The organism is Halohasta litchfieldiae (assembly GCF_002788215.1).
Lineage (GTDB): Archaea > Halobacteriota > Halobacteria > Halobacteriales > Haloferacaceae > Halohasta > Halohasta litchfieldiae.
This window is the reverse complement of record NZ_CP024845.1, coordinates 2,930,337-3,039,242: the sequence shown is the minus strand read 5'-3', so window position 1 is coordinate 3,039,242 and position 108,906 is coordinate 2,930,337. Positions and strand designations below refer to the sequence as shown.

General features: G+C 60.8%; 115 protein-coding genes, 1 tRNA gene and 1 other RNA gene (1 of these 117 cut by a window edge). 58 read left to right on the top strand and 59 right to left on the bottom strand.

Annotated features, from left to right (window positions below):
- Window positions 1-361, top strand: partial view of a protein sorting system archaetidylserine synthase gene (locus HALTADL_RS15375; RefSeq protein WP_089671437.1) — the final stretch only. It extends 377 nt beyond the left edge of the window; only the last 361 of its 738 coding nucleotides appear in the window; the start codon falls outside the window, past its left edge; the stop codon is at window positions 359-361.
- A gap of 7 nt (window positions 362-368) precedes the next feature.
- On the opposite strand, the gene HALTADL_RS15370 is transcribed toward HALTADL_RS15375, so the two are convergent.
- Window positions 369-647 (bottom strand): DUF7111 family protein, encoded by a 279-nt coding sequence (locus tag HALTADL_RS15370; RefSeq protein WP_089671438.1) that lies wholly within the window; start codon window positions 645-647, stop codon window positions 369-371.
- 114 nt (window positions 648-761) lie between these two features.
- Between HALTADL_RS15370 and HALTADL_RS15365 the strand changes: the two genes are divergently transcribed.
- The gene (locus tag HALTADL_RS15365; protein WP_089671439.1) at window positions 762-2,252 is read left to right on the top strand and encodes an ATPase domain-containing protein; all 1,491 of its coding nucleotides are present in this window, start codon (window positions 762-764) and stop codon (window positions 2,250-2,252) included.
- Window positions 2,253-2,388: 136 nt separating this feature from the next.
- Here the strand turns inward: HALTADL_RS15365 and ffs are convergent.
- Together ffs and HALTADL_RS15355 are read right to left on the bottom strand one after the other, a co-directional pair.
- Window positions 2,389-2,702, bottom strand: an RNA gene (gene ffs, locus HALTADL_RS15360) — signal recognition particle sRNA.
- Between the two features lie 70 nt (window positions 2,703-2,772).
- Window positions 2,773-3,186, bottom strand: a complete 414-nt coding sequence (locus HALTADL_RS15355; RefSeq protein WP_089671440.1) for a DUF7548 family protein — start codon at window positions 3,184-3,186, stop codon at window positions 2,773-2,775.
- 118 nt (window positions 3,187-3,304) lie between these two features.
- Here HALTADL_RS15355 and HALTADL_RS15350 point away from each other — a divergent pair, with 118 nt between their 5' ends.
- From HALTADL_RS15350 to HALTADL_RS15340, 3 genes are all read left to right on the top strand, one after another.
- Complete coding sequence (locus tag HALTADL_RS15350) at window positions 3,305-4,459, top strand: thiolase family protein (RefSeq protein WP_089671441.1); 1,155 nt, start codon at window positions 3,305-3,307, stop codon at window positions 4,457-4,459.
- On the top strand, window positions 4,456-4,860 hold the full coding sequence (locus HALTADL_RS15345; protein ID WP_089671442.1) for an OB-fold domain-containing protein: 405 nt from the start codon (window positions 4,456-4,458) through the stop codon (window positions 4,858-4,860). The genes HALTADL_RS15350 and HALTADL_RS15345 overlap by 4 nt, the downstream gene beginning before the upstream one ends.
- A gap of 65 nt (window positions 4,861-4,925) precedes the next feature.
- Window positions 4,926-5,690 (top strand): DICT sensory domain-containing protein, encoded by a 765-nt coding sequence (locus HALTADL_RS15340; RefSeq protein WP_089671443.1) that lies wholly within the window; start codon window positions 4,926-4,928, stop codon window positions 5,688-5,690.
- A gap of 68 nt (window positions 5,691-5,758) precedes the next feature.
- Here the strand turns inward: HALTADL_RS15340 and HALTADL_RS15335 are convergent, their stop codons facing one another.
- Window positions 5,759-6,541, bottom strand: a complete 783-nt coding sequence (locus tag HALTADL_RS15335; RefSeq protein WP_089671444.1) for a DUF7547 family protein — start codon at window positions 6,539-6,541, stop codon at window positions 5,759-5,761.
- Between the two features lie 128 nt (window positions 6,542-6,669).
- Entirely contained in the window at window positions 6,670-7,992 is a 1,323-nt protein-coding gene (locus HALTADL_RS15330) for an MFS transporter (protein WP_089671445.1), read from the bottom strand.
- A gap of 487 nt (window positions 7,993-8,479) precedes the next feature.
- Between HALTADL_RS15330 and HALTADL_RS17895 the strand changes: the two genes are divergently transcribed.
- From HALTADL_RS17895 to HALTADL_RS15315, 4 genes are all read left to right on the top strand, one after another.
- Window positions 8,480-8,644, top strand: a complete 165-nt coding sequence (locus tag HALTADL_RS17895; protein ID WP_177171906.1) for a hypothetical protein — start codon at window positions 8,480-8,482, stop codon at window positions 8,642-8,644.
- A 186-nt stretch (window positions 8,645-8,830) separates the two neighbouring features.
- Complete coding sequence (locus HALTADL_RS15325) at window positions 8,831-9,568, top strand: lycopene cyclase domain-containing protein (protein ID WP_089671446.1); 738 nt, start codon at window positions 8,831-8,833, stop codon at window positions 9,566-9,568.
- Window positions 9,565-10,602, top strand: coding sequence for a Brp/Blh family beta-carotene 15,15'-dioxygenase (locus tag HALTADL_RS15320; RefSeq protein ID WP_089671447.1), 1,038 nt, complete (start codon window positions 9,565-9,567; stop codon window positions 10,600-10,602). Before HALTADL_RS15325 ends, HALTADL_RS15320 begins: the two co-directional genes overlap by 4 nt.
- A 226-nt stretch (window positions 10,603-10,828) precedes the next feature.
- Window positions 10,829-12,136 carry an MFS transporter gene (locus HALTADL_RS15315; RefSeq protein WP_089671448.1) on the top strand — a complete coding sequence of 436 codons (1,308 nt, stop codon included), beginning with the start codon at window positions 10,829-10,831 and terminating at the stop codon, window positions 12,134-12,136.
- 15 nt (window positions 12,137-12,151) lie between these two features.
- Here the strand turns inward: HALTADL_RS15315 and HALTADL_RS15310 are convergent, their stop codons facing one another.
- Window positions 12,152-12,910, bottom strand: a complete 759-nt coding sequence (locus HALTADL_RS15310; RefSeq protein ID WP_089671449.1) for a cobalamin-binding protein — start codon at window positions 12,908-12,910, stop codon at window positions 12,152-12,154.
- A 236-nt stretch (window positions 12,911-13,146) separates the two neighbouring features.
- On the opposite strand from HALTADL_RS15310, the gene HALTADL_RS15305 reads away from it, so the two are divergent.
- Window positions 13,147-14,145, top strand: coding sequence for a transcription initiation factor IIB (locus tag HALTADL_RS15305; RefSeq protein WP_089671450.1), 999 nt, complete (start codon window positions 13,147-13,149; stop codon window positions 14,143-14,145).
- Here HALTADL_RS15305 and HALTADL_RS15300 read toward each other — a convergent pair.
- Window positions 14,142-15,866, bottom strand: coding sequence for a sensor histidine kinase (locus HALTADL_RS15300; protein WP_089671451.1), 1,725 nt, complete (start codon window positions 15,864-15,866; stop codon window positions 14,142-14,144). The genes HALTADL_RS15305 and HALTADL_RS15300 overlap by 4 nt on opposite strands.
- A 161-nt stretch (window positions 15,867-16,027) precedes the next feature.
- Here HALTADL_RS15300 and HALTADL_RS15295 point away from each other — a divergent pair, with 161 nt between their 5' ends.
- Window positions 16,028-16,966 carry a transposase gene (locus HALTADL_RS15295; protein ID WP_015911568.1) on the top strand — a complete coding sequence of 313 codons (939 nt, stop codon included), beginning with the start codon at window positions 16,028-16,030 and terminating at the stop codon, window positions 16,964-16,966.
- 67 nt (window positions 16,967-17,033) lie between these two features.
- Here HALTADL_RS15295 and HALTADL_RS15290 read toward each other — a convergent pair whose 3' ends face one another.
- Window positions 17,034-18,329 (bottom strand): MgtC/SapB family protein, encoded by a 1,296-nt coding sequence (locus HALTADL_RS15290; RefSeq protein ID WP_245708340.1) that lies wholly within the window; start codon window positions 18,327-18,329, stop codon window positions 17,034-17,036.
- Window positions 18,330-18,449: 120 nt separating this feature from the next.
- Between HALTADL_RS15290 and HALTADL_RS15285 the strand changes: the two genes are divergently transcribed.
- Entirely contained in the window at window positions 18,450-19,625 is a 1,176-nt protein-coding gene (locus tag HALTADL_RS15285; RefSeq protein WP_089670781.1) for an AI-2E family transporter, read from the top strand.
- 17 nt (window positions 19,626-19,642) lie between these two features.
- Here the strand turns inward: HALTADL_RS15285 and HALTADL_RS15280 are convergent, their stop codons facing one another.
- Window positions 19,643-19,918, bottom strand: a complete 276-nt coding sequence (locus HALTADL_RS15280; protein ID WP_089670782.1) for a PadR family transcriptional regulator — start codon at window positions 19,916-19,918, stop codon at window positions 19,643-19,645.
- A 204-nt stretch (window positions 19,919-20,122) separates the two neighbouring features.
- Here HALTADL_RS15280 and HALTADL_RS15275 point away from each other — a divergent pair, with 204 nt between their 5' ends.
- The 3 genes from HALTADL_RS15275 to HALTADL_RS15265 all read left to right on the top strand — a co-directional run bounded on the left by HALTADL_RS15275 (window position 20,123) and on the right by HALTADL_RS15265 (window position 21,653).
- The gene (locus tag HALTADL_RS15275; RefSeq protein ID WP_089670783.1) at window positions 20,123-20,410 is read left to right on the top strand and encodes an amphi-Trp domain-containing protein; all 288 of its coding nucleotides are present in this window, start codon (window positions 20,123-20,125) and stop codon (window positions 20,408-20,410) included.
- 258 nt (window positions 20,411-20,668) lie between these two features.
- The gene (locus HALTADL_RS15270) at window positions 20,669-21,382 is read left to right on the top strand and encodes a DUF7117 family protein (RefSeq protein WP_089670784.1); all 714 of its coding nucleotides are present in this window, start codon (window positions 20,669-20,671) and stop codon (window positions 21,380-21,382) included.
- Window positions 21,383-21,422: 40 nt separating this feature from the next.
- Entirely contained in the window at window positions 21,423-21,653 is a 231-nt protein-coding gene (locus tag HALTADL_RS15265) for a DUF7385 family protein (RefSeq protein ID WP_089670785.1), read from the top strand.
- Between the two features lie 12 nt (window positions 21,654-21,665).
- Here HALTADL_RS15265 and HALTADL_RS15260 read toward each other — a convergent pair whose 3' ends face one another.
- Window positions 21,666-22,559 (bottom strand): bifunctional methylenetetrahydrofolate dehydrogenase/methenyltetrahydrofolate cyclohydrolase, encoded by an 894-nt coding sequence (locus HALTADL_RS15260; RefSeq protein WP_089670786.1) that lies wholly within the window; start codon window positions 22,557-22,559, stop codon window positions 21,666-21,668.
- Window positions 22,560-22,705: 146 nt separating this feature from the next.
- On the opposite strand from HALTADL_RS15260, the gene HALTADL_RS15255 reads away from it, so the two are divergent.
- A complete protein-coding gene (locus tag HALTADL_RS15255; protein ID WP_089670787.1) occupies window positions 22,706-24,055 on the top strand; it encodes a sodium:calcium antiporter in 1,350 nt (449 codons plus the stop codon).
- Between the two features lie 35 nt (window positions 24,056-24,090).
- On the opposite strand, the gene HALTADL_RS15250 is transcribed toward HALTADL_RS15255, so the two are convergent.
- The 3 genes from HALTADL_RS15250 to HALTADL_RS15240 all read right to left on the bottom strand — a co-directional run bounded on the left by HALTADL_RS15250 (window position 24,091) and on the right by HALTADL_RS15240 (window position 27,046).
- The gene (locus HALTADL_RS15250; RefSeq protein ID WP_089670788.1) at window positions 24,091-24,402 is read right to left on the bottom strand and encodes a hypothetical protein; all 312 of its coding nucleotides are present in this window, start codon (window positions 24,400-24,402) and stop codon (window positions 24,091-24,093) included.
- Between the two features lie 150 nt (window positions 24,403-24,552).
- The gene (glyA, locus tag HALTADL_RS15245) at window positions 24,553-25,800 is read right to left on the bottom strand and encodes a serine hydroxymethyltransferase (protein WP_089670789.1); all 1,248 of its coding nucleotides are present in this window, start codon (window positions 25,798-25,800) and stop codon (window positions 24,553-24,555) included.
- A 37-nt stretch (window positions 25,801-25,837) separates the two neighbouring features.
- The gene (locus HALTADL_RS15240) at window positions 25,838-27,046 is read right to left on the bottom strand and encodes a potassium channel family protein (protein WP_089670790.1); all 1,209 of its coding nucleotides are present in this window, start codon (window positions 27,044-27,046) and stop codon (window positions 25,838-25,840) included.
- Between the two features lie 178 nt (window positions 27,047-27,224).
- Between HALTADL_RS15240 and folP the strand changes: the two genes are divergently transcribed.
- Genes folP through psmA form a run of 4 tightly spaced genes read left to right on the top strand, consistent with a single transcriptional unit; the run spans window position 27,225 to window position 31,791 of the window.
- Complete coding sequence (folP, locus tag HALTADL_RS15235; RefSeq protein ID WP_089670791.1) at window positions 27,225-29,774, top strand: dihydropteroate synthase; 2,550 nt, start codon at window positions 27,225-27,227, stop codon at window positions 29,772-29,774.
- Window positions 29,775-29,821: 47 nt separating this feature from the next.
- Entirely contained in the window at window positions 29,822-30,538 is a 717-nt protein-coding gene (locus HALTADL_RS15230) for an RNase P subunit p30 family protein (protein ID WP_089670792.1), read from the top strand.
- A complete protein-coding gene (locus HALTADL_RS15225; RefSeq protein WP_089670793.1) occupies window positions 30,535-31,014 on the top strand; it encodes an Rpp14/Pop5 family protein in 480 nt (159 codons plus the stop codon). The genes HALTADL_RS15230 and HALTADL_RS15225 overlap by 4 nt, the downstream gene beginning before the upstream one ends.
- Before the next feature lie 6 nt (window positions 31,015-31,020).
- On the top strand, window positions 31,021-31,791 hold the full coding sequence (gene psmA / locus HALTADL_RS15220) for an archaeal proteasome endopeptidase complex subunit alpha (protein WP_089670794.1): 771 nt from the start codon (window positions 31,021-31,023) through the stop codon (window positions 31,789-31,791).
- 14 nt (window positions 31,792-31,805) lie between these two features.
- Here the strand turns inward: psmA and HALTADL_RS15215 are convergent, their stop codons facing one another.
- Window positions 31,806-32,912, bottom strand: coding sequence for a M24 family metallopeptidase (locus tag HALTADL_RS15215; RefSeq protein WP_089670795.1), 1,107 nt, complete (start codon window positions 32,910-32,912; stop codon window positions 31,806-31,808).
- A gap of 114 nt (window positions 32,913-33,026) precedes the next feature.
- Between HALTADL_RS15215 and HALTADL_RS17490 the strand changes: the two genes are divergently transcribed.
- Together HALTADL_RS17490 and HALTADL_RS15210 are read left to right on the top strand one after the other, a co-directional pair.
- On the top strand, window positions 33,027-33,197 hold the full coding sequence (locus tag HALTADL_RS17490) for a hypothetical protein (RefSeq protein WP_162551741.1): 171 nt from the start codon (window positions 33,027-33,029) through the stop codon (window positions 33,195-33,197).
- A gap of 128 nt (window positions 33,198-33,325) precedes the next feature.
- Entirely contained in the window at window positions 33,326-33,568 is a 243-nt protein-coding gene (locus HALTADL_RS15210; RefSeq protein ID WP_089670796.1) for a DUF7543 family protein, read from the top strand.
- Window positions 33,569-33,575: 7 nt separating this feature from the next.
- Here the strand turns inward: HALTADL_RS15210 and HALTADL_RS15205 are convergent, their stop codons facing one another.
- The 15 genes from HALTADL_RS15205 to HALTADL_RS15135 form a co-directional block, all read right to left on the bottom strand.
- Complete coding sequence (locus HALTADL_RS15205) at window positions 33,576-35,243, bottom strand: hydantoinase B/oxoprolinase family protein (protein WP_089670797.1); 1,668 nt, start codon at window positions 35,241-35,243, stop codon at window positions 33,576-33,578.
- Window positions 35,240-37,264 (bottom strand): hydantoinase/oxoprolinase family protein, encoded by a 2,025-nt coding sequence (locus HALTADL_RS15200; protein WP_089670798.1) that lies wholly within the window; start codon window positions 37,262-37,264, stop codon window positions 35,240-35,242. The genes HALTADL_RS15205 and HALTADL_RS15200 overlap by 4 nt, the downstream gene beginning before the upstream one ends.
- A gap of 73 nt (window positions 37,265-37,337) precedes the next feature.
- A complete protein-coding gene (locus tag HALTADL_RS15195) occupies window positions 37,338-38,147 on the bottom strand; it encodes a CBS domain-containing protein (protein ID WP_089670799.1) in 810 nt (269 codons plus the stop codon).
- Between the two features lie 75 nt (window positions 38,148-38,222).
- Window positions 38,223-39,680 (bottom strand): DHHA1 domain-containing protein, encoded by a 1,458-nt coding sequence (locus tag HALTADL_RS15190; RefSeq protein WP_089670800.1) that lies wholly within the window; start codon window positions 39,678-39,680, stop codon window positions 38,223-38,225.
- 82 nt (window positions 39,681-39,762) lie between these two features.
- Window positions 39,763-41,292, bottom strand: coding sequence for an NADH-quinone oxidoreductase subunit N (locus tag HALTADL_RS15185; RefSeq protein WP_089670801.1), 1,530 nt, complete (start codon window positions 41,290-41,292; stop codon window positions 39,763-39,765).
- A complete protein-coding gene (locus tag HALTADL_RS15180) occupies window positions 41,292-42,818 on the bottom strand; it encodes a complex I subunit 4 family protein (RefSeq protein ID WP_089670992.1) in 1,527 nt (508 codons plus the stop codon). The genes HALTADL_RS15185 and HALTADL_RS15180 overlap by 1 nt, the downstream gene beginning before the upstream one ends.
- Window positions 42,818-44,848 (bottom strand): NADH-quinone oxidoreductase subunit L, encoded by a 2,031-nt coding sequence (gene nuoL / locus HALTADL_RS15175; protein ID WP_089670802.1) that lies wholly within the window; start codon window positions 44,846-44,848, stop codon window positions 42,818-42,820. The genes HALTADL_RS15180 and nuoL overlap by 1 nt, the downstream gene beginning before the upstream one ends.
- A 4-nt stretch (window positions 44,849-44,852) precedes the next feature.
- A complete protein-coding gene (gene nuoK, locus HALTADL_RS15170) occupies window positions 44,853-45,158 on the bottom strand; it encodes an NADH-quinone oxidoreductase subunit NuoK (RefSeq protein WP_089670803.1) in 306 nt (101 codons plus the stop codon).
- The gene (locus HALTADL_RS15165) at window positions 45,158-45,520 is read right to left on the bottom strand and encodes a hypothetical protein (RefSeq protein ID WP_089670804.1); all 363 of its coding nucleotides are present in this window, start codon (window positions 45,518-45,520) and stop codon (window positions 45,158-45,160) included. The genes nuoK and HALTADL_RS15165 overlap by 1 nt, the downstream gene beginning before the upstream one ends.
- Entirely contained in the window at window positions 45,517-45,783 is a 267-nt protein-coding gene (locus HALTADL_RS15160) for an NADH-quinone oxidoreductase subunit J (protein ID WP_089670805.1), read from the bottom strand. The genes HALTADL_RS15165 and HALTADL_RS15160 overlap by 4 nt, the downstream gene beginning before the upstream one ends.
- A 50-nt stretch (window positions 45,784-45,833) precedes the next feature.
- Window positions 45,834-46,295: a NuoI/complex I 23 kDa subunit family protein gene (locus HALTADL_RS15155; protein WP_089670806.1), complete on the bottom strand. Its 462-nt coding sequence runs from the start codon at window positions 46,293-46,295 to the stop codon at window positions 45,834-45,836.
- Window positions 46,295-47,359 (bottom strand): complex I subunit 1/NuoH family protein, encoded by a 1,065-nt coding sequence (locus HALTADL_RS15150; RefSeq protein WP_089670807.1) that lies wholly within the window; start codon window positions 47,357-47,359, stop codon window positions 46,295-46,297. The genes HALTADL_RS15155 and HALTADL_RS15150 overlap by 1 nt, the downstream gene beginning before the upstream one ends.
- On the bottom strand, window positions 47,359-49,032 hold the full coding sequence (locus HALTADL_RS15145; RefSeq protein WP_089670808.1) for an NADH-quinone oxidoreductase subunit D: 1,674 nt from the start codon (window positions 49,030-49,032) through the stop codon (window positions 47,359-47,361). The genes HALTADL_RS15150 and HALTADL_RS15145 overlap by 1 nt, the downstream gene beginning before the upstream one ends.
- Window positions 49,029-49,736 carry an NADH-quinone oxidoreductase subunit B gene (locus tag HALTADL_RS15140; RefSeq protein ID WP_100190896.1) on the bottom strand — a complete coding sequence of 236 codons (708 nt, stop codon included), beginning with the start codon at window positions 49,734-49,736 and terminating at the stop codon, window positions 49,029-49,031. The genes HALTADL_RS15145 and HALTADL_RS15140 overlap by 4 nt, the downstream gene beginning before the upstream one ends.
- Window positions 49,733-50,146, bottom strand: a complete 414-nt coding sequence (locus HALTADL_RS15135) for an NADH-quinone oxidoreductase subunit A (RefSeq protein WP_089670810.1) — start codon at window positions 50,144-50,146, stop codon at window positions 49,733-49,735. Before HALTADL_RS15135 ends, HALTADL_RS15140 begins: the two co-directional genes overlap by 4 nt.
- Before the next feature lie 404 nt (window positions 50,147-50,550).
- Here HALTADL_RS15135 and HALTADL_RS15130 point away from each other — a divergent pair, with 404 nt between their 5' ends.
- Both HALTADL_RS15130 and HALTADL_RS15125 read left to right on the top strand, forming a co-directional pair.
- Window positions 50,551-51,684 carry a hypothetical protein gene (locus HALTADL_RS15130; RefSeq protein ID WP_177171887.1) on the top strand — a complete coding sequence of 378 codons (1,134 nt, stop codon included), beginning with the start codon at window positions 50,551-50,553 and terminating at the stop codon, window positions 51,682-51,684.
- A gap of 198 nt (window positions 51,685-51,882) precedes the next feature.
- A complete protein-coding gene (locus HALTADL_RS15125; RefSeq protein ID WP_089670811.1) occupies window positions 51,883-52,512 on the top strand; it encodes a TetR/AcrR family transcriptional regulator in 630 nt (209 codons plus the stop codon).
- A gap of 34 nt (window positions 52,513-52,546) precedes the next feature.
- On the opposite strand, the gene purE is transcribed toward HALTADL_RS15125, so the two are convergent.
- The 4 genes from purE to HALTADL_RS15105 all read right to left on the bottom strand — a co-directional run bounded on the left by purE (window position 52,547) and on the right by HALTADL_RS15105 (window position 55,993).
- Complete coding sequence (gene purE / locus HALTADL_RS15120; protein ID WP_089670812.1) at window positions 52,547-53,170, bottom strand: 5-(carboxyamino)imidazole ribonucleotide mutase; 624 nt, start codon at window positions 53,168-53,170, stop codon at window positions 52,547-52,549.
- A gap of 58 nt (window positions 53,171-53,228) precedes the next feature.
- On the bottom strand, window positions 53,229-54,416 hold the full coding sequence (gene purK, locus HALTADL_RS15115; protein WP_089670813.1) for a 5-(carboxyamino)imidazole ribonucleotide synthase: 1,188 nt from the start codon (window positions 54,414-54,416) through the stop codon (window positions 53,229-53,231).
- A 79-nt stretch (window positions 54,417-54,495) separates the two neighbouring features.
- On the bottom strand, window positions 54,496-54,813 hold the full coding sequence (locus tag HALTADL_RS15110; protein ID WP_089670814.1) for a hypothetical protein: 318 nt from the start codon (window positions 54,811-54,813) through the stop codon (window positions 54,496-54,498).
- 64 nt (window positions 54,814-54,877) lie between these two features.
- Window positions 54,878-55,993, bottom strand: a complete 1,116-nt coding sequence (locus HALTADL_RS15105; protein ID WP_089670994.1) for an MFS transporter — start codon at window positions 55,991-55,993, stop codon at window positions 54,878-54,880.
- 203 nt (window positions 55,994-56,196) lie between these two features.
- Here HALTADL_RS15105 and HALTADL_RS15100 point away from each other — a divergent pair, with 203 nt between their 5' ends.
- Complete coding sequence (locus HALTADL_RS15100) at window positions 56,197-56,628, top strand: universal stress protein (RefSeq protein WP_089670815.1); 432 nt, start codon at window positions 56,197-56,199, stop codon at window positions 56,626-56,628.
- A gap of 50 nt (window positions 56,629-56,678) precedes the next feature.
- Here HALTADL_RS15100 and HALTADL_RS15095 read toward each other — a convergent pair whose 3' ends face one another.
- On the bottom strand, window positions 56,679-57,881 hold the full coding sequence (locus tag HALTADL_RS15095; RefSeq protein ID WP_089670816.1) for an inorganic phosphate transporter: 1,203 nt from the start codon (window positions 57,879-57,881) through the stop codon (window positions 56,679-56,681).
- A 147-nt stretch (window positions 57,882-58,028) separates the two neighbouring features.
- Between HALTADL_RS15095 and ribH the strand changes: the two genes are divergently transcribed.
- Both ribH and HALTADL_RS15085 read left to right on the top strand, forming a co-directional pair.
- Window positions 58,029-58,433 (top strand): 6,7-dimethyl-8-ribityllumazine synthase, encoded by a 405-nt coding sequence (ribH, locus tag HALTADL_RS15090; protein ID WP_089670817.1) that lies wholly within the window; start codon window positions 58,029-58,031, stop codon window positions 58,431-58,433.
- The gene (locus HALTADL_RS15085) at window positions 58,430-59,581 is read left to right on the top strand and encodes a pyridoxal phosphate-dependent aminotransferase (RefSeq protein ID WP_089670818.1); all 1,152 of its coding nucleotides are present in this window, start codon (window positions 58,430-58,432) and stop codon (window positions 59,579-59,581) included. The genes ribH and HALTADL_RS15085 overlap by 4 nt, the downstream gene beginning before the upstream one ends.
- A gap of 93 nt (window positions 59,582-59,674) precedes the next feature.
- Here HALTADL_RS15085 and HALTADL_RS15080 read toward each other — a convergent pair whose 3' ends face one another.
- The 4 genes from HALTADL_RS15080 to HALTADL_RS15065 form a co-directional block, all read right to left on the bottom strand.
- Window positions 59,675-60,739 (bottom strand): S1C family serine protease, encoded by a 1,065-nt coding sequence (locus tag HALTADL_RS15080; protein WP_089670819.1) that lies wholly within the window; start codon window positions 60,737-60,739, stop codon window positions 59,675-59,677.
- A 106-nt stretch (window positions 60,740-60,845) separates the two neighbouring features.
- Window positions 60,846-61,457, bottom strand: a complete 612-nt coding sequence (locus tag HALTADL_RS15075) for an SOUL family heme-binding protein (protein ID WP_089670820.1) — start codon at window positions 61,455-61,457, stop codon at window positions 60,846-60,848.
- Between the two features lie 55 nt (window positions 61,458-61,512).
- The gene (locus HALTADL_RS15070) at window positions 61,513-62,823 is read right to left on the bottom strand and encodes an oxidoreductase (RefSeq protein WP_089670821.1); all 1,311 of its coding nucleotides are present in this window, start codon (window positions 62,821-62,823) and stop codon (window positions 61,513-61,515) included.
- A gap of 146 nt (window positions 62,824-62,969) precedes the next feature.
- Window positions 62,970-63,680 (bottom strand): DUF2270 domain-containing protein, encoded by a 711-nt coding sequence (locus HALTADL_RS15065; protein ID WP_089670995.1) that lies wholly within the window; start codon window positions 63,678-63,680, stop codon window positions 62,970-62,972.
- Window positions 63,681-64,203: 523 nt separating this feature from the next.
- Between HALTADL_RS15065 and HALTADL_RS15060 the strand changes: the two genes are divergently transcribed.
- Window positions 64,204-64,968, top strand: coding sequence for a DUF5803 family protein (locus tag HALTADL_RS15060; protein WP_089670822.1), 765 nt, complete (start codon window positions 64,204-64,206; stop codon window positions 64,966-64,968).
- Window positions 64,965-65,669, top strand: a complete 705-nt coding sequence (locus HALTADL_RS15055; RefSeq protein ID WP_089670823.1) for a competence/damage-inducible protein A — start codon at window positions 64,965-64,967, stop codon at window positions 65,667-65,669. The genes HALTADL_RS15060 and HALTADL_RS15055 overlap by 4 nt, the downstream gene beginning before the upstream one ends.
- A gap of 147 nt (window positions 65,670-65,816) precedes the next feature.
- Here HALTADL_RS15055 and HALTADL_RS15050 read toward each other — a convergent pair whose 3' ends face one another.
- Window positions 65,817-66,818, bottom strand: a complete 1,002-nt coding sequence (locus HALTADL_RS15050; protein WP_245708342.1) for a M48 family metalloprotease — start codon at window positions 66,816-66,818, stop codon at window positions 65,817-65,819.
- 225 nt (window positions 66,819-67,043) lie between these two features.
- Between HALTADL_RS15050 and pstB the strand changes: the two genes are divergently transcribed.
- The gene (pstB, locus tag HALTADL_RS15045; protein ID WP_089670824.1) at window positions 67,044-67,904 is read left to right on the top strand and encodes a phosphate ABC transporter ATP-binding protein PstB; all 861 of its coding nucleotides are present in this window, start codon (window positions 67,044-67,046) and stop codon (window positions 67,902-67,904) included.
- A gap of 92 nt (window positions 67,905-67,996) precedes the next feature.
- Entirely contained in the window at window positions 67,997-68,671 is a 675-nt protein-coding gene (gene phoU, locus HALTADL_RS15040) for a phosphate signaling complex protein PhoU (RefSeq protein WP_089670825.1), read from the top strand.
- A 36-nt stretch (window positions 68,672-68,707) separates the two neighbouring features.
- Here phoU and HALTADL_RS15035 read toward each other — a convergent pair whose 3' ends face one another.
- From HALTADL_RS15035 to HALTADL_RS15015, 5 genes are all read right to left on the bottom strand, one after another.
- Window positions 68,708-70,936 (bottom strand): CDC48 family AAA ATPase, encoded by a 2,229-nt coding sequence (locus HALTADL_RS15035; RefSeq protein ID WP_089670826.1) that lies wholly within the window; start codon window positions 70,934-70,936, stop codon window positions 68,708-68,710.
- A 402-nt stretch (window positions 70,937-71,338) separates the two neighbouring features.
- A complete protein-coding gene (gene metG, locus HALTADL_RS15030; RefSeq protein WP_089670827.1) occupies window positions 71,339-73,447 on the bottom strand; it encodes a methionine--tRNA ligase in 2,109 nt (702 codons plus the stop codon).
- Between the two features lie 83 nt (window positions 73,448-73,530).
- Window positions 73,531-73,947, bottom strand: coding sequence for a universal stress protein (locus tag HALTADL_RS15025; RefSeq protein ID WP_089670828.1), 417 nt, complete (start codon window positions 73,945-73,947; stop codon window positions 73,531-73,533).
- Window positions 73,948-73,981: 34 nt separating this feature from the next.
- Window positions 73,982-75,049, bottom strand: coding sequence for a tyrosine decarboxylase MfnA (gene mfnA / locus HALTADL_RS15020; RefSeq protein ID WP_089670829.1), 1,068 nt, complete (start codon window positions 75,047-75,049; stop codon window positions 73,982-73,984).
- 95 nt (window positions 75,050-75,144) lie between these two features.
- The gene (locus HALTADL_RS15015) at window positions 75,145-76,206 is read right to left on the bottom strand and encodes an anthranilate phosphoribosyltransferase (protein ID WP_089670830.1); all 1,062 of its coding nucleotides are present in this window, start codon (window positions 76,204-76,206) and stop codon (window positions 75,145-75,147) included.
- 99 nt (window positions 76,207-76,305) lie between these two features.
- Here HALTADL_RS15015 and ahbB point away from each other — a divergent pair, with 99 nt between their 5' ends.
- The 4 genes from ahbB (at window position 76,306) to HALTADL_RS14995 (ending at window position 78,831) form a co-directional block, all read left to right on the top strand.
- Window positions 76,306-77,364 (top strand): siroheme decarboxylase subunit beta, encoded by a 1,059-nt coding sequence (gene ahbB, locus HALTADL_RS15010; RefSeq protein WP_089670831.1) that lies wholly within the window; start codon window positions 76,306-76,308, stop codon window positions 77,362-77,364.
- Between the two features lie 49 nt (window positions 77,365-77,413).
- The gene (locus tag HALTADL_RS15005) at window positions 77,414-77,752 is read left to right on the top strand and encodes a ferredoxin (protein ID WP_089670832.1); all 339 of its coding nucleotides are present in this window, start codon (window positions 77,414-77,416) and stop codon (window positions 77,750-77,752) included.
- Window positions 77,753-77,799: 47 nt separating this feature from the next.
- Window positions 77,800-77,884: transfer RNA gene (locus HALTADL_RS15000), tRNA-Leu, on the top strand.
- A gap of 455 nt (window positions 77,885-78,339) precedes the next feature.
- Window positions 78,340-78,831, top strand: a complete 492-nt coding sequence (locus tag HALTADL_RS14995; protein ID WP_089670833.1) for a DUF5813 family protein — start codon at window positions 78,340-78,342, stop codon at window positions 78,829-78,831.
- An 8-nt stretch (window positions 78,832-78,839) separates the two neighbouring features.
- On the opposite strand, the gene HALTADL_RS14990 is transcribed toward HALTADL_RS14995, so the two are convergent.
- Together HALTADL_RS14990 and HALTADL_RS14985 are read right to left on the bottom strand one after the other, a co-directional pair.
- On the bottom strand, window positions 78,840-79,073 hold the full coding sequence (locus tag HALTADL_RS14990) for an Lrp/AsnC family transcriptional regulator (protein ID WP_089670834.1): 234 nt from the start codon (window positions 79,071-79,073) through the stop codon (window positions 78,840-78,842).
- A 2-nt stretch (window positions 79,074-79,075) separates the two neighbouring features.
- Window positions 79,076-79,765 (bottom strand): potassium channel family protein, encoded by a 690-nt coding sequence (locus HALTADL_RS14985; protein ID WP_089670835.1) that lies wholly within the window; start codon window positions 79,763-79,765, stop codon window positions 79,076-79,078.
- A gap of 78 nt (window positions 79,766-79,843) precedes the next feature.
- Here HALTADL_RS14985 and HALTADL_RS14980 point away from each other — a divergent pair, with 78 nt between their 5' ends.
- Both HALTADL_RS14980 and HALTADL_RS14975 read left to right on the top strand, forming a co-directional pair.
- Window positions 79,844-80,077 carry an Lrp/AsnC family transcriptional regulator gene (locus HALTADL_RS14980; RefSeq protein WP_089670836.1) on the top strand — a complete coding sequence of 78 codons (234 nt, stop codon included), beginning with the start codon at window positions 79,844-79,846 and terminating at the stop codon, window positions 80,075-80,077.
- A gap of 50 nt (window positions 80,078-80,127) precedes the next feature.
- Window positions 80,128-80,445: a hypothetical protein gene (locus tag HALTADL_RS14975; protein ID WP_089670837.1), complete on the top strand. Its 318-nt coding sequence runs from the start codon at window positions 80,128-80,130 to the stop codon at window positions 80,443-80,445.
- 7 nt (window positions 80,446-80,452) lie between these two features.
- On the opposite strand, the gene tmk is transcribed toward HALTADL_RS14975, so the two are convergent.
- On the bottom strand, window positions 80,453-81,037 hold the full coding sequence (gene tmk / locus HALTADL_RS14970) for a dTMP kinase (RefSeq protein WP_089670838.1): 585 nt from the start codon (window positions 81,035-81,037) through the stop codon (window positions 80,453-80,455).
- A gap of 90 nt (window positions 81,038-81,127) precedes the next feature.
- Between tmk and HALTADL_RS14965 the strand changes: the two genes are divergently transcribed.
- The 4 genes from HALTADL_RS14965 to cofG all read left to right on the top strand — a co-directional run bounded on the left by HALTADL_RS14965 (window position 81,128) and on the right by cofG (window position 85,497).
- Window positions 81,128-82,015 carry a complex I NDUFA9 subunit family protein gene (locus HALTADL_RS14965; RefSeq protein WP_089670839.1) on the top strand — a complete coding sequence of 296 codons (888 nt, stop codon included), beginning with the start codon at window positions 81,128-81,130 and terminating at the stop codon, window positions 82,013-82,015.
- A 332-nt stretch (window positions 82,016-82,347) separates the two neighbouring features.
- Complete coding sequence (locus HALTADL_RS14960; protein ID WP_177171888.1) at window positions 82,348-83,526, top strand: tubulin/FtsZ family protein; 1,179 nt, start codon at window positions 82,348-82,350, stop codon at window positions 83,524-83,526.
- A 46-nt stretch (window positions 83,527-83,572) separates the two neighbouring features.
- Window positions 83,573-84,196, top strand: a complete 624-nt coding sequence (cofC, locus tag HALTADL_RS14955) for a 2-phospho-L-lactate guanylyltransferase (RefSeq protein ID WP_089670840.1) — start codon at window positions 83,573-83,575, stop codon at window positions 84,194-84,196.
- A 101-nt stretch (window positions 84,197-84,297) separates the two neighbouring features.
- Entirely contained in the window at window positions 84,298-85,497 is a 1,200-nt protein-coding gene (gene cofG, locus HALTADL_RS14950; protein ID WP_089670841.1) for a 7,8-didemethyl-8-hydroxy-5-deazariboflavin synthase subunit CofG, read from the top strand.
- 15 nt (window positions 85,498-85,512) lie between these two features.
- Here the strand turns inward: cofG and cofH are convergent, their stop codons facing one another.
- A complete protein-coding gene (cofH, locus tag HALTADL_RS14945; RefSeq protein ID WP_089670842.1) occupies window positions 85,513-86,907 on the bottom strand; it encodes a 7,8-didemethyl-8-hydroxy-5-deazariboflavin synthase subunit CofH in 1,395 nt (464 codons plus the stop codon).
- Between the two features lie 95 nt (window positions 86,908-87,002).
- On the opposite strand from cofH, the gene HALTADL_RS14940 reads away from it, so the two are divergent.
- Entirely contained in the window at window positions 87,003-88,028 is a 1,026-nt protein-coding gene (locus HALTADL_RS14940; protein WP_089670843.1) for a phosphoribosylaminoimidazolesuccinocarboxamide synthase, read from the top strand.
- 16 nt (window positions 88,029-88,044) lie between these two features.
- Here HALTADL_RS14940 and HALTADL_RS14935 read toward each other — a convergent pair whose 3' ends face one another.
- On the bottom strand, window positions 88,045-89,013 hold the full coding sequence (locus HALTADL_RS14935; RefSeq protein WP_089670844.1) for a formyltetrahydrofolate deformylase: 969 nt from the start codon (window positions 89,011-89,013) through the stop codon (window positions 88,045-88,047).
- A gap of 169 nt (window positions 89,014-89,182) precedes the next feature.
- Between HALTADL_RS14935 and purS the strand changes: the two genes are divergently transcribed.
- The 6 genes from purS to cobT all read left to right on the top strand — a co-directional run bounded on the left by purS (window position 89,183) and on the right by cobT (window position 93,494).
- The gene (gene purS / locus HALTADL_RS14930) at window positions 89,183-89,446 is read left to right on the top strand and encodes a phosphoribosylformylglycinamidine synthase subunit PurS (protein ID WP_089670845.1); all 264 of its coding nucleotides are present in this window, start codon (window positions 89,183-89,185) and stop codon (window positions 89,444-89,446) included.
- Window positions 89,443-90,120, top strand: coding sequence for a phosphoribosylformylglycinamidine synthase I (gene purQ, locus HALTADL_RS14925; RefSeq protein WP_089670846.1), 678 nt, complete (start codon window positions 89,443-89,445; stop codon window positions 90,118-90,120). Before purS ends, purQ begins: the two co-directional genes overlap by 4 nt.
- Before the next feature lie 334 nt (window positions 90,121-90,454).
- Window positions 90,455-91,252 (top strand): helix-turn-helix transcriptional regulator, encoded by a 798-nt coding sequence (locus HALTADL_RS14920; RefSeq protein WP_089670847.1) that lies wholly within the window; start codon window positions 90,455-90,457, stop codon window positions 91,250-91,252.
- Between the two features lie 173 nt (window positions 91,253-91,425).
- Window positions 91,426-91,884, top strand: a complete 459-nt coding sequence (locus tag HALTADL_RS14915; RefSeq protein ID WP_143054106.1) for a hypothetical protein — start codon at window positions 91,426-91,428, stop codon at window positions 91,882-91,884.
- Between the two features lie 90 nt (window positions 91,885-91,974).
- Window positions 91,975-92,436 carry a hypothetical protein gene (locus HALTADL_RS14910; RefSeq protein ID WP_089670849.1) on the top strand — a complete coding sequence of 154 codons (462 nt, stop codon included), beginning with the start codon at window positions 91,975-91,977 and terminating at the stop codon, window positions 92,434-92,436.
- Window positions 92,433-93,494 (top strand): nicotinate-nucleotide--dimethylbenzimidazole phosphoribosyltransferase, encoded by a 1,062-nt coding sequence (cobT, locus tag HALTADL_RS14905; protein ID WP_089670850.1) that lies wholly within the window; start codon window positions 92,433-92,435, stop codon window positions 93,492-93,494. The genes HALTADL_RS14910 and cobT overlap by 4 nt, the downstream gene beginning before the upstream one ends.
- Before the next feature lie 48 nt (window positions 93,495-93,542).
- Here the strand turns inward: cobT and HALTADL_RS14900 are convergent, their stop codons facing one another.
- Window positions 93,543-93,977, bottom strand: a complete 435-nt coding sequence (locus HALTADL_RS14900; RefSeq protein WP_089670851.1) for a universal stress protein — start codon at window positions 93,975-93,977, stop codon at window positions 93,543-93,545.
- Window positions 93,978-94,155: 178 nt separating this feature from the next.
- On the opposite strand from HALTADL_RS14900, the gene HALTADL_RS14895 reads away from it, so the two are divergent.
- From HALTADL_RS14895 to HALTADL_RS14890, 3 genes are all read left to right on the top strand, one after another.
- Window positions 94,156-94,896, top strand: a complete 741-nt coding sequence (locus HALTADL_RS14895; RefSeq protein WP_089670852.1) for a ThuA domain-containing protein — start codon at window positions 94,156-94,158, stop codon at window positions 94,894-94,896.
- Between the two features lie 75 nt (window positions 94,897-94,971).
- Window positions 94,972-95,097 (top strand): hypothetical protein, encoded by a 126-nt coding sequence (locus tag HALTADL_RS17890; protein ID WP_265472934.1) that lies wholly within the window; start codon window positions 94,972-94,974, stop codon window positions 95,095-95,097.
- 68 nt (window positions 95,098-95,165) lie between these two features.
- The gene (locus tag HALTADL_RS14890; protein WP_089670853.1) at window positions 95,166-96,767 is read left to right on the top strand and encodes a succinic semialdehyde dehydrogenase; all 1,602 of its coding nucleotides are present in this window, start codon (window positions 95,166-95,168) and stop codon (window positions 96,765-96,767) included.
- 7 nt (window positions 96,768-96,774) lie between these two features.
- On the opposite strand, the gene HALTADL_RS14885 is transcribed toward HALTADL_RS14890, so the two are convergent.
- The 3 genes from HALTADL_RS14885 to pyrB all read right to left on the bottom strand — a co-directional run bounded on the left by HALTADL_RS14885 (window position 96,775) and on the right by pyrB (window position 99,253).
- Entirely contained in the window at window positions 96,775-97,635 is an 861-nt protein-coding gene (locus tag HALTADL_RS14885) for a hypothetical protein (RefSeq protein WP_089670854.1), read from the bottom strand.
- A gap of 239 nt (window positions 97,636-97,874) precedes the next feature.
- Window positions 97,875-98,336, bottom strand: coding sequence for an aspartate carbamoyltransferase regulatory subunit (gene pyrI, locus HALTADL_RS14880; RefSeq protein WP_089670855.1), 462 nt, complete (start codon window positions 98,334-98,336; stop codon window positions 97,875-97,877).
- Window positions 98,333-99,253 carry an aspartate carbamoyltransferase gene (gene pyrB, locus HALTADL_RS14875; RefSeq protein ID WP_089670856.1) on the bottom strand — a complete coding sequence of 307 codons (921 nt, stop codon included), beginning with the start codon at window positions 99,251-99,253 and terminating at the stop codon, window positions 98,333-98,335. The genes pyrI and pyrB overlap by 4 nt, the downstream gene beginning before the upstream one ends.
- 97 nt (window positions 99,254-99,350) lie before the next feature.
- Here pyrB and HALTADL_RS14870 point away from each other — a divergent pair, with 97 nt between their 5' ends.
- On the top strand, window positions 99,351-99,665 hold the full coding sequence (locus HALTADL_RS14870; protein WP_089670857.1) for an ASCH domain-containing protein: 315 nt from the start codon (window positions 99,351-99,353) through the stop codon (window positions 99,663-99,665).
- Here HALTADL_RS14870 and HALTADL_RS14865 read toward each other — a convergent pair whose 3' ends face one another.
- On the bottom strand, window positions 99,666-100,001 hold the full coding sequence (locus tag HALTADL_RS14865; protein ID WP_089670858.1) for a 2Fe-2S iron-sulfur cluster-binding protein: 336 nt from the start codon (window positions 99,999-100,001) through the stop codon (window positions 99,666-99,668). It lies immediately after the preceding gene.
- 125 nt (window positions 100,002-100,126) lie between these two features.
- On the opposite strand from HALTADL_RS14865, the gene mvaD reads away from it, so the two are divergent.
- From mvaD to HALTADL_RS14850, 3 genes are all read left to right on the top strand, one after another.
- Window positions 100,127-101,104 carry a phosphomevalonate decarboxylase MvaD gene (gene mvaD / locus HALTADL_RS14860; protein ID WP_177171894.1) on the top strand — a complete coding sequence of 326 codons (978 nt, stop codon included), beginning with the start codon at window positions 100,127-100,129 and terminating at the stop codon, window positions 101,102-101,104.
- A gap of 73 nt (window positions 101,105-101,177) precedes the next feature.
- Window positions 101,178-101,378, top strand: coding sequence for a hypothetical protein (locus tag HALTADL_RS14855; RefSeq protein ID WP_089670860.1), 201 nt, complete (start codon window positions 101,178-101,180; stop codon window positions 101,376-101,378).
- Entirely contained in the window at window positions 101,375-102,796 is a 1,422-nt protein-coding gene (locus tag HALTADL_RS14850) for a PAS domain S-box protein (protein WP_089670861.1), read from the top strand. Before HALTADL_RS14855 ends, HALTADL_RS14850 begins: the two co-directional genes overlap by 4 nt.
- A 20-nt stretch (window positions 102,797-102,816) precedes the next feature.
- On the opposite strand, the gene HALTADL_RS14845 is transcribed toward HALTADL_RS14850, so the two are convergent.
- From HALTADL_RS14845 to cyaB, 5 genes are all read right to left on the bottom strand, one after another.
- On the bottom strand, window positions 102,817-103,269 hold the full coding sequence (locus HALTADL_RS14845; RefSeq protein WP_089670862.1) for a DUF5804 family protein: 453 nt from the start codon (window positions 103,267-103,269) through the stop codon (window positions 102,817-102,819).
- A 132-nt stretch (window positions 103,270-103,401) separates the two neighbouring features.
- Window positions 103,402-104,211, bottom strand: coding sequence for a sensor histidine kinase (locus HALTADL_RS14840; protein ID WP_089670863.1), 810 nt, complete (start codon window positions 104,209-104,211; stop codon window positions 103,402-103,404).
- 72 nt (window positions 104,212-104,283) lie between these two features.
- The gene (locus HALTADL_RS14835) at window positions 104,284-104,535 is read right to left on the bottom strand and encodes a hypothetical protein (RefSeq protein WP_089670864.1); all 252 of its coding nucleotides are present in this window, start codon (window positions 104,533-104,535) and stop codon (window positions 104,284-104,286) included.
- A 69-nt stretch (window positions 104,536-104,604) separates the two neighbouring features.
- Window positions 104,605-105,807: a methionine adenosyltransferase gene (locus HALTADL_RS14830; RefSeq protein ID WP_089670865.1), complete on the bottom strand. Its 1,203-nt coding sequence runs from the start codon at window positions 105,805-105,807 to the stop codon at window positions 104,605-104,607.
- Window positions 105,808-105,882: 75 nt separating this feature from the next.
- The gene (cyaB, locus tag HALTADL_RS14825) at window positions 105,883-106,428 is read right to left on the bottom strand and encodes a class IV adenylate cyclase (protein ID WP_089670866.1); all 546 of its coding nucleotides are present in this window, start codon (window positions 106,426-106,428) and stop codon (window positions 105,883-105,885) included.
- Between the two features lie 90 nt (window positions 106,429-106,518).
- On the opposite strand from cyaB, the gene HALTADL_RS14820 reads away from it, so the two are divergent.
- From HALTADL_RS14820 to HALTADL_RS17885, 3 genes are all read left to right on the top strand, one after another.
- On the top strand, window positions 106,519-107,487 hold the full coding sequence (locus HALTADL_RS14820) for an FKBP-type peptidyl-prolyl cis-trans isomerase (RefSeq protein WP_089670867.1): 969 nt from the start codon (window positions 106,519-106,521) through the stop codon (window positions 107,485-107,487).
- 51 nt (window positions 107,488-107,538) lie between these two features.
- On the top strand, window positions 107,539-107,802 hold the full coding sequence (locus tag HALTADL_RS14815) for a hypothetical protein (RefSeq protein ID WP_089670868.1): 264 nt from the start codon (window positions 107,539-107,541) through the stop codon (window positions 107,800-107,802).
- A 294-nt stretch (window positions 107,803-108,096) separates the two neighbouring features.
- On the top strand, window positions 108,097-108,738 hold the full coding sequence (locus HALTADL_RS17885; RefSeq protein ID WP_245708348.1) for a DUF6159 family protein: 642 nt from the start codon (window positions 108,097-108,099) through the stop codon (window positions 108,736-108,738).
- Window positions 108,739-108,906: the final 168 nt, after the last annotated feature.

Here is a 108,906-nt window from a genome sequence, read left to right as displayed (position 1 = left end):
CGGAATGTACACGGCCTACGATGTCGACAGCAAGGAGACCGAGGGCGTCCAGACGACGCTGGCGGCGACGATTCTCGCCTCAGCGGTGCTTGCGGGCTACACGTCTCCCGAGATTCTTGTCCCACTGGTCGGCGTGCTTGCCCTGTTGATGGTGTCGACAGTTACGTATCCGGATCTCCACGCCCAAGACGCGCTGGTGATGGGTGTGGTCCAGACAGCAGCGATCTTGTTGTCAGGCACCTCCGGTCGGGTGTTCGCTTTCGCACTGCTGTTTTTAGCACTCGCCTATCTCACCCTCGCCCCCCGATTCTACTGGCAGGACGGTCTCGACAGCGACCGCATCCGGTTCCGCGGTGCCTAACTCGCTTTTACATCCCCATATCCGCGGCCGCGTCCGGAATCGGAAGGCCAGCGGGGTCGACGCCCAGTAGCTCCGCGGCGTGGTCGAGTGCCATATCAAACCCGTAGTAGCGTTCGAGTTCAGTCCCATCAGCAGTCGGTCGAACCGAGACCATCGCATAGCCATCGATATTTTGGGCGACGACTGCAGTTCGACCCTCTCGGTCGAAGCTGAGTCGACGCTCACCGTCGGTCTCTCGATACTCTACCTTGATATCGGTCGCCCGCTCGCGGGCGTCGTCATTCATGATACCGACCACGGCCGCGGGGTAATCGAAACTGTCGGTTGAGTAGTCGTTGATTAATCGGGATAGACATGGAAAGTATTTATATGATAGTTCTGGTAAACAGTGATTAACTAAATGAAACGTACGCCGGAAGAGCCTGCTTCGACAGGCGTCGACGTACTCGACGGGATGTTGGGCGGTGGGCTCCCACGAGACAGGGCAACACTGGTGACGGGTGGACCGGGAACCGGGAAATCGACGCTTGGAATGCAGTTTCTGCAGGCTGGACTTGCCGCGGGCGAGAACTGTCTCTACGTGAGTACCGAACAGACGGTCGACGAACTTCGCGGGGCGTTTTCGGGATTCGATTTCGATCTCGACCACGAGAATCTCAGTTATGCGACAATTCACGCACGGCGCGGTGAGACGATAGAGGAAAACGACACCTACACACTCCAGACACAGGACGACAATGAATGGCTCGACCGCGGCTTCGATGCCCCGTTTACTGGGACCTACATTGAGGACCATCTCCGCAACTACAGCCCCTGTGACCGGGTCGTCTTCGACAGTACTTCCGGGTTAGCGGTCATCACCGAGGACATCGAGCGCTATCGTCGACTCGTCTTCGATCTTATCCGGTTTTTCACCGACGAACTCGGCGCAACAACACTGTTCACCGCCGAGGATTACCCCGGCGACAAGCGGGGTGACGTGTTGCAGTTCACTGCCCATGGCGTTATTCAGCTCGAAACTGACCAGATCAACAACAGCTCTCGGCGGTTCCTCTCGGTGCCGAAGATGCGTGGCGTCGACCACGACCGCCGCCGGGTCGAACTGACGATCCGCGACGGGACGGTGTGTGCAGCCCCCCAGCGACGGAGCCATCTGACAACCCTGCCTGAGCAGTCGATGGTGTCGACTGGAATCGATGGGCTGGATACGCTAACCGGCGGTGGCTTTGTCTCCGGTGCGGGGGTACTGCTGTCTCATGACGGTCGGGCTGGTCTCACTGCCCTGCTCGGGAGCCTGTTCAAACAGGCCATCGAAAACGGAATGGGAGTCGTCCTCGTCCCGACGCTTGAACTCCATCACGAGCGAACGAAACAGCTTCTCGACCAATTCGGTCTCTCGCTGTCGCAACTGTTCGCAGACGACAAGCTGTTCGTCATCGATCAGATCGGCGGCTGGGACACCACCAATCCCAACGTGTTCACACACGGCTCGACGGTCGCCGAGATCAGACAGTATTTCGAGACCATCGAGCGGGATTCCGACGGCGACTGGATCACCATCGAAGGGACGACGTCGATGGTCGAGGCCCTCGGCGAGGACGACGCCCGTGAACTCCGGTACAACGAGGAGCTACAGTTCTTGAAGGGCTCCGAACTGCTGGTTCATTTGTTAAATCCCGCCGTTGTCGACGACTCCGTGGCCGCCTTCTACTGTGATTCGGCCGAGCAGATCATCGAAACGGGCTACCGAAACGAGGGGCTGCAGTATCTGACGCTCCAGAAATCACCGACTGGCAGCGTCGGATCGACGGGGCTTGTCGAGGCGACCCACGAGGAGCCATACCTTCGCGTCGAGACGCCTGCTGGGAGTCATTTCCGCGACGAGGAATAATCAAACAGTGGCGGTTACGAACTGGTCGACTGTGTGGTGTGACTGCGTAGATCGTGTTGACGGAGGTATGCACTGACTAATTTACAGGTAGAGACGAATCCAGAGCCACGGCTCCCGAAGTAGAATACGGTATGAATGACGGACACACCGGGATTGCCGGGTGTTCCAAACACAGGGAATCTCGGTCGCCTCCTCCACCCCGCGATCCAACGAGCGACGGGTGTCCAGCGGTGGGCTGCTCGCTTCCGCGCCTGACCCACTACCGCCGGCAAACCAGTGTGTGACACCCCTGCGGGTGAGCACACCGGTCCACTGTCCCCGGTGGACGAGGTTTCGACGTTGGCTTCCGAGGCCTGTGTCGGTTCGACCCGACGTCCCCGGCATTCGGTCCCCGCTAAAGACTGTCTCACGGGTGCAGAGCAGGGCCTAACTGCCCGACCTAGTCCATCCATACGTAGCCCGGTCGACCTTAAGGGCCTTTCGTCTCCGGTATGAGGAGTCGACAACGGGCGTCGAAAAATCAGTAGACGGCGGCCGCATAGATGGCGGCTGCTCCGGCGACGACACCGCTGACTGCGAGACTCGCCCATGGGTGGTACTCGATCCAAGAGTAGTCGGCCGGGAAGCTAAACAGCAGCGTCGAGTCGATAGCAACTGCCCACAGCGCGGTGAGTCCGAAGATGGTCACACCGACCACGAGCATGATTCCGGCGACCAGTTCGGGATCGGCCCGCCCGCGAACGCTCGATAAGAAGATCACAACACCGAGTGTTGCGAGGAAGAGCGCACCAACGATCCCGAGTGGGCCAGCGCTGTAGTAGTCGCCTAACAGTGGGGGTTGGCTTTCGATCACGAAATAGGGAGCCGACAACAACGCCACGAGGATGAGACACGCGACAGCCCCGAGATACGGGGCGAGCCGTTCACGTTCCATGGCTGCTCGTTGGATCAACGACGCATTAAATGAACCGAGACCAGTCGACGGTCAGGATTGCAAACGACAGTTCGATAGAAGGGAAATCGGTAAGCGGCTGGCCGTGGGCAGGGTGAGTATGGAACGTGTTGCGATTATTGGGGCGTCGATGACCCAGTTCGGCCAGCGTGACAGTTGGATCCGCGAACTGCTGGCCGAGGCCGGACTCGCCTGTCTGGACGATGCTGGCGTCGACGGCTCGGATATCGATCATCTCTATGTGTCGAATATGGCAAGCGGCGAATTTGAGGGCCAGACCGGAATCCCGAACGCCGTAGCCCACGACCTCGATGCAATCCCGGCCTACACCGCACGAATCGATCAAACCAGCTCCTCCGGCGGCGCTGGTGTCTACAGCGCTTGGCAGTCTGTCGCCTCCGGTGCCAGCGAGATGACGATGCTGGTCGGCGGCGAGAAGATGACCCACCGAAGCACTGCGGAAGCAACCGACGTTATTGCCTCCCTAACCCACCCCGCCGAGTACAAACACGGGCTCACGCTGCCGTCGTTTGCGGGACTGACCGCTCGGCGTTATCTCCACATCCACGACGCACCGCGGGAGAGTCTCGCCAAGGTCGCGGTCAAAAACCACAAAAACGGCGTCGACAACCCACACGCCCAGTTCCAGAAGGAAGTCGATCTGGAGACCGTTATGAAGTCGCCGATCATCGCCGATCCCCTCCGACTCTATGACTTCTGTCCGATCACCGATGGCTCGGCCGCGCTCATGTTCTGTCCCGAGTCAGTCGCCAAAGAACACACTGACGACTACGTGACGGTCGCCGGTATCGGCGGCGCAACTGATACCCACGTCGTCCACGAGCGCGACGACCCGACCGTGATGGGTGGCGTCGTCGACTCCAGTGAGATCGCCTACGAGATGGCCGGACTCGGTCCCGACGACATCGATATGGCCGAACTCCACGACATGTTCACGATTCTCGAATTCCTCCAGTCGGAGGGCCTCGGGTTCTTCGAAAAAGGCGAAGGCTGGAAAGCCGTCGAGGAAGGGATCACCGACCGGGACGGCGAACTCCCGATCAACACCTCCGGCGGCCTCAAATCAAAGGGTCATCCGCTCGGCGCCAGTGGGGTTGCTCAGATTTACGAAGTGTATCAACAGCTGATGGGCACCGCCGGACCGCGGCAGGTTGAGGCCGAAACCGGCCTCGCGTGTAACGTCGGCGGCTTTGGGAACTGTGTCATTACAACGATTCTGGAGGCAAGCCAATGAGCGACACCACTACCGACAGTGAGGAGACCACCGGACAGCCACCGATGGAAGCGGCCCGATATCCTGACGGCACGATTCTCTACCCGCCGCATCCGCTTGGGCCGGATGGCGAGGAGCCGGTCGGGACGGTCGACCTCAGTGAGTATACGGCAACGCTCATTACATGGACGACGTCGACGGCGACCCCGCCGGGCGTCCGCCAACCCAACCATATCGGGATCGTCGAGTTCGACGTGGATGGCGAGTCGGTGCGGGCGGTTGGCCAACTCACAACCAACGAGGTCGACATCGGTCAGGAAGTCGAGACCGTCTACAGCAAAGAACTCCGCGAGCCGGGAGCCGGAATCCGAGAGCCAGAGAGTCAGTCGTGGGACGGCTACCAGTTCCAGCCAATCGAGTAGGCTGTCCCTCCCTCGCCGACTCGCCAAGCAAAGACTCTTTGATAGATCATGCCAACTAGTAACTAATGGCTACCTCACTACGTGGGTTCTTTGACGACGTAGACAATCCGAACCGGACCCTCGTACTGATCAACCGCTCGTCGCCGGATGCGATTCGCAATCTGCTGGGCACACTGCTCGAAGGTCAATCGGTATCAATTGACGAGATTCAGCGGCCCGACAGTGATACCGATATCGTCGCGCTGGTCGAAGACAGCGAGGTGATCGCCCAGTCGACGCTGGACGACCTCCTCAACTCGATTCTGATGATCAACTCGGATCTGTACAAAACAGGCTCACGGGAACTCGACGAGGTGTCGTTGCCGGCCGTGCTCGAAGGGCTCGACGAGATTCCGTTCCGAGTTCGGGGGTATCCCGCCTCGAACAAAGAAAAACTCCTCCTGATAACGATGTCGCGGGTGATCGAGCGGCGGGCCGCCGAGAGCGGGAGTGGCACGCTCCGGGCGTCGTTCCAGCGACTTTCGCGGCTGACCGACGAGCAGGGGACACGAGACGTATACGAAGCGGTTGGCAACAGTGGGACCGACGTCCACGTGTATGGCGTCGACGACTGGACGCCGCCGGAGGCCTTCCCTGTGGCGGTCCACACCGGCGATTCGTACCCCTACCGCCGGTCGTGGTTCGTCGTCTTCACCCCGCCGGACGAGGGTAATATCGACCCGGCGGCGCTCGTCGCCCTCGAAGACGAACCCAACCTCTGGGACGGGTTTTGGACGTTCCGCCCGGAACTCGTCGACCAGATCGAACAGCATATCGCCACGTCGCTGTAAGTGGCCGACCGTCGTTCGTCGACCGTCTTCGACACTAATTAAATATAATTAGAACGGGTTAAATATACTTACGCAGAGTCGTCGGTTTCCTCACCGTCGTCCTCGTCGGGCTGGTGGGATTCGGGGTCTCCCTCGTCGGCCTCGTCGAGGGCCCGCTGTGATCGGTCGAGTTCGTCCTTGATCGATTCGAGCTCTGATTCGACGTCGACTTCTGGGGCTTCGCTATCGCCCGCATCGGCCTCGGCATCGCCCTCGTCAGCATCTCCCTGTCCGCCATCGCCGGCATCGGTGACGTCGATCATCACGCCGCGGTCCCGTGTCGAGCCGTTATCTCGTGGCTCGTCCCGTCCAGCACGACGCTCGCGGTCGCGGTTGTCCCGTACCGACTGCTCTGCATCCCGCAGTCGACCTTCGATTTCGCCGGTCAGATCCCGCGCGTCGTCGATCAGTCGACGTGACTCCGGGTTGTCGGGGAGGTCGGCCTCCGAGAGCGCAGTTCGAAGCTCCGAAAGCGCGCCTGCAAGTTGATTGCCGGCCTCGGTGCCGACTCGGTCGAGTCGACTCCGGGCGGCCTCGCTCTCCTCGCGGACGGCGCGGTTGGGGTCGGCCAGCCGGAGAGTGCGCCGAAGCAGTTTCAGCGACTGGATCGTCGCCTCAAGCAGGGCGATCAGGGTCGGAATCGTGTACTCCTCGGTAAATCGGAGCAGTTCACTAAGGCTCGGGGGTTTGGGTGGGCCGCGTCGACGCTCGGAACGAAGCTCGCTCCGGAGATCGGTCAGCGTCTCCTCCAGTTCGTCGAGTTGGTCTTCCAACTCGTCGCGGTCCCGCGGGCGGTCACGAGAAGGGGTCATACCCTGTCGTTGGGACGCGTCTCGAATAAGGGTGTGGTGAAAACAGTTGCAACGCAGTGGAGGGGAGGGCAGTAGCGTCAGTGATGTGTGGAGACCATTCGGTCGACTGTCAGGGATAGTGCTACAGCTTAGTCATCGCTTGGAACACTCGACGTCGAGGATCCACTATCACCAATGAAGCCGGCGGTGTTGGCCACGGCGGCGATCTCCGGCTGGAACACCCATGCCGTCAGCAGCACGAAGGGGATCATGGAGGCGGCGACGATGGAGTAGCCGATGTGGAGGTTGGCCAGCCACGGCGCGGAGTAGATCAGCGGGTAGATGATGCCGCCGACCGTCCCGATCCCGCCGACGACGCCCGCCACGGCCCCGGAGCTGTTGGGGAACATCGACGGCACCTGCGCGAAGATCGCTCCTTCAGCCCATGCACAGCCGGTTCCGACGAGGAAGCCGACGATGACGGCGTTCATCAGCACACCGGAGAGTCCGGCCAGCGTCATCGCAAACATCGTGATCACGACGAAACACAGCGAGACGAACGTCCACTGTTCGCGGTAGCGGCCTTTGAACCACGGCAGGATGTTCATCTCTTTGCGCATCAGCAGATCGCTGCCGTAGCCGCCGAACGGCCGGAGTAGCCCGGCTGCGACCGAGAACGTCGCCGCGAACGTGCTTGCAACCACGAGGTTGTCCTGGTTGAACGCTTCGCGGTAGTAGGTCGCAAGCCAGCCGTTCATCGAGAGTTCGAGCCCGAACGTCATAATGTATCCCAGCGCGAGGACGACAGTTCCGTATCGCGTGGCCGTGTGGAGCCACTCTTTGAAGCTCGCGTTGTCTTTGGTCGCCTGGCGTTTCTCCTCGGATTTGGCTGCCTCACCGAGCAGGTAGTAGGCGATTGCAAGGAAGATCGAAACGATCCCGGTGTAGAAGAACGCCGCTCGCCAGCTCGTCGAGAACAACGGTCCACTCCAAGACTGTGGGAACACACGCGGGAGGATGAGCGCACCGCCGGCTGCACCGGCGTTGCCGATCCCGGCGTAGATCCCCTCGGCCAGCCCGAGGTTTTCTTCTTCCCACCATTCGGCGACGTGCTGAATGCCGATCACGAACGTGATTCCCGCCGTGGCGACGATCAGCCGCGTGACGAAGAACACCGAGTAGTCTTGGGCGAATGCGCTGCCGATCGAGAACACGCCCACGTAGGCCAACACGATGGCGAAGATCGTCGGCGCGCCGTACTTATCCGAGAGCCAGCCGGTCAACATTCGTCCGAACGGTGCCATCCAGATGGCCGAACTCGCCAGAATCCCGATTTCTGCGGTCGACAAGCCGAACTCCTCGGCCATCGGTCCGGTAAACGGCGCAAACGAGAACCAAATCAAGAACGAGAAGTTGAACCCAATGGTTGCGAGGATCAGCGTCCGGTACTTCGTCATCTTGATCAGCCCCATACGGACTCACCTCCGGTCGACAGGCTACCAGATTCTGATTTCCATTTCGGACACTCAACCCACAATTTTGATTTGAATATCATCTTCTGTGAGCAAACTGGTTGACGAACCAGCCCCGATTCACCAATTTCAGTTGTGGTTTCGGACATCGTTACGCTTGCCCCTGATCCGAGATGGTATATAAATTTGGCTGTTCAAATATTGATACAGAGGCATACTCTTGTATCTGTATTAGGTCATATAAGGCACAGTACGCGTAGTTTCGAGCGCCGAAATCGAACAGTTCTCAACAACTGGTGTTCACGTTCGTGTATCCCTCATAATTGGTCGACACCAACCGCGACTGGGCTGGTTGCTGAAGTCGTGAGCGAGCGGTGTATTTTCTTGCTCGGTGGGTGGCGCGCAGTTCGGCCCCGTCAACTGTCACGACGCCCAGAGTCTTAGGCCAACCAAAACCTATATCAGTTTAGGCCCACCTAACTCGGATATGGAAGTCACGGACACACGCGAGACGCGTCGGGAGGCTGACGACACTGATAGCTCACCCTGTATCTCTGCGCTCAAATCCTCCCCAGATCGAACTGTATTCACCGAAGAGGGCAACTGCGACGGCTGGATCGCAACCGACTGTATCGTCACCCTTTCGCGGTAACACAGCTCGTTCTCTCGGTCCCTCTACTCCGTCGGTCCCGCTGACCGCGCTCGCAGAGCGACTCTGAGTTAGTACTGACTCTTTGGGCCACATGTAGCGACCAGCAAGAGACCGAACCGCTATATTCGTTGGCCGTCTGTAGTCGACACCAACTGTGGAGCATCCGGCCCCCAGACTGGTTGCCACATGATCCCACCGGAAACGTATTTACAGTTCCATACAGTCGCCATACTTCCGCCAATCGTCGGGTTGGCACTGCTTGCGTGGCTCCGGCCCTCCGGCCACGACCGCCGACGAGCCGCAACTGGACTGGCCATCATTACCGTTCTCGCGGTTTGCTACACGCTGCCGTGGGATAACTTCCTCATCAGACGCGGCGTCTGGACCTACGGCGAGGGGGTCGTCGCCGGTCGACTCTGGGCAGTTCCAGTGGGTGAAGCCCTGTTTTTCGTCCTCCAACCGATTTTCACTGCGTTGTGGCTCTCCCGATTTTCAATCTCAACCACCACGCCGCTGGCACTGTCGACCCGCCAGCGGGCGGCGGGCATCCTCGCGGGCGTCGGTGTGGGTGTGGTCGGTGCTGGCCTCCTGACTGGTGGGTCGACGTTCTACCTCGGGGCGATTCTCGCGTGGGCCGCGCCCATCTTCGCGCTCCAGTGGGGGTTCGGCTGGACACAGCTCTGGCACTGCCGCCGAACCGTCGGGCTGGCGGTCGCCGTACCGACGCTGTATCTGTGGGTGGTCGACTGGACGGCCATCTCGCTGGAACTGTGGACTATCTCACCCGATTATACCGTCGGCATCGCTCCGCTTGGGCTTCCCGTCGAGGAGATGGTCTTCTTTCTCGTGACGAACCTATTTGTCATCCAAGGGTTGGTACTCTACGCGTGGCTGTTGGACCGATGGGGTGACTGGTCGAAATGATCTCCACCACCGCAGGCCGTGATCGAACCGTCTTTCGACTAGCGTTTGTGGTCCCGTGGGTCGCCCTCGCTATCACCGCTATCGCCGTCTTCTTGTTTGGGCCGCCTTCGCGAGTCTATCAGCTCCTGCCGTTCGCCGCAAGCATCGTGCTGTTTGGGCTTCCGCACGGCGCAGTCGACCATCTCACACTGCCGTGGGCCCTTGGTGAGCCGCTGACCCGGCGCTGGCTCGCGGTTGTCGGCGGACTGTACCTCATCGTTGGTCTCGCGTACGCGAGTGTTTGGTTTCTCGCCCCGGTGGTCGCCTTCGGGCTATTTATTCTCATGACGTGGTTCCACTGGGGTCAAGGTGACCTGCAGCCACTCATCGAACTGCGTGGCCCGACCCATCTTCGAACCCGAGGCGCGCGACTGTTGACGATTGCAGTTCGGGGGGCGCTCCCGATGGCCCTCCCACTGGTGGCGTTTCCCGGCGAGTACCGCTGGGTTGCGGGCCAACTCGTCGGCCTGTTCGGCGTCGACACCACGCTCCTCGATCCGCTGTTTTCGCCCACAGCCAGAACTATCGTTGCCGCCGTGGTTGCCACCCTGATCGTTGCCTCACTGGTCATCGGCTATCACAGTAGCGAGAGTCGACACGCGTGGCGCGTCGACGCTGGCGAACTCGTCTTTTTAAGCGTCTACTTTCTCACGGTGCCACCGATTCTCGCTATCGGCGTCTTCTTCTGCTGTTGGCACTCGGTGCGCCACATCACTCGGCTCCTGCTGTTGGACGATGTCGCCGCCAGTCAACTCAGCGAAAGGCATCTTCGGGGCGCGTTGAGTCGCTTCGGTCGACAGGCCACGCCCTTATCAATCGGCGCACTCGCCATCTTCGGCGGGTTGGCACTCGCGGTCCCCGTCGCACCGGTCGACTGGCCCGACCTCTTTGCCATCTATCTGGTCGGCATCGCAGTCCTGACCGCCCCCCACGTCATCATCGTCACGTGGTTGGATCTCGAAGCCGGGTTCTGGTCGACGACTGTCGACCAGTGATGGCCAGCCACGACTGTATTTAAACGGTCGACAGATGCGGACGTATATCCAGTTGTTCCTCGCTACGTGGCGTCGAGCGAGTGGTTTGTCAAATACTGCCCAGTTGAAAAGAGACGGAATGTCCAGAAAACACGCATAGGATCGACCTTTTGAATAATTTGGTGTAAATTAGTTAAATTATATCTGAATCAGTGCTATTTTAGTGGATGATCGTGCACTCAGTCGTATGGATGGTTCCGATCTTCGCGGTTCTCCCCAACAAGGGCTGATAACCGCAACCTTTGGGTTTTTCATTGGGTTTGCCGGTGTCGTGTTGTACGGACCTGTTGCGCCACAGTTCGGCGAGGCAATGGGGCTGTCGGGCTTCCTGTTGGGGTTGCTCGTGGCCGCGCCGCAGTTGAGTGGCTCGCTGCTCCGCATCCCCTTCGGCGCGTGGACCGACGACGTTGGCGCGAAGCGCCCGTTTATCATCCTCCTCCTGCTCTCGATTGTCGGGATGACCGGGCTGGCAGTGATCTTACTGTACCTGTATCCCGACGGGCTGGCGTTCCGGCACTTCCCGCTCGTCTTCCTCTTCGGCTCGCTGAGCGGCTGTGGCATCGCGGTCTTCTCCATCGGTAGTGCCCAGACCTCCTACTGGTATCCGACGGATAAACAGGGAACCGCACTCGCCATCTACGCCGGACTCGGCAACAGTTCTCCCGGCGTGGCAACGCTCATCGTTCCGGTCGTCATCACCGCCGTCGGGATCACCCAGACCTACCTGCTGTGGCTCGGCCTGCTGGTCGTCGGCACTGGCATCTTTGCCTACTACACGGTCGACCCCTACTACTTCCAACTCCGCAAGCAGGGTCTCAACGCCGAACCAGCCAAAGAGCAGGCACAAGCCGAGGGCCAAGAGCTGTTTCCCTCCGGCAATGCGATGGAATCGATCCGCAACGCGGCCAAGATTCGGCGCGTCTGGGCGCTGGTGGCGATGTTTTTCGTTTCTTTCGGTGGTTTTCTGGCGCTCTCTGTCTGGTTGCCCTCCTACTGGATCGAACTCCACGGCCTCGACATTCGCTCGGCGGGCGTCGTGACCGCGATCACGTTCGTACTTGTGGCGGCACTGATTCGGGTGCCCGGCGGCTGGGTCAGCGACACCGTCGGCGGCGAGCCGACCGCCATCGTCAGCTTCGGGGCTATCGGCTGTAGTTCGATCCTACTCGTCATCACTCGTGATCTGTGGACCGCAATTGCCGCCACGTTCCTGCTGGCGGTCGGGATGGGTGTTGCGAACGCTGCGGTGTTCCAACTCGTCCCCAAATATGTCCCCGAAGCAGTTGGCGGAGCCTCGGGACTCGTCGGCGGACTCGGCGCGTTCGGCGGCTTCGTCGTCCCGCCGTTGCTCGGGCTGTTCGTCGACTTCCAAGGCGTCGACGGCTACGCCACCGGGTTCGTGATCTATCTCGTCCTCGGCGTCGGCGGGATGATTCTGGCGAGTCGACTCTACCGGAACGTCCAACAACAGCCCGGTACACCGGCCATCTCGTAGGCACCCTCCGTCTTTTTAAATAGAATACAGTCGCTCGGCAAGGAGTTCGATACCATCGATCAGCCGTGGGCTCGGCTGGTTTAACAGGGAGTCGTCGACAACGTGGACCGACCAATCGAGTTCCCAGCCTCGCTCTGTCAGGCGGTCAGGTGATACTTGATCGCCGGTCCCACAGATATGCAGGACGGCATGATCTGGATCGGCTGCCGCGACGGTTTCGTGGTCGACTTCCTGTGAGCGCTCGCCGGGGTCGACAAATGGATACCGCCCACCGGCGGCTTCGACAGCATCCGGAACCCAATTCCCGGCGGCCATCGGCGGATCGGACCACTCCTCACAGTAGACGGCCGGTCGACTGCGGTCGGTATCAGCGTCAGTGCCGGCGAGTTGCTGGTCGACTCGCTCGGCGACTAAATCGAGTCGCCGAGTTGCATCGGCTCGGAGGTCGGCTCCAGCCTCGGGGGCGTCGACGGCCACGCCCAGCGATTCGAACCCCGCCAGCACATCGTCGAGTCGACTGGGTTCGTCGTGGTGGATGCTATACCCCCGGCCGCGGAGTTCGTCACGAATCTCTCGCTGGAGCCCGTCGCTCGTACAGACGAGATCCGGCGACAGCGCGGCGATTTCGTCGTAGTCAGGGTTCAGCCACCCACCGACGACCGGACGGTCGAGGTCACAGTGAGCTGTGACGCCCACTACCTGCTCGGCGAGGCCGAGCGCCGAGAGCGTGGCGGTCGCACTCGGGGCCAGCGAGACGATTCGGAGACTGCTCATAGGTCGACTGGGAGCTACACGACCGAAAACAACGCGGTCGCTATCGATGTCAGTTCGCAATACATTCGGCAACTACCGATATGCCGACGACAAACTATCAGGTTCGTTCGCCGTATTCGTGGCTGTATCCGGCGGCCTCCGTCCAATACCAAACTGCTTAAGTAATATTCTGTCTTCGTATTTGCAACGACCGTTCCCGTATTTTTATTCAGCATAACGGGGGCGATTTAGACACAATGAGTGAACGAACGTTTACCTCGACTAACGGCCGCTCGCGGTCCCGAGAGCGGCAAGGAACTGCCTCCGAAACCGAATCAGAAACCGAAAGCGAAAGCGATACGCTCCAGTGCCCCGAATGTAGTGGGAACGTCATCACCGACGACGAACACGGCGAGACCGTCTGTGACGACTGTGGCCTCGTGATCACCGAGGACTCCGTCGACCGTGGTCCCGAGTGGCGAGCGTTTGACAGCGCCGAAAAGGACCAGAAATCGCGTGTCGGTGCGCCGACCACCAACACGATGCACGACAAAGGGTTGTCGACGAACATCGACTGGCGGAACAAGGACGCCTACGGTCGCTCGCTGGGTGCTCGGCAGCGCCAGAAGATGCAGCGACTCCGCAAATGGAACGAGCGGTTCCGTACCCGCGACTCCAAAGAGCGGAACCTCAAACAGGCCCTCGGCGAGATCGACCGGATGGCCTCCGCCCTTGGCCTGCCGGACAACGTTCGGGAGACCGCCTCGGTCATCTACCGCCGCGCGCTCAACGAGGACCTGCTGCCGGGTCGCTCGATTGAGGGTGTGTCGACGTCCTGCGTGTACGCTGCCGCCCGGATGGCAGGCGTCCCACGGAGCCTCGACGAGATTGCCGACGTCTCCCGAGTCGAGAAAAGCGAGATTGCCCGGACCTACCGTTATGTCGTCCGTGAGCTTTCGCTCGAAGTCCGACCAGCCGACCCCGAACAGTACGTCCCGCGGTTTGCTTCGTCGCTGGAGCTCTCCGAGGAGTCCGAAATGCGGGCCAAACAGCTGCTGAAAAACGCCAAAGAACAGGGCGTCCACAGCGGCAAATCGCCGGTCGGCCTCGCTGCAGCCGCGGTGTACGCGGCCGCACTGCTGACCAACGAGAAGACCACCCAAGCCGCAGTCTCGGAGGTCGCTGACATCTCCGAAGTCACCATCCGCAACCGGTACCACGAGCTGCTCGAAGCCGAAGAAGAGATGCTGGTTTAGACCCGGTCGACTGTTGCTTCTTGTTCCGGTTCGGTCTCGTCGCCTTTTTCAGTAGTCTCATCTCTCGACTGGCCCCCTGTTTCGATTTCGAACCGTGCGCCGCCGCTGTCGCCGTTCGTGACCCGAATCGTCCAGCCGTGGGCGTCGACGATCTCCTTGACGATACTGAGTCCGAACCCGGTGCCGTTTCGTGAGGTGGTGTAGCCCGAATCGAAGACGTCGTCCTGTGTGTCCTCGGGGATTCCCGGACCGTCGTCTTCGAGATAGAACCCTCTGTCGTCGGCGAGCGGTCCTACGGAGATGGTCACACTCTCGCCGCCATGCTCGACCGCGTTGCGAATGAGGTTCTCCAACAGCTGTTGGAGACGGTCGGGGTCAGCATCGAGAGTCAGGTCGGCCTCAATGTCGAGTTGGGCCTCGGCGACGTCGACCATTTTCCAACACGACTCGACGAGTTCGGCCAGCGAAACCCGTTCGGTTTCGTCGATGGGCTTGCCTTGGCGGGCCAACGCGAGCAGATCGGCGATGAGTTCTTCCATCCGGTCGAGGGCGGTTTTGACTGTGTCGAGGGTGTCGTCGTCACCAGTCTCGATGGCAAGGTCGATGTTTCCTTGGGCGATGTTGAGTGGGTTCCGGAGGTCGTGTGATACTATCCCAGTGAACTTCTCTAAGCGTGTGTTTTGGTTTTCGAGATCGATGCGGTAGCGTTCCTGTTCGGTGATATCTTGCAACAGCACGATTTGGCCGAGTTGGGCCTTGCCGGTGCTGAAGTGGTTCGAGGAGACGCTGAAATACCGACTCTCGCCGTTGGACCGACATTCGAGCGTGTTGTCGGTCGTGAGCGCGACCGCGATTCGGGGCACGACGCTCGATAGCTCCGCGTCGATGGCGTCTTCGAGCGCCGGAAACAGCGACAGGGCAGCCTGATTGTAGTCTCGAATCCCCTGTTCGTCGTCGACGACGATCACCGGATCGTCGTACGGGCCAGCCAGTTGGATCGTCTGGAACTGGTCTGTGTAGATGAACAGCACGCCGACGGCGAACACTGCCACTCCGACCGACGAGTAGGAGACATCGAGAAACTGTGGGCTGACGAAGCCAACGATATCGAGGACGACCGGCAGCGCGGTCAGCCCGACGAGAATCACGAACGGCGTCGTGTCGTAGTCGACCTGTGCGAACAACTCGAACAGCATGAAAATGCCGACGACGGCGAGCGCGTAGGCCAGTCCCATCGCAGCCCAGTGGAGCGCCCCATGCTCGATCAGCAGGTGGGGAAACGGCGTCTCGACGGGCCGTGCGGTGAAGTACAGGCCGTGGAACGGGTTCGTGAGCTTCACCGCAACGATCGAGAGGTAGAGGCCGACAGCGGCCTGCTGGTAGGTCGGATTTCGGTGGAGCGTCCGGCCGGTGTAGGCCGAACAGAAGTAGAGCCACGGCCCGACCGTGCTCAGACCAACGATGAGGCCGGCCATATAAAAGCCGTACTGGAGTTCGGCGGTTGGTGCGGCGAGATAGCCGACGTGGAACGTCGCCCAGAGGCCACTGGTCACCAACAGCGCCACCAATCCTCGTCGGGTGTCGTTGTTCGTGATCTCCGCCGCGCGACTCAGGCTCGCAAAACAGGCGACTGCAGCGGCCCCGAACACGACCAGATAGATCTCGAACAGCGGGATGGACGTCTGGACGGGTTCCGGCGCAGTCAGTAGTTTAGTAAGCATAGTATAACGTGATACGAGATATTCTCTGTAGGACTAGATAGTTGCCTGAGGGGAGGGTGTCATAGAAAGCGTCACACACGAAGACGCAGGATGTTGGAACTGTGTCTACGAGCGCCAGCATCCTGCAAGAGGAGACTTCTATCGACGAGTTCTTCAATGTAATGGCGACCGAGACGCTCGCGTTGTTCGAGCATCTTGAGTTCGACTTTCTCGAAGAATTCGATGTGTTCGCCCCCGCTCGCCGGGGGCGAACACGAGATCATCACCCACCAGCACTCTTCCGAGCGTTCCTGCACTGCTACTACAAGAACGTCTACGGCATCCGTCCAGTCACGCGAGAACTCCAGAACACGGTCGTCTGGCTCAGCTGTGGCTTCGATCGACCGCCGTCGAGAGACGCGGTCGATCGCTTCCTCACCGACCTCGAACACGTCGTCGACGAGGTCTTCGACCGCCTCGTCGAGCAGGCCGCCTGCCGCGGCCTGCTCGACTTGACCTACTCCATCGATTCCACCGACGTGAGGACGATGCCCGCCGACCAAGACGCGTCGAAAGGCTACGATCCAACCGCCGAAGAGTACTACCACGGCTACGGCTGTACGATCGTCTCGACCGGGCAAAAGATCCCGATTGCCGCGGAGTTCACCGAGAGCAAGCAAGCGCCAGAGGAGACGGCGATGCGCGTCACGTGTGACGCGCTCGCCGTCGAGAAACCGATCTGGATGCTTGGAGACAGCGCCTACGACACGCTCGGCTGGCACGACCACCTGCTGGCCGCAGGGGTCGTGCCAGTCGCTCCGTACAACGCACGAAACACCGACGATCCGAAAGACATCGAGTACAGGGTCGAAGCCCGCATCGACGAACACAGCGAGGACGTTCAGCTGAAGCAATCGACGCTAGACGAGACGTACAACCGCCGGAGTGGAGTCGAACGAACCAACGACGCCGTCAAGGACTGCGGCCTCGGGCACGTTCGCGCCCGAGGCCGCGTCCACGCACGAGCACAAGTGTTCCTCGCGCTGTGCCTTCGTCTCGTTATTGCGATCACCAACGACGAACGCGGAGACAATCCAGGAAGCACCGTCATCACGCTATGAGAACTATTCTATGACACCCTCTGAGGGGCATAAGGATACCTCCCTAGTGTCCGTTGACAGCAGATTTCTAGCCGACGTAGACCACACCGACAGTGACGAGACCGGTGACTGCCAGCAGGACGCTGCTCCAGAGTGTCACGTCCCGGGCGAACGGTTTGGGACCCGCAGTAGAGAGGCCGACTTTGACGAGCACGCTGGCGGCGGTCGCAAGCAAAATTGCGACGACGGTTTCCGACGAGCCGATGGTTCCGGCACGGAACAGCAACACCGCGGAGGTCGTCACGCCTGCCGAGGAGACCAACCCAGAGATGAGTGCGCTGAGATACAGCCCAGCAGTGCCGAACTCGGCTTGGGCGACGGTGCTCCCGGCGAGAATAAAAAGGAACACCGAGCCGAACGCCAAAGCATTTTGGAGCGAAAACGGGCTGGCGAACTCCATTTCGATCTCCTGGTTCCAGTCGGCGATGAGCCACGCGATGAGGAAACTGCCGACGACCAGCACGCCAAGGGGGGCAACCACACCGTAGAGTACAGTCCCTGCCGAGATGGTAAAGGCGACTGCAATGCCGAGATTCCGGAGCGCCATTGCGGCGTTGGCCAGCAACACCGCCGCGACGCCGTACTGGGCGGCCTCAGTGTTTTGGTCGACGTGGTCTAACATTGCGCCGACAACTGCCGCCGAGGAGGCCAACCCACCGAAAAACCCAGTGACCGCGATTCCTCGCCCGCCGTAGCTTCGCACCAGTGCGTAGTTGAGAATACCGATTCCCGCCACTGTGACGACCATCAGCCATGCGATGCGTGGCTCGAATGGGACCGGTCCCACCTCAATGACCCCCGTCGGGAGGAGGGGATAGATGACGAACGCCAAAATGGCGAACTCGATGGCCGACTGGATCTCTTCCCGAGAGAGGGCGCCAGCTATCTCGTGGAGTTCGCGTTTGAGCACGAGCAGCGTCGACGACACCACGGCGACGGTGACGCCTTCGAGGACGAAGCCGGAGGCGACCAGAATTCCAACGCCGTAGGTCACCAACATCGAGACCGAGGTCGTCAGCGAGAGTGAGTCGGTCGACCGGGAGGGCAACAGCCCTTGGACCCCGATGAGCACGCTTTGGCTGATAACGAACAGGCCACCGATGGCGATCAGGAGGGCTCCGTACTGGGTTTCGCGGGCGATAACCGTAAACAGGGCCCCGAGCAGACAGGTCAACGAGAAGGTTCGGATCCCGGCGGGCTTTTCGGACCACTCGCGTTCGAGGCCGAGAAACAATCCGAGTGCGGCGGCCATCGCGAGTTGAACCACTGGCTCGTCGAACGAGAACCCGAAAAACGTGCCCGTCTGGAGGATCGTCGACGCCATTTCCCACATGTTTGAACGCTGGCGGTTTCAACACACCGCCCGGTTGGCCGTCGTAACCCACCAGCCACCTGCTGACAGCAAGCCGACATCCTTTTTCCCTCCCCCCGAGGCTGTTTAGCTATGTCGATCCAATCGACGCTCCGTCAGCATCCGATCTGGATGTTGGTCGGCATCGCCCTGCTTGGTGCTGTTGCTTACGTCGTTAGTTCCTTTATTGGGACACTGGTGTTCGGACTGTTTCTCTACTACTCGACGCGACCGGTGTACAACCGGATCGAAGGTCGCGTTGGCAATCCGAGCGTGGCCGCGGGGATCTCGATTTTCGCCCTTGCACTGCCCGCTCTGGCGCTTGTCACCTATGCGCTGTTGATCGTCTTTAGACAGCTTAACGAACTCACGCGGACGACAGCGCTCGATCCCACGGATTTCGGTCTCGATCCGGCTGTTTTCAACCGGATAACCGATCCAGCAGTGTTGTTGTCGACCGACATTCGGGAGTTCCTGAGCGCCGAACTGGTGGGGTCGGTGCTTGGCTCGCTCACCTCGGCTGTCGAGACGCTGTCGGTGTTTGCGATTGCGATTATCAACCTGTTTGCGATGGTTGCGCTCGCCTTCTATCTCCTCCGAGATGACCACCGGATCTCGGCGTGGCTGTTGGACGCTTTCGGCGACAAGGGAACGCTGTTTCGACGCTATCTCGTTGCCGTCGACCGAGATCTCAAAGACATTTTCTTCGGGAATATTCTCAACGCGGTGTTCGCCGGGACGATTGCGGTCATCACCTACTCGGTTTTGAACGTGATCGCACCGCCCGCCCTCCCGATTCCGGCGGCCGCACTCGTTGGCCTGCTGGCAGGGGTTGCGAGTCTGATTCCGGTCGTCGGGATGAAACTCATCTACGTGCCGGTCGGACTCTATATGACGATCCAAAGCATCACGACCGCCGGCACCGAAACCCTCTGGTTCGTTGTCCTATTTTTCCTGCTGTCGTTAGTCGTCGTCGACTCGATTCCGGATCTCGTGTTGCGGCCCTACGTCTCGGGACGGAACGTCCACGTCGGCGCGCTGATGTTGGCCTACACGCTTGGGCCGCTGCTGTTCGGCTGGTACGGGTTGTTCCTGATGCCCGTCCTGCTGGTGTTGGTGGTGCAGTTCGCCAGAATCGTGTTGCCGGATCTCCTCGCCGATGAGCCGTCGACGCCGATGGAACTGGTTGGGGTCCCGCTCAGACCGTCTCAGCCCGTCGAACCCGCCGAGGATGGCTCTCTGCCCCGGTCAGAACAGTCGACGGAGTAACTCCGAAAACAGGCCGATCAGGCCGGAAGGTACTGCTCTTCCCAGTCCGAGCGAGCGTCGATCTCACGACGACCGCGACGCGTCATCGTGTAGAAGTTGGTACGGCGGTCCCGCTGGCCCTTCTCGACGAGTCCCTTGTCGACCAGCGTGTCGAGATTCGGATACAGTCGACCGTGATGAATCTCTTTTTCGTAGTACTCTTCGAGTTCATCTTTGATCGCCAGCCCGTGTGGTTCGTCAAGCCCGGCGATAACGTAGAGCAGATCACGTTGGAATCCCGTTAGGTCGTACATTGGTAATATCTGATCACAGCTTATTCTCTAAAACAAATAAATTTACCGACCTGACAGCGGACTGAATGTGTGGGTTGGGAGAGTACCGGCAGGATTTGCTATTGAGAGCGGGTGTATCCTGACAACTGATACGTAACATATCAGATAAAGAAGTAATTGATTGCATGCTAATCATTTATTAGTTGAGCGACCCTTTTGGTAACTATGCCAGAAGAGGTACTGTTTAAATCGGAGTCGACACAGTCCCGCCAAGAGATCGCCGACTATCTGCGAGCAGTCGCTGATCGGTTGTCCGCTGGTGAGGCAGTGTCGCTGTCGGCCGGTGACGACAGCGTGACCATGGAGATCCCCGACCGACCGACCTTCGAGGTCAAAGCCGAACGCGAAACCGACAGCAGTGGTGGGAACCCAGAGAAGTCTCTCGAACTCGAAATCGAGTGGGATGAAAACGGATCGAGCGGCAGCAGCGGTGGCTCTTTGAGCATCGAGTAGCGATACCGAACTGCCGCTGTTTGCTCGTAGTGTTTTGAAAAGGGGAACGTAAGCGGCACAGAAAACGTGCCGTCCGTTCCGTTGTGGTCCCCGCTGACGCTTCGGCCCTCCAAAGCGAAGCGTCATTACCGATTGAGAACCGCATAGGTATAAATATATCTTTGTAGCTATCAAATTTGATTACGAGTTGTCACGAATTTCGAGTGGTCGACCGACTGACCACGAACGGTTTTTCGGCACCCCAGCCGAACGGTGTGTATGAAGATACGGGGGACGCGTGAGTGTCAGTCCTGTGATGCGCAGTGGTCATACTACGAGACCGGGAGTGTTCGCTGTCCGAACTGTGGGTCGATGCGGAGTGTCGGCGTCGACGAGGACCGCCGAGAGCACACGGATTCACCGGCTGAGTTGGATCTGGAGCCGGTTCGGCGGACGTTGGCGACCGAGCCGTTGGAGCACGCGGTCGACGATCTCAAACAACGGCTTCGGGAGTACACGCGCAAGCGAGGATTCATCAAGGGCGGCGAGCTCCAGCCGCTCGACGACCGCTATCTCGCCGCCAGAGAGCTGCTCCATGCGGCGGATCTGGCGGCTCGAAGCCATAGTCCAACCGAGACCGAAGAGCTGTACGTCCTCGAACTCCTCGGCGGCACCGACCGCGGTGAGTGGCCGCCCGAAACCGAGATCCCCGACTCGCTTGCGGCCGCCAGAGGGTTGGCAGTCGCCGAGGCCGTCGAGGCCTACCGGCGTGATCTGCGGACGTGGCTCGAAGACCACCCCGATCCCGAGGCAACCAAGACGCTCGGCTCGCTCCGAGAACAGATCAAACGCGCCGAGGCCCTGCAGGGCGAGGTGTCGCTCGGGACTACCAACAGTCTGGTCGCGGCGGCCCGCGCCATCGGACAGTATCTCCGAACCGGTGATGAAAACGCCCTCGCCTCGGCTCGTGACCGACTCCAGCGACTCCAGTAGCCCGAAAATACCAAATCAATAGACTGTCATTAGCTACGATATGCCCGCGACGTTCGACGTCCACGACCACCGACACGAGATGAAACAGCTCAGAGACACGGGGAAAACCGGGCTGTACGACAACCGGAAAGACGTCCCGTGTCCGGTCTGCAACGACCCGTTTGACCGACTGTTTCTGACGAAAAAACGTGAGACAACGTTCCCGGAAAACGACGGCGCGAGTTTCTGTCTCCTCCATCAGGACGACGCTATCTACCTGTTTCGGCACTAACCGCGGGACCGATCAGGGAAGTTCGACGTCGACGCCTTCCTGCTCGCCTGCGGCTTTCACCGTATTATATAGGAGCATCGCGCGGGTCATCGGGCCGACGCCGCCGGGGACCGGGGTGATTGCGCCAGCCACGTCCTCGGCGCTCTCGTAGTCGACGTCGCCGACGAGTTTATATCCCTTATCATTGTCCGCGTCGACGCGATTGACACCCACGTCGATGACGGTCGCACCCTCCTTGAGCATCGAGCCGTCGATGAACTGCGGGACGCCTGCGGCAGCAACGACGATGTCCGCATCGCCTGTTTTGGCGGCGAGGTCGTCAGTGCGTGAGTGACAGATCGTCGTTGTCGCGTTGCCCTGTGGGGCCTTCTGGATGAGGAGATTGGCCAGCGGTTTGCCGACGATATCGGATCGGCCGACGACGACCGCATCAGCGCCTTCGGTTTCGATTTCGTAGTATTCGAGCAGTTTCTGGACGCCGTGGGGCGTACAGGGTTTGAATCGGGCGTCGCCAGCGACCAGTCGACCCACGTTCTCGGGGTGGAACCCGTCGACGTCTTTGGCGGGATCAATCGCGCGGATGACCTCGCGTTTGTCGACGTGGTCGGGGACCGGAAGCTGAACGAGGATGCCGTGGACCTCGGGGTCGTCGTTGAGTTGGTCAATCGTCTCAAAGAGTTCCTCGGCGGGGGCCTCGGGGTCGATCTCGACGTGGATGCCGTTGATGCCGACCTCCTCGCAGTCGCGCTGTTTCATCGAGACGTAGGTTTCGCTGGCGGCGTCGTCGCTCATCAGGACGGTGGCGAGGCCGGGGGTGACGCCGGCGTCTTCGAGGCTGTCGACGCAGCCGGTGATCTCGCTCCGAATGTCGCTTGCGACGGCTTTGCCGTCGATAATCTCTGTCATTGGGTGATAGACGGTGGGGAGTCGACAAAAGGATTCGGAACCACTGCGGCGGGTGACAGCACAAACCGATCCCAGCAGGATCGAACGAACCCAACCACTCACCGACAAACAAAAGAGGTAGGTACGTTCCTGTTGTTGTTCCACCAATGCTCGCTCGGTTTCGCCATCCACTCGTTGCTGTCGCTCTCACCCTGTTACTGACAGTCCCTTGGATCGCTACGTTCGTTTCGGCTGGCGGGTACGGAACCGTCCATCCCGGCGAGAACATCACCCCAGTGATGGCCGTTTTCATTGCCGGTATCGCTATCCTTGGTGCGGCGTTTCTGCTCGCGTGGGCGGCCGAAACCGCAGAAAAGGACGTCCCTCGGGCGTTTGCGATTGCCGTGTTGGCGGTGCTCGCGGTCGCCCCCGAATACGCCGTCGACGCGCTGTACGCGTGGCAGGCTGGGGCTGGCTCCGCCCAAGCCGGTAACCTCGCGGTCGCCAATATGACCGGTGCGAATCGGATTCTCATCGGACTCGGTTGGTCCGGCATCGCCCTGTTTACGATCTACCGCGCCAAGACAACCCGCGATTCGGCGGTTGAGAGCCGCTCGGGATTCCTCAGGGATGCGGTCACGCTCGACCGCGGGATTGCAACCGAGATCACGTTCCTGCTTATCGCCACGGCGTTCGCGTTTTTCATCCCGCTGGGTGGCGGCATCGGACCGATCGATTCGCTGTTCCTCGTTGGACTGTTCCTCCTCTACATCTCGATCATCATCCGTGGTGATGTCGAAGAGCCCGAGGGCCACGTTGGCGTTCCGTCCTACTTTCAGCAGTATCCCAAACTCCCGCGAATCGCAGTCGTTCTCCTCGGCTTCGTGTTTTCAGGGGCGATCATTTTCACCGCCGTCCATCCGTTCGCCGAGGGACTCGAACAGTTGGGGCTGCAGTACGGCATCCCCGAGTTCTTCATGATTCAATGGATCGCCCCGCTGGCCTCCGAAAGCCCCGAACTCATCGTCGTTGCCTACTTGGTGAACAAAGCCCGGTCGACCGCCGGGTTCAACGCGCTCATCTCCTCGAAACTCAATCAGTGGACGCTGCTGATCGGGACGCTCGCAGTCGTCTACTCCATCTCAGCCGGTGCGATTGGCACGCTTTCGTTTGACCCGAAGCAGTCCGCCGAGATCTGGATCACCGCCGCACAGAGCCTGTTTGCCATCGCCATTTTGGTGAACTTCGAGATCAGTATCCGCGAGGCACTCGTCCTCCTCGTACTGTTTAGTACACAGGTTCTGCTGGAGTTCTACGTGATTCGAACGTTTACTGAGCCAGCCGTGACCGAAATTAGCATCTTGGTGTTGTATGCCTACACTGCTGTCTACATGGTTCTCGGCCTTGGACTGTTTCTCAAGCGTCGACAGAGTGTCTCTGAGATCATTACGCGTACCTTTGCAACTGCCCGCACAGCGCTCGGTGGGTCGAACAGTCGACCTGAACACGCGGACTGACAACGAGCTCCCTCTCAGATAAAACACACCCGGACTCACCCAAAGACACCGAGAGACACGATCCCAACTACAAATATCAACAACCCGGAAGTGACCGTAATGATCACAGCGCCCACATTAACAACTCGGTAGGCGAATGAGTGTTCCAGATCGTACTCGCTCTCCGTCTTTGTGAAGACGTTCCTGAGCCCGAATACGAGGGCGACAGCATTCCCAAGAACGAGGAGAACTATGGGGGCTACTTCAGAGAGCACGAGACTCTCGGAGAGTATGAAACTGGCACTGATTGTGAGACACCCAATCAGCGCCAGTCCGTAGCCAACGAGATGGTATTTCCTATGTTCCATCTTTTCTCTGTATTGATAATATAGCCAAAATCAGGCATATATCTGACGGACGAGTGTCACGACAGGATTCTCTCTTGTTGAACAAAAATCTACGTCCTGACCGTTGGACACCGTCGAAATATCTACAACTGCGGTTGGCAGGTCCGGGAATTACTCGTAGAGCGGATGCTCAGCACACAGTTCGTCGACACGTTCGCTGACCTCGGCGATAACCTCGTCGTCGTCGTGGTTGTCGACGACCTTGTAAATCAGATCGGCGACCTCGGCCATCGTCTCCTCGTCGAAGCCACGCGTGGTGAGCGCGGGCGTTCCGGCGCGAATCCCGCTGGGGTTGAACGGCGAGCGCGTCTCGCCCGGCACGGTGTTTGCGTTGAGCACGATGCCAGCATCCGCAAGGGCGTCTTCGGCGTCGCTGCCCGGCAGGTCGGGATGGGACTCCCGGAGATCCACGAGGACGAGGTGGGTGTCCGTTCCGCCCGAAACGACCTCGAAACCGTGGTCGGCGAACCGCTCGGCGAGGACCTCAGCGTTGTCGACGACCTGTTCGGCGTACGCCTCGAACTCAGGCTCGAGGGCCTCACCGAAGCCGACTGCCTTGCCCGCGATGTTGTGCATGAGGGGTCCGCCCTGACCACCGGGGAAGACGGCGTTGTCGATATCGTCGGCGTGTTCCTCGCTCGTCATCACGATGCCACCGCGACCGGCGCGGATCGTCTTGTGAGTCGACCCCGTGACGAAGTCGGCGATGCCGACCGGCGAGCGGTGGACGCCCCCAGCAACGAGACCAGTGATGTGGGCGATGTCGGCGAGGTGGTAGGCTCCCACGTCGTCGGCGACGTCCTGGATCGTCTCCCACTCAACCTCACGCGGGTAGGCGGAGTAGCCCGAAACGATCATATCCGGTTCGAACTCCGCGGCCATCTCGGCGAGACCTTCGTAGTCGACGTAGCCCGTTTCGGGGTCGACTTCGTACTGCTCGACGTTGTAGAACTGGCCGACGAAGTTGGCGGGGTGGCCGTGGCTGAGGTGGCCGCCGTGAGTCAGATCCAGCGAGAGGATCTTGTCGCCGGGTTCGAGCGTGGCAAAGTAGACCGACTGGTTGGCCTGCGTGCCGGAGTGGGGCTGGACGTTGACGTGTTCGGCACCCCAGAGCTCTTTGGCGCGGTCGATGGCCAGTTGTTCGATGTCGTCGGCGTACTCACAGCCGGCGTAGTAGCGCTTGCCGGGATAGCCTTCGGCGTACTTGTTGGTCAGCGCACTCCCTTGTGCCTCAAGGACGGCTTTGCTGACGTGGTTCTCGCTGGCGATCATCGCCAGTGTGCCTTCCTGCCGCGAATCTTCGCCTTCGAGGGCGTCTGCGACCGCCGGGTCGACCGACCGGACCTGCTCGTAGTTCATACCCAAAACGGGGCCGCTCATCCCAATAAGTGGTTCGTTAGGCGTCGGCTACCGTTCGGAACTGCTCGGCAGCGGTCCGGGTTCCTTTGGCGATGACGATGTCACCGCCGCGGAGTTCGGCGTCGGCATCGGCGACCAGAATCCAGCCGTCACCGGGTCGACGAATCGCAATTACCGACATCGTCACGTCGGCATCCGGGACGCCCTCGGAGACGGTGGTGCCGTCAAGCTGGCTCCCGGTCGTGATTTCGGCACGAGTGATGATCTCGTCGCTCTCTTGGACGGCGAGTTGGACCACCGGATGCACCTCGATATCCCGGAGGACGCCCTCGCTGATGTCGTGTGCGGCATCGCTGATCACCTCTGTGCTGGTTCCGAGGTGGATTAGTCCGCGAAGCGTAACGGGGTCCTCAGCGTCGGCCGCGGCTTGGAGGACCCACGCCTCGAATCTGGACTCTAGGGCGTCGACCTCGACTTCGAGGTTGCTGACCTCCTCGGCGAGTTCGGCGTCGTCGAACAGCACGCTGCTGTAGGCGAGGTCGACCGCGAGTTCCGAGAGGTTCTTCATGTGGACGATGGTGTCGACGGCGCGTTCGAGATCATCGAGTTCGGGGGCCTCCGGCACGACGGGATCGTACGGTGTCGCACTCAGCGTCTCGTAGACACCCCCGATTTCGGCTTCGGGACCGCGGAGGAGCGCGATATCGCCGGCACAGACCACGGTGTCCGGACCGGGGTTCAGCAGCCAGTCGTCGCCCCGGCGGAGCGCGATCACCCGAACGCCGGTTTCGGATTCGAGATCGATATCCCCGAGCCTCCGGTTGGCGTACGCCGACTCGGCGTCGACGACGCCCCGAACCAGCGTCTCGACGGCTTCGGGGAGTGCCGCCCGCATCGCCTCCGGCAGCCCGATGTCTTCGAGGACGATTTTGGCGATATCCCCGGCGGCGTCGCTGATCTGGTCAGCCGCGTTGACGATGCTCAACACCGGGGCGAGCGCCTCGGCGTCCGACGGGCTTCGGGCGGCCATCAGGAGGCTCATCTGGGCTCGGATTTCGAGGACGTCCATTTTCTGCTCCAAGCGGAGCACTTCGGTGGCGATCTCGTCGCTCTGGTGGAGCACTGCCGAGTAGGCGAGATCGATCAACAGCTCGGCGGTGTCTTTCATCTCGACGAGCACGTCTTTGACGCTGACGGGCTCGTATTCGATTGGCGTCGACGACACCTCTCCGGCTGGCAGATCCATACTACTACGACACACGGGAGACTACAAAAGCGTTCACTGCCCGACCGCCGCTCCTGCCGTATCGCTCCGTGAATCGGTGATTGGATCGGTGGTTCCTTCGAGACTTGTCGTACAGTTGATCGCGGTGCTGGTCACCGAGCACCGAAGCAGATAACCAGCGGCAGTTGGATGCTGGAGTATGGAGTATTACGAGGCGGCTAACTTTCTTTTCGACCTCCGCCGTTTCTCGGTTCGCCCCGGTACCGACGCTATCGCTGATCTCAGAGCGGAACTCAACGAGCCGGGCGCTGACATCCCGTTCGTCCAGATCGCGGGCTCGAACGGGAAGGGCAGCACGGCGAAGATGGTCGAATCGATCCTCCGGGAGAGCGGGCTGTCGGTCGGGCTGTATAGCTCACCGCATCTGGTCTCGCTGGACGAACGGGTTCAGGTCGACGGCCGACCGATTACCGCCAGTGCGATCACCGAGTTCATCGAACGGACCAAACCGTGGCTGGTCGACCGCGCCGCAGACGGCGAGCCGCTAACCTTCTTCGAGGTCATCACGATGATGGGGATCTGGTATTTCGACCGCGAAGACGTCGACGTCGCGGTTCTCGAAGTCGGCCTCGGCGGCGAGTACGACGCCACGAGCGTGGTCGACCCAATCGCGAGCTGTGTAACCACAGTCACGCTCGAACACACCTCGGTTCTCGGCGATACCATCGAAGAAATTGCCACCACGAAAGCCAAAGTCGCTCCCGGCGGCGGGACACCACTGGTCACCGGTGCGACCGGTGAAGCCCGCGACGTCATCCGTGGGGAGGCTGGCGAACTGCTGACCGTCGGCACGGCTGGCGGCGAGCCCTCGGATGTCACCGTCAGCTACGAGGGTCGAGTCAATCACACCGAAGCCGGTGCGCGGATCGAACTCCCGGTCGACGGCGGCCTTGACCCGACCAATGGCACTGGCGGCCTCGCCTCGACTGTTGGCACCGGCGGTCTCGACGTCCGGTTCCCACTGCTCGGCGAACATCAGGCACTCAACGCCGGGATCGCCACGACGCTGGCCAGCCAACTCTTTGGGGCGGTCGACAATGACACAGTCGACGTCAGTGCTGAGACGATCCATCGTGGACTCCGCAACGCCCACTGGCCCGGTCGGTTCGAGGTCATGCGCGAGGAGCCGCTTGTCGTACTCGACGGCGCACACAACCCCGAGGCGACCGCGACGCTGGCCGAGACGCTGTCGACGTTTGACTACGACGACTTGCATCTCGTCTTCGGCGCGATGCACGACAAATCTCACCGTGAAATGATCGAAACGCTGCCGACTGCCGACTCTGTCATCACCTGTCGACCGAATCTCGAACGCGCCGAGGACCCCGCCGTGCTCGCCAAAGTTTTCGAAAGCACCGGTGTCGACGATGTGGCTGCTGGCTCGTCGGTCGCCGAGGCCTTCGAGCAAGCCAAGGAGCGTGCTGGCCCCGACGACTGTTTGCTCGTCACTGGTTCGCTGTTCGCGGTCGGCGAGGCTCGGACGACGATGACACGGCGAGGAGTTCCGAAGCGCGTCGACGACAGCCAGACTGCCAGAGACGTGCTGTCAAAGGCCCACGTGACTGAGTGGGAAACCGACACCGAAGCCGAGCGAGCGGTCCACCGCGTAGCGACGATGGCAGTCGAAGGTCGACAGGCGACGATCCTCGACCGAGAACTCCGGTCGCTCGGTGGGAGTTGTGGCACCTCTGGTGTCACCGCCGCGGGCGAACTCCACGACGTCGTTCTGATGGGTACTCTCGCCCAGTTCCGTCAACTCACGGCGACACTCGATAGCCAGCCGTTCGGCCTTGCGGGCATTGCCGACGAAATCCGTCGACAAGTTGGGCTTGCCGAACGAACAGACAGCAACGACCCCGATATGCCGTATCCATGGGACGAGGGGACCGCAGTCATGGGAATTCTCAACGTGACGCCCAATAGCTTCCACGACGGCGGGGAGTTTTTCGACCCGGAGGCCGCCATTGCGGGAGCCAAACAACTGGTCGACGAAGGTGCCGACATCATCGACATTGGGGGCGAAAGTACCCGTCCGGGAGCCGATCCGGTGCCTGTCGAGGAGGAAATCGAACGCGTCGTGCCAATCATCGAGGCCATCTCCGATCTCGACGTCTGGATCTCGGTCGACACCCGGAAGGCGGCGGTCGCCGAGGCCGCACTCGATGCCGGGGCGGACATCCTCAACGATGTCGCCGGACTCGAAGACCCCGAGATGCGGTTCCTCGCTGCCGACCGCGAGGTGCCGGTGATCGTCATGCACTCCATCGATACGCCGGTCGTCCCCGATAGGGACGTCGACTACGAGGACGTCGTCGACGACGTGATCCGATCCCTCAACGAGCGTGTCGTTCTCGCCGAAAAAGCCGGTATTCCCCGCGAACGCATCATCGTCGACCCCGGACTCGGCTTCGGCAAAACCCCCGCCGAGAGCTTCGAACTCCTCGGTCGACTCGACGAGTTCCGGGCCCTCGGCTGTCCGATTTTGGTCGGTCACTCCCACAAATCGATGTTCGACCACGTCGACCGGACGCCCGATGATCGACGCGATGCGACTGTCGCCGCCACTGCGCTGGCCGCCGAGCGTGGGGCCGACATCGTTCGGGTTCACGACGTCGCCGAGAATCGGGCCGCCGTCGACGTCCAGCAGGCGACCAGCGATCCGGCCAGCCGAGATGAAGACGCCGATTGAGCAGAGCGAACCGGAACCACAAAGCCACCGACACGACAATGACGAGTATGTACGAGGCGGTCGCCGCCTACCCCGACGGGACGAGCACCGTCAGCCGCTGTGCGAAGACGGCCGCGAGCCTCGGCTACGATGGGCTCGTTGTCCGAACGCGGGACGCCGACTACGACGCCGAGGCAATCGCCGACCGCTATGGCGTCGACATCGTTGCCGGAATCGAAGTCGAGGCCGACAGTCCGGACAGCCTCTCGGGATCGATAGGCAACTTCCGACGGGACTGTACCCTGCTTTTGGTCCGCGGCGGCACGAACGCACTCAATCGGTACGCCGTCGAACAGGATCGGGTCGACGTGCTCACACGACCGATGGCTGGCGACGGGAATTTCAACCACGTACTCGCCCGCGCCGCCAAAACCCACGGCGTCCGCGTCGAGTTCGATTTCGGCCCCGTCCTCCGATCCAGCGGCGGCCAGCGCGTCCAAGCGCTCCGCGGACTCCGCAAACTCCGTGAGTTGGTCGACCAGTACGACACGCCATACGTTGTCAGCGCGAGCGCGACGACCCATCTGTGGCTTCGCGCCCCGCGGGAACTGATCGCCCTCGGCGAGCAGATTGGGTTTTCGGCCGCCCAGATCGAAAGCGGCCTCGAAGAGTGGGAGCGGCTTGCGGCCCGCAACAGGCAGCGAGCGGCCGACTCGTTCATCGAGCCGGGCGTCACACGCGGCCGATACACTGCAGACAACAGCCAACCGGAGGAGCCACGATGAAACACCTCCCGAAACACATCCGGCCACGGTGGCGGTATCTCGCGGTCGACATCGAGTCGACGCCCGACGCAAAGATTGACCGCGGGACCTTCCAGCGGGAACTCTGGTATGCTGCGGGGAACCTGCTGGGCGATCCGGGGAGTGCCGATGCAGACCTCACGGTGTACGATTTCCGGTTCGAGGATGGTGTTGGAGAGACGATCATCCGTGTCCGGCGGGGCGAAACCGACGCTGCGCGAGCCGCAGTGGCCTGTGTCGACGCAATCGACGGCGAGCCGGTCGGGGTTGTCGTTCGTGGGATTTCGGGGACCGTCCGAGCCTGTGAGGAAAGCTATTTAGGACGCCGGACCGGAGATTTCGAGCAGAGACACGTCGTATTCGCGGACGCCCGTCGGGCTGCTGTCTCACGGGGTGAGGCAGTCGAGGTATCGATGCCGAGGGGGTTGGTGAGTGCGACGGAACTCGATTTCGAGTGAGATTATATGCAGGGACAATCCCAACAGCAGGCGTACGACCGTGGCATCACCATCTTCTCGCCGGACGGTCGACTCTACCAGGTCGAATACGCCCGCGAAGCAGTCAAACGCGGCTCGGCGTCCATCGGCGTCCGAACCGCAGACGGAGTCGTACTGCTCGCAGACAAACGTAGCCATTCGCCGCTTATGGAGCCCGAAAGCATCGAAAAGCTCCACAAGGCCGACGACCACGTCGGCATCGCCTCGGCTGGCCACGTCGCTGACGCCCGCCAACTGATCGATTTCGCCCGTCGACAGGCACAGGTCGAACACCTCCGCTACGGCGAGCCGATGGGCGTCGAAACGCTGACCAAAACGGTTACCGACTACATCCAGCAGTACACCCAGATCGGCGGTGCCCGACCGTTCGGGGTTGCGCTGGTGGTCGGCGGCATCGAAAACGGCGAGCCACGACTGTTCGAGACCGATCCGTCGGGGACGCCCTACGAGTGGAAAGCACTGGCTATCGGCGAGAACAGAGCCGACATCCGTGAATACCTCGAAGAAGGATTCACCGAGGAACTGACTCTCGACGAGGGAATCGAACTCGCACTCGGCGCGCTGTCGGATGCCACAGATGAACTGCTCGAACCGGATGGACTCGGTCTGGCGACGATCACCGTTGAGGACGAAGCTTACCACCAGTACTCGGTCGACGAGGTCGAAGCTGTCCTCGAAGAAACCGAACTGCTGGCCACCGACGAAGAAGAAGAAGACGACGCCGACGAAGACGAGTAGTCGCTGACTAATTGTTATATACGCCACTCGCGCGACGTGGTATTGAGTCGCTCACAGCCATCCTGAGTTACAACCACGAGATCCTCGATTCGGACGCCGAACTCGCCAGAGAGATATACACCCGGCTCCACCGAAAACACCATCTGTGGTTCGAGTAGGCGGTCACTACCGTCGACGATCAGTGGTTCTTCGTGAATATCAAGGCCGACGCCGTGGCCCGTCCGGTGGATGAACTGCTCGCCGTAGCCCGCCTCCCTGATGATCTCGCGGACCGCCGCGTCGACCTTCCCTGCGGTCATCCCCGGCTCAACAGTCTCGATAGCGGCCTGCTGTGCCCGGTTGACGATATCGTGGACCCTTTTAAACTCCTCGCTGGGCTCGCCGTCGAAGACAACTGTTCGGGTTTGGTCGGAGGGGTAGCCGTCGACGCGGGTTCCGAAATCCAGAACCACAGGGTCGCCCGATTCGATGGTACGGTCGCCATGGGTGTGGTGTGGCATTGCGCCGTTGGCCCCCGAGCCGACGATTAGCTCAAATGAAGGTTCTTTCCCACCAGCAGCGGTGAGTTCGGCTTCGATCCGGCTAGCGAGTTCGGCTTCAGTCATCCCGACCGCCTCGGAGCCGAGCTCTCGAACAGCCGTCATTGCAGTGTCGGCAGCTGTCGCAGCCCGGCGGAGTGCGGCGAGTTCGGCGTTGTCCTTCCGTATCCGAAGTTCAGCCAGTAGCTCGTCGGCCAGTCCAAACGTCGTATTCGGGAGTATCGACTCCAGCAGCTGGGTAAACCGCGCCCACATCGTCTCGTCGACAAGGAGGTGGCCACCGTCGAGCCCAAGCTCCGAACACAACTCTGCAAGCGGTTCGGTCGGTCCCTCGCTGTCGCTCCACGTTCGAATTCTGTCGACTGGAGTTCGGTCCTCAATTTGTTGCGCGGCCAGTTCGGGGACGAAAAACACCGGTTCGTGATCGGTCGTCAGAAACAAAAACAGTGCTCGCTCGCTTGGCTCCTCGGCGAAGCCGGTGAGATATTCGAGATTTCGACTCGGGAAACAAACGATCCCATCGGCGTCGACATCCGCAAGCCGCCGTCGACAGGCCGCCAATCGATCCGCATGTGATGACATGGCAGTATCTGTCCGGCCATCTCCAAAGCAGTGTCGACCGAAACCAGTGTCTGAAACATCGCTTTAAAAGCTAGAGGCCGATTACTTAGGTAGGATACCGAAAACAGATGGTGTATGCCCTTCCAATGGCTCTCCGCGAACGCGTGTCCCTCCTGTAACATCATTCCAACTGCAACCCGATACGACGATTTCGGTTACCCGCTCTGTCCGAACTGTGGAACGGTCATTCGGTCGGCCGAAGGCGGTGAGGAACAGCAGCTGGCTGCAACCGCTCAGTCCGACTGATACGGTTTGCTGTAGGAAGTTCCCGTCTTGACCCCGACCGTTAGGTGGTCAAGCGGGAACCGTCTACAGCAGACAGTATGAAAGGTACGTTCCGTAACGTACGTGTAGCCGCCTCCCGTTGATACGGCATGGATTGGGAGCAGACGACAGCCGAAGACGGTCTCGAAGAGTGGACTCGCGCCGACGACAACGCAAGCATCCGGCTCCGTCGACGCACTGACGACCAGTTTGCGGTCCGACTCGACCGGCTGTATCAGGCCAACGAGGGACGCGGCTACGAGTACGAAGTTGTCGAAAACCGCGAAGCCGCCGAACAGTTGGTCGACGAGTGGCAGGCCGAAGCCGTTCCCGCCGACGAGACATCGGAGTAGTCGCCGCCTACTCGGCGTCTTCGGCGTCAGTGTGCTCTTGGTCGACCGACTTGGTCCGTTTCCCATCGGTAACATCAGTCGCCGTCGACTGCTCGTCCCGTTTTTTCGGTGGCCCGTGACCGCCGCCACCCGGTGTTCGAACTGTGACTGTGGTTCCGGCGTCGACCTCAACTGTTGTTTTCGCGCCCACTGGCTCGCCATCGATCAAATTTGTTCCACACGCGCCGTCCTCGCCGCCAGCAACGCCACGAGGCGGGTAGCGTCGACGCTCGGTCAGTAGTGACACGGTGGCTGGAACCTCGGTTGTTATGCGGCGTTCGATGCCAAGCCCGCCGCGATACTGGCCACGACCGCCGCTGTCAGGGCGCAGCGCGTAGCGCGTCACCCGGAGCGGATACTCGGCCTCAAGCGCCTCGACCGGCGTATTCAGCGTGTTCGTCATCCCGACTTGGACGCCGTCCATCCCATCTTTGGTCGGTCGACCGCCGAACCCACCACCAATCGTCTCGTAGTAGCTGAACCCTTCGCCATCCCGGCTTCCGATTGTGAGGTTGTTCATCGTCCCCTGTCCCTGTGCCGGTAGTTGGTCGGGGACTGCCTCCGCGAACGCCGACAGCACCGTATCAGTTACTCGCTGGCTGGTCTCGACGTTGCCGCCCACAACGGCTGCAGGTGGCTCCGGATCAAGGAGACTTCCACTCGGAATCTCAACCGAAACGGGCTGATAACAGCCCTCGTTCGGTGGTATATCAGGATCAGTCACCGCGCGGACGACGAAGTAGACTGCACTTTTGGTGACCGCTCGCGGCGCGTTGACGTTACCGTCGACCTGTGGGGCCGTGTCGGTAAAGTCGACGGTCAAAGAGTTGTTGTGAATCGTTATACGCGCCCTAATTGGGACATCCTCGTCGGTGATGCCGTCGCCTTCGAGGAAGTCTTCGGCGGCGAACGTACCGGTTGGAAGCTCCGCGATTGCGGCTTCCATGCGCTCTCGGGAATAGTCGATGACGGCGTCGAAAGCCGCGCGGAGTGTCTCGGTGCCGTGGTCGTCTCGAAGCTCCGAGAGCCGCAGTTCGGCCCGGTCGTTGGCGGCGATCTGTGCACGAAGATCGGCCCGTCGTTCCTCGCTGTTGCGGACGTTCGCCAACAGCAGCGACAGCAGTTCCTCGTTCCGTTCTCCCTCCGCAACGATTCTGACTGGTGGAATCCGAACTCCCTCCTGATAGATCTCTCTGGCCCCGGCAGGCATGCTTCCGGGTACCATCCCGCCGATATCGGCATGGTGGGCCCGCGAGACGGCGTAGCCGACTGGCTCACCGTCGAGCGTTATCGGCGAGACCATCGTCAGATCTGGGAGATGGGTACCACCGGCAAACGGGTCGTTGAGCAGCCAGATATCGCCCGGCTGTGGGTCCTGTTGGCGGACCGCCTCGACGGCCTCCGGCATCGCACCCAGATGAACCGGTATGTGTTCGGCTTGGGCTATGAGTCGACCCTCGGTGTCGAACAGCGCGGTCGAACAGTCCCGTCGCTCCTTGATATTCGGCGAGTAGGCACCGGCTACTAGCACTTGTCCCATCTCCTCGGCGACGCCCTCTAGCTGGTTACGCATGATTTCGAGCGTCACAGGATCAATCTCCTCGGCGACATCGGAGCTTTCGGTGGTGTCTGTCATATAGAGTCCTCCCGTCTGAGTCTGAGTGTCCCATCCGCACTGACGGTCGCCGTCCAGGTAGGTGGGACAACCGTCGTCGACTCGTCGGCCTCGATGATCGCTGGGCCCCCAACCGAGTGGTCGACCGCAATCTCACCACGGTTGTAGATCGGTGTCTCGACAAACTCGTCGTCGAAAAACGCCTCCCGGTGGCCAATCTGGGCCGGTGCCTCCGGCTCGTAGACGACTGCTGGTGGCTCACGTTCGGCCACTGCAGTCGCCCGGAGCGTGACGAGTTCGACTGGATCGTCCATTCGGTAGCCCGAGTTCTGTTCGTGAGCCGCGTGGAACGCCGAGTCGACCGTCTCGATGTCGACCGGCCGCGAAATCGGTACGGTGAGTTCGAAGCTCTGGCCGCTGTAGCGGAGATCAGCCGCATACTCGACTCTCGCCGCCGTCTCGTCGACTCCAGAACCCAGCCGAGAGAGCACATCCGACCGGAGTTCCGAGAGCGTCTCGTCAATTAACTCCGAGTCGACCGCCGAAAGCGGTGTTCGAACTGTTTGGGCCGCGTCGTGTTTCTCGTCGGCCGACAGCAGGCCGAACGCCGACCGGACGCCGCTGGCGTAGGGGACGACTACCCTGTCGACGCCGAGCGTTTCGGCCATCTGCGCGGCGTGCATCGGGCCAGCGCCGCCGAACGCACAGAGGCCAAACTGGCGTGGATCGTGGCCGCGTTCGACCGTGACCGCCCGAATCGCCCGTGTCATGTTGGCGTTGGCAATTCGGTAGACACCGCGGGCGGCAGCTAGTGGGCCGTCTACCCCGGCCTCTGCTGCGAGCGAGTCGAGTGCTGTCCGTGCGGCCTCGGCATCCAGCGAAAGATCACCGCCGAGTTCGGCGTCGTCGCCGATATACCCCAACACGAGGTTGGCGTCGGTGACCGTCGGCTTGGTGCCGCCGCGACCGTAGGCCGCGGGTCCCGGCATCGCGCCGGCGGACTCCGGGCCGACCCGAAGCGCGCCACCGGCGTCGACCCACCCAATCGAGCCGCCGCCCGCGCCGACCGTATGGACGTCGACCATCGGCACGCCGATGGGTCGACCACCGATTTTGGCGTCGGTTGTGATCTCCGCGCCTCCCTCTCGGACGAGACTCACATCGCTGGAGGTACCGCCCATATCGAAGGTGATCAGTCCCTCCTTGTCGGTTTCAACCGCACTCGCGCTGGTAACGCCCGCCGCGGGCCCGGAGAGAACGGTGGTGACTGCCCGCTTTCGGACGGTCTCGCTGTCGGCGATGCCACCGTTGGACTGCATAATACGTGGGGTTGGCACACCAGCGTCGACGGCGCGCCCTTCGAGTCGTGAGAGATAGCGTTCGATTGGCGGACGGACGTAGGCGTCGACTACTGTCGTCGAACTCCGTTCGTACTCGCGGAACTCCGCCAGCACCTCATGGGAGGCAGACACCGGAACATCGAGCCGCTCACGGAGTCGCGCTGCGACCCGTTTTTCGTTGTCCGGATGGGCGTAGGCATGAAGCAGACAGACGGCGACGCTTTCAATTTCACTGTCGACGATTGTGTCGACGAGCCTGTCGATCTCACTGTCGTCGACTGGCCGTTCGATACCCTCTGTTGTCGCCCGTTCGCCGAGTTCAAACCGTCGCCGTCGGGGAACGAGTGGCGTCGGTTTGTCGGCGTTCAGATCGTAAAGTGCGGGGCGGTCCTGTCGACCGATTTCGAGCACATCCCGGAACCCCTCGGTGGTAATCAGCGCCGTTTTTGCGCCGTTTTCCTCCAACAAGGCGTTGACCGAGACGGTCATCGCGTGGCTGAACGCATCGATCTCACTCGGGGCGATATCTGCGGCCGAACAGGCCCGCGTTAGGCCCTGCATAACGCCCTTGCTTTGGTCTTTGGTGGTCGGTACTTTCAGTGTCGTCAGTTCACCGTCGGCCAACAGGACGACATCAGTGAAGGTACCGCCGACGTCGACGCCGATAACCGTCGGTTGCTCCTCGCTGGCGTCCGTACTCACTATCTGTCACTCCAACTGTGTGCGTGAATAGTGTACATACTCGCAGGCTGTCTGCCACGGACTTAGTGATTACCTACTCCTGAAGCCGCTCGGTCGTCTCGACGAGCGGGTGGCGGGCGTAATCGACGATTGCGATGTCTTCGATGCTCGTCAGGTCGTGTTTGTTGGCTGTCTTCGCGATCCCGAGGTCGACAGACTCGTTGAGGACGATTACGTAGGCGTCCATCTCAGGAATATCTAGACTGTCGGCGGCCAACACGCGATGGTGGCCATCGGCGAGATACAGTTCGGGAGTATCGGTGTCGGCTGTTCCGGTGTTGTCGATGACGACCAGCGGCTCGGCGAGTCCCCGTTCGAGTTCGTAGCGTCGACCGGCGAGTTCGTCGGCGTAGACGCGCTCCTGTGTCGGTGTGAGATCGGCCAGCGAAACGGTTCGTCGCTCCTCGGTGAGTTCGACCCCATTGTGGATCTGTTCGAGGCTCCGCCGGAGTTTGCCCACCTTCTCGGGTGTGACGCGTTCGATCTGGCTCCGGACCACATCGGTGTTCGAGAGAATACCGATCAGTCGACCCTCGTCGTCGACGACCGGGAGCTTCTGAATCCCCGACCGAAGAATTACGCGAGCAGCATCGGTCACCGCCATTTCGGGATCGGCAACCAGAATATCGGGAGTCATCACTGCCGAAATCGGCGTCTCGCTGTCGGCTGCAAGCAGATCTCGGGCGGTCACGAACCCCTTGACGGTCAGCTCTCGACAGACCGGAAACCCGTTGTGGCCCTCGCTTTCGACGATCCGGCGTGTCACTTCGTCGACCGAATCGTCCGGCGACACCGTCGAGACTTCGTGAGTCATATACTCCTTGACCCGCGGCTTGCTCTCCATAGCTGGTGTTGGCCCAACGTGGGCAAAAAGCTACGGTCGACTCGTCGGCATACCCTGTGTCGCAGTAGGCAGTGACTACTGTTTCGAGCCGCCGAGCGGTGGGTTGATCATGTACTCGGCTGACTCCGTCGCCGCATCGAGTGCGGCGAAAAACCGCCCTGCGATCAGGTCGTGAACGACATCGGCGAGCTCATCGCTCTCACAGAGGTCATTCAGAATACCGAGCGGGAGCTGTGCGCCGGCCATGTTCGCGTGGCCACCGGCACTCCCGATCTGATCGAGCGCCTCCCGAAGTGTCTCGCCGAGGTCGACTGTCCCGCCGCGTGTCCGTCCCGAGACATAGATCATCTCCTCGGTGTAGCCATAGACGAGCACCGTCGAAATCCCCTCCATATCCAGCAGATCGTCGGCGGCTTGAGCGAGGGCGTCTCGGTCGGTGATCGCGCCGACACACGTTGCCAGTGCTGATCCCCGGACATCACGTCGCTGAATCGCGGTGGCCAGCGTTTCGACGACCGACGGGGTAACGCTCGGTGATTCGATCCGTTCGAGATCGGCCTCGCTGGCGGTTCCTGTGAGGGTAGCTGCGGCCTCGAAATCGGCCTCCGAGACCTCCCTGGTGAACCGTTTGGTATCGGTCTGAATTCCATACAGCAGGGCCGTCGACAGCTGTTGGTCGGGCGAGATACCAAGCCGTCGGAAATACTCGGTGATAATCGTGCTCGTCGAGCCGACGTCCGGCCGAATGTCGACGTATCTGTCGGTTGTGTCGATTGGCATCCGGGCTGGGTGGTGGTCGACGACGATTTGGACGGGTGTTTCCGGCGGTAGGCTGTCATTAACACCCGGCTGGGCGTGGTCGACCAGCGCGATTGCACCGTAGTCGTCGGGATCGAACACATCGGTGTCGACCGGCCGGAGCGTGAGATCTAGGAGGTTGACCAGCGCACGGTTCTCTTGATGAGAAATCTCGCCGAAGTAGCAGGCTTCGGCCGGGACACCGACCGATTCGGCGATCCGAACCAGCCCGACCGCACTCGCAATCGCGTCCGGATCGGGGTTGTCGTGAGCCACCACGGCCAGCGGTTTGGAGAGTGACCGGAGCGTCGACAACAGCAGCCCCATTCCACCACCCTGCGTGTGTGCGGTCGCCTCGATCACTCGGTCCGTGATTTTTTCTCGGGGATCGACCACCGTGTCGGCCACCTCCCCGAGTCGACGCCGTTGTGCGGCTGTGGCATCCACGCCGATAGTGACGAGCAGCATTGAGTCGGGGAACTGCTGTCTGGCAGTGTCGGTAATTCGTTCGGTTTGTGCCGGATCATCGGCAGCGATGACGACGATATCGGCGGCTGAGGGGTACTGCGTTGGATCGGCGGGATCGCCCTCGACGGCCGCAATACTGTCGTCCCGGAGCGTCGTCACCCAGCCGCTGTCGGCGGTAACGACGTACAGCTCGCCCGGCTGTGAGACCGCACGGTCTATCAGGGTCCGACCGAGTGCCCCATCACCGAGAACGAGCCGACGCATCATAGCTAGCCACAGGTGGTCGACCGGGAAAACGGTGCCGTGTCGCTATTCAAGAGGGTCGACAGCGAAAAACAGTGGCTGCTGATTAGGCGAACAGTGCGCCAGCAGCTGTCTGTGCGGTCTCGATGACCGGACCGAAGCCGGGCAGCAGTAGCACGGTGATCACGCCAGCGACGATGACTGCGGCATACAAGCCGGTTGGCTTGCTGTCGAGTGCGTCGAGGTTTCCGTTTGGCTCCTCGATCCACAGCGCCTTGACGACGCGGCTGTAGTAGAACAGCGACAGCGCACTGGTGACCGCACCGACCGCCGCGAGCCACCAGAAGCCGGCGTCGATTGCACTGGCGAACAGGAAGTACTTCGAGAAGAATCCACCAGCCACCGGCAGGCCAGCCAGACTGAACATGAAGACAGCCATCGCCATCGAGGCCATCGGTGCCTTTCGTCCGAGTCCAGCGTAGTCCTCGAAGGTACGGCCGACGCCCCAGTATTCGACCATGGCGATAAACAGGAACGCGCCCGTGTTCATGAAGCCATAGACCAGCAGGTGGGCCATCGCTGCGCCCATGACTGCGGCGTTAGCCTCGTTCGCACCGGCCGTAATGGCTGCGAGGCCGATCAGCGCGTAGCCAGCCTGTCCAATCGAGGAGTACGCCAGCATGCGCTTGACGTTCGTCTGGGTCGCGGCAGCGAAGTTCCCGAGTGTCATCGTGACGACTGCGAGAATCCCGAACAGCAGCGCCCAGTTGATCGCGATATCGAGCGCAGGCATGAACGCAACTGCGAACACGCGGAACGCCACCACAAATCCGGCAGCCTTCGAGGCCGACGAGAGGAACGCACTCACGGGTGCGGGTGCGCCCTCGTAGGCTTCGGGTGCCCAGAAGTGGAACGGCACCGAGGCCGTCTTGAACAGGAAGCCACCGGCGACCATCAGAATCCCCACGCCGAGGATTCCTTGGAGGTCACCGACGCCACCGATCTGGGCCGCAATCTCCGGCAGCAGGAGCGTCCCGGTTGCCCCGTAGACGAGGCTAATACCGAACGCGAAGACCGCTGCCGACAGCGCGCCGATCAGGAAGTATTTCAGGCCTGCTTCGACGCTCCCACGGTTGGTCTTGAGGTAGGCGACCAACGCGTAGGATGGCAGCGAGGCCATCTCGAGGCTGATGAAGACGGTCGACAGCGAGTTCGAGACTGCCATGATCGACATCGCGGTCGTCGCAAACAGCAGCAGCGAGTAGAACGCCGCCGGGTTCTCGTCGTCTTCGAGGTAGTCGTAGCTCGCGACGACGACCAAGGCGGCGACGCTGGTGAAGATGGCCGTGAAGAACAGCCCCATCCCGTCGACGACGATGGCATCACTGAACAGGCTGATCGCACCACCGGTTGCGCCTTGACCAGTGCCTGCGACGAGATACCAGACTGTGACGCCCACCGAGAGGAGCGTTCCGGCTGCTGCAGTGATAGCCAGCGTCGTGTTCGAGCGGGCATCCGGCCAGAGACTGTCGATGGCCAACACCAGCAGTGCGGTCACTGCCAGAATCACCGTCGGCTGGAGCGACCAGATAGCGTACAGCCAGTTCGTCGGTTCGGTCTGTAGGAGCGTGCTCATTAGAGCCCACCTCCAGTCAACTCAAGGATCGGAACGGTTGCATCGAGTATCATATCGAAGAACAACGAGGGTGCGACGCCGAGCAGGATGATCGCCCCGAGCAGCACCACGAGCGGTGCGACGTCGTGGAACGGCGCGCGACCGATCTCGTAGTCGGTCTCAAGTCGGAACGGGCCGAACAGCGTGTCCTGCATCGCCAGCAGGAGGTAGCCGGCGACGATGACGATGCCGAACATCGCCAGTGCCGTGAAGATCGGTGCGTACGGCAGGGCCGTAGAGCCGAAGGAGCCAACGAAGATGAAGAACTCCCCGGCGAAGCCAGCCATCAGCGGCAGTCCCATGTAGGCGAACGCGCCGGCCACGAGAATCCAGACCGCAACCGGCATTCGGTCAGCCAGTCCGGACATGTCGCCGACGATTCGGGTGTGGGTCGCGTTGTAGATGACGCCGACCGCCATGAACATCAGCCCCGAGATGAGGCCGTGGGCGACCATCTGGAACGTCGCGCCACCCATGCCGAACTCGGTGAACGCAATGAGTCCGAGGATGACGTAGCCCATCGACGACACTGAGGAGTAGGCGACGATCCGCTTGAGGTCCGTCTGGGCGAGTGCTAACATTGCGCCGTAGATCACCGAGACGACCGCGATGATCGCAATCGGGATCGCAAACGTGCTTGCCTGCTCAGGTAACATGGTAAAGTTGAACCGGAGCATGGCGTAGGTCCCCATCTTCAGGAGCACGCCAGCCAACATGACGGAGACCGGTGTCGGGGCTTCAACGTGAGCGTCCGGCAGCCACGTGTGGACCGGGACGACCGGTACCTTGACCGCAAAGCCGATGAAGATCGCCGCGAAGGCGACCAACGCCAGCGTTTCTGCGGGCAGTCCGTAGAAGCCTGTGAGTTCACCCGCTGCAAGCGACTGGGTGATCTCCGGCAGGCCGAACGTCGACACTGGCAGGGAGAACACCAACGTCATGAAGCCGATGAACATGACAAGCGAGGCGATGTTGGTGTAGACGAAGAACTTGATCGCGGCGTACTTCCGGCGTGGACCGCCCCAGACGCCGATGAGGAAGTACATCGGGACCAACACGGCCTCCCAGAAGACGAACCAGACGAAGAAGTCCAGCGCGGTAAAGACGCCAATCAGGTTGGCCTCCATCAGGAGCATCAGCCCGTAGAACTGGCTCTGTCGCTCGTCAATCGGCGTCCACGCGCTGACGATTGCCAGCGTCGTGAGGAACGTCGTCAGGATGACCAGCGGCAGGCTAATCCCGTCGACGCCGACGAACCACTGCAGTGTGTAGCCCCCGGCTTCGAACCACGGAACCATCGTCTCGAAGGCGATATCGCCGCCGGTGAGCGCGTTGCCACCGGCCTCGAAGTTCGACCACATGTAGAGCGCCCCGGCGATAGGCCCCAGACTGAGCCCGAAGGCCAGTTTGTGGGCGTACTTGTCCGGAACGGCCATGACGAGCAATGCGGCGGCGAACGTGAATGCGAGTAGTGCTTCAATAATCATCAGAACCACCCTCCCAAGAGTGCGAAGGCAACAAGTAGCGCCGTCAGGCTCACCGTGAGCAGCAGCGCGTAGTTGCCGACGATCCCGGTCTGGATGCGTTTGATCCGGTCACCGCTCAGGAGGCTGACCGACGAGACGCCGTTGACGACGCCGTCGACGACGCCCTGATCGAAGGTGTCGGCCCCACCTGAGACGCCTCGGGTGCGGTTGGCCAGCCAGATCTGGAACTCGTCTTGGTAGTAGTTGTTGTACAGCAGCGATTTTGCGCCGCCGAGTTTGTCGGTGTGTTCGACCGGCTCGGCAACGTTGTAGAGTTTCCATGCCAGCAGCAGGCCAGCGACCGCGAGGCCAAGCGAGACGGCCGCACCAGCAACGACAGTGCCGACTTCGCCGCCGAACAGGTAGCTGCTACTGTACGGGCCGATGTCGGCGTAGTGGTGCGACGAAAGCCCCTCGATGCCGCCCCACTCGTTGTCGAGCCACAGGTGGAGGTAGTCGATGCCCTCGATACCGAGGACCTTCTGGACCGGCACCATGTTGATGATGCCAGTGACCGCGGCGAGCACGCCGAGGACCGACAGCGGTCCTTTGACGTTCCAGCGAACCGGCTCGGGGTTCCGAGCGAGTTCAGTGCGTGCGTTGCCGTGGAAGGTGAGGAACACCATCCGGAAGGTGTAGAACGCAGTGACTGGCACCGCGAGCAGACCGAAGACGTAGCCCACTAAGATGAGCGGCTCGTTGAGGCCGTGAATCAGTGCCTCGTAGAGGATCTCGTCTTTCGACCAGAAGCCTGCGAACGGGAAGATGCCTGCCAGCGCGAGCGAGCCCGCGAGGAACGTCCAGTAGGTGACTGGCATCTTGTTTTTGAGGCCACCCATATCCCACATGTTCTCGTTGTGGTGCATGGCGATGATGACCGAGCCAGCACCCAAGAACAGCAGTGCCTTGAAGAAGGCGTGAGTGGTCAGGTGGAAGACTGCGGCCACGTAGCCGCCCGACCCGAGGGCGAGCATCATATAGCCGTACTGTGAGATCGTCGAGTAGGCGAGTACCTGTTTGAGTTCCTTTTTGACGACGCCCATCGTCGCCGCGAACAGGGCGGTGAATCCCCCGACGAGGGCGATAATGCCCATTGTCGTCGGCGTCAGCACGTAGAAGCCGTACATCCGGGCAACGAGATAGACGCCAGCCGCGACCATCGTCGCCGCGTGGATCAGTGCCGAGACGGGGGTCGGACCCTCCATCGCGTCAGGCAGCCACGTGTGCAGTGGGAACTGTGCGGATTTGCCGATGACCCCGCCCAAGACGAGCAGGCCAATGACAGTGAACCATGTCATGACACCGAGGTTGCCGGGTGTCCAGACGTCGACGGTTCCTGCGAGTGCGGCCTCGGCGAGTGCCGGGAACGATTCGGCACCGGAGAAGGCTGCGGTCCCGAACGTCGTAAAGACGGCGACGACGCCGACGAGGAAGAAGTAGTCACCGAAGCGGGTGACGAGGAACGCCTTCTTGGCGGCCGACGGCGGGCCGGGCTCGCGGAAGTGGAAGCCGATCAGCAGGAACGAACACAGCCCCACGAGCTCGAAGAACATGAACGCCATCAGCAGGTTGTCCGCGATGACGAAGCCGAGCATACTGGCCGTAAATAGGCCGAGTCCGGCGTAGTAGCGCGGCAGGTCGCGTTCGCCCTCGTCGTTCATGTAGCCGAGACTGAAGACGTGGACGAGCGTCGCGATCAGCGCCACGATGACGAGCATGAGCGACGACAGCGGGTCGATCAGCGCGCCGAACTCGAGGGTCCAGGCTTGACCGCCGACACCACTTGCCCACGTGTAGTAGGTCTCTTGGAACGCTGCGCCGTTGCGGACCGAGACGAGAACCCACAGCGACAGCAGGAACGCTCCCGCGGTCGCAGCGATTCCGCCGTAGGCCCCCCGCTTGGGGAGGTATTTGCCACCGAACAGTGCGACGATAAACGAGACGAACGGCAACAGAACGATTGCCGGAACGTATGCGGATGCGGATACCATCTATTTACCACCTCATTGTTGCGGCTTTCATCACGTCGACGTCTCCGAAGTTCCGGTACAGCGTCAGGATGATCCCGATACCGACTGCGACCTCCGCGGCCGCCAGCGCGATGGCGAACAGCGCGAACGTTTGGCCGGTGAGGTTCCCCCAGTAGAACGAAAAGGCGATCAGGTTGATGTTGGCTGCGTTCAACATCAGCTCGACCGACATCAGGAAGTACAGCGCGTTCCGCCGAGTCAGCACGCCGAACAGACCGATACAGAAGATTGCCGACGACAACAGGAGATAGTACTCCATGGCGACTACCATCAGGAGTCACCTCCGCGGTTGTTGTCGATGTTTCCCGAAACATCGCGGCCACCGTCGGTCAGCGCCGAGATGATCGTGCCCTCGTCTTCCTGCTTTGCGAGGTAGATCGCACTGTCGAGTGCGACATCCAGCGCAAGCGCGATAATCAGGAACGCGGCGAGGAAGCCTTCCGAGGCGATCTCGCCGAGTTCGATATCGAACAGCGCATAGCCGATGTTGTGGACGATTGATTCGCCCGCGGGGAACCCCGTGGCTGGGGCAAACCCGCTCGCTGAACTCAAAATTATCGCAGCGAGAACGCCGAACAGCGCGACTGCCGCAAGACCGGGTTTGCGTGACGATCCCGGTTTGTCGTCGGTCATACGTTACTCACCTCCGTCTCTGTGTCGGTTCGCGTCAGCATCACGGCGAACGTAATCAGAATGAGAACCCCGCCAACGTAGACGAGGATCTGCATCGCTGCAAGGAACTCTGCTTGCAGCAGTACGTAATGTACCGCGACGCTCAACAGGGCCCCGCCCAACAGCAACGACGCGTGAAACACGTCATCGGCAAGGACGACACCCAGGCTGAAGCCCACTGTCATGAGGGCAAACAGCGCGAACGCAATTGTCTCATAAACCATTGTATGTGTATGCTTAAGGTATCCCTTTGAAGATTTCGAGAACGATTCGACTACTGATAGTCGACTTCGCCGTCGCCCTCGCCGATCCACGCACCCCGGTCTGGGTTGCGCGAGTTGAGGGGGTCGATCCCCTTGTACCACGGCACGTTCTTGAGCTGTTCTTTGTTGTAGACGAACTCGTCTTTGGTGTCGGCCGTGAACTCGAAGTTCTGAGTCAGTAGAATGGCGTCGACGGGACAGACTTCCTCACAGAGTCGGCAATAAATGCACTGGCCGATATGGAGGTTGTACTGCTCGCCGTTGCGCTGGTCGTCCATCACGATCTGAATCGTATCGTTCGGACAGACGTTCTCGCACTGTCGACACCAGATACAGCGCTCTTGGCTGAACTTGTGGACACCCCGGAACCGCGGGCTGACTTCGGGTGCGGTCTCGGGATACTCGACGGTAAACGTCTTGCCGTCGAGAGCGTGTTTCATCGTCGTTGCCATGCCTTTGAGTAGTCCGATCATTATGCGATCACTCCCACGATAATGGCCGTGAGCACCAAGTTAGCGAACGAGAGCACCAACATTCCTTTCCAACCGATTTCGATCAACTGGTCGATACGAACGCGGGGCAGCGCCGAGCGGCACCACTGGGTGAACAGGAAGAACGCCCAGATCTTGATGACGAACCAAACGAAGCCCGGCAGGACCGGCCCGGCCGGTCCGCCAAGGAAGATCGTCGCCATGATTGCGCCACCGAGGAAGACGTGGAGGAACTCCCCGAGGTAGAACAGCACGAAATACACTGAGGAGTACTCGGTCTGGTAGCCAGCGACGATCTCGGTCGGAGCCTCCGGAATGTCGAAGGGGTTCCGACCGATCTCGGCCATGTTCGCCACCAGAAACAGCACGAACGCGAACGGGTTGACGAACGCGTACCACGCCGGAATCGAGATCCCTCCAAGGGAGATGAGCGTCGACGTCTGTTCGGCGACGATGGTACTCATCTGCAGCGAGCCAGCGAAGACGACGACCGACATCGCGGTGACGATCAGCGGAATCTCGTAGGCGATATTCTGGGCGACCGCACGCAGCCCGCCCATCAGCGAGTACTTGTTGTTCGATGCGTAGCCACCCATAATCAGTGCAATGGAGGCGATTGAGGCGAAGGCGAACACCAGTGCAAGCCCAGCCTCGGGGTCTGCAAGCTGAATCCCACTGCCCATCGGAATTACTGAAAAGCCGAGCAGTGCAGAGGCAGGCAGAATAATCGGTGCGAGATCGTAGGACGGTCGGTCCGCGCCGTCCGGGATAATCAGCTCTTTCGAGAGCAGGCGCACCGAGTCAGCGACGATGATAAGTAAGCCAAATGGCCCAATCCGGTTGACTGCGATCCGGTCTGTGAACGCCGCCGTAATCTTTCGTTTGGCCCACGGACCGGCGACGCCGGTGAACGCGAGCATGATGTTGCCGACGATGAACGCGCCGATCAGCGCGCCGACAACTTCGCCGAGTGTGCCACCCAATCCGAGCAGGTTGGCGATCCGTTCGGGGAGCAGCACTACTTCGCTCTGTAGTGGACCCACCATTACCGATCCACCTCGCCGAGCACGATGTCGAGGCTACCGAGGCTGGCGATTGCGTCAGGGACGTACTCGCCGTTCGACATCTCGGGCAGTGTCTGGAGGTTCGAGAAACACGGACTCCGGATCTTGAATCGGGCTGGCTTTTCGGTGCCATCCGCACGCATGTAGATCCCGAGCTCGCCTTTCGCACCTTCGACAGCCCGGTAGATCTCCGTGTCGTCGTCGGGCTTGATCGTCCGTGGAACGTTGGCCTGAATATTGCGCTCGTCTTCGGGCCATTCTTCGAGCAGGTCGATACACTGTTCGACGATCTTGGCCGACTCTTCGACCTCACGCATGCGCACGAGCAGTCGACTGTAGTTGTCACAGCCGTCTTCGACCGCAACGTCCCAGTCGAGTTTGTCGTAGTAGCCGTATGGGTCGTCACGCCGAAGGTCGTAGTCGATCCCCGAGCCACGGGCGACCGGGCCGGTCGCGCCGTAGCTTTTGGCGACGTCTTTCGGCAGGACGCCGGTTCCAACGGTCCGCATCTGCAGGATCTCGTTGGAGGTGATCATGTCGTGGTACTCTTCGAGGGCGGTCGGGAGTTCGTCGAGGAAGTCCCGCGTGTTCTCGAAGAACTCCTCACGGGGTTCTGGCAGATCCCAGACGACGCCACCGAGTCGGAAGTAGTTGAACATCAGCCGCTGACCGGTGAGGTCTTCCAGAATGTTCTGGACACGCTCTCGGTCGCGGATCGAGTACATGAAGATGGCGGTGAAGTCGCCGTAGATGTCGAGGGCGAACGTCCCCAGTGCGAGGAAGTGTGCCGCCATGCGACACAGTTCTGCGCCCATCGTTCGGATGATCTGGGCGTACTCCGGCACCTCGATATCAGCCATGTCCTCCGCGGCGCGCGCGTAGGCCCACTCGTTGAGCAGGCCAGCCGAGATGTAGTCCCACCGGTCGGGGTAGGGCATGATCTGGTAGCGGTAGGTGCTGTTCTGACAGACCTGCTCCTCACAGCGATGGAGGTAGCCGATATCGGGTTCGAGGTCGACGACCTGTTCGCCGTCGAGGACGGTTTTGATGTGCAGGACACCGTGAGTCGCCGGATGGTGCGGGCCGATGTTGAGGAACATCGTCTCGGTGTCGCCGTCGCTTTCGGCCTCGGCCTTCTGGTCTTCGAGCAGCGGGTTGGCGTGTTCTCGCAGTGGGACGACCTGTGGCTGGTCCTGATCGTAGTCCATGCCGAGTGGGTGGCCCTGCCACGTTTCAGGGAGCAGAATGCGACGGTGGTCGGGATGCTCCTCGTACTCGATGCCTACTAGGTCGTAGGCTTCGCGTTCGTGCCAGTCTGCGGTGCGGAAGACCTCGTTTGCCGACTGGCTGACGGGGTTTTCCTTGTCCGCAGGCACGACAATGGAGACCTCTTGGGTTCGGTCACCGAACTTTGTGAGGTGGTAGATCGATTCGAACCGATCTTCGTACTCCTGGGCGGTGACACACGAGAGGTGGTCGAAGCCCGCGTCGTCGCGCAGTCGACTGAGTGTGTCGACGACGGTGTCGGGTTTGATGACGAAGCCGGGGGCGTTGAGGTGATCGTCGCGGCCGATCACGAGATCGCCGAGCAGCGCTTCGATCTCCTCGGGCGTCTGTTCGGCAACGCCTGACGTATCGGGAAATTCCATGCTCATGGTGAATCAGCCCAGTTGTACCGCATGACGAGATCGTCGACGTCGATTTCCTTCGAGAGCTGGTCGACGATTTCGTCCTGTTCGAGGTCGCCGAACTGCTCTAACTCGTAGGGTTTGACCACGACAGGCGCGGACTCGCCGTTGGCGATTCGCTCCTGCAGTTTGGCGACGCCGTAGATCAACGCTTCAGGGCGTGGCGGACAGCCCGGGACGTGGATGTCGACCGGGATGACCTCTTCTGCGCCTTTGACGACGTTGTACCCCTCTTGGAACGGACCGCCTGAGATCGTACAGGAGCCCATCCCAACGACGAACTTCGGTTCCGGCATCTGGTCGTAGACGCGTTTCATCCGCGGGGCGAACTTCGAGACGATTGTCCCGGGGATGATGATTACGTCAGCCTGTCGCGGCGAGGCACGCGGGACGCCAGCACCGAAGCGGTCAAGATCGTGTTTGACCGCATAGGTGTGCATCATCTCGATGCTGCAGCAGGCGATCCCGAACTGGAGCATGAACATCGAGGAGCCACGCACCCAGTTCATGAACTTATCGAACTTGGTGAGGATGAACGGCGAGGAGTCGAACGCCTCCCGCAGTCGGGAGTTGAATCGGTCGTCTTGGCCCGCAAGCCGTGCCTCGCGGGTGTCTGTTGCTACGTTCGCACTGTCGTCGGTGACGAATGGTTGTTGGTTGTCGCTACTCATGTGTTCTGTCTCTCTGTCTTTCGCGAGGCGGCACGCAGACTCCGTGTCCACTCGACTGCACCGATGCGCCACGCCCATACGAGACCGATGACGAGGATCCCAACGAACAGCAGCATTGGGGCCAGCGCCTGCGATAGCGGGACGCCCGCTTCGAGTGCGCTGCGGTACATGACCGCCCACGGGAAGATCATCACCGTCTCGATATCGAAGACGACGAACAGCAGCGCGACCATGTAATACTGAATATTAAGCTGGACGCGCCCCGAGCCGGTCGGGATCTCACCGCTCTCGTAGGTTGTAGTCTTGCCTTGTTCGGGGACACTTGGACGCAGGAGCGCCGACACCGCCATCATCGCGAGTGGGATGGCGATACCGACGAGCGCCAATGCCCCGATTGCTATCCATGACATTCCGGGTTCTCCGTAACGTCCGAAGGTTTGAACCCGCCCCTCATAAGCGTTGATTTTTGACCGGCCGCCACGGGCGGTATGGTCAGCCAAACAGCTGATCCAGTGCAGAACTCACCAATTGGCCAACGGCTGGGCGAACTGTTCGATTGTCGACACGCTGGTTTCGACCGCGCTTTGCCGAACTGACCTTCATTCAGGAAAAACCAACACATTAATAATAAAACGAACGTTCGTTCGAGACGCGGATAGAGAATACATGAGACGGAATCCAGTCAACGGAGCCACGATATCGGTAGGGTCTGACCCACGATGTGGTGCGTTCCGCGACGGTAGCGGCGAATCCAGCACAGCAACGACAGACAGCAGCCAGTCGACCACCCGACGAACGAAGGCGGTGATCGTGGATGCCTGCTGAACTCGCACCCGAACTCGCCCTACAGGCGTTCGGCGGCTCGTTCGGCGACGTGGCGAGCGTCCTCGGCGAACCGTCGATCTGGGTCGGCGCGTTCGCTGGCGGCGCGTTCGGTGCAGCCATCGGTGCGCTGCCGGCATTCGTGCTCACTGGCCTGCTTGTGGTTGCCGGTGCGGCTGCCAACATCGTCGGCGTCGCCCCCGAGGGCTCGGTCGACCTCGTCGGGATCGGCTTCGGCCACGTGCTCGGCCCTCACATCTCCTTTGCGGGTGGGGCCGCAGCCGCGGCCTACGCAGCCAAAAAGGGCTATATGGAGTCGGGCTTCGACTACCACAACGCCAAGGACATCGGTTTTGCCCTCGGTAACAAACCCGATGTGCTGGCTGTCGGTGGTGTCTTCGGCATGCTCGGTATCGCCATCGAACAACTGTCTCGAAATCTCCTGATCACTGTCGACCCGATCCCGGTAAGTATCGTGATCAGCGCGTTCGTCCACCGTGCGGTGTTCGGCTACGCACTCATCGGTAAAACAAGTGGCAGCGGGCTGTTGGATATGGGTCCGTTCGAGCGCGGAGAGACGGTCAGCGACACGACCACCGGTAGTGACGTCGCAACCGACGGTGGAGCAGTCGAAAACGGCGGTGCGGCACAGCACAACTGGCTCGCAACCGAGCCGTGGCTTCCCCAGCAGTACAAATGGGCCGAGGTCGGTGCAATCGGTGTCGTCGCGGGACTTGTCTCCGGCTATCTCGCGTTCCGAACCGGGAGTCCGTTCCTCGGATTCGGTATCAGTGCCGCCTCGCTACTGTTCTTGAATCTCGGCGTCGAGAACTTCCCGGTTACCCACCACATCACGCTGGCTGGGTCGACGGTCTTCCTCGCGGTAACCGCCTCCGGTGACGCAGCCCTTGCCGGGCTTTCGGTCACCGCTGGGCTGCTTATCGCCGGTGGGCTCGGGTTCGTCGCGGCGATCCTCGGTGAACTCACCCAGCGAATCTTCTATGCCCACGGCCGGACCCACATCGATCCACCAGCGATGGCAATCGTTCTCTGGTCGTTCGGTATCGGACTGCTGTACGTGGCTGGACTCATTCCAACCGGCGTTTGGATCCCCGGTACGGTCTAATCGATAGTCATCGGTAGCTGTGCTCGCGGACCTCACGCGAGTCGACCCGGCAGCCCACTGGTCGGCTGCCACCACACTCCTTGTTCAACGACGTGAGACACCCGTCAGTCGACTGTCTAACCGAAACTGCCCACATCGCATGAGGATTCTTTCGGCCAGTAACAAGCTATATTTTCCCTGATCGATAACCAGCATCCAATGAGTGACGAGGCTCCGCTCGACGGCGAGCCGGCCGACACCCACGAGGCGATTATGATGGCGACGTTTGCCGCCCTACAGAAACACGGCTATCCCGGCATCTCGATCCAGCGGATCGCCGACGAGTCGGATCTCACCAAGTCGACGTTCTACCACCATTTCGACGGCAAAGACGACATTCTGCTGTCGTTCGTCCAATATATGCGGGACTACTTCGAGCGTGGCTATCGGATCGAATCCGCGGGTGATCCGGTCGGCGATCTGAAGGCCTATATCACCATCTCGCTCGGCGAATACCCCGCCCCGGAGGGAACACCGGACGCCGGCGAGCGGATCGGCACCTATCTCGAACTGCGGTCGCAGGCGATCCAGAACCCAGCGTTCCGTGAGGAGTTTACCGAGATGTCGGCCGATCTGGTCGACTACCTCGCCGAAATCATCCAAACTGGGATCGATGCGGGCGTGTTCAGATCGGTCGACCCTCACCGGACGGCGGAGTTCCTCAGCGCCACGCTCGAAGGGATCAACCTCCAGCAAACCACCCGGACCGACGAGCCGGTCGGGCTACTCCGGGAGGAACTCGAATCCTACATCCGAAGCGAACTGCTGGTCGACGACGCTGCATTTTGACGACACTGCGTTCTGAACGCCGGTAGCCAGTACGTTACTCCTCGCGCTCGCGGAAGCCGTCGATTCCCAGATCGTGCAGCGCTTTCGAGACCTCGCCGACGCCGCCCTGTAGCGAGTCGTGGTAGTCGACCAGCGCCTCCTCAATTTCGTCGTGTTCTCGCGAAAGAATCTGGCCAGCCGACAGTCCCGCATTGAACGATTTCCCGGCGTCGACCGCCGTAATCGGTGCGCCAGTCGGCATCCCGATCACCGAGTCGACAGACTTCTCTTGCACTGGGACCCCGATGACGGGAATCGGGTAGGCAATCGAGGCGGTCATGTTTGGCAGGTCGGCGGATTTTCCGCCCGCGCCCGCGATAATTGCATCAATTCCGCGAGCGGCGGCGGTCTCGCCGTAGACGTACATTAACTCGGGCGTTCGGTGGGCCGAGACGACGTAGCTCTCGAAGGTAAACCGGCTCTCGGGTGGGTTCTCGAAATCGGTCTGTTCGGCGAAGCCGAGTTCTTCGAGGGCTTCGTAGGCTCCGGCCATCACATCGAGATCCGAATCCGAGCCCATGATGATTCCTACGTCGGGTGTGGTGGCTGGATTGTGCTCGGCTGCGGCTTCGGCTTCGAGTCGGTCGATCAGGTCTTGGACTTCGGGTGCGGTAGTCATTGGTTATTAGTATGGTATAATTGGTAGGCGGTTCCTACGACGTTTTGTTCTCGACGGTCTATTCGCTGTCGCCGTCGACAAACGTGAGTCCATCACGGAGCGATTCGGTGCGGTCGACCAACGCGTCGAAATCGGCTTCAGTGGCCTCGTCGGCGTCGACCTCCGGATCGGTAACCGTAATATGGCCCATTTTGCGGAGCGGCCGAGCCTGTTTTTTGCCGTACCAGTGCATGTGGGCGTTCGGCGCGTCGAGAACTGAGTCGACATTATACAGCGTCGCCTCCGAAGGTTCGTCGACGTCGCCCAGAATGTTGGCCGAGACGGTCGGCTCTCGAATCTCCGTCGGACCAAGCGGCCAGCCAAGAACCGCCCGGACGTGGTTCTCGAACTGTGAGGTCTGTGCGCCCTCGATGGTCCAATGGCCGGAGTTGTGGGGCCGCGGAGCGATCTCGTTGACCAGAATCTCGCCGTCTTCGGTCTCGAACAGTTCGATCCCGTAGACGCCCCAGCCGTCGAGAAATTCGAGAACATCGGTCGCAACTTCTCGGGCTTGGGCGAGCGTTCCGTCGTCGGTTCGGGCCGGCGAGACGCTGGCTCGGAGGATTTCGTCCTCGTGGATCGTCTCGGTGACGGGGTAGGTCGCCACCTCGTCGGCTCCCTTGACGCCGATCACCGAGAGTTCGCGGGCGAACGGGACGAACGATTCGGCCATCGTGTCGACGCCCAACTCCTCAAGGGCGGCCGCAGCATCTTCGGGCTCTTGGACGGGTGTGTTACCTCGACCGTCGTAGCCGCCGCGGCGGGCTTTGAGCATGACGCCATCGAGTTCGTCGACGACGCGTTTGAGGTCTTTCTCGCCGCCGATGCCGATGAACTCCGGCACCGGAATCACGGCGTCGGCCAGCGCCTCCTTCTGGACGAGTTTGTCTTGGATCGTCCGGAGCGTACCCGGATCTGGATTAATTGGGATGTCGTACTCCTCGGCAACCTCGTCGAGGAGATCCGGATCTGCAAGCTCGATTTCGAACGTGAGGGCGTCACTAACGGCGGCGAGTTCCCTGACGGCGTCGGGATCGTCGAACTCGCCAACGATCTGATCGCGGGCGACCGTCGACGCGGGACACTCCGGGGTTGGATCGAGAACGATTACCTCGACGCCGAGCGGTGCGGCGGCTTCGGCGAGCATCCGCCCGAGCTGGCCGCCGCCGACGACGCCCAGCGTTGGGCCGGGAAGCGTGACTGTCATACCTGAGGGATTCGGTCGACGGTGCATAAGAATTCCCAACTGGGGACACCGACACTACGACTGCACCGACAGTGACTCGCTAGATCACCAGCAGTGCCACCACACCCAGCAGCGACAGCACGAACAGTGCCGCAGCAATGGCCCAGAGAATTTTTGCTCCCTTTCGGCCGCCGAGCTCGACCGCTGCGATGCCGAAGAGACCGAGGAGAACGACCGTCCAGATTTCCAACCCACTCTGGCTTCTTCCCTGACCTTTGTCGGCCTTAATGTAGAAATACGCCGGGACGAGTAGTCCAACCGGGAACGATATCAGCCCGACAACGATGGCGGCGATCCAAACCACCGTTGAATACTGGTCTGTGAGACTATCAGTGCTGACTCCTGTGTTTGCTGCCATACCCGGATATCATATTCTATGTAGAAAAGTTTGGGTAATTCTTGTCAGATGGATTTTTCGACGCCTACCCGGCTCTCGTACCGGCGACAATCAGCCAGAAGGCGACCAGCGTAACGGCGACGGTCAGCAGAATTGCTGCGGTATACCCATCCGTGTAGGCGATACTCGCGGTTCCCAGCGGCGGCATCAGCAGCGAGCCGAGCCCGCCTGCGACGTTGAACACGCCGATGACTGCGGTATCCTTCTCGGGCGGATACACGTTCATGAGAACAGGGATGTACAGCGTCGCACAGCCACCCAATCCGAGGCCAATAAAGAAGATGGCGGCCAGTAGGAGGGGAACCTGCGGAAGTATGAGCAGCACAATTCCGGCTGTGGCGAAGCTCAGTGAGCCGAGAAACGCCCGTCTGGAGCCGAGTTGATCACCGAGATAGCCGCCGCCGATTCGGGAAATGATACTCACGCCACCGATCAGTCCGAACGCAGTCGACGCCGCCGTCTCGGTCAACCCACGGGCGGCAAACAGGTCGACCGCGTAGGCCGCCAGCAGTTGGTACCACGCGAAGGCCAGTCCCATCCCGATGAACAACTGCTGGAACCGACGGGTTCTGGCCAGCCCGCTGACCCAGTCGACGAGTTCGCCGGTCGTCGCCGTCGATTGGGTGGTCCACGGTGGTCGTCGACAGACTACTCCGGCGAGCAGAAACGCGACTGCCGTCGCACCCATAATCGTCACAAATCCTTGTCGGACACCGACTGTGGAAAACGCCGTTTGCCACAGCGGCGGGAGGATAAACAGCCCAAGCCCGTTGCCGACGAAGATGAGTCCTGTCGCCGCACCGCGTCGCTTGTCGAACCACCGCGGGACAATCGAGGCCAGCAGGACGAAAACAGTGCCCAGCGAGAGGCCAAGCACCGCAAAGACGACGAGCAAGCCGAGATAGGAGTCGACGAAATACAGCGAGGGCGTGACGAGGCCGGTTGCGCCCGCCGCCGCCAGCAGGACGACTCGCGCCGGAACCCGGACCGCGAACACGCCGACCGCTCCGGAGCCGATAAAGAAAGTTAGGAGCATCACCGAAAAGATGGTCGACAGCGCAACCGGCGAGATACCAAACGCTTCGCTGAACGGCTTGCTGAAGATGCCGTAGGACAGCGGCGTGCCGAACGTGAAGATCATCGCAATCGCCCCGACGACCGCAACCAGCCAACTCTGTCGACTGTCTGCACTTGGGCTCGATGTCACAGTTGATGGTTCGGCGTTGCGGTAGAAAGCGTTCTGTTTCGAGCGCCAGTGCTGTGGCTTTGGGTGGGCGTCATATGGAGAACCAGTCTGCTATCGAACAGTGGATGATATTTGTATGGCCCCTTTCTACTGGTCGTATGCTCCCCTCACACGTTCTCGTCCCGCTGGATGGCTCGCCGCTGGCCGACGAGGCCCTCCAGCACGCGCTTGCGGCCTTCGACTGTCGAGTAACCGTGCTGAACATCGTTACGCCGCTTGATGCCGGAATGAGCGAGGGCGGGATACTGGAACCCGACGAGAGTCGACAGGCCGACGCCCGCGAGCGCGCCGATCAACTCATCAAGACTGCAAAGGCCGAGGCTGCAGCCGCCGACCGCTCGGTTGAGACGACTGTCGAAACGGGCGACCCCGCCTCGGCCATCGTCGACTACGCCGAGCAGCACACGGTCGACCACATCGTGATGGGCGGCCACGGCGGCGAGCGCGGCGAACTCGCCAGACGGCTGTTAGGGACTGTTGCCACAGCAGTTCTCGGCGAAGCCCCCGTCACAGTGACTGTCGTCCGGTAGTCCGACTGGTGGAGACCAGCCAGCGGTCGATATATAACAGTAAGAGCCAGTTACTGAATACCGAGGACGGTCGACAACAGTCGGTAGAGCCCGAACCCGATACCAATCGACCCCGCGAGCGTGATGAGCCAAAAGCCGACAGTCACGCCGATTTTCCGGCGGGAGACGCCGGCCGACCCCGCCGCGAGCCCGCCACCGATTACACCGGAGATGATGATGTTGTTAAAGGAAATCGGAATCCCGAGCGTGATCGCCAACTGAGCGATAATAAAACCGGGGACGAGCGCGGCAATCGACCGCCGGAGTCCGAGTTGGGCGTACTCCCGCGAGGTCGCCTGCAGGAGTCGAGGCGCGCCCATCCACGCGCCCGCGAGGATACCTGCCGCACCGATGGCCAGCAGGACGATACTGGGGAGGCCGAGTTCCGCACCGTACAAATTTTCGAGCGGACCGGTGGCGAGGCCGACCTGACTGCCGCCACTTGAAAACGCGACGACACTGCCGAGTCCGAGCAACAGCGTCCGGATACCCGTGTCGACCGACGCTTGGGTCCGTCGACGGATATACCGAAAGCCGAGGGCTGCAAACGCCAGCGTGACGAGGACGACGGCGAACTCGATACCGAACACCGACGGATCGCCAACGAGCCGCGCGACCGCCTCGGCGACCGACCCTTGGGCGCGGTCGGGATGCGGAATCACGCCGAGCCGAACGTTGGCGAGGATGCCGGCGACCACTGCCGCGAGAAACGGAATCGATACTGTCTCGGGGACGTCATCACGACGGAGCAGTTTGGCGGTAACGTACGCCAATCCGCCGGATGTCGGTGGGACGAGGAGCCAGAACGTCACGATTCGCCGGTAGGTGTCGAACGCCGGATCGCCGCCCAGCGAGAGGCCGACGCCGACTATGGCGCCGGTGGTCGCGAACGCCGCCGGGACGGGGTAGCCGCTGTAGACGCCGAACGCCATGAACCCCGCCGCGACCAGCAAGCCGGATGCCGCCGCCAGCGGCGTGATCGTCACGCCGCCGATCAGGTTCGCCCCGATGGTCTCGGAGATCGCGCCACCCTGTGTCAGTGCGCCGGCAGCGGCGAGAATCCCAATCAGGAACGCCGCGCGCATCGTCGACACCGCGTTCGCGCCAATCGCGGGCGCAAACGGTGGTGAGTTGCTGTTTGCACCCAGCGCCCACGCCATGAGCACCGAGCTAACGGTCGCAAACGCCACGAGCGTCCAGAAGACGACTGTCATCGGTCGCTATCCATCAGATGGTACAGAACTAGTGGGTGAGAACATATAGTTGTGTTTTCAGTACGACGATATGGAGCCAGAGCGGTCGACCGGGTTCTACCGACCCGCGAACGGTAGTTCTTTTGCCGAACCGTCCAACCTCCGGCTATGACAGCACTGGGACTGGTAGTGGCCCAATTCAACGATTCGGTCACCTCGAAGATGCAGGCCGCCGCCGAGGAGGCTGCCGCCGACCGGAACGCCGAAATAGCCGAGATTCTCGAAGTACCGGGCGCATACGACTCGCCGCTGGCGGCCGACCGACTGGCCCGTCGCGACGACATCGACGCCGTCGCCGTTCTCGGAGCCATCGTCTCCGGCGACACCGACCACGACCGTGTCATCGCCGACGCCGCGGCCCAAGGACTGACCGACGTCAGCCGCGACCGCGATACGCCGGTCACCTTCGGCGTCAGTGGCCCCGGAATGAGCGGTGCGGAGGCCCGCGAGCGCGTCGACAAAGGAGCGGAAGCGGTAAACGCCGCCGTGGATATGGTAGAGGTACTAGCATGAACATGGAGTTTGCGGACCGAGTCGGCCGGGTCGAACCGAGCGCGACGTTGGCGATCAGCAACCTGTCGAGCGAACTTGAAGCCGAGGGAATCGACATCGTCGACCTCTCGGTTGGCGAGCCTGATTTCCCAACCCCACAGAACATCATCGAGGCGGGCAAAGACGCGATGGACGCCGGCCACACCGGCTACACCTCCTCGAACGGGATTCTCGAACTTCGAGAGGCACTCGCCGAGAAGCTGACCGATCAGGGCGTCGACGCCAACTCCGACGAGATTATCGTGACGCCGGGTGGCAAGCAGGGTCTCTACGAGGCGATCAACACGCTGATCGACGACGGCGACGAGGTCGTCCTGCTCGATCCGGCGTGGGTGTCCTACGAGGCGATGGTCAAACTCGCCGGTGGCTCGCTCAACCGCGTCGACCTCTCGCCGTACGGCTTCCAACTCGAACCGGGTCTCGACGATCTCGCCGAGGCGGTTTCCGACGAGACCGAACTCGTGATCGTCAACTCGCCGTCGAACCCGACTGGCGCAGTGTACTCCGACGAGGCGCTCGAAGGCGTTCGTGACCTCGCAGTCGAACACGACTTCGCCGTCATTTCCGACGAGATCTACGAGCGCATTACGTATGGCGTCGAGCCGACCTCGCTCGGCTCACTCGATGGGATGGAAGACCGAACGATCACCCTGAACGGCTTTTCGAAGGCGTTCTCGATGACCGGCTGGCGGCTCGGCTACATCCACGCCCCACAGGATCTCATCGACGAGGCAAGCAAACTCCACTCGCATTCGGTTTCGTGCGCCGTGAATTTCGTCCAGCACGCCGGCCTCGAAGCGCTCTCCGAGCGCACCGACGACTCGGTCGACGAGATGCGCGAGGCGTTCCGCGAGCGCCGCGACATGCTCTCGGACCTCTTTGCGGAACACGACGTCGACGTGCCGGTCGGCGACGGGGCCTTTTATATGATGATCCCGGTCGACGACGACGATCAAGCCTGGTGTGAGGGCGCGATCCAGGAAGCCCACGTGGCGACCGTGCCGGGCAGTGCCTTCGGCGCGCCCGGCTACGCTCGGATCTCGTATGCCGCCAGCGAAGAGCGACTCCGTGAGGCGGTCGACCGGCTGGTCGAACACGGCTACTTATAAAAGAAGCCGACTCACAGACCCATATTTTCCCGACAACTGAACGGTATCGGACCGAGTTATCGAACCGACCTATCGTCTACCGGGTGCTGACTGTTATCGTGAGAGTTCGTCCGGGCGCGTGCCGAGTGTCATCTCGACGCTCTGTTCGCTGCCGTCTCGGAGAATGGTCAGTTCGACCGTGTCGCCGGGACGGGTCTGTAAGGCGAGATAGTTGCCGAGATCCTCGCTGGTCAGCAGTTCGGTGCCGTCGAGTGCGAGCATGACGTCGCCGCCGACCGGGAGCTGTGTTCCGTCGACGGTTTCGCTCTCCTCGCTCGGCTGGAGGACACCCGCCGCCGGGCCATCGTCGACGACTTCGTCGACGAGCAGGCCACGGGGTTCGTCCATCCCGTTTGCCTCGGCGATGTCGGGGGTAACGTTGGCAAACGAGACGCCCATATAGCTGTGTTCGTACGAGCCCGTCTCGATGAGTTCCGGGATGACGCGCCGGGCGAGCGGAGCGGAGATACCGAAGCCGAGGTTATCGCCGCCGCCGGAGTTGATCACCGCAACGATCCGGCCCTCCAGCGACATCAGCGGGCCGCCGCTGTTGCCGGGGTTGACCGCGGCATCGGTCTGGATCGCATCGGGAATCGTGAACCCGGTCGGCGAGGGTATCGACCGGTCGACGCCGCTGACGATGCCTGCGGTGGCGGTACCATCGAAACTGAATGGGTTGCCAATCGCAACGACGTTCTGGCCGACCTCGGTTTCACCGTCAATAAACGAGAGTGGGGTCGCTCGCTCCGGGACCGTCTCGACAGCGATCACAGCGAGGTCGCTGTGTCGATCCGTGCCGACGACCTCGCCGGTGGTCCACTGACCCTCCGAGAAGCGAATCTCGGTCGACGCGGCCTCACCGACGACGTGGGCGTTCGTGACGACGTGAGTATTGTCGTATATGAACCCCGTTCCGGCTCCTTCGTCAGTCTGGACGAGGACGACCGAATCAATCGTCTCCTGATACACTTGCGTTTGTGGATCGGTCGAGGAATCCGACTGCGAGTCCGACTCGGTGGCGTTTTGGGAGGGTTGCCCGGTACAGCCTGCAATGGTGGCGAGTATCGCGCTCCCTCCGACCTGCAGCAATCGTCTCCGACTCGGGGTCGAATTGCTCATACGTACCCATTCCAGCACTGAGATGTGTATGCTTTCCGTTTCTCACCCTCTACACGTGATTCCCTTCGATACAGACTCGTTTGGACCACAGCGTGACGAAGACCCTTCAGGCGATTTCGACGCCGACTTCGGCCCGTCCCGTCAGCGAGCCGAGCACGGCGTTATCGTAGCTGAGGACGAACGGTGAACCGACCGCAACCAACTCGGAGTCCACGATGGTCGACCGGAGCCGTGCGGTGGCCTGCTCGAACCGGTCGACGCGGGGATACAATCGGACGGGGCGAACAGCCACCGTTCGCGGTGTTTCGACGGTGAGCACCACCGAGCTATCGTCGGGGCTGGGTGCGGTTTTCGGACTGTAGGACTGGGGGAGGTAGACACCGACACGAGATCGGTCGGTCGACGACTCCTGTTGTGTGGGTGTCGCCAGTTCGAGCGGTTCAGTGTGTGTTCGAATCGGCGTCGTTGCCGGAATCGCCGCCTTGGCCTCGTTTGCGCCGGCCAGATAGCTTGTGAGTCGACTGCGAGCCTCGCTGGCGCTGTCGGCGACAGTTTCGGCAACGACGACGGCTGGATACTGCCTGAGTTCGATATCGTCGTGCAGCCGCAGAGTCTTGTAGTCGACCCGCTCGGTGGCATGTGAGCGGTAGTACCGCCAGCCAGCCAGCGCAGCAAGCCCACTGATGGCTCCGGTGACGAACGTTGTTGCCCGGTTCATACCATCTGCATTGAGTCGGAGTATAAAACTCACTCGGGGCGTCAGACATCCACGGTCAGGAATCGGAGTCGGGCCGGTCGTACGCTCCGGCCTTTCGGAGTCGACCCGCCTCCCGAAGCACCGCTGGCGTCCGACAGATCCCCGGTTTGCCCGCGACCTGTGGGACAGTGCAGTTGTTACAGTTCTCGCAGACGACCGCCGTCTCGGCGTCCGAATTTAAAAGCCGGGCCGGGAGCCGCGGCTCGGCGTAGAACGGTCGACCCAACCCGACCATATCACAACTGCTCCCCAGCATCTCGTCGATCTGCCCACGAGTCCGAATCCCTCCTTCTGCGAGTACCGGGATGTCGACCCGCTCGCGAACCTGTCGACATAGTCCACTGTTCCACGCCGGTTCGAACTCATACAGCAGCGAATCGAGCCATGTCGCAGCGGCCGCGAGCCGTTTTCGGAGTCGACCGCCAAACGCCGCCGCGTACGCCTCGCTGAACTGTTCGTCGTCCCATGCCCGGCCAGGATACTCGCCCTTTATAATACTCAGATCCCAGATCACCGAGCCGGTGACCGGAACGAGGGCGTCGAAGCCGGCGTCTTCGAGTCGTTCGCAGATCCCAACTGCATCAGCGTCGGTGAGCCGTGGACCGACGCCGGGCGGCGCGGTCGACTCCGCCGGCACTTTGGTCAGCAGCGGCACGTCGCCACAGCGGTCGCGGATCTCGGCGGCGATGAGTTCGAGGAACCGCGTTCCATCGGCAAACTCGTCCTCGCGTTGATTATAAAAGGGAGACAGAAACTGGTGGACGATCCCCATGTTGGCTCCCGCGATGTGGATCATGTCGTAGCCCGCCTCACTGGCCCACGCCGCAGAGCGACCGAAATCCGCGGCCAACTCGTAGACTTCCTCAGTCGACAGGACGTGGGGGTCGTAGGAGAGCAACCCAAGCCGGTCGAGGACGCGGAGGGGGCGCGGCGGCCGCGAGACCGCGAGCTGTTGGAGATCGGGATTGGCCTGACGGTAGCCGTGGTGCCACGTCTCCATACTCCGCAGGCCACCGTGTTCGAGCTGAATCGCAATCTTCGCGTCGTGGTCGTGGATCGCGTCGGTGAGCCGCGAGAGGTCTGCGACAAAGTCCGGATCGTCGACGTAGGTCATATTCGGCGCGGCACAGCCGCCCGGCCCGCGGACGAGGGTCGCGCCCTGACAGACGAGGCCGGCCCCCGACGCGGCCGCGGGTTCGAGATCAGCGATGAGGGTGTCGACGGCATCCGGTCCATTGCCTGCACATTCCAACAGCGGCGCGCGATAGAGCCGATTTGGGACCGTGAGGTCGCCGATCTGAATCGGTGTTTCGAGTCGGGGTGCCATGGGAGCGAGTGGCAGTCGTTTGGCGGTCGACGGGCTTGACCGTTTGCCTCGCAAAAAACGGTTGTGCGATCACGGGATGCTAATCACACATATATGATGAATACAAAGTTGTGAACGTACCGGAGTTGTCTATAAAAGGCCGACACCTACTCTTCTTTCCACTCACCCGATTTATTGCCCTGGATTTCTCCTTTCGCTTCTCGGTCCAGCGGCCATTTCGCTATCAGTAGGAGACCCAGATAGAATATCCCAAGCAGAACTGCAACGATCTCACCCGGTATGCCCGGTAACTCTGCGGCCTCAGTCCACTGGGACTCCGGCGTGAACAGCGTCACTTTTGCAACCCAGGAGACACCGAGCACCGAAAACAAGAGCCCGTAAATACGCCGTATACGGCGGGATACTGCTTCTACTGAGTCGACTTTGAACATCTGGTGCCGAAGATCATCACTGAGTTCCTCGCGCCACGTCGAGTGTTCAGCACCGATTGGCTGGAGTGCGTTTGCGAAGACGTTCTCTTCGAAAAACCGCACACGCGCTCGGTGGACATCGTAGAATCGATACCGTCGCACTTCGAACGAGAGAAACATACTGAGTACTAGAATTCCGATTAAGAGTAAATACGCGGGCATCTCTGGGCTCGCAAATACGACCGAAAGGAGCGCAGCCAACACTGTAATTGCCCAATTCGTTGTTTGATCCATCCGATCTTGAGTGTTGTTTGCTTGACTCACTTCGCCCCGGTAGTAGTGAGGGAGTATCGAAAGGAGATCTTTAGGATCGTCTGCAATTTTTGCACCGATCTCCTGATCTTCTTCATTGAGTGGGCTCTCTGTGTGCCTGTCTTCATCACCCATATGAAGGGACACGACTGCGATGTGCATAGTACCACGGCTGGCAGACGATCTCCTGATATTTTAGTATTACTGATAGATCAGTTGAATGGACGCTGGGTAGTACGTCGACCGTGGTCACCGGATTCAGTCTGGTTCGCTGGTCGACCCTGAGTTGATCGTCGCTGGTCGACCCTGAGTTGATCGTCGCTGGTCGACCCTGAGTTACTCGAAGCCGTTGTTGGGAGATGGTAGCTGTACAACAAGTAGGGGGTGGGCGAAAGGGTGCCCCTGTCGCAGTTGTGATCCTGACGCAGCATCCCAGCTGGAACGTTGCGATAGGCTCAACAGTCCACGGCAGTACAGACCATACATACGCTATGTCCAGCCACCAGGACAGGGTCGACACCCGACGGCTCCGTAGGACCGACACTTGGCGTCGACCGACTGATTCAGTCGCCTCTGCGAGTAGTCGACACCACGGGTCGAATCGGGCTTGTCGGCCAACCCGAGTCTGCAGACCGAACCGGGCGGCTCCGGAGGAGCGATGAACCGGCGGCTCGGCCTCGCGGTCGTCGCAGTGGTACTCCTGCTGTCGACGGCTGGCTGTCTGTCCTACGTCACCGGCGGCGGCGAGGTCTCCGACGAGCGACTCGACCGGGAGCCAGCCCAACCCTACAGCTGGGACACCGACCGCGACGCCCAGCTCACGCTCCATACAACTGACGAGGTTCAAGCCATCTACCGCGTCGACGCCGACCAGCGGCTCCGGCTCTACCAGTCGACCGGGCTCGGCACCGAAGGTCCACTCGACATCTCGGCGGTCCGGTTCCAGTACGCAAACGGCACCGTGATCTCCGGCACCGAACTCCGCGATACCCCCGATGGCGAGGTCGAACAGACGCCCGACGAGGTGTATGTCACTGCGCCTGCTGACGGCCAACTCGCCTTCTCGGCGGATGCGACGCCACGTCGACTGTCGCTGCCCGTCTACGTCGAGGGCTCCTACGAGGTCATCCTCCCCGAAGACTACCGAATCGACTTCTTCCTGTTCGGTAACACCGCCCCGCGCGGTGCCGCAAGCGAGATCGTCGACAATCAGGTCCACGTCCGCTGGGCGGAGGTCACAGGGCCGATGGTTGTCGTCCAATACTACTTGGATCGGGATCTGTACGTCTTCGGCGGCGCGGTGGTGCTGCTGTCGCTGATCGGTGTCGGTGGTCTCTACTACTACCGTCGACAGATCGACCGCCTCCACGACGTTCGGGTCCAGATGGGCCTCGATACTGAGGAGGACGACGACAAAAAATGAAAGTCGGAATCGTCACCGTCGGCGACGAACTGCTGGTCGGCGCGACCGTAAACACGAACGCGGTGTGGCTCGCCGAACAGCTCACAAGCCGAGGCTGTACGGTCGACCGAATCACCACCCTTCCCGACCGAATCAGTGATATCGCCCACGTCGTCAACGAGTACCGCGCCGACTACGACGCGGTGATCGTTACTGGCGGGTTAGGACCGACACCCGACGATCTCACGATGGAGGGGGTTGCGGCCGCCCTCGGTCGGGAGACAGTCGACCACGACGCCGCCCGCGAGTGGCTCACCGAACAGGGCGGCTACTCGGCTGATGACCTCGCTGAAGGGACCGCCGAACTGCCCGCCGGCGCGCGCATGCTTCCCAACGAGGTTGGCGTCGCGCCCGGCGCGGTCGTCGACTCGATCTACGTGTTGCCGGGCGTCCCAGCCGAGATGAAAGCGATGTTCGAAGCGATTGCCGACGAGTTCGTCGGCGAGCCAATCTACACTGAGACAGTGGTCGCCGACGAGCCCGAAAGCGCGCTGGTCGACCGGCTGCGGGCGGTCCGAGAGGAGTTCGATGTGAGCGTCGGCAGCTACCCCGGCGAGTACGTCCGTGTGAAGTTCAGCAGCACCGATTCTGTGGCGGTTGAGGCTGCGGCTAACTGGTTCGAAGCGCGTGTGCAGTCACCCGACTCGGAGTCGACTGAGTAAGCGTCGAACGTGGATTAGCGAAACACGGACCGAATCCAGAGCAGTGTAATGACGATACTGACCGCGAGGACGACACCGGCGGTCGTTCCAATCGGCAGAGGTGGGGCTGTGAGTGGGATCATAGCCGATGTTGCACAAGCAGGGTTTTTAATCGTTCGTGTTGGTGTGTCGTGCTGCTTCCTGCTGTGTTTCGAGTTCTGCAAGCGCCTGTAACCGATCTTCGGTCGGCGGGTGGGTGACGAACAGCCAGCGTCTGAGGCGATACAAGCGTTTTCGGAGCCACCAGTAGGAGGGTTCGATGGTTCCATCGGGACCGAGCATCACCTTTTCGAGCTTTGCAGGCTCCAACGAGAGAATCGACAGCGAGGAGATTTCGGAGACTGCTCGCAGGTCACGCTCTGGGGTGTTTGTGATCTCGCTGTCGAGTGTTCGCAGGGCTGCCGCAAGCGTCGACGGCGAGCCACTCACGTGGGCGGCCGCACGGTCGGCAGCCAGTTCGCGGTGCCGTGACAGTCGTGCGGTGATCGCTCGCCCGCTAATCCACACTGCACTCGAAACCAGACTGAGCGGGACGGTGAGGATCGCAAACCCTTGTGGGTCCTCCAGCCGGTCGATACGGGATCGCAACCCATCGGCGAGGACGACCGGCAGCGAGAGCCCAGTCATCACCATTGCGTCGCGGTTCTTTACGTGGGCCAGTTCGTGGCCGATTACGGCTTCGAGTTCGTCGCTGTCGAGGGCCGTGATCGTCCCAGTCGACAATACGAGGTGGATGTTCCCCGGACGGATGCCCACCGCCATCGCCTCCGGCGCAGCCCGATCCGAAACCGCAATCGTCGGCGTCGGAACGCCGAGCATCGCCGCGACCTTTGTCGTTGTCTGATACAGTTCCGGGACCGTCTCGCGGTCGACGGGGTGGGCATCCGCCAACCCCTCAATCCGGCTGAGCTGACTGTACTCCAGATATCCGATACACAGGACCACGCCGCCGGTGACAATCGATGCGAGAAACGCTGCTCCACTGAAGCCGAAGATGATCAACAGCGCATAAAACACCGACCAGACACTGACCAGAAACAGGATCGTGACGACGACCACCAATCCAACAGCGACGATCATCTGTGACTGGAGTCCGACACGTGTCGACATAGATGTTGTTTTACTGACTGTAGAAAAAAGATTGTGATGGCTCGGACTGTCTTGTGGGTCGACCCACGGTCGACCGTGATAGCCCCAAAGCGACCGAACCGGAACTGGTTTAGAAATGACTGGAGCGGGTTCAGAGAGCCGGAGAGTCACGGTCGATGATCTGTCGACTGACTCGTATGCTTCCGCAACAGCTATTTGGGACCGACATAACATCGATGTACGTTCATGAGTGAACCCGAAACTGACGCCGAGGGGACAGATGAGGCAGTGTCGTCACCGGCACCCGGCTCAAATATCGCTACCACGAGCCAACCAGAGTCGGGAACACTCATCGAGGAGCCAATCATCCAAGCCAAGGATATCAACGTCTTCTACGGCGATGATCAGGCCCTCCAAGACGTCACGATGGATATTCCCGAAAAGCGCGTGACCGCGCTGATCGGCCCCTCCGGCTGTGGGAAATCCACGTTCCTCCGGTGTATCAATCGGATGAACGATCTCATTTCTGCGGCTCGCGTCGAGGGTGAGCTGCTGTTCGGCGGCAAAAACGTCTACGACGACGACGTCGACCCCGTCGCACTCCGGCGGAAGATCGGCATGGTGTTCCAACAACCCAACCCGTTCCCGAAATCCATCCGCGACAACGTCGCCTATGGGCTCGACATTCAGGGGTTCGACGACGATGTCGACGCCCGCGTCGAGGAGGCCCTCAAAGGCGCGGCGCTGTGGGACGAGGTCAAAGACCGTCTCGACGAATCCGGCCTCGAACTCTCGGGGGGCCAACAACAGCGACTCTGTATCGCCCGTGCAATCGCACCTGATCCGGAGGTCGTGTTGATGGACGAGCCAGCCTCGGCGCTCGATCCGGTCGCCACTTCGCAGGTCGAAGACCTGATCGCCGACATCTCCGAAGACTACACTGTCGTTATCGTCACCCACAACATGCAGCAGGCCGCCCGTATCTCCGACAAAACCGGCGTCTTCCTCACTGGCGGCAAACTCGTCGAGTTTGACGACACCCAGAAGATATTCGAGAACCCCGAACACCAGCGCGTCGAGGACTACATTACGGGTAAGTTCGGATAGTATCAAGAGCCGTTGTCGACTGTTTCACGTGTATTTTCGTGACATATCCGCTGTGGGAAATTCTTTTCTATCGGCTTGCCTCATAGGGGGATATGCCCCGAAACGAATATCAATCACAGCTTGCTGATCTGCGGTCCGACGTCCTCGAAATGAGCGATACGGTCGCCGAGCGCCTCGAAATGGCGCTCAACGCCCTCGAAACGAACAACCACGACCTCGCCCAACAGGTAATCGACGGCGATAGCGAGATCAACCAGCAGTATCTGGAACTCGAAAAGCAGTGTACGGATCTCATCGCGCTTCAACAGCCGGTGGCCGGCGATCTCCGATTTATCGCCGCCTCGTTCAAAATCATTACCGACCTCGAACGGATCGCTGATCTCGCGACGAACCTCGGCGAGTACGCCACCGCTGGCGAGACGAACCTCTTTCCCGACATCGACCTCCAGGAGCTGGGATCGGTCACACTGGAGATGCTCGATGAGGCGATGGCTGCGTACGCTGACGATGACCGAGAGAAGTGTTATACCGTCGACGAACGCGACGACGATCTGGACTACCTCTGTGAAGTCGCCAGCGATACGGTCGTCCGTGAGCTGATCGAGAGCGAACAGATGGACTCGGACGAAGACATTGAGGCGTTCATGGAAGACGTCTCGCGGTTCCTGTTGACGATCCGTGACATCGAGCGCATCGGCGACCACTCGGTCAACATCGCGGCGCGGGCGCTGTACATGATCGACAACAACGACGAACTGATCTACTGATCCTGCTGGCTTTTTAAAAAAGGATCGTCGACGGCCTTATTGGAAGCCGATCCGGCCGTCGCGGCGCTCGCCGAGCTGTTCGCGGCCGCCGCCGCCACGGAACTGATCTTCGATATCCTCGTAGTAGCTGAGGATTTCCTCAGTGACAGTCGGTCGCACCGACTCCATCGCTCTCCGGAAGTGCTGCATCTCGACCTCGGTCGCGTCGTCATCGTCCCGAAGCGCCTCGATAGCCGACTCGCGGGCGATGGATTCGAGATCAGAGCCGACGTAGCCGTCGGTGATCTCGGCGATCTCTCGCAGACTCACATCCGGCGCAAGCGGCGTGTCACCCGTGTGGATGCGGAGGATCTGCTCGCGGCCTTCTTCGTCGGGCTGGCCGATCATCACCAACCGATCAAATCGACCCGACCGAATCAGGGCGGGATCGATCATATCCGGCCGGTTGGTCGCGCCGATCACCATCACGTTGCCCATCTCTTCGAGCCCGTCGAGTTCGGTCAGGAGCTGGTTGACAACGCGTTCGGAAACGTTGTTGCCCATGTCCTGCCCGCGAGCTGGAGCGAGGCTGTCAAGCTCGTCGAAGAAGATGATCGTCGGGCTGACCTGCCGTGCCTTCCGGAACGTCTGGCGAATCGCCTTTTCTGACTCGCCGACCCACTTCGATAGCAGCTGTGGGCCACGCACCGAAATGAAGTTCGCGTTCGTCTCGCTGGCGACCGCCTTGGCCATCAACGTCTTGCCGGTTCCGGGTGGGCCGTACAGCAACACGCCTTTCGGCGCGTCGACGCCCATCCGGTCGAACTTCTCTGGGGAACTCAGCGGCCACTCAACCGACTCCTTGACCTGCTGTTTCGGCGATTCGAGCCCGCCGACATCGTCCCACGTGATCTTCGGCAGCTCGACCAGAACCTCGCGCATCGCGGAGGGTTCGACCTCGTTGAGCGCGCCGCCGAAGTCGCTCCGCTTGACGATCATCCGGTCGATCAGGCTCGGCGGGATATCCTCCTCGTCGAGATCGATCTCCGGTAAGTAGCGCCGGAGTGCTTTCATCGCGGCTTCCTTCGTCAAGCTCTCGATATCCGCCCCGACGAAGCCGTGGGTCTCGTCGGCCAGATGGTCCAGCGAGACATCGTCCGATAGTGGCATGCCGCGGGTGTGGATCTGGAGGATCTCCTTGCGGCCGACTTCGTCCGGCACGCCGATTTCGATCTCACGGTCGAAGCGGCCCGGTCGACGAAGTGCCGGGTCGACCGAGTCGACGCGGTTGGTGGCTGCAATCACGATCACCTGACCACGTGCTTCGAGGCCGTCCATCATCGTCAGCAGTTGGGCGACGACGCGGCGTTCGACCTCGCCGGTGACGTCCTCGCGTTTGGGCGCGATAGAATCGAGTTCGTCGATGAAGATGATCGACGGCGACTCTTCTTTCGCATCTTCGAAGATCTCCCTGAGCTGTTGTTCGGACTCCCCGTAGTATTTCGAGATGATTTCGGGGCCAGCGATAGAGAAGAAACTCGCGGAGGTTTCATTGGCGACCGCCTTCGCAAGCAGTGTCTTCCCGGTGCCCGGTGGACCGTGGAGCAACACCCCCTGTGGCGGCTCGATGCCGAGCTTTTTGAAGATCTGGGGATGCTTCATCGGCAGCTCGACCATCTCGCGGACACGTTGGATCTCGCTTTGCAAGCCACCGATGTCCTCGTAGGTGATGCCGCCGCCGGTCTTTTCGAAGCCGCTGATCGGCTCCTCGCGGAGTTCGACTTCGGTGTCTTCGGTGATCAGACAGACGCCATCCGGTTCGGTCTCGACGGCGATCAGTGGGATTGCTTGCCCCGGCGACCGCATGAATGGGTGATTCGTGGAACTCATCACGGGCACGATGTCGCGCTCGACGACCGGCCGCTTGAGGATCTGGCGTTTGACCATGCCCGCGGCGTCGGAACCGAACTGGACGCTCGCTTCTTCAGGCGGTGCGAGCACGAGTTTGTCCGCTTTTTCGGCCTCAGCCTTGCGGATCGTCACGCGCTCGCCGATGCCGACATCGGCGTTCTGGCGCGTGAAGCCGTCGATCCGAACGGTGTCAGTGTTCCAGTCCTGCCGGTCGGCCCGCCACACCTTCGCAGCGGTCGTTTCGCCACCCTCGATCTCAATGATGTCGCCCGGTGAGAGTTTGAGATGCAGCAGTGTGTCAGGGTCGAGGCGAGCGATACCACGTCCCGAATCGTTGGGGTACGCCTTCGCCACTTCGAGTTGAACTTCGTTCATAATATCCTTGGGAGGGTTACCCGTAGGTCGGTTCGTTCCGGGGATAAGTGCTTTGCTCCCGGAGGTGCGATACCGTCCGTTTGGACGGTGTCGACCGCTGTCGTCCCGTCACACAGGGATTGTGCCATTCTATACCATGCTTGTGCTGGAAAGTACAAATCACTACCGGGGATAGCCCTTCTGCTGGCAGCCACGTGAGAAAATCTGATACTCAGCCGTAACCACTGATTCCGCTGTTGGTTACCGTGCGAGTGGAGGGCAGTGGCGGCACGTCAGCAGGGGGTCAGTCAGTGGCTACTACTGAGCACATTCGTCTGTGGTTTCACTCGCTAATAATAGTACTGTCTCTCAGTATGTCAACTCGTATTCGACATATACGCCAACTCGAACTGGTCTGTCGGCCTACTGGACGCGGGTCCCCGGCTCGGAGTCGCCGTGAGTGGTCAGGATGTCGGCCTCATCGCCAGCGGCCAGCAGCATCCCGTTCGATTCGACGCCGAACAGTTCGGCCTGTTCCATGTTGGCGACAATGATCACGCGTGTCCCCGGCAGTTCATCGAGGTCGTGGAGTTCTTTGATGCCCGCGACGAGTTGGCGGACCTCGTGGCCGATGTCGACCTGTAGCTTGGCGAGTTTGTCCGCGCTGTCGACCGGCTCGGCGTCGACGATTTCGCCGACCCGGAGGTCGATGTCTTGGAATTCGTCGAAGCTGATTCGCTCGTCGACGATTGGTTCGAGATCGGTGGCCTGTTCGTCGTCTGTGTCGTCTGTCGTCTCTTCTGTCATTGTGTCAGTGTCCTCGTCGTCAGTGTTGTTTTCGTTGTCTTCGCCCGCAGTTGCGGCCGCAACTCGTTCGTCGAGTTTCTCGTTGAGTTCCTCGACACGCTCTTCTTCGATCTTCTCGAACAGTTCCTCGGGCTCCTCGAAGCTCCCTTGTGGGGCCTCGCGGGCAGCGTCGATCGTTCGGTCGGCCACATCTCCCTCCTCGCCGAGTTGGTCCCAGAGTCGACCGCAGGTCTCGGGCGCAATCGGCTGGAAGATGACCGCGAGTGCCTTCGCAAGCTGGACACAGTCGTAGATGACCTGCGCCGCACGTTCCGGGTCCTCGTCGGTCAGCTTCCATGGCTCGTTGCGCTGGATGTACTCGTTGCCGAACTGAGCGAGTTTAATTCCCGCGTTGCCCGCCTTCCGGATCGAGTAGTCGTTGATCGCTGCGCTGAACTCTTCGACTGCCTCGGCGATCCGGTCGTCGACTTCCTCCGAGACCGTCGCCTCCGGCGTCCCGCCGTAGTTGCGCGCCGCAAACAGCAGCGACCGGTAGACGAAATTCCCGAGGGTGCCGACGAGTTCGGTGTTGACGCGGTCGCGGAACTTGTCCCACGAGAAGTCGACGTCTTGCTGGAAGCCACCGTTAGTGGCGAGATAGTAGCGCAGCAGATCGGGATGGAACCCCTCTTCAAGATACTCGTCGGCCCACACCGCGCGATCCCGGCTCGTAGAGAATCCTTTGCCGCCGAGGGTCACGAAGCCGGAGGCCATGATTGCTCGGGGCTCGGTGTAGCCCGCACCGTTGAGCATCGCTGGCCAGAAAATCGAGTGGTGTTGGATGATGTCCCGGCCGATGACGTGGACGATTTCGCCCTCGTCTTTCCACGTTTCTTCCCAGTCGTAGGTGTCGCTCCCCACGCGCTCGGTGTACTGTTTTGTCGACGAGACGTACTCGATAGGCGCGTCGACCCAGACGTAGAGCACGAGATCCGAGTCGTCGTCGGGGTAGTCGACACCCCAGTCCATATCCCGGGTGATACACCAATCCTGCAGGCCGGATTCGATCCACTCGCGGGGCTGGTTCTGAGCGTTCGAGGTGCCTTCGAGTCGATCCAAGAACTCGGTGAGATACTCTTCGAACTCCGAGACTTCGAAGAACTTGTGAGTCCGTTTGTGGTACTCCGCAGGGTTCCCAGTGATCGTCGACTCCGGATCTTCGATCTCGCCGGGTTCGAGGTGGCGCTGACAGCCCTCGTCGCACTCGTCGCCGCGGGCTCGCTCGCCGCAGTAGGGACAGGCCCCCTCGACGTAGCGATCAGGCAGGTGTTGATCCTCGACGGGATCATAGGCCACCATGATCTCCTTCTCGTAGATGTGGCCGTTGGCGTCGAGTTCGCCGACGATCTCTTTGGTCAACTCGGTGTTGGTTTCGTCGTGGGTGTGGCCGTAGTTGTCGAAGTCGACGTCGAACCGCGGGAACGTCTCTTTGTAGGTTTCGTGCCACTCTAAGGCGAACTCCTCGGGGGAGACGCCCTGTTTTTCGGCGTTGACCGCGACCGGGGTGCCGTGCATATCGGAGCCGGAGACGAAGGCGGTCTCTTGGCCGAGTGTTTCGAGCGCGCGGGCGTAGACGTCGCCGCCGACGTAGGTCCGCAAGTGGCCAACGTGCAGGTCGCCGTTTGCGTACGGCAGCCCGCAGGTCACCACCGCAGGAGTGTCGGTTGGGAACTCGTCGTGACTCATTGGCTATGAGTTGCCGAAGATGCCCTAAAAGCCGCTGATTCGCAGTCGCCAGTCGACCATCCTCTTGAGCACCCCGAGTCGACTCATCGCACGACGGTCACAGGGGTTGGAGCCCGACGAACGACGGTCTGGGCGACACTCCCGAGCAACACCCGAGAGGCCCCTGTCCGACCGTGGCTCCCGATAACGATGTGGGAGATCTCGTTTGTCTCGGCGAAGTCGACGATCTCCCGCGCTGGGTTACCGACGGTAGTTTCGACGCGAAATTCAGCCTCGGAGTCGGTTAATGTGGCTTTCACCTCCGCGGATAGCTCTGCAGGCCCCTCTTGGCGCTGCTCCTTGAGCCGTTCTTTTATCAAATCGATACCCGCTTCGAGTGAGCCGTCGGCGGCTTCGATGACACGCAGCAGCACGATCTCTTCGTCATTCCAGTTAGAGACCGCATACTCGGCTGCTTGCTGGGCTGGACGTGAGCCGTCGTAGGGAACGAGGATTGCCATACCCAAACTCGAGTAGCAACGAGCAAAAAGGCGACTACGACCGGATTCGGTCGAGATCAGCGAGGAACGAGTTCAGCGACTCCCGGCTCACATGTGGCATACAGACGATCCGGAGCTCTCCGCTGGCGGTGCGGGAGATCCGCCACCCCTGCTCGCGGAGCGACTCGAACGTCGACGGTGCGAGTGAGGCCGCAACCAGCGGCAACACTGGGTCGACGGTTTCGATGCCGCGAGCCGCAAACTCGGCTGCCAGATAGGTGGCGTTGTCCATCTGTTCGCGGTAGCTGGTGCGGTAGCCGTCGGGCCACAGCGCCTCCATCGCCGCCAGCGCACCGGCGACCCCGGCTCCGCTTCGCGTGCCGGTCAGCGTTGCCTGTGAGGTGGTCTCTAAGTAGGGTGTGTCGACCGCTAGCGCATCGAGTGTCTCTTGCTCGCGGGCGAGAAACCCACCGGCCGGAACCGGCGCTTGCCCGAACTTGTGGGGGTCGATTGCCATCGAGTCGATGGGGGCGTCGGTAAACGACCACTCGTGGTCGGTAAACGGGAGCATGAACCCGCCCCACGAGGCGTCGACGTGCATCCGTGCGCCCGATTCGTGGGCAATCTGTGTGAGCGCACCGATTGGATCGATTCGACCGTACTCTGTCGTTCCGGCGACACCGATTACGACGACGGTGTCGGCGTCGACCGCCGCCGCTGCCGCATCGAGGTCCGCCCGAAAGGCGTCGTCGACCGGGATCGTTCGGAGCTCGATGCCCAACACCTCGGCGGCTTTGGTGACGCTGAAATGGGCGCTCTCGGGGGCGACGATGTTCGGATCGGTTGTCGAAGCCATGTTCCGGGCCGCGCGGACGGCCTGAATGTTGGCCTCGGTGCCGCCGCTGGCGAGGTAGCCATGTGGCGAGTCGAGTCCAGCGATCTCGCCGAGCAAGTCGACGGCCTCGTCCTCCAGTTCGGCGACCATTTCGTAGGTCGCTGGATCACCGGGGTTGGTCGACAGAAAGCCGAGCGCCTCCTCACGGGCGGCTGGATGTGGGACCGTACACATCGAGGAAAGAACGCGGTCGAAATCCTGCGGCGTTCGACGCCGAACACGTTGCATCAATGTAGTATACCGGCGAGCGACGTTTAGCTTCTACGGTCCGAAACGTCGTGTTTGTTTATAAATAAGGAGAGATTCCGGTGCTGAACTGCCGTTCAGAACGCTCGGAGATCGTCGAGGACGGCCTCGGCGCTGCCGTCCGCGATGACTTCACGGGCAGTTTCGAGCCCAGTCTCGATGGAGTCGACGTCCTCGCGGGCGTAAATTCGAAGCGCGGCGTTGAGCGCGATTGCATCGGTGAACTGGTCGTCGCGGTCGCCTGCCAGCACTTCTTCGGTGATCGTCGCGGAGTCGACGGCGATGTCGTCGACGTTGAGATCTTCGCCCTCGAAATCCATCCCGTACTCGGCGGTCTCGATTCCGTAATCGGTGAACTCTCCGTCTGTCCATTCGGCTACCTTTGTAAATCCGGGCCTAATGTCATCGTAGCCTTCCATTCCTTGGAACATGATCACGCGGTGCATGTCGTGATGTTCGCTCTCGGTGAAGGTGTCGGTAATCTTCTTCGCGAAGGCCAGATGGTAAAACGAGCCGAGGTGGACGTCGGCATTGGCAGGGTTTGCCAGCGTCTCGATAGTGTTGACAAAGGTCCGGACACCCATCATATCCCGGCGGTCGAACAGTTCGTCGATGACGGGATTGAATGCTGGCTGATAGTAGAAGCCGAAGCCGGTTTCGTCGACCATGTCAGCCGACTCCTGTGGCGTCAGTTCGGTTGCAACGCCGAGGTCGTCCAGTACGTGTTTATACGAATCCTGTTTCTGGGTCGGCACGCGGTCACCGGAGTGAACGACAATCGGGGTTCCAGCCGCGGCGGCGACGACACCTGCACCGACGCCGAGGATGGCGGATTTTCCCTTGCCGTCGTAGTTGGCTCCGCAGTCGACTGGATCGCAATCCGGTTCAGCATAGTCGACGTGTTCACACATCACGTCGGTGTAGGCCGCCAACTCGGTGGGGGTGTTTCGCTTCCAGCGGTTTGCGAGCCAAAAGGCCCCGAGCGTGGTGGGGTCGGGCGCGCCTGCGATGATACGTTCGAAGGCTTCGGTCGCCTGCTCCCGCGTCAGGTCGTCTGCTGATTTGTGGCCGGAGCCACAGACCTCGGTCATCAGTCGCTTCAGGGGCCACTCGCCGAATGTTTCGGTCGCCTGAGCCATACAGGGTGTTGGTGCGTAGCATCCAAAAGACTCCCGTTGTCTTCCCACTGCGTGAACAACTCCGAAAGCGGTAGATACCCTCCCCACCTATTGAAACCAATGAGTATCGAGGCCGATTGGCGGGCGGATCTCGACGCGGTCGACGCAGCCCTGATCGACGACTACCAAAGCGGGGTGCCGGTCGCCGCTGACCCATTTAGGGAGATGGCAACCGATCTCACCGCCGAAACGGGCGTCGACCTCACGTCGACCGACGTGCTCGACCGTGTCAAGCGACTCACCGACCGCGGGATCTTCCGCCGGTTCGGGCCTGTTCTCAACCCGCCCGTCATCGGTAGTTCGACCCTCGCAGCGGTTCAAGCACCCTCTGAACGGTTCGACGAGGTCGCAGCCACGATCAACAGCCACCGCCAAGTCAACCACAACTACCGCCGGGACCACGAGTGGAACATGTGGTTTGTCGTCACCGCCGGTTCGCAGGCGATGCGGGATTCGATTCTCGCCGAGATTGAAGCCACAACCGGCTGTGACGTGCTGAATCTCCCGATGTTGACCGACTACTACATCGATCTGGAGTTTCCCGTCGTCAATGACGACCGATTCGCTCGGGAGAGTCTTCAGTCGACGACTGTCAGTGCAACACGGATCTCCGAGGAGGCTGTCGGTGGTCTGAGCCAGCTCGAAGCCGATCTGTTGCTCGCGATTCAGGGCGGGTTCCCGCTGAGCCTTACGCCGTACCAAGACGTTGCTGACACAATCAAGGCCGACGTGTCGGACGTGCTGGCTGCCATCGAGCGTCTGCTCGAAACCGGCTGCATCAAACGTATCGGCTGTGTCGTCAACCACGTCGTCACCGGCTTTCAGAACAACTGTATGGTGGTCTGGGACGTCCCCGACGACAAGCTCGACGAGTGGGGCCAGCAGGTCGGCAGTCTGCCGTACGTAACGCTCTGTTATCACCGCCCCCGTCGACCCGACCAGGGATGGCCCTACAATCTGTTTACGATGGTCCACGGCCGGGAGGCTGAGGCGGTCGACGCCAAAATCGACGAACTCGCCGCCGACTACCTCCCAGTCGACCACGAACGGCTCTACTCGACTGAAACGCTCAAACAGACCGGCGCACAGTACGAACAGCTGCTTGCCGACGCCCAGTAGGCACTGACTAACCGACAGATGAAAGGTCGACTGGTACCCAGTAGCGGGTATGAGCGACGAGCGGCCGAAACCCAGCGAGTTCGGCACGAACGACGACGCCCCATCGGTCGACGAGAAACCGTACAAGATCATCTTCGAGGCGAACAAATGCTTCGGCGCGGGTCGGTGTGCTGAGGCCTCGAAGAACTGGGAACTCGACCTCGATACCGGCGTTGCCAACCCACGGGCGTACTTTCTCGACGAGTCGGAACTCGACGAGAACATCAAAGCCGCCGAGCTGTGTCCCGCAAAAAAGGGCGACGGCATCATTCATATCATCGACCGCCGGAAGGATATCGAACTCGCGCCCGATCCGCATGGCGATGGCTCGCTGAGTGTCGACTGGTAGCGTCGACATCGAAACCCACTTTTGTTGGATAAGCAAAGTACGATTGGGCGAGGGTGGCTGAGCCAGGCCAAAAGCGGCGGGCTTAAGACCCGCTTCCGAAGGGATCCCTGGGTTCGAATCCCAGCCCTCGCATGAGTGTGGTGTGGTGCGAGCGAACGCGAGCACCATCCGAATCGTTCTGACTGGATTCGAATCAGGGAGTAGCTTCGCTACGACCGTGGTTCGAATCCCAGCCCTCGAAGTATGCTATTATTACTATGTTCCAACAACGTCTTGTCGACCAGCCACACTCGCAGACAGCTGTCGCTCACCGAAGAGATCTCGTAGAAACAGGCTTACTCGCCCACACGAAAGGAAAAAGTCTCGCGTAGGCGAGTTGCCTTGATTGGTCCCCGCTGACGCTTCGGCCCTCCAAAGCGAAGCGTCACCTGAATAAATCGGTCGGATTAACTTAACAATACCGGGTGCGGTGGATGTTGCTGTAAGATAACTAGTATCACAACCAATGACATCCCAAGCTAGCTGTTAGCACAATCAGAACGACGCAAAGAGCGGTGTTTTTCCGAGTCGACGCCCTGTAAGTAGCTATGAGTGAGCTACCCGGACGGGTTCATCGTGCGTTTGCCGACCACACGTCGTTCGAACAGGTCGACGACGCGAGCTTCGAGTCGACCACGACCACGTTCGATGGAATCGTCGAAGCCGACCACGTCGACGGCCACATCCGGTTCGCGGTCGAAATTAGGGTCCCCCTACTAAACGCCGTGACCGAAGACGAGGTCGCAGAAGTCGTCGAAGACGGATGGTACGAGACGTTCGAACTGCGCGTGGGTGATATCGGCGGCGTGTTCCGTACCGAGCGTGATCTCGAACCATCGGTCACACGAGACGGCGAGACGATCACCGTCGAGGCCAGTTTCGAGGATATCAACGAGCGTCGTGGCGTCGACGACGCTGGAGCAGTCATCGACTACGTCGAGGGGACCTTCGTTCAGGGGATTATCCCCGGCTATGAGTACACGGAACCGGTATCCAGTATCATCAATCGTGCCCGTGAGAACGCCGGTGGACCAACCTAAACAGGGGGCTATCCCATGGCAATGTAGGTCTGGGTGTTTTCGACGCCGCTGATTGTCTGGATCCCGCTGGCGACAATGTCTTTGACTTCGCCGGGCGTCTCGACCGACACTTTTGCGATGAAGTCGACGTCGCCAGCGACGATATTCGCCTGTGTGATCCCGTCGTTGGCTTCGATTGCTTCTTTGACACGGTCGACCTCGCTGGTGTTCGATTTGACCAGAATGTAGGCTGTAACGGCCATCGTTACTCGCCTCCAGCGACAGCGGTGGCCGTTGTTTCATCGCCAACCAACAGCTGTCTGACCGAGGCGAGCTCAGAGAACTCCACGAGCACCGCAACCCGGTCGCCGGCCTCCAGCGAATCATCCGGTAGTGGTATCCCAAGCGGACTGTCGACCTTTCCGAACGCCAGAATGCGTGCGTTCGACGGCAGTTCGACCTCGCTCAGCGTGTAGCCTTTCATCGGGGATTGGGGGGTAACCGTGATCAGGAGGATCTGGAGGCTCTGAGCGACGTCGGCAATCGCTTGGATCGAGCCACCCAACAGCGCGTTTTTCGCGCCGATTGCACCCAGTCGCTCGGGGTAGACGATCTCGTCGACCTCGTCGGCGTACTTCTGGTAGATTTCCTCGCGGTAGTCCTCGTCAATTCGGAGGACGGTCCGACAGCCGTGGTGTTTGGCGATTAGACAGGCTGCGAAGTTCACGTTGAGGTCGCCGGTCAGCGCGCCGACGGCGTCGGCGTCGTCGACTCCGGCCGCTTGGAGGGTCTCCTCTCGGGAGCCATCACCGTCGACCACCTCGAAGGTCAACTCGCGCGCACGGTCGGCTTTCTCGCTGTCGCGCTCGATGAGCGTTACCTCGTGGCCCTCTTCGCGGAGCACACGGGCAGTGCGCAGCCCTACTCGTCCGGCTCCGATAATAATGAAGCGCATGCGAACACATAACACGTTCCCGGCGCATAACTGTATCCCCGTGGGAACGCTTTTGTCGCTGGTGTGCGACTACAACACATGGTTCATGCGTTCGTGATGGTCAAAACGGATGTGGCCGCCTCGGAGTCGTTACTCGGGATGATTCGGGATCTTGACCCGGTTACCGAAGCCCACATTGTCGCCAGAGAGTACGATCTGATCGTCGAACTCTCGGTCGACGAAGTCTACGATGTCCTCCAGACAACTGCCAGCGAGATCCAGTCCCTCGACGGGGTTTTGGAGACGAAAACATATATGTCGCTGGAAGATTGAGCGCGTCACTCAGTCGATACTCCAAAGAGTCACCACCACGTAGCACTGGTATGGTCTCGATTATCGGGCTTGTGGTGTTCGGTGGGGTGGTGGTTGGACATACACTCCTCGCAGCTATCCTGACGCGGTTTTTCCGCCTTCGTCTCAAAACCCAGTTCGGCTGGGTGATCTATGTGCTGACACTGATCCCCGTCGTCCTCTTCCTGTCGACGCTCGTCTTCACCGGCGTGTTGGGACTCGGTCCGAATCTCGGCTCGCCGACGGTCGTCTTTGGAGTCATGATCGGCCTCCCGATTGCGATTGGGCTCACGCTCGATCTCCTCTATGTCGCCCAGCCCGACGAGGTCGAGCTTCCGGAGACGCAGTAAATCTGACTCAGTCGGCAATTTCGGCAGCGAGCCGGGTCAGGATCTGTTCGGAAACGTCCTCCGGCGACTGGGTGGCGTCGACGCGGACGAACCGCTCGGGGTCTTCCTCGATTAATCGCTCGTAGTTGTCCCGAACCTGATCCAGATAGGCCGCCTGCTCGAATTTGTTCGTTTTTCCGCTTCGCTCGGCGGCGGTTTCGGGATCGAGATCCAGATAAAAGGTGAGATCCGGTCGACGCGTAAACGGCTCGTGGATCGACTGGACGTATGCCATCGGGTCGTCGACCTCTCCCGCAAGCGTCGCGCCCTGATAGGCGTACCGCGAGTCGCTGTACCGATCCGAAATAACGAGTGTTCCCTCCGCAAGTGCTGGCCGAACGACGCGCGAGAGATGGTCGGCGTGGTCGGCGGTGTACAAAAACAGCTCGGCGAGCGGATCAGCGCTCTCTTCGTTGATCGACCGGTAGACTGCCTCGCCGTACCAAGATTCAGTTGGCTCGCGCGTGTGGACTGCCTCGGGGTAGGCATCGCCTAACGCGTGCCAGACGGTGGTTTTGCCGCTCCCATCCAACCCTTCGAGAGTCACGAGCATACAACTCACTCCGAGCGGTGGCGTATGAACCGTTCGCTCTCGGCTGCGGGTCACGCTACCTTTAGGTCGATCCGGTGAGTAGTTAGTGGTATGCAAGTGTTAGTAGCCGGCGGGAACGGATTCATCGGCACGAACCTCGTCGACGAACTGGTCGACCGCGGCCACGACGTCACGGTGTTAGCACGGACTCCCGACGCCGCGGCTCTGCCCGAGGGCGTCGACACCGTTAGTGGTGATGTCACTGCCTACGACTCCATCGAGTCGGCGCTCGACGGCCAAGATGTCGTCGTCAACCTCGTTGCCCTCTCTCCGCTTTTCAAACCAAAAGGCGGCAACGAGATGCACGACGAAATCCACCGCCACGGCACCGAGAACCTCGTCCGGGCTGCCGAGGAAAGCGGGGTCGATCGGTTCGTCCAGATGAGTGCGCTGGGTGCTGATCCCGACGGAGCGACTGCCTACATCCGGGCGAAGGGACAGGCCGAAACCCACGTCAAAGAGTCGGATCTCGACTGGGTGATCGTTCGCCCGTCGGTCGTCTTCGGCGAGGGCGGAGAGTTCGTCTCCTTCACGAAGAAACTCGCCCCACCGTTCGTCAGCCCGCTGCCCGGCGGCGGCAAAACGAAGTTTCAGCCGATCTGGGTCGGTGATCTCGTCCCCATGCTTGCGGATAGCGTCGAGGACGACGCTCACGTCGGAGAGACCTACGAACTCGGCGGGCCTGATGTGCTGTCGCTCGCAGATGTCGCCAAACTCGCCCACGGAGCCGACGGTCGCTCCGTGACCGTGCTTCCAGTGCCGATGGGACTCGCGGGGATCGGGCTCTCGATTGCGGGGTCGATCCCCGGCTTCCCAATGGGGGCCGACCAGTACCAGTCGCTGAAGTTCGACAATACGACCGATGACAATGCGGTGGAGGCCTTCGGCCGGACGGAGACCGATCTCACTTCCCTCCGCTCCTACCTCGGTGCGGAATAGGAGAGTAATCGCCCGCGAAACTCTGTTTTGTTTGTTCGTCTCGCGACCGTCGACACGGGTTATCTCACTGCGCGCGAGCCGGCCGTGTCACACGTTCGTCAGCCGGATAGCCGACACCTGTTTGTTAAAACGTCGTTACTGTATCAACAAACCAACTATAATAACTGCTTACTACCGATAATAACGAATTATATCTAAACTCAGAAAAGAAGGTCTATAGCTCTCTAACTACCGTTCTCGAATGTTTTGCTTACTTGTGAAAATTCACCTGATCACAAGCTTTATATTCGCTTTCCAACTGTATATCTCCCAATGGCAAGGGGAGACAATATATGAAACTCGCAATGATCGGCTTCGGTCAGGCCGGAGGCAAGATCGTTGACAAGTTCCTCGAATACGATGCCGAAACAGGATCGAACATCGTTCGAGCGGCTGTCGCGGTCAACTCCGCGAAAGCTGATCTCATGGGATTAGAAAACATCCCACAAGAAAATCGCGTACTCATTGGCCAGTCGCGTGTCAAGGGTCACGGTGTCGGAGCGGACAACGAACTCGGCGCGGAGATCGCCGAGGAGGATATCGACGAGATTCAGGGCTCTATCGACAGTATCCCTGTCCACGAGGTCGACGCATTCCTCGTGGTCGCCGGACTCGGTGGCGGTACCGGCTCCGGTGGCGCGCCCGTGATCGCCAAACACCTCAAGCGAATCTACACCGAGCCCGTCTACGGGCTGGGTGTGCTTCCGGGCAGCGACGAGGGTGGGATCTACACGCTCAACGCGGCGCGATCCTTCCAGACGTTCGTCCGCGAGGTCGACAACCTACTGGTGTTCGACAACGACTCGTGGCGACAGACCGGCGAATCTGTCCAGAGCGGTTACGACGAGATCAACAGCGAGATCGTCCGCCGGTTCGGGATTCTGTTCGGCGCAGGCGAGGTCAGAGAGGGCCAAGAGGTCGCCGAATCGGTCGTCGACTCTTCGGAGATTATCAACACGCTCTCCGGTGGTGGCGTCTCAACAGTCGGCTTCGCCGAAGAGGAGGTCGAAGAATCCTCCACCGGCGGCCTCCTTTCGCGGTTCCGTGGAAGCGAGGATACCGATACTGGCGACACCGCTCATACGACCAACCGTATTACGAGTCTGGTTCGGAAGGCGACGCTCGGTCGACTGACCCTGCCGTGTGAGACAGAAGGGACCGAGCGTGCACTGCTGGTGTTGGCTGGGCCCTCGAAGTATCTCAACCGGAAGGGAATTGAGCGCGGCCGGAAATGGCTCGAAGAGCAGACCGGCAGCATGGAAGTCCGTGGTGGCGACTACCCCATCGACGGCTCGGGCCGTGTGTCGAGCGTCGTACTCCTCGCGGGCGTAACGAACGTCCCACGAATCAAGGAGCTCCAGCAGGTCGCCATCGAGGCCCAAGAAAACATCGACGAGATCCGCGACGAAAGCGAGGACAACCTCGACAATCTCGTCAGCGACGACAGCGAAGAACTCGACTCGCTGTTCTAATCCGTCCGTGGCGACCACTCATGGTCGCCCGAATCCTCACATAGATATGCGCTGTTTCGTCCCCTTTGCAGTCGACTCGCCGAAAACCCGTCTTGGTTCCTTTCTCTCACCAGCCGAACGGCAGTCGTTTGCGACTGCGATGCTGTTGGATGTGCTCGATACACTCGTTTCGGCTGGCCTCGACCCAACCGTGCTCTCGACAGCCCCGATTACTGACGACCGCATACCCAGCCGTGCCACAATCACCGTCGACGACCGCGAGTTGACGACCGCGGTCAACGCCCAACTCGCGGAGCACACGCCAACGCTCATCATAATGGCGGATCTTCCGCTCGTCCAGCCGAGAGATATTCCGCGACTCGTCGACAACGAGGCAGAGATCACTATTGCACCCGGACTTGGTGGCGGGACCAATGCGCTGGTCGTTCGTGAGCCAGCGTTCCGAGTCGACTACCACGGGGCCTCCTATCTCGATCACCGTCAGGCGGCCGTCGAGCTGGATGCAACAGTACAGACTGTCGACTCTCGGCGGCTGGCAACTGATATCGACGAATCGGCTGATCTGGCCGAGGTGCTGATTCACGGAACGGGCACAGCCCACGACTGGCTCGTTGAGTCAGGGTTCGAACTCGATACGACGGGCGGTCGCGTTGGTGTCCACCGGTCGTAACCCACCGGTAGCCACTGACTACTCAGCTTATCGTCGGGTTATTGAGCTACTTACACCGAAGAGCCGAGCCGTTTTTGAATATCGGTCTCGGAGGTTTGGCTATGTTTCCCGCGGCCGACGAGTACGATATCGATATCTCGGTCGACGAGCAGGCCGTCGACGCTCTACTTTCGGTCACACCGCAGGATGTCACCACTCCCGCGGAACTCACCTTCTCGCGGAACGTCTTTCTACCGCTGACAACCGCCTGCCGCTACACCTGTCACTACTGCACCTACTACGATGTTCCCGGCGAGGCAACGCTCATGTCTCCCGAGGAGATCCGGAGTGTCCTCCAGACGGGCGCGGATGCAGGCTGTACGGAGGCGCTGTTCACGTTCGGTGACAAACCCGACGACCGCTACACTGAGATCCACGACCAACTTGATTCGTGGGGGTACGACTCGATTATCGACTATCTGTATGCTGCCTGTGAGATCGCCCTCGAAGAGGGACTGCTTCCACACTCGAACCCCGGCGACCTCACCCAGTCGGAGTTCCGTCGACTCCGCGAGGTCAACGTCTCGATGGGCGTCATGTTGGAGACGACCGCCGATGTCGACGCCCACGCGGGGAACCGTCGCAAAACTCCCGGCCAGCGACTGAATACGATTCGAGCGGCGGGCCGCGAAGGGGTTCCGTTTACGACCGGCCTGCTTGTCGGTATTGGCGAAACGTGGCGTGACCGTGCCGAGAGCCTGCTGGCGATTGCCGAACTTCACGACCGCTACGGCCACATTCAAGAGGTTATCATCCAGAACGTCGTTCCCAACGAGCGCTCGTCGTTTGACCAACCCTCCGTCGACACGATGCGCCGTATCGTGGCGATGGCACGGGTGGCATTCCCCGAAGAAATTTCGGTGCAGGTGCCGCCGAACCTTTCGCCGACTCGTGAGTTGATTGATTGTGGCGTCGACGATCTGGGCGGCGTCTCACCGGTCACTGAGGACTATATCAACCCCGACTACGCGTGGCCCGCGCTCGACGAACTCCAGTCGATTGCCGACGACTCGGGGCTTCCACTGTACGAACGACTCCCCGTCTACGATCAGTATCTCTCGAACTCCGTTCGGCGCGACGAGGTCGACCCGGCACGTCGACCGCCAGAAACTGCTGGTGAGGAGACCGACGAGGGCTGGCTGTCGACGCGCCTTCAGGACGCACTCACCGAGTCATCAGCCGCTGGCCGACGATACCGGGGGGTTGCAGAGCGTGCGAAACCGCTTACTGAGTCCTCGAAAGAGCATCCTGAAAACCGGTAGTCGCTGGCTAACTAGTTAGTCGTCGGCCGACAGTTGGGTGTCGGTCGACTTTTCGGTCGACAACATCGGCGTCCCGTCAGCACGCGGGCCGAGCGTCGGCCCGTAGGGACCACCATCGATCTCAATAGGCCGTTTCGTTTGGTAGTCAGTCGACCGTTCGACCGGCGTGCGACCAATCGCGCTAACCATGTCGACGTAGTCGGCAACGCTTCGGAACTCGCCGTAGCTCCCCCCGGCACGTTTGGTAATTTCCTCGGAAAGTATCGTCCCCATGAAGTCGTTCGCGCCGCAGTTGAGCAGTTTGAGGCCTTTGGCGTTGCCGTATTTGACCCACGAACTCTGGATGTTGTCGATGTTGTCGAGGAATAGTCTGGAGACCGCGATCATCAGTTCGTCCTCGGCATCGCTGGCCCCGCCGTCGACCACGCCGTGTTTATAAAGCGGCGTGTTCTGGTGAACGAACGACAGCGGGACGAACTCGGCGATACCGCCGGTTCGGTCCTGGAGATCACGAACCCGTTTGAGATGCATCGCCCGGTGCATCTCGGTTTCGACGTGGCCGTACATGATCGTCGCTGTCGTCCCAAGCCCGGCGGCCATCGCGCCCTCCATCGCTTCGATCCAGTCGGCGGAGGTAATCTTGCCGGGACAGACCACGTCTCTGACCTCGTCGACGAGGATTTCGGCGGCCGTGCCGGGTGCTGTATCAAGCCCTGCCTCACGGAGTCGACTGTAGACCCGCTCGTAGGACCAGTCGGTCCCCCGGCGGGCGTGGTAGGCCTCCTCCGGCGTTATCGAATGGAGGTGGACATCGTCGACCGACATCGCCCGCATCTGGTCGGTGTAAGTTCCGGGGTCGGTGGTGTACCGTTCGGGCAGTTTGTAATTGACCTCGCTGGCTGGATTGTCGTAGCCGGCGAGGATTTCGTGGTGTTCGGCGTCGAGTGCGAAGGCGGGGTGGAGTCCGGAAACCGAACAGACTTCGGAGATGCCGAGATCGAGTGTTTCGTCGACGATCTGTCTGGATTCGGCGGGTGTCTTGGTGAACCCCCCGTGGTTGCCGTCGTGGTCGGCTTCGAACTGGTGGGCGGTGTTTTTGAAATTGCAGAATAGACAGCCCACGTTGCAGGCGGTGGTGACGTTGTTGTTGAGGTTGGCGACGAAGGTGACGTCCTCACCAACTATCTCGGCGCGGCGACGGTCGGCGAGTTCGAGAACCTGTTCCTTTCGGTGGGGGTCGATCCCCCGCTGCTCGGTGCCGGTCGACAGCAGTTCGACGGCGTCGTCGACGGTGAGACGGTCGCCGTCGCGGGCCTTTTCGAGGGCGTTTTCGAACGATTGACCGCTCTCGGCAGTGTGGTCGAACTCGATGTCGTCGGGCGAGAGTTCGGCGGCCGACCGGCGCGTCATTACTGGTGGGTTGACGGTGCCGACTAAAAAGGAGTCGGTACCATCCGAAACAGAGAACTGAAAGATTCATACGGTCGGCAGTCGGCGATACGACCATGACGAGCGTAAAGGAATTTCGTGTCGACCACGAGCCGACGGCGACCGATCTTGGCGCTGGTCGGTTCGTCTTTACCGACGCCTACTCCGTGTTCGACTGGGGGCAGATGCCCGACGCCATCCCGCAGAAAGGCGCAAGCCTCTGTACGATGGGTGCGTTCAACTTCGAACTCTTGGAGGCGATGGGCGTGCCGACCCATTACCGCGGTGTCGTCGACACCGACGGCGAGATCACATCACTCAACGACTGTTCGGAGCCGCCGACCGAGATGGCGATCGAACTCACACAGGTCCCTGATCTCCCCTACGACAGCGAGACGGGCTACGACTACGCATCCTACCACGAGACCGCGGGCGACAACTTCCTCATTCCCCTCGAAATCGTCTTCCGCAACACGGTCCCAGTTGGCTCCAGTCTCAGAAAGCGGGGCGAACCAGCCGACTACGGGCTGGACACAGACGAGTGGCCCGAGGCGGCCGTCGACCTTCCCGAACCAGTGGTCGAGTTTTCGACCAAGTACGAAGAACAAGATCGCTATCTCACACGCGAGGAGGCCGACCGGATCGCCGGCACAGCCTCGATTGAAGCCCTCGAATCACTCGCACTGACGGTAAACGAACTGCTCACCGAGCAGGCCGAGTCACAGGGATTCAGCCACGAAGACGGCAAAATCGAGTGTCTCTACCACGACGAGACGGTGATGGTCGCCGATGTCGTCGGCACCTTCGACGAAAACCGGTTTTCGGTCGACGGCCACCAGCTTTCCAAGGAGGTTGTTCGACAGTACTACCGGCGTGAACAGCCCGAGTGGGTCGAGGCCGTCTCGACGGCCAAAACCGATGTTAGCGAGGCCGACGTGGCCGACTGGCGACCGCTCTGCGATGTCGACCCGATCTCGCTTCCGGCCGACGTTGTCGAGGCTGTCTCGGCGATGTACGCTGCAGGGACGAACGCCTACACTGGTCGTGAGTGGTTCGATGCGCCCAGTGTCGAGTCGGCAGTCGAAACGATCCGCAATATCTGAAGCTGCTGTCTGTTCGTTAGTCGTTGGCTAACGTCGGTGCGTCGCTCTTCTCGATATCTCCGTCGACTGGTTCGGTCGGGTTTGCTTTTTGAGCTTCTTTTGAGAGACCGAGTTGGTAGTCGCTGGGGTCGGCCTCGTCTCTGAGACTCGTCCGGCCGCGGTGGACCGCGACGGCGTCATCGAGGTGCATTTCGACCGCCTCAAGGAGGGCCTCGGCTTCGAGGGGTTGACCGCGGGCCTTGATCTCGTCGATGAGTGCATCGTCCGGTACGTCGAAGGCTCGTTGGGTGATGATCGGGCCTTGATCGAGATCGGTCGTCACGTAGTGGGCAGTGACACCCGCGATGCGGACACCCTCCTCCTTTGCTTGGCGGTAGGCCGCCGCACCGGGGAACGCCGGGAGGAGCGAGGGATGGATGTTGATAATTCGATCCTCGTAGCGGAAGACGATCTTCGGGCCGAGAATCCGCATGTAGCGTGCCAGCACGATGAGGTCGACGTCATGTTCGGCCAGAATATCTAACATTCGGTCTTCGTCGGGCGACCCCTTGCCGTCACCGACATCGTAGAACGGAACGTCGTACGATTCAGCGAGGTCACGAAGTTTCCCGCGGTTGCCGATGACTGCACCGACTTCGACATCAAGTTCGCCGGCGTCGGCGGCTTCGAGCAGGGTTTCGAGACAGTGTGACTCTTTGGTAACACAGACTGCGATGCGTCGGGTTTCGCGGTCGCTGGGGAATCGGACCTGAATCTCGACGCCGAGTTCGCGGCCCAACTCGGAGAGTGCCTCTCGGAGCTCATCGGGGTCGGTCGATATCTCGCTGGTGTCGACGCGCATCGACATCCGGAACAGGCCGTCACGAACTGCCTGATCCAAGTCCTCAATATTGATTCCGCGCTCGAAAAGCAGGGTGGTAACTCTCGCGATCAGTCCGGTCTTGTCGCCGCCGATAACGGTAATCTCGGTGAGTTCGGTCGTCATCGGGCCACCTCCGCGCTGCTATCGAGTGCGGTCATTACCGGGCGATAGCCTCGCGGCGTCAAAAACGTGTCCATCCTGCGAGTGGTCCACAAACCAGAGAGATATCCACGAACGTGCCCTAACAGGGCGTTCCAAAAGAGCTTTTGACCACGCTCACGCAGTCTCAGCTATGACTGCCTACACCGCGACAGTGACTGTTCGGTTGAAACACGGCGTGCTTGACCCCGAAGCTGAGACGACCAAACAGGCCCTCCAGCGACTCGGCTTTGAACTCTCGGCGCTCCGCTCGGCCGACCACTACGAGGTCGACCTCGAAGCCGACGACACCGCAGCGGCCGAACAGCGTGCCGACGAGATGGCCGAGCGCCTGCTGGCCAATCCCACGATCCACGACTACGACGTGTCGGTTGTGGAGGCCGACGACGCCCAATGACGGTCGCGGTGATCCAGTTCGGCGGCTCGAACTGCGACCGGGATGCGGTCCGGGCACTGGAGTATCTCGACATCGAGGCCGAACGCATCTGGCACGAGGACGGGCTCCCCGAAGACACGACGGGAATCATGCTCCCCGGTGGCTTCTCCTACGGCGACTATCTCCGCGCCGGGGCGATGGCTGCCCGCTCGCCGATCATGAACGAGGTCCGTGAGACAGCCGCCGAGGGCATCCCCGTCCTCGGCGTCTGCAACGGCGCACAGGTCGGCTCCGAATCCGGTCTCACCGATGGCGCGTTCACGACCAACAAGAGTGCACGCTTCCAGTGTGAACACGTCTTCCTTCGCGTGGAAAACGCCGACACGCCGTGGACCGAGGAATTTGAAGCGGGTGATGTGATCGAGGTGCCAATTGCCCACGGTGAGGGTCGCTTCGAAATCACCGACGAGCGCTACGAGACACTCGACTCCGAGGACCGCGTGCTGTTCCGCTACTGTGATGCCGAGGGGAACGTGACCGACGAAGCCAATCCCAACGGGTCGACCGGCAACGTCGCCGGTATCCTCGGCGACCGGTCCTCGGTTGCAGTGCTGATGCCCCACCCTGAACGGGCGACACTGCCGGATGTTGGCGGCACAGATGGCGAAGACGTGTTGACTGGCTTCCGCGCCTGAGTCGGTTCCGACGCAGCTCCTCAGGGAGTTCCAGTACGGAACTCATTGTAACAGACTCAATTAACAGTCGTCGGATTTTACTTGCTGCCCGTTTCTACCCTTTGAGAGGATATTCAGCATCTGATGAGAAAACCGACCAGTGACAATATACAGGTGCGGTGTAACTACTGAAGTGGCCCCTAGTCCCCCTCCAAGCGGTTTTTGTGGCTCGTTGTCCCACCGCCACGCGGCATCGTGTCGCTCGTTTCGGGACCGAGATCGTGCTGTTCACGGCCACGATTCGTTCACAGCCAACGATAGATACTTCATTATTGCAGGACAGAGTCTTCGATAGATGTCACAGCAGGCTGCCGATCTGCGCGATCAGCTCGGCAAGCGACGCTACGTGTTGGAAGCACTCTCGGAGGGGCCGCGGACAAAACCGGAGTTGGTTGCTGCGGTCGACAAATCCCGGTCGACTATTGATAGGGCGATCACGGCCTTCCGCGATCATGACTGTGTAGAACCAGCCGGAAAGGGCCGCTATCGGGTGACGAAGACCGGTGCCACCGCTTTGTCGGTCTACAGTGACTACGTCACTCGGACGAGCGCCCTCTCGGACGCAACCGCTCTCATCAACGACTCCGAACTGGATATCGGGATTGGGTTTCTCGACGGGCTCGACGTGTCAGTCGCTGATCCACAGGTTCCGGAGCTGGCCTTAGAGCCGAGTACACGGATCGTGGGGGATGCGAGCCAACTGCGTGGGCTGGCCGCGGCCATGCTTAGCTCCTATCCGGAGATTCTCCTCGAAGAGGTCCGAGAGGCGGGACTCGATGTCGAAATCATTACCACTCATCAACTGGCCAAATCGGCGCTCGAACTCAAACCGCAGGCGATGTCGACGCTGCTGTCGTACGACCGTGTCGAACTGCGGATCACCGACCAGCCGGTTCCCGAATCGCTCTGGATCGCCACTACTCCCAAAGAGACCCATGCAGGGATCACGGTCCACGCCGACAACGGCGTCAAAGGCGTCATGATAAACAACACACCGGCGGCAGTCACGTGGGCCGAACGGACCTATGCGGAGTTCCAAGACTCGTCGGAACCACTGGCTGACTCGGTCGTCGAAACTGTTGTCGACCAGTGAGGGCCAATCCGAGAGTACGGCGGCGCGGTACTGGACATCGAATCCGAGGATCGAGTACGGTTCCGATACTGTGACGCCGAGTGGAACGTGACCGACTAAACATTTCACTGACATTTCATCCAATCCTATACTTTCGGGGAAACCATTTAGTTGTCGTTTCCGATACAGATCGTATGAGTTCTCGGCGAACTGATGCGCGATATAAGTGGCTGATGAGCGCGATCCAACTGCTGTTTTTCGTCGTATTTCGATACAAAGGGAACCAGTATGCCGATGTCGACCGCGAGGATCTGACACCTGAGGACAGCCCAATGACGGCGATGTGGGCGGGGGCCTCTAAGAGTGGGTTGACCGCCAGACTTTCACCGACGTATCTCAGTATCGGGTTCGTCCACTCAGTACTCTACGAGTTGCTTTACGATGCTGATCTGTGGGGAATTCAACAGTCACGGCGAACACAGTTGGTCGTAGCCGTCGCACAGATCGCGGTCCATCGGCGCATCGTCAGTCGATCACCGGAGTCGACGTTCAGTCATCAACTCGGCGCGTGTCTCGGTCGACTGCTGTACCGAACTCGGTACGGACTCCTCGGAGAACCGCGCGGCGACGACGGTTCGGCCGAGAATCAGTAGCGCCATCGACCTTACAGAGATCGACCGTTGTTCTCCACTCTCGATTCGGGAAGCCGATACGGTTATTCAACCAGCGCGGTGAGTTGGGGTATGAGCTTAGACGTCGACGTCCCGGAACCCCCCGAACTCGACGCGGTCGACCCCAATGAGTACGACGACGCCGAGGTGGTTGGCGACACCGATTACAAACGGGCCGAAATCGAAGCCTTCCTCCAAGAGGGCGCGTGGGAAGATGCCTTCAGCGACTGGGCCGCAGAGACAAAACTCACCGAGGAATCCTATCGGATCGTCCTCGATTTGGAGCTGCTTTCCCGGTTCGATTTCTTCTGGGATTCGTTCGCCGAGCGTGTCGGCTACCACGCCCCCGGCCTCCCCGAAGACTGGAAGGAGCGAGATATTCACCCCGAACTCGAAAGCTGGTCGACGATCTCCTCGATCAACGCGAGCCTGACCGAACTCGGCCAAGAGGTCTGCGACGTACTTCTCGAATCGTACATCGATTGGGAGACGGAGTACGAGGCTCCCGACGACCTGCCGGATTTCAGCGAATGAGCGGCACCCCCGGCCACACCACGACCGCCATTCTCGACGTGACGATTCCGCCGCTGGACAGCGAGGCCCGCGAGGCCGCGGTCGACCGACAGGCCAACCTCACGAAACCGCCAGGCAGCCTCGGTCGACTGGAGACGATGGCCGCCGACATCGCGGCCATGCAGTCGACCACCGAACCAACGGTCGACCCCGCGGCCGTCGTCACGATGGCTGCCGACCACGGTGTGACGGCAGAGGGTGTCAGTGCCTACCCCCAGTCGATCACAGCGGCGATGGTCGCAAATTTCTGCGAGGGCGGCGCAGCAGTCAGTGCGCTGTGTGGGGCCGCAGACATCCGGAACGTCATTGTCGACATGGGTGTCGCGGGCGAGGTTCCGCCGGCGGTCGTCGACCACCACATCACCGATGGGACTGCCAACATGGCAGCCGGGCCTGCAATGAGCCGCGAGCAAGCACTGGCCGCTATCGCAGCAGGCCGCTCGGTCGTCAGCGAGCAGGCCGCCGAGGCGAACCTCATCGGGCTCGGCGAGATGGGAATCGGCAACACGACGTCGAGTGCAGCCATCACTGCCCTGCTAACTGACAACGAGGTTGCGGCGGTTACGGGTCATGGAACCGGGATTGACGAGGAGACCAGAGCCCAGAAGGTCGACGTGATCGAGCAGGCCATCGAGACAACAACTCCCGATCCGACAGATCCGGTCGACGTCGTCCGGTCGGTCGGTGGGTTCGAAATCGCTGGTCTCGTCGGCGTCACCTTGGAGACCGCCAGCCGCCGGACGCCGGTAGTCGTCGACGGGTTCATCGCCGGGGCGGCGGCCCTCGTGGCAGCCGCAATCGAACCGAGGGTGGTCGACTATCTACTCCCATCGCATGCTTCGGTCGAACCCGGCCACGAGGCCCAGTTAGATGCCCTCGGTTTGGAGTCGTGTTTCGACTACGGAATGCGACTCGGCGAGGGAACTGGCGCGGCGGTCGCCGTGAGCGTCTACCGGGCAGCATGTACGGCCCACACCGAGATGTCGACGTTCGCTGAGGCAGGCCTCGACACCGAGTAAACAGCGACTACCATGTCGTCCCGACCGGTTAGTCGTCGCCTTCGGTCGTCACGAATCGTCTTCGGTCGTCGGAACGATGATCAGCGGCTGGTCGACGCTTCTCGCGAGTTGTCCGATGACGTTCTCCGAGATGAGCCGCCGCCAGACTGATTTCTTGCGCGGCGTGAGAATGATCGAATCGGCAGCGTGTTCTGCGGCTGCATTGAGAATCGTCTCGCTGACATCCGTGCCGTACCACACTTCGCCCGTCACCGGAATGCCGACGGCGTCGAAACAGCCGCTTGCGTACTCGAAGACGGTTTCGGCACGGGCTTCGATGGCGTCGGTGTCGACTTTGTGTTTCTTGTGTTTGACGACGTGAATCACGAACACTCGACAGTCTTTCCCTGCCAGATACGGGACGACTGCTTCACAGGTGTTGTGGGCGTCCTCCTCGTCGGCAATTGGAAGCAGGACGTTCACTTCAACGAATGATTGTGGCATGCTATCGGCTCGACGTGGTCGAACACTGTTGTCTACGACCACCTGCGGTATAGCTGTATTTTGCCCTCCCAGTGACTGTTCGGCCTTTTATATAGTGTGTGCCTAATGAGGGTCGCCGGAGCGAACCACTAGCCACGTCGACACAACCACTCTTGTGGAGTGGCCCCGTCGACGGCGTATGACCAACGTCACCGTCTGGAACGAGTACCGCCACGAACGTGAGAGCGACGTCGTCGCCGAAATTTACCCCGATGGCATCCATTCTGTCATCGCCGACACGCTCGATTCGGCTGGCTTCGACACCCAAACTGCAACCCTCGACGAACCCGAACACGGGCTGACTGAGGAGGTCTTGGCCGAAACTGACGTCCTTACATGGTGGGGCCATGCGGCCCACGACGAGGTCCGCGACGAGATCGTCGACCGCGTTCACCAGCATGTCCTCGATGGGATGGGGCTGCTCGTTCTCCATTCGGGCCACTATTCGAAGATTTTCAAGCAACTGATGGGGACCTCCTGCTCACTCAAATGGCGGGAAGCCGCCGAAAAGGAACGACTCTGGGTTGTCGAGCCGAGCCATCCGATTGCCGATGGCATTGACGAATACATCGAGGTCGACGACGCCGAGATGTACGGCGAGCGGTTCGATATCCCGGCTCCAGACACGCTCGTGTTCAACTCGTGGTTCGAGGGTGGCGAGGTGTTCCGGTCGGGCTGTTGTTATCGTCGTGGCAACGGTCGTGTCTTCTACTTCCGGCCGGGCCACGAAACGTATCCTGTTTATCACAATGAGGCCGTCCAGCAGGTGTTGGTCAACGCCGTCGACTGGGCCGCGCCGGGCGAGGGACCGACGCCGACGTTCGGCAACTACGAGCCACGGGAGGATATCGATACGAGCGACGACCGAACGGTTCACTGATCGCTCAGCGCTGTGGTCGCCCCCAACCGTGGAACTGGCGTATGATCTAAGTGAACACCCTGCGTACCGCCACTGATGAGTGACACTGACGACACCAGTCATGAGGCCGGACTCGGTTTGATGTTCCTGTTGGGTGGGATCGCCCTCCTGATATTTGTGACCGGGATTGCAGTTATCTGGTATCTGAGCTATGCCGGATGACAGTTGTTACTGTATTTCGCCTGAGCCATAACTATTTCAGCCAATATCACGGATACTAACGCAAATAGATGTCAGCCTCATCCGACGCTTCGTCGACACCCTTTTTAAATACAGCTCTCACGGCGGATCGACTGGAGACGCTCGCAGACCGGGTCGACTCGGCGTCTGCGGAGACGCTTACAGTCACGGCTCCAGCGACGACCGACCCTATCGGATCGGTGCCTGCGTGTGACAGGGCCGATGTCGCGTCCGCCGTTGAGGTGGCTCGTGACGCTCAGTCGGCGTGGGCAGCGACACCGGTCAAAAAGCGGGCTGCTGTCATCGACCGGTTTAGTGACCTCGTCATCAAACACCGCGAGGAGCTACTCGATCTCATCCAGCTCGAAAGCGGAAAGGCCCGAGGGACCGCCGTCGAGGAGCTGTTTACGATTCCGTCGACGTGTGATCAGGCGGTCGACTGCGGACCCGACGCCGTTGCCGATAACCCTCGATCCGGCGGGATTCCACTGCTTACGGCGGCGACAGTCACCTACGAACCGGTCGGTGTCGTGGGCGTCATCTCGCCGTGGAACTATCCCGTAACCCTCGCAATGGCTGACGTGATTCCGGCGCTGGTCGCGGGCAACAGTGTCGTCCTCAAACCGGATGAAAAGACGCCGTACGCCACGCTGTTTCTCGCCGACCTGTTGGAGCAGGCAGGCCTGCCAGCGGACGTCCTGCAGATCGTCACCGGCGAGGGGTCGACGGTCGGTCCCGCGGTGATCGATCACGTCGACTACATCGCCTTTACCGGCGGCACCAAAACCGGACGCACGGTCGCCGCGCAGGCTGGCCGGAACCTGATCGACTGCTCGCTCGAACTCGGCGGCAAAAACCCCTTCCTCGTGCTCGATGACGCCGATGTCGCCGAGGCCGCCCGCGGTGCGGCCGCGAGTTGCTTTGCGAACGCCGGGCAGCTCTGTCTGGCTGCCGAGCGGATCTACGTCGCGGACTCCATTTATACCGCGTTCCTCGATGCGTTCGTCGACGAAACCCGTCAACTCACGCTCGGAACGGGCTACGATTACGCGGCGGATGTCGGCTCGCTGATCGACGCCGACCAGCTCGACCGCGTTCGGAGCCACGTCGACGACGCTCGTGAGTCAGGTGCAACAGTCCAGACTGGGGGTCGACACCGGCCCGACATCGCGCCCTACTGCTACGAGCCGACGATCCTCACCGATGTCGACCCCGAGGCCTCGGTTGCCTGCGAGGAGACCTTTGGCCCGGTTGTCTCGGTCTCATCAGTTCCGTCCACAGAGGCAGCAATCGAGGCCGCCAACGACTCGCCGTACGGACTCAACGCCAGCGTTTGGACCGCAAATCGAGAGCGGGGCCAGCGAGTCGCCCGACAGGTCGACTGCGGCACCGTCTGTGTCAACGATGGGTTTGCCGTGGGGTGGGGTGCTGTCGACGCGCCGATGGGTGGGTTCGGCGACTCCGGACTCGGTCGACGCCACGGACCAGAAGGTATCAAACGCTATCTGGAGGCCCGCACAGTTGCAGTCTCTCGTGTCGGCCCGCTGGCCCCGCCGGAGTGGGTTCCGTTGGGGTGGGCTGTCGAGGGACTGTGTGTGGCTCAACAAACCGGGCGTCGACTCAAGCGGGCCATGCGGTCTCTCCTGCGGTAGGGACTGCCTACTCGGGGCCGTAGCTTTCGCCTTCGCGCTGGTCGGCGTCCTTGCGTCGGATCGCGGCCGACGCTTGGGCGGCATCGTAGCCAAAGAGGACGTCTTTGGCGTAGGTGTCCGCGATTTCTGCGACCTGTATTAGGTTGTCGACGTCCACGTCGACCGCGTACAGTTCGACCGAAAACGGTGTGTCCGGTTCCTGTCCATTGGGGTCGTAGGAACCGCCTAACGCGGTTCGGAACCCGCGACCGATGGTTTCGAGCCAATAGGTCGTCCCGTAGTCGAGATCGTACAGTGGGACGACGAACTCGTCGACGAACTCCGAAAGGGCATCGAGATCAAGCCCCGCCCGCTCGTAGAGATGGCCGGGATACGGATCTGGATACAGCGTCACCGACAGGTCGCCGGGGACTCGGTCGCTGGCTTCAGCGACGAAGTCGGTGATAATCGAGGCGCGCCACTCGGTCCACTCTTCGTAGTCGCTCGCTTCAAACCGCTGCTCGCAGCGCTCGCAGTGGCAGTAGCCTTCACGAGGAAAGCCGACATCGTCGAGGCGCACGTCCGGATTCGCCTCGGCGCAGTCCGCGATGATCTCCAAGAGGCCCTCGCGGTAGGCGTCGTGGGTCGGACAGATGTAGGCCCAATCGAAATACTTGCGGTCGCGGGTCGCCTCTTGGCCCGCCTCGTCGACCGGGACGAGATCGGGGTTCTCGCCGGCGGCGGCGTTGTCGGCGAAACACGACACCATGTTAGTGGCGTTGCTAATGGGATCGGAGGGCCGCCCGCTGACGGATTTGACTTCGTAAAAAGCGCGGCTGAACTCCGGCCAGTCGACCTCGGGCACGTTTCGGGTGACGACCCCGTACATGGCCGAGGGTTGGCCGCCGCCGTGTGTAAGTGATTCGTCTCAGCCTGCCGCGGCGCTACTCTTCGACGGTTACTTCGACGGGTTCAGTGTCGCCCGAAAACAGTGCGTAAGCCAGTACAACAACGACAAGGACTCCGATGAGTTTCAGTTTCGTGGACATACGATAATAGATGGACGGACCGCTTAAAATTCTTTCCTGCGATGGGCAACTCGGTGTTCGGAACCGGCGTGGCGTCCCGTTACTCCGGATCGATATGTCCGGCCAGCGAATCCCGGATAATCGTCCCACAGTAGGCACACCGAACGCCATCCTCGACGACGGCGAACTTGGTTTCGACCGGTTCGCCGTCGTTAGTGATACAGTTCCGGTTCGGACACGACAGCAGGCCGATGACGCTCTCGGGACGGTCGACGCGGTTCTTCTGGACGACTTCGAAATCTCGGATGATGTTAATCGTTGCTTCGGGGGCGATCAGCGAGATGACGTCGACCTCCGACTGGCTGAGTTCCCGGTCTTCGACCTTGACGACATCCTTCAGGCCGAGGCGGTCGCTGGGGACGTTCATGACGACCGAGACGCCGAGTCCCTCGGAGCCGTCGATGCCGAGGATGGAAAGGACGTTGAGCGCGTGGCCACCGGAGACGTGGTCGATAACGGTGCCGTTGCGGATCTTCGAGACCCGGAGTTCGTGGTCGCTCATTGGTCGACCTCCTCCGAGAGCAGGTAGTCAAGCAGTGCCATGCGGACCGGCACGCCGTTGTGGGCCTGCTCGAAGTAGGTCGCGTGGTCGGTCCCGTCGACCGCGGGATCGATCTCGTCGACCCGTGGGAGGGGGTGCATAACGGCCAGATCGTCGGCAGCGGCCTCCAACGTCTTGGTGTCGATCTGGTACTCGCCAGCGACCTTCTCGTACTCGTTTTCGTCGGGGAATCGCTCGCGCTGGATGCGGGTGACGTACAGCACGTCGAGGTCCGGCAAGACACCCTCCAGTTCGGTGTGTTCTCTGACCTGCGCGCCCGACTGGTGGAGGTCGAACCGGACGCCGCGGGGGAGTCGCAGGCTCTCGGGGCTGATGAAATGCTGTCGCACGTCGAAGTTGGTCAGTGCCTCGGCCAGCGAGTGGACCGTCCGGCCGTATTTGAGGTCGCCCATGATCCCAATCGAGAGGTCATCGAGGCCGACGTTTTCGCGGATGGTGTACAGATCAAGCAGCGTTTGGCTCGGGTGCTGGCCCGCGCCGTCGCCCGCATTGATCACGGGGACGTCGACGAACTCGGCGGCCATCTTGGCTGCACCCTCGCTGGGATGCCGGAGGACGAGCGCGTCGGCGTAGCCTTCGACCACGCGGACAGTGTCGGCGAGGCTTTCGCCCTTTTTGACCGACGAGGAGTCGACCGATCCCATGTCGGTGGTGGTGCCGCCGAGTCGCTTGATGGCGGTGTCGAAACTCATTTTCGTACGGGTGCTCGGCTCGAAAAAGCAGAGGCCGAGAACGGCTCGGCCGTGGGCATCGCCCCACGCCGCCGGGTCGGCGTCGATCTCGGCAGCCCGGTCGAGCACCGCCTCGATGTCTGCCCGCGAGAGCTGGGTCGCGGAAATGAGGTGGTCCTGTCGCATTGTGTGAGAGGGGTCGCCCAACGCTCTTGAATCCCGCGGGTCGACTCGGCGACCAGTCGAAGGTTGGTTTTTTATCAATACATTGTGATGCTATGTCATGGGAACAATTGATGCAGACGAGCTGTTGCCCAACGACCGGGTTCGGAAGGCGGTGCTTTGCGGTAAAATGACCCAGATTTCTCGGGGGTCGGCCTACGCCGAGGAGGGCGATAGCTTCGTGATTGACGATCAAGAGTTCGTTGTCGTGGGTGTCGACGAGCTAACGCTGGGCGAGATGACCGACAGAGACGCCCAACGGGAGGGGTCGGCGGATCTGGCGGCCTACAGAGAACGGTTAGTCGAAGCTCACGAGGGGAACTTCGAGTGGGACGATGACGCAGAGGTTGTTCGCCACCAGTTCGAAGCCCAATAATCAGTCGTCGTCGGCAGGGGCTGCGTCGCTACTCGCGGTCGGCACGTCGTCTTCGATACTCGGCGGGTAGACGCCGCGTTCGAGTTTGAGATCCGATTGGGCGCGGGCCATACAGGTCAGCGCGTAGTTCTCGCGTTCCTTTTCGGTAAAGCCGCGGGCAGCGGGTTGTGCGACTTCGCCCTCGATGATCTCGGCCGAACAGGCCAGACACATCCCGACACGGCAGGAGTACTCTTGGGCGATGCCTTCCTCGATACAGGCTTTGAGAATCGTCTGCTTGTCGGAGACCGTAATCGTCTCTCCGGTCCCAACGAACTCGACGGTGTACTCGGTCATACCGCAAGCGTTCGGCGACTTTGCCCTAAACACTTGTTATCGGTTCTGTCGTCGGCACTTGGACGAATTTAAGTCCGAAATCCGGAACGACTAACCGCCGACCGGTCCCCATACCGACAATGAGCATGAAGGCAACCGCACGAGCCCACCCGATTCAGGGACTCGTCAAATACCACGGGATGCGCGATCCGGAGCTTCGACTCCCGTACCACGATTCGATCAGTGTCTGTACCGCCCCGACCAACACCACCACGACCGTCGAATGGCTCACCGACAGCGAGCCAGCCGACGACGTCTATCTGATCGACGGCGAGGAAGTCGACGGTCGGGCTGCCGAACGAATTGAAATGGTCGTCGACCACGTCCGCGAACTGGCAGAATTTGACCACGCAGTCCGTTTCGAAAGCGAGAATTCCTTCCCCTCGAACATCGGGTTTGGCTCGTCGTCCTCTGGATTCGCCGCCGCAGCCCTCGCACTCGTTGAGGCTGCCGGACTCGATATGAGCCTGCCCGAAGTCTCAACGGTCGCCCGCCGTGGCTCGTCGTCGGCCGCTCGCGCAGTGACGGGTGCCTTTTCGCATCTGTACGCCGGGCTCAACGACGAAGACTGTCGGTCCTACCGGCTCGACTCCGAGCTTGAAGACGACCTCAAAATCGTTGCAGCCCACGTCCCGTCTTATAAAGAGACCGAAGCGGCGCATAAGGAGGCCGCCGAGAGCCACATGTTTCAGGCCCGGTTGGCTCACGTCCACGATCAGATCGTCGAGATGCGCGACGGCCTCCGCGAAGCCTCATTCGACCGCGTGTTCGAACTCGCCGAACACGATTCGCTGTCGCTGACCGCCGCAACCATGACTGGGCCATCGGGCTGGGTCTACTGGCAACCGGAGACGATTGCGGTGTTTAACGCCGTCCGCGAACTCCGTGAGGAGGGCGTCGACGTCTATTTCTCGACCGATACGGGCGCGAGCGTCTACGTCAACACGCGCGAAGAGTACGTAGAGGAGGTCGAAGAACGGATCTCCGAGATCGGGATCGAAACCGACGTCTGGGAGGTCGGCGGTCCGGCACACGTTCTCGCCGAAGACAAAGCGCTATTCTAACTCCGGGTTTAGCGTATCGAATCGGATAATTTCATCCAAACATCCAACTGGTGGCCGCTTCAACTCTGATGAGATGGGGCAGCACAATCCTGTTGGCTCGGTAGCTATTCAGTTGGTTGATTTTATTCGGGACCCGAGCGAGGCGATTTGTGCCCTTGCCGGTGGACTCCAACGTGAGTTCCTCGGCACTGATGAACCGACCCGCGACGTGATCCCATCGCGTGCCGCAGTTACATGCGACCGCAAAGTCGACGATAGTAGCGTTCAGCCATGAGTAATCCACCAAACCCACCTGAGAACCGCTCGCTGTACGAACAGGCGGCCAGCCAGTCGCCGATTGGTACGACAATCGCCGACGTCTCTCGGGACGACAACCCACTGGTGTACGTGAACGATGCGTTCGTCGACCTCACGGGCTACACCGAAGCCGAGGCGCTCGGACGCAACTGTCGGTTTCTGCAGGGGGAGTCGACCCGCGAGGAGCCGGTCGCCGAACTCCGCGAGGCGATTGCACGCGAACAGTCGACGACTGTCGAGCTCCGAAACTACCACAAAGACGGCTCGATGTTCTGGAACCGGGTCACTATCTCCCCAATCAAGGATGACGCCGGGAGCGTGACCCACTTTCTGGGGTATCAAGAGGACATCTCGGATGCGAAAACCCACGCGGCCGAAAAAACGCTGTTCGAAACACACTCCGAGAACTCCGATCAGGTGATGTTTATCACCGACACCGCGGGGATAATCGAGTACGTAAACCCAGCATTCGAGCGAGTGACGGGGTATTCGGCCGCCGAGGCGGTCGGGAACACACCCCGTATTCTCAACTCCGGCGAGCAGGACGACGCGTTCTACGAGGATCTCTGGAACACGATTTTGGCCGGCGAGAGCTGGGAGGCAGAACTCACCAACCGCACCCAATCCGGCGAGCTGTATCAGGCCCACCAGCAGATCGTTCCGGTCACTGATGAGCAGGACGAACTGACTCATTTCATCGCCATCGAACCGGATATCACCGACACGCAGCTCACACAGCAGGTGGTGACTGTGCTGAACCGTGTCCTCCGACACAACCTCCGGACCTCGCTCAACGTGATCGAAGGCTACACCGAGCTGTTGGAGACCGACCGCAGCGAAGCCGACCGCAAAGATGCAGTCCGGACGATCCGTGAGCGGACGAAAGCGCTGAAACGAATCAGTGATCGAACGACTGCGCTTCAAAACATCCTTGCCGGAAACGACGGGCCACCGATGGCCATCTCCACTCTCGACGGGCTGGTCGACCAGTTCCGCCAGCGGTATCCCGAGGCCGTCTTCGAGACGACGGTTCCAGCCGCCGATGCCGAGATCCCCAACGGGAGCGTGTTTCGGATCGCCTTCGAGGAAGCCATCGAGAACGCCGTGATTCATGCCGACTGCGATCCGCCGCAAGTGATGGTTACGGTCGACCCCGTAGACGGAGGCGAGACAGCCACCGTCGAAATCGCGGACAACGGACCCGGGATTCCCGACACGGAGTGGGAGATCATCAAAACGGGCAACGAAACACCGCTCCGTCACGCCGACAGCATCGGCCTCTGGCTTATGTACTGGTCGGTTACCGCCCTCGGTGGAGCCGTCGACCGGTCGGCAAACGAGCCTCGTGGGAGCGTGCTTGCGTTCCGCGTGCCGTTGCTCCCCGAGTCGACCTGACCGAACGCAACGACCGCACGTCAGCCACCGAACTCGTCTTCGGCGACCCGGACGACGACCGTTTCGTCGACGTCCCGCAGATCGTAGCTCGGCACCGAGTCCGTGACTCTGGTGACGTACATCGGTTCGACCAAGCGATTGTCCTCAACACCAAAGATCTGGAGGAGGCGGTCGGTTTCTTCCGGCCGAACCCCGCGGTCTCTGACCTGCGTCGCCAGCCCTCGGGAGAGCCATTCAGTCTCGCTGATCGATGGCTCACGAACCATCGTGTAGTCGGTGAACCGCACGAGATACCAGTTGAGGTCATTTAAAAGGGAGACGGCCGCCCCGAGGCTCACCGTTTCGAGACCGATGGCGTTGTCGAACGGTTGGCTGAGTTCGTAGGTCGACAGGGCGTTGCGGGCGGTCTCACGGGACAGTAGCTCATAGCGGAGGTCGACGTCCTCGCTCCCGATGAGACAGACCTGTGTCACGGCCGAACCGAGTCGGTCGCCGAGTAAAGCGGTTTGGGTTTATACTGTCTGTTGGAGACGGTTCCCCGCTCGACTGCCGACTGTCGACCGCCGACGTCTGCGGTCGAGCCGAAACCTTCCGACAAACCCGCCTCACGTTCGGAACTCGAAGCGCGCACCGCCGGTTTCCGCCTCCCGGAGATCGACCTCCCAGCCGTGGGCCTGTGCAATACGGCGGACGATAGCCAACCCGAGCCCACTACCGGAGCCGGAGCCGGTGTTGCCGGCCTCGAACATCGACTCTCGGTCAGCCTCGGGCACGCCCACGCCGTCGTCTTCGATATAAAAGCCGCTGTTGTCGACCAGTTGGCCGACTGTGATCGTGATCTCGCTTTCCTCGGCACCGTCGTCAGTCGTGTTGTCGACTGGTGTGCCGTGTTCCACGCTATTCCGAAACAGATTCTCAAACAGTCGTTTGAGTCGGTCCTCGTCGGCTTCGATGGTGCCATCGCCGTCGACGACCAACCGTGCCGTCGACGTGCCCACGGTTTGCCACGCTGTGTTGGCGACCGATTCGAGGTCGACCGACTCCGGGTCGGTGACTTCATGACCGCCTCGCGCGAGGGCCAGCGAGTCCTCGATGATCTCGGTCATCCGCTCGTGGGCGAACTCGATCTGGGAGACGTGTTCCTCGTCGAGATCATGGCTTGCTTTCAGGAGTTCGATTCGGCCGCGAGCGACCGTTAGCGGACTCCGCAGGTCGTGTGAGACGATGGAGGCGAACTCTTCGAGCCGCTCGACTTGGCGTTCGAGTTGCTGTTCGCGGCGTCTAGTTCGCTGGCGTTCAACGTCATAGAAGCCGAAGGCGAGACCAATCACCGCGCCGCGGGCAACACCTGCATTCAGCCGCTGGAGCTCCTGTTGGAGGACGACACCGCCTTCGAACTGCGAGTAGAGGGTCAAAAACTCGAAACTACCGACGATGGCTCCGCCGACGAGACACCACAGTGCGAGCCGAACTCGGCGGGGACACTGTTACCAACGAGAACATCTACGGCCGACGAGACACCACAGTGCGAGCCGAACCATCGCCGCGTCGGCCGACCGATCCGACAGCGCCCAGTAGCTGGCTCCGACCAGTAGGGCCGAAAACAGCAGTGGGACGACCACGTCTGTCACGAAAACCAGTTCGCTTGTGGCCCGGCTGTTGACGAGAAAGACGAGCGTCAAGATGGCGGTCGCGATGCCAACACCGGCAATCGTCCCCGCGCTGAGTCGGCGGCGCATCTACCTACAAAGACGAACCAGTAAATAAAAGAATACTGCTTCTGCCGACCATCTACTCAGTTGAAATATTTAAAACGTTGAAATATCGCCTTCGATGACTTTCCGGGTGATGTCGGTCACGTCGGCCAACTCGCGGTCGACGATTTCGTGGATCTCGCTGTCGACATCGGCGACGGCGATACCGTCTTCGGTGACCACTTGGGCGTCAGCCACGTGTGGCTGATCGATTGGGTTGCCGATCTGGCTCAGGAGTCGAACCTGCAGGTCGCGGATGCCGTCGACCTCGTCGACGACCGACTCGGCGATCTCAGTCGAGAGGAGATTGTAGATCTTTCCGATGTGGTTGACGGGGTTTTTGCCGGAGGTCGCCTCCATACTCATCGGTCGGTTCGGCGTGATGAGACCGTTGGCGCGGTTGCCGCGGCCGACCGAGCCGTCGTCGCCCTGCTCGGCGGAGGTGCCGGTGACGGTGAGATAGATCGAGCCGTCGTCGAGATCGTCGGCCGTGTTGACGTCGACGCTCACTTCGCGGTCGGTGATATCCTCGGCGAGGTCGGTGACGTAGGCTTCGACGTTGTCGACCGCTGCAGCGTAGGCATCGATATCGTCGATGTAGGCGTCGATCATCGCCGCTGCGACGGTGATGTTGATGTGATCGCCCTCGCGTTTCCCCATGATCTTCACGTCCGGGCCGAGTTCGGGATGCTCGTCGGCATAGGTCGTGTTGAGCTCCTGTTCGGCGGTAGCAACGATCTGTTCGGTCTCCGTGAGGGGGGCGTGACCGACACCGAAGGAGGTATCGTTGGCCATCGGAACGGTTGCGCCGTCCTCACCGAAGACCTCCTGCAAGTCGCCGGAGCCTTCGCCGAGTTTGACGTCGACGATCACGTCGGTACCGTATTCGAGTTCGGGAATCGTCTCGTTGAGATACTCGCGGGCCGCAGCTAACGCGGTCGCGTTGACTGGCAGTTCCTCGCCGTCGTACTGTTTGGTTGCTCGGCCGACGATGAGAATATACATCGGCTCGATGACCTCGCCGCCACCGAAGGTGGGCGCGGCCCGCCCGGCGACGAGCTGAGTCTCGTCGGTGTTGTAGTGGAGGACTTTGCCGACACGATCCAAATAGAGTTGTGAGAGTGCCCGAGAAACGCTTTCGGCAAGCCCGTCGCTGATCGAATCCGGATGCCCGATTCCCTTTCGCTCGACGATTTCGACCGACTGATCCTCGACCGCCCGCCGGTCGAGTTCGCTAACCTGAATATTCCGACTCATTACTGGACCCTTCGGAGGCCGACATTCTATAACTTGCGGAAACCTCTGGACGATATAAAATAACTGCTGCGCATTTCACATGTCGTTTTCGAGCAGGAGTCCAAGATAGGAGGTGCGGATCTGCTCGCTGGAATCTAGACTGAGTTCCGACAGCAAGTCGACCGCGCCCTCACGCACCGCTTCGATATCGTCCTCTGTAGCTTCCTGTTCAATTTCGATGTACTCGCCGAGACCACTTACGCTGTCGAGGCTGATCGTGTAGCCATCCAGTTCGTAGAACTCCCGTTCTTTTTCAACTCGTGCTGCTGGCTCGAAGCCGAGTCCCGAGAGAATGCCCGACAGGGCCTCCTCGTCGACGACAACCGTCTCGTGTTCCTCGCGGGTTTTCGATTCCGCCTCGACCAACGGACCTTTATAAGTTATTTTGGCAACCGCTTCGCTGTGTTCGGTCGTTTCGTGCCGAATACGGAGCGCCTCGTCGGTTTCGGCAAAGTCGCGGTGGGGCGCATTGTAGTAGGTGTCGTTCTGGGTGCGGCTGTCGACGTGGTCGGCTCCCAGTTCCCCGAGTTTCTCGCGGAGGTCCTCGTGGTCGGCTCGGAGTTTGAGTTCGACTTCGTACATACCTCACTGTCCCACTGTCTCCCGAAAGCTTCTGTGGGTTGGCCGCCGCGAACCGTGCTTCTTAAGGGTGCATCACCAGTTGTTCGGAGTATGAGTGACGAACAGGCCGAAGCGGACGCTGCCGCTGACGCTGATGAGTCTGCAGACGCTGCATCGGAGACCGAGACAGGGTTCCAGAATGGCGATTTCGTCAAGCTCGACTACACCCTCCGCACCACCGAGGACGACGATGTCGTCGACACAACGATCCTCGAAGTCGCCGAAGAGGCAGGAATTGATACCGAGGAACACGAGTTCTCGCCACGAACGATCATCATCGGTGAAGGCCACGTCTTCGAATCCGTCGACGAGGCCCTGATCGGCGGCGAGGTCGGCGACGAGGGATCGGTCGTCATCTCCGCGGAGGAAGCCTTCGGCGAGTACGACCCCGACCAGGTCAAAACGATCAGCGCCCAGAAAATCGACGAGGACGACCGCTACCCCGGCGCGAACGTCCAGATCGACAACGAACAGGGCCACATCGAGACCATTATCGGCGGCCGCGCACGGGTCAACTTCAACCACCCGCTGGCCGGCGAAGAGCTCGAATACGAGTACGAGATCCTCGAAGAAGTCGACGACGTAGTCGGCAAGGCCGAGGGCCTGCTTGGGATGTACCTCCAGCACGCCCCGCCGATCTGGATCGAGACCGACGAAGTCGAAGAGGAGGTCCCCGTCGACTCCGACGACGAGGATGCCGAGCCCGAGTTCGAAACCCAGACCGTCGAGAAAGAGACGCTCTACATCGAGTCTACGCCACAGCTGACGATGAACCAGCAGTGGATGATGTCCAAGGGCCAGATCGCTCAGGAAGTCATCGCCAAAATCGGTGTCGACCGCATCGTCGTCCAAGAGATCCTCGACGGCAGCGGCGGCGGCATGTTCGGCGGTATGGGCGGCATGGGTGGTCTCGGCGGTGCTGGCGGCGAGGAAGTCGAAGAGGCCCTCGAAGACGTCGACCTCGATGACGTCGATCTCGACGCCGACGAACTCGCCGAAGAGATCGAAGACGAAGCCTAACGCGCTCGGTTCCGAACTCGTTTTTTATACACCCACCGCTGAGTACACGCAATGGATCTCGAAGACGCTTGGACTGATACGCTGGTTGCAACCGGAGTCGCTGCGACGACGATTGTCGTCACCGTCCTCCTTGTGTTCGTGTTCGCGGTGGACACAAATCCTCTCCTGCGACTCTCACCGCTTGGGATCTATTTCGTCTATCTGTTCACGCATCGACGACTCCCTGAGGGCGTCGACACACCGCGCAACTGGATCGCACTGACGGCGCTGGTCGGGATCGGTGTCCTGCTGGTTGCAGCCGGACTCGGTGGCTAACCGGTCGACACCTGCGGAGACAGTCACGGCAGCGTATATTTATCAGTCAACAGAAGCAGTATCGTGTATGCCACTGGTCCAGCGGTTCCGAACCGGACTCACGCTTACTCGTGACAGTCTGTCTGTCCTCCGTACCCACCCGAATCTCATGCTGTTTCCGCTGTTGAGTGCCGTTGGGACGCTGGCGTTCGGTGTCGGACTGTATCTCACCGTCTTCGTCGGCTCGCTCATCGGCGGCGGGCTGGAGTATCTCGCGTTGTTCGTGTTCTACTTCGTGACGACGTTTCTGGCCTCATTTTTTACGGCCGCGCTCGTCTCGTCGGTCGACGACGTGTTCCACGGCCGGGAGCCGACGCTGCGTGGGGGATGGCTGCTGCGTGGGAACGGAAGACGGAGATTGCGGTCTGGTCGGTGATCTCAGCAGTCGTCGGCGTAATCTTGCGGTCGCTTGAACGCTCGGATTCAATGCTCACGCGACTCGTCGCGGGGTTCTTTGCACTCGGCTGGACGATTACCACGTTTTTTGTTATCCCCGTCATCGTCTTCGAGGACGTCTCTCCGAGTGAGTTGTTCTCGAAAAGTGCCGGAACGTTCCGCGAGACATGGGGTGAGACACTGAGTTCGAACTTCGGCATCGGCCTCGTCCAGTTCGGCCTGTGGTTGGTGGGAATGGGTGTCGTGGTCGCTGTCGGTGTCGGACTGTTCTCGCTCGTGCCTGCGGTCGGTACCACAACTGTGGTTCTCGGCGCGGTTGGCGTCTCAGTTGGCGTCTATCTCGTCGGCCAAACCGTCCAGGGGATCACCAAAACAGCCCTCTACATCTACGCTGCCGAGCGGACGATTCCCCCCGAGTTCGACGATTTCGACTTCGAGAGTTTGGATGGCCGGACCGAGAGGTCGACTACCAGTCGGGAGCACCCACCGGCGAGATCGTAGCTTGTCGACGTGGATTTCTCTTTTCGCCTCTCGATTCACCTAGCCGAACGGACAGTGAGAAAACGTCGACCGAGGGTATCGGACGGAACTGTTGTCACGACCGGGAGGGACTCAAAGCCATCAGCGGGGACACAGATGGACAATGGGGGTGGGAAGAGGGTGCCTCTG

What these genes read in the sequence shown, in the direction of transcription:
- HALTADL_RS15005 (WP_089670832.1), top strand. Translation starts at nt 77,414, where the DNA reads ATGAGCGACGAGCGGCCGAAACCCAGCGAGTTCGGCACGAACGACGAC.
- HALTADL_RS15205 (WP_089670797.1), bottom strand. Translation starts at nt 35,243, where the DNA reads ATGACAGACACCACCGAAAGCTCCGATGTCGCCGAGGAGATTGATCCT.
- folP (WP_089670791.1), top strand. Translation starts at nt 27,225, where the DNA reads ATGGAGTATTACGAGGCGGCTAACTTTCTTTTCGACCTCCGCCGTTTC.
- HALTADL_RS15365 (WP_089671439.1), top strand. Translation starts at nt 762, where the DNA reads ATGAAACGTACGCCGGAAGAGCCTGCTTCGACAGGCGTCGACGTACTC.
- pyrB (WP_089670856.1), bottom strand. Translation starts at nt 99,253, where the DNA reads ATGCGACAGGACCACCTCATTTCCGCGACCCAGCTCTCGCGGGCAGAC.
- HALTADL_RS14855 (WP_089670860.1), top strand. Translation starts at nt 101,178, where the DNA reads ATGGGGCAGCACAATCCTGTTGGCTCGGTAGCTATTCAGTTGGTTGAT.
- HALTADL_RS15180 (WP_089670992.1), bottom strand. Translation starts at nt 42,818, where the DNA reads ATGATTATTGAAGCACTACTCGCATTCACGTTCGCCGCCGCATTGCTC.
- HALTADL_RS15035 (WP_089670826.1), bottom strand. Translation starts at nt 70,936, where the DNA reads ATGAACGAAGTTCAACTCGAAGTGGCGAAGGCGTACCCCAACGATTCG.
- psmA (WP_089670794.1), top strand. Translation starts at nt 31,021, where the DNA reads ATGCAGGGACAATCCCAACAGCAGGCGTACGACCGTGGCATCACCATC.
- HALTADL_RS15350 (WP_089671441.1), top strand. Translation starts at nt 3,305, where the DNA reads ATGGAACGTGTTGCGATTATTGGGGCGTCGATGACCCAGTTCGGCCAG.
- cofH (WP_089670842.1), bottom strand. Translation starts at nt 86,907, where the DNA reads ATGACGCGCCGGTCGGCCGCCGAACTCTCGCCCGACGACATCGAGTTC.
- HALTADL_RS14915 (WP_143054106.1), top strand. Translation starts at nt 91,426, where the DNA reads ATGAGTTCTCGGCGAACTGATGCGCGATATAAGTGGCTGATGAGCGCG.
- HALTADL_RS15110 (WP_089670814.1), bottom strand. Translation starts at nt 54,813, where the DNA reads ATGGCAGCAAACACAGGAGTCAGCACTGATAGTCTCACAGACCAGTAT.
- HALTADL_RS15305 (WP_089671450.1), top strand. Translation starts at nt 13,147, where the DNA reads ATGAGTGAACGAACGTTTACCTCGACTAACGGCCGCTCGCGGTCCCGA.
- purE (WP_089670812.1), bottom strand. Translation starts at nt 53,170, where the DNA reads ATGACTACCGCACCCGAAGTCCAAGACCTGATCGACCGACTCGAAGCC.
- HALTADL_RS15160 (WP_089670805.1), bottom strand. Translation starts at nt 45,783, where the DNA reads ATGGTTTATGAGACAATTGCGTTCGCGCTGTTTGCCCTCATGACAGTG.
- HALTADL_RS14940 (WP_089670843.1), top strand. Translation starts at nt 87,003, where the DNA reads ATGACGAGCGTAAAGGAATTTCGTGTCGACCACGAGCCGACGGCGACC.
- HALTADL_RS15225 (WP_089670793.1), top strand. Translation starts at nt 30,535, where the DNA reads ATGAAACACCTCCCGAAACACATCCGGCCACGGTGGCGGTATCTCGCG.
- HALTADL_RS15165 (WP_089670804.1), bottom strand. Translation starts at nt 45,520, where the DNA reads ATGACCGACGACAAACCGGGATCGTCACGCAAACCCGGTCTTGCGGCA.
- HALTADL_RS15185 (WP_089670801.1), bottom strand. Translation starts at nt 41,292, where the DNA reads ATGAGCACGCTCCTACAGACCGAACCGACGAACTGGCTGTACGCTATC.
- mvaD (WP_177171894.1), top strand. Translation starts at nt 100,127, where the DNA reads ATGAAGGCAACCGCACGAGCCCACCCGATTCAGGGACTCGTCAAATAC.
- HALTADL_RS14990 (WP_089670834.1), bottom strand. Translation starts at nt 79,073, where the DNA reads ATGGCCGTTACAGCCTACATTCTGGTCAAATCGAACACCAGCGAGGTC.
- HALTADL_RS14965 (WP_089670839.1), top strand. Translation starts at nt 81,128, where the DNA reads ATGCAAGTGTTAGTAGCCGGCGGGAACGGATTCATCGGCACGAACCTC.
- HALTADL_RS15300 (WP_089671451.1), bottom strand. Translation starts at nt 15,866, where the DNA reads ATGCTTACTAAACTACTGACTGCGCCGGAACCCGTCCAGACGTCCATC.
- HALTADL_RS15150 (WP_089670807.1), bottom strand. Translation starts at nt 47,359, where the DNA reads ATGGTGGGTCCACTACAGAGCGAAGTAGTGCTGCTCCCCGAACGGATC.
- HALTADL_RS14850 (WP_089670861.1), top strand. Translation starts at nt 101,375, where the DNA reads ATGAGTAATCCACCAAACCCACCTGAGAACCGCTCGCTGTACGAACAG.
- HALTADL_RS15080 (WP_089670819.1), bottom strand. Translation starts at nt 60,739, where the DNA reads ATGAGCAATTCGACCCCGAGTCGGAGACGATTGCTGCAGGTCGGAGGG.
- HALTADL_RS14820 (WP_089670867.1), top strand. Translation starts at nt 106,519, where the DNA reads ATGAGTGACGAACAGGCCGAAGCGGACGCTGCCGCTGACGCTGATGAG.
- mfnA (WP_089670829.1), bottom strand. Translation starts at nt 75,049, where the DNA reads ATGCAACGTGTTCGGCGTCGAACGCCGCAGGATTTCGACCGCGTTCTT.
- cofG (WP_089670841.1), top strand. Translation starts at nt 84,298, where the DNA reads ATGTTTCCCGCGGCCGACGAGTACGATATCGATATCTCGGTCGACGAG.
- HALTADL_RS15250 (WP_089670788.1), bottom strand. Translation starts at nt 24,402, where the DNA reads ATGGAACATAGGAAATACCATCTCGTTGGCTACGGACTGGCGCTGATT.
- HALTADL_RS15070 (WP_089670821.1), bottom strand. Translation starts at nt 62,823, where the DNA reads ATGGCACCCCGACTCGAAACACCGATTCAGATCGGCGACCTCACGGTC.
- HALTADL_RS15255 (WP_089670787.1), top strand. Translation starts at nt 22,706, where the DNA reads ATGCTCGCTCGGTTTCGCCATCCACTCGTTGCTGTCGCTCTCACCCTG.
- HALTADL_RS15325 (WP_089671446.1), top strand. Translation starts at nt 8,831, where the DNA reads ATGATCCCACCGGAAACGTATTTACAGTTCCATACAGTCGCCATACTT.
- HALTADL_RS15265 (WP_089670785.1), top strand. Translation starts at nt 21,423, where the DNA reads ATGCCCGCGACGTTCGACGTCCACGACCACCGACACGAGATGAAACAG.
- HALTADL_RS14980 (WP_089670836.1), top strand. Translation starts at nt 79,844, where the DNA reads ATGGTTCATGCGTTCGTGATGGTCAAAACGGATGTGGCCGCCTCGGAG.
- HALTADL_RS15370 (WP_089671438.1), bottom strand. Translation starts at nt 647, where the DNA reads ATGAATGACGACGCCCGCGAGCGGGCGACCGATATCAAGGTAGAGTAT.
- tmk (WP_089670838.1), bottom strand. Translation starts at nt 81,037, where the DNA reads ATGCTCGTGACTCTCGAAGGGTTGGATGGGAGCGGCAAAACCACCGTC.
- purS (WP_089670845.1), top strand. Translation starts at nt 89,183, where the DNA reads ATGACTGCCTACACCGCGACAGTGACTGTTCGGTTGAAACACGGCGTG.
- HALTADL_RS14830 (WP_089670865.1), bottom strand. Translation starts at nt 105,807, where the DNA reads ATGAGTCGGAATATTCAGGTTAGCGAACTCGACCGGCGGGCGGTCGAG.
- HALTADL_RS15195 (WP_089670799.1), bottom strand. Translation starts at nt 38,147, where the DNA reads ATGGAGAGCAAGCCGCGGGTCAAGGAGTATATGACTCACGAAGTCTCG.
- HALTADL_RS15075 (WP_089670820.1), bottom strand. Translation starts at nt 61,457, where the DNA reads ATGAACCGGGCAACAACGTTCGTCACCGGAGCCATCAGTGGGCTTGCT.
- HALTADL_RS15130 (WP_177171887.1), top strand. Translation starts at nt 50,551, where the DNA reads ATGCCTGCTGAACTCGCACCCGAACTCGCCCTACAGGCGTTCGGCGGC.
- HALTADL_RS14985 (WP_089670835.1), bottom strand. Translation starts at nt 79,765, where the DNA reads ATGCGCTTCATTATTATCGGAGCCGGACGAGTAGGGCTGCGCACTGCC.
- glyA (WP_089670789.1), bottom strand. Translation starts at nt 25,800, where the DNA reads ATGAACTACGAGCAGGTCCGGTCGGTCGACCCGGCGGTCGCAGACGCC.
- HALTADL_RS14870 (WP_089670857.1), top strand. Translation starts at nt 99,351, where the DNA reads ATGGGAACAATTGATGCAGACGAGCTGTTGCCCAACGACCGGGTTCGG.
- HALTADL_RS15345 (WP_089671442.1), top strand. Translation starts at nt 4,456, where the DNA reads ATGAGCGACACCACTACCGACAGTGAGGAGACCACCGGACAGCCACCG.
- metG (WP_089670827.1), bottom strand. Translation starts at nt 73,447, where the DNA reads ATGAGTCACGACGAGTTCCCAACCGACACTCCTGCGGTGGTGACCTGC.
- HALTADL_RS15050 (WP_245708342.1), bottom strand. Translation starts at nt 66,818, where the DNA reads ATGTCGACACGTGTCGGACTCCAGTCACAGATGATCGTCGCTGTTGGA.
- HALTADL_RS15125 (WP_089670811.1), top strand. Translation starts at nt 51,883, where the DNA reads ATGAGTGACGAGGCTCCGCTCGACGGCGAGCCGGCCGACACCCACGAG.
- ahbB (WP_089670831.1), top strand. Translation starts at nt 76,306, where the DNA reads ATGAGTATCGAGGCCGATTGGCGGGCGGATCTCGACGCGGTCGACGCA.
- HALTADL_RS15060 (WP_089670822.1), top strand. Translation starts at nt 64,204, where the DNA reads ATGAACCGGCGGCTCGGCCTCGCGGTCGTCGCAGTGGTACTCCTGCTG.
- HALTADL_RS14835 (WP_089670864.1), bottom strand. Translation starts at nt 104,535, where the DNA reads ATGCGCCGCCGACTCAGCGCGGGGACGATTGCCGGTGTTGGCATCGCG.
- ribH (WP_089670817.1), top strand. Translation starts at nt 58,029, where the DNA reads ATGACAGCACTGGGACTGGTAGTGGCCCAATTCAACGATTCGGTCACC.
- HALTADL_RS15280 (WP_089670782.1), bottom strand. Translation starts at nt 19,918, where the DNA reads ATGTACGACCTAACGGGATTCCAACGTGATCTGCTCTACGTTATCGCC.
- nuoL (WP_089670802.1), bottom strand. Translation starts at nt 44,848, where the DNA reads ATGGTATCCGCATCCGCATACGTTCCGGCAATCGTTCTGTTGCCGTTC.
- HALTADL_RS15230 (WP_089670792.1), top strand. Translation starts at nt 29,822, where the DNA reads ATGTACGAGGCGGTCGCCGCCTACCCCGACGGGACGAGCACCGTCAGC.
- HALTADL_RS14815 (WP_089670868.1), top strand. Translation starts at nt 107,539, where the DNA reads ATGGATCTCGAAGACGCTTGGACTGATACGCTGGTTGCAACCGGAGTC.
- HALTADL_RS15340 (WP_089671443.1), top strand. Translation starts at nt 4,926, where the DNA reads ATGGCTACCTCACTACGTGGGTTCTTTGACGACGTAGACAATCCGAAC.
- cofC (WP_089670840.1), top strand. Translation starts at nt 83,573, where the DNA reads ATGCGCTGTTTCGTCCCCTTTGCAGTCGACTCGCCGAAAACCCGTCTT.
- HALTADL_RS14895 (WP_089670852.1), top strand. Translation starts at nt 94,156, where the DNA reads ATGACCAACGTCACCGTCTGGAACGAGTACCGCCACGAACGTGAGAGC.
- HALTADL_RS15055 (WP_089670823.1), top strand. Translation starts at nt 64,965, where the DNA reads ATGAAAGTCGGAATCGTCACCGTCGGCGACGAACTGCTGGTCGGCGCG.
- HALTADL_RS15295 (WP_015911568.1), top strand. Translation starts at nt 16,028, where the DNA reads ATGGCGACCGAGACGCTCGCGTTGTTCGAGCATCTTGAGTTCGACTTT.
- HALTADL_RS17490 (WP_162551741.1), top strand. Translation starts at nt 33,027, where the DNA reads ATGCCCTTCCAATGGCTCTCCGCGAACGCGTGTCCCTCCTGTAACATC.
- HALTADL_RS15290 (WP_245708340.1), bottom strand. Translation starts at nt 18,329, where the DNA reads ATGGCGTCGACGATCCTCCAGACGGGCACGTTTTTCGGGTTCTCGTTC.
- HALTADL_RS15015 (WP_089670830.1), bottom strand. Translation starts at nt 76,206, where the DNA reads ATGGCTCAGGCGACCGAAACATTCGGCGAGTGGCCCCTGAAGCGACTG.
- HALTADL_RS15135 (WP_089670810.1), bottom strand. Translation starts at nt 50,146, where the DNA reads ATGTCATGGATAGCAATCGGGGCATTGGCGCTCGTCGGTATCGCCATC.
- HALTADL_RS14900 (WP_089670851.1), bottom strand. Translation starts at nt 93,977, where the DNA reads ATGCCACAATCATTCGTTGAAGTGAACGTCCTGCTTCCAATTGCCGAC.
- HALTADL_RS15320 (WP_089671447.1), top strand. Translation starts at nt 9,565, where the DNA reads ATGATCTCCACCACCGCAGGCCGTGATCGAACCGTCTTTCGACTAGCG.
- pyrI (WP_089670855.1), bottom strand. Translation starts at nt 98,336, where the DNA reads ATGAGCGACCACGAACTCCGGGTCTCGAAGATCCGCAACGGCACCGTT.
- HALTADL_RS15335 (WP_089671444.1), bottom strand. Translation starts at nt 6,541, where the DNA reads ATGACCCCTTCTCGTGACCGCCCGCGGGACCGCGACGAGTTGGAAGAC.
- HALTADL_RS15140 (WP_100190896.1), bottom strand. Translation starts at nt 49,736, where the DNA reads ATGAGTAGCGACAACCAACAACCATTCGTCACCGACGACAGTGCGAAC.
- HALTADL_RS15260 (WP_089670786.1), bottom strand. Translation starts at nt 22,559, where the DNA reads ATGACAGAGATTATCGACGGCAAAGCCGTCGCAAGCGACATTCGGAGC.
- cyaB (WP_089670866.1), bottom strand. Translation starts at nt 106,428, where the DNA reads ATGTACGAAGTCGAACTCAAACTCCGAGCCGACCACGAGGACCTCCGC.
- nuoK (WP_089670803.1), bottom strand. Translation starts at nt 45,158, where the DNA reads ATGGTAGTCGCCATGGAGTACTATCTCCTGTTGTCGTCGGCAATCTTC.
- HALTADL_RS15270 (WP_089670784.1), top strand. Translation starts at nt 20,669, where the DNA reads ATGAAGATACGGGGGACGCGTGAGTGTCAGTCCTGTGATGCGCAGTGG.
- HALTADL_RS14890 (WP_089670853.1), top strand. Translation starts at nt 95,166, where the DNA reads ATGTCAGCCTCATCCGACGCTTCGTCGACACCCTTTTTAAATACAGCT.
- HALTADL_RS17895 (WP_177171906.1), top strand. Translation starts at nt 8,480, where the DNA reads ATGGAAGTCACGGACACACGCGAGACGCGTCGGGAGGCTGACGACACT.
- HALTADL_RS15025 (WP_089670828.1), bottom strand. Translation starts at nt 73,947, where the DNA reads ATGGCAATCCTCGTTCCCTACGACGGCTCACGTCCAGCCCAGCAAGCA.
- HALTADL_RS14920 (WP_089670847.1), top strand. Translation starts at nt 90,455, where the DNA reads ATGTCACAGCAGGCTGCCGATCTGCGCGATCAGCTCGGCAAGCGACGC.
- HALTADL_RS14960 (WP_177171888.1), top strand. Translation starts at nt 82,348, where the DNA reads ATGAAACTCGCAATGATCGGCTTCGGTCAGGCCGGAGGCAAGATCGTT.
- HALTADL_RS15190 (WP_089670800.1), bottom strand. Translation starts at nt 39,680, where the DNA reads ATGATGCGTCGGCTCGTTCTCGGTGATGGGGCACTCGGTCGGACCCTG.
- HALTADL_RS15285 (WP_089670781.1), top strand. Translation starts at nt 18,450, where the DNA reads ATGTCGATCCAATCGACGCTCCGTCAGCATCCGATCTGGATGTTGGTC.
- HALTADL_RS15210 (WP_089670796.1), top strand. Translation starts at nt 33,326, where the DNA reads ATGGATTGGGAGCAGACGACAGCCGAAGACGGTCTCGAAGAGTGGACT.
- HALTADL_RS15145 (WP_089670808.1), bottom strand. Translation starts at nt 49,032, where the DNA reads ATGAGCATGGAATTTCCCGATACGTCAGGCGTTGCCGAACAGACGCCC.
- HALTADL_RS15240 (WP_089670790.1), bottom strand. Translation starts at nt 27,046, where the DNA reads ATGGATCTGCCAGCCGGAGAGGTGTCGTCGACGCCAATCGAATACGAG.
- HALTADL_RS14935 (WP_089670844.1), bottom strand. Translation starts at nt 89,013, where the DNA reads ATGACGACCGAACTCACCGAGATTACCGTTATCGGCGGCGACAAGACC.
- HALTADL_RS15085 (WP_089670818.1), top strand. Translation starts at nt 58,430, where the DNA reads ATGAACATGGAGTTTGCGGACCGAGTCGGCCGGGTCGAACCGAGCGCG.
- HALTADL_RS14865 (WP_089670858.1), bottom strand. Translation starts at nt 100,001, where the DNA reads ATGACCGAGTACACCGTCGAGTTCGTTGGGACCGGAGAGACGATTACG.
- purQ (WP_089670846.1), top strand. Translation starts at nt 89,443, where the DNA reads ATGACGGTCGCGGTGATCCAGTTCGGCGGCTCGAACTGCGACCGGGAT.
- HALTADL_RS15095 (WP_089670816.1), bottom strand. Translation starts at nt 57,881, where the DNA reads ATGACAGTCGTCTTCTGGACGCTCGTGGCGTTTGCGACCGTTAGCTCG.
- HALTADL_RS17890 (WP_265472934.1), top strand. Translation starts at nt 94,972, where the DNA reads ATGAGTGACACTGACGACACCAGTCATGAGGCCGGACTCGGTTTGATG.
- phoU (WP_089670825.1), top strand. Translation starts at nt 67,997, where the DNA reads ATGCCCCGAAACGAATATCAATCACAGCTTGCTGATCTGCGGTCCGAC.
- HALTADL_RS15100 (WP_089670815.1), top strand. Translation starts at nt 56,197, where the DNA reads ATGCTCCCCTCACACGTTCTCGTCCCGCTGGATGGCTCGCCGCTGGCC.
- HALTADL_RS15155 (WP_089670806.1), bottom strand. Translation starts at nt 46,295, where the DNA reads ATGATCGGACTACTCAAAGGCATGGCAACGACGATGAAACACGCTCTC.
- pstB (WP_089670824.1), top strand. Translation starts at nt 67,044, where the DNA reads ATGAGTGAACCCGAAACTGACGCCGAGGGGACAGATGAGGCAGTGTCG.
- HALTADL_RS15275 (WP_089670783.1), top strand. Translation starts at nt 20,123, where the DNA reads ATGCCAGAAGAGGTACTGTTTAAATCGGAGTCGACACAGTCCCGCCAA.
- cobT (WP_089670850.1), top strand. Translation starts at nt 92,433, where the DNA reads ATGAGCGGCACCCCCGGCCACACCACGACCGCCATTCTCGACGTGACG.
- HALTADL_RS15310 (WP_089671449.1), bottom strand. Translation starts at nt 12,910, where the DNA reads ATGAGCAGTCTCCGAATCGTCTCGCTGGCCCCGAGTGCGACCGCCACG.
- HALTADL_RS15315 (WP_089671448.1), top strand. Translation starts at nt 10,829, where the DNA reads ATGGATGGTTCCGATCTTCGCGGTTCTCCCCAACAAGGGCTGATAACC.
- HALTADL_RS14910 (WP_089670849.1), top strand. Translation starts at nt 91,975, where the DNA reads ATGAGCTTAGACGTCGACGTCCCGGAACCCCCCGAACTCGACGCGGTC.
- HALTADL_RS15065 (WP_089670995.1), bottom strand. Translation starts at nt 63,680, where the DNA reads ATGGGTGATGAAGACAGGCACACAGAGAGCCCACTCAATGAAGAAGAT.
- HALTADL_RS14995 (WP_089670833.1), top strand. Translation starts at nt 78,340, where the DNA reads ATGAGTGAGCTACCCGGACGGGTTCATCGTGCGTTTGCCGACCACACG.
- purK (WP_089670813.1), bottom strand. Translation starts at nt 54,416, where the DNA reads ATGACAGTCACGCTTCCCGGCCCAACGCTGGGCGTCGTCGGCGGCGGC.
- HALTADL_RS15105 (WP_089670994.1), bottom strand. Translation starts at nt 55,993, where the DNA reads ATGATCTTCACGTTCGGCACGCCGCTGTCCTACGGCATCTTCAGCAAG.
- HALTADL_RS15355 (WP_089671440.1), bottom strand. Translation starts at nt 3,186, where the DNA reads ATGGAACGTGAACGGCTCGCCCCGTATCTCGGGGCTGTCGCGTGTCTC.
- HALTADL_RS15215 (WP_089670795.1), bottom strand. Translation starts at nt 32,912, where the DNA reads ATGTCATCACATGCGGATCGATTGGCGGCCTGTCGACGGCGGCTTGCG.
- HALTADL_RS14975 (WP_089670837.1), top strand. Translation starts at nt 80,128, where the DNA reads ATGGTCTCGATTATCGGGCTTGTGGTGTTCGGTGGGGTGGTGGTTGGA.
- HALTADL_RS14885 (WP_089670854.1), bottom strand. Translation starts at nt 97,635, where the DNA reads ATGTACGGGGTCGTCACCCGAAACGTGCCCGAGGTCGACTGGCCGGAG.
- HALTADL_RS15330 (WP_089671445.1), bottom strand. Translation starts at nt 7,992, where the DNA reads ATGGGGCTGATCAAGATGACGAAGTACCGGACGCTGATCCTCGCAACC.